At 63.4% G+C, this 115,343-nt stretch carries 86 protein-coding genes and 7 pseudogenes (2 of these 93 only partly in view); 41 read left to right on the top strand and 52 right to left on the bottom strand.

The window, feature by feature from the left end; all coding sequences use genetic code 11:
- The 8 genes from glcF to ABL840_RS01785 all read right to left on the bottom strand — a co-directional run.
- A protein-coding gene (glcF, locus tag ABL840_RS01820; RefSeq protein ID WP_093301255.1) for a glycolate oxidase subunit GlcF crosses the window boundary here: on the bottom strand, positions 1-457 show its start. 785 nt of this gene lie to the left of the window's left edge; the window shows 457 of its 1,242 coding nt (coding positions 1-457); its start codon is at positions 455-457; the stop codon falls past the left edge of the window.
- Positions 458-473: 16 nt separating this feature from the next.
- Positions 474-1,598, bottom strand: a complete 1,125-nt coding sequence (glcE, locus tag ABL840_RS01815; RefSeq protein WP_093301253.1) for a glycolate oxidase subunit GlcE — start codon at positions 1,596-1,598, stop codon at positions 474-476.
- 5 nt (positions 1,599-1,603) lie between these two features.
- The gene (locus tag ABL840_RS01810) at positions 1,604-3,106 is read right to left on the bottom strand and encodes an FAD-linked oxidase C-terminal domain-containing protein (protein WP_093301252.1); all 1,503 of its coding nucleotides are present in this window, start codon (positions 3,104-3,106) and stop codon (positions 1,604-1,606) included.
- Between the two features lie 123 nt (positions 3,107-3,229).
- Positions 3,230-4,114, bottom strand: coding sequence for a LysR substrate-binding domain-containing protein (locus tag ABL840_RS01805; RefSeq protein WP_093301250.1), 885 nt, complete (start codon positions 4,112-4,114; stop codon positions 3,230-3,232).
- 20 nt (positions 4,115-4,134) lie between these two features.
- Complete coding sequence (locus ABL840_RS01800) at positions 4,135-5,067, bottom strand: SMP-30/gluconolactonase/LRE family protein (RefSeq protein ID WP_093206798.1); 933 nt, start codon at positions 5,065-5,067, stop codon at positions 4,135-4,137.
- Between the two features lie 190 nt (positions 5,068-5,257).
- On the bottom strand, positions 5,258-6,694 hold the full coding sequence (locus ABL840_RS01795) for an ammonium transporter (protein ID WP_093206797.1): 1,437 nt from the start codon (positions 6,692-6,694) through the stop codon (positions 5,258-5,260).
- A 29-nt stretch (positions 6,695-6,723) separates the two neighbouring features.
- On the bottom strand, positions 6,724-7,062 hold the full coding sequence (glnK, locus tag ABL840_RS01790) for a P-II family nitrogen regulator (RefSeq protein WP_093206796.1): 339 nt from the start codon (positions 7,060-7,062) through the stop codon (positions 6,724-6,726).
- 67 nt (positions 7,063-7,129) lie between these two features.
- Positions 7,130-8,008: a TorF family putative porin gene (locus ABL840_RS01785; protein WP_093301248.1), complete on the bottom strand. Its 879-nt coding sequence runs from the start codon at positions 8,006-8,008 to the stop codon at positions 7,130-7,132.
- Positions 8,009-8,222: 214 nt separating this feature from the next.
- Here ABL840_RS01785 and ABL840_RS01780 point away from each other — a divergent pair, with 214 nt between their 5' ends.
- A complete protein-coding gene (locus ABL840_RS01780; RefSeq protein ID WP_418116174.1) occupies positions 8,223-9,491 on the top strand; it encodes a YifB family Mg chelatase-like AAA ATPase in 1,269 nt (422 codons plus the stop codon).
- 70 nt (positions 9,492-9,561) lie between these two features.
- Here ABL840_RS01780 and ABL840_RS01775 read toward each other — a convergent pair whose 3' ends face one another.
- Positions 9,562-10,494, bottom strand: a complete 933-nt coding sequence (locus ABL840_RS01775; protein ID WP_093301247.1) for a WYL domain-containing protein — start codon at positions 10,492-10,494, stop codon at positions 9,562-9,564.
- Positions 10,495-10,630: 136 nt separating this feature from the next.
- Here ABL840_RS01775 and ABL840_RS01770 point away from each other — a divergent pair, with 136 nt between their 5' ends.
- From ABL840_RS01770 to ABL840_RS01745, 6 genes are all read left to right on the top strand, one after another.
- Positions 10,631-12,232 carry an SAVED domain-containing protein gene (locus ABL840_RS01770; RefSeq protein ID WP_093301245.1) on the top strand — a complete coding sequence of 534 codons (1,602 nt, stop codon included), beginning with the start codon at positions 10,631-10,633 and terminating at the stop codon, positions 12,230-12,232.
- Between the two features lie 9 nt (positions 12,233-12,241).
- Positions 12,242-13,453 carry a nucleotidyltransferase gene (locus tag ABL840_RS01765; protein ID WP_093301243.1) on the top strand — a complete coding sequence of 404 codons (1,212 nt, stop codon included), beginning with the start codon at positions 12,242-12,244 and terminating at the stop codon, positions 13,451-13,453.
- Between the two features lie 3 nt (positions 13,454-13,456).
- On the top strand, positions 13,457-15,265 hold the full coding sequence (locus tag ABL840_RS01760; protein WP_093301242.1) for a ThiF family adenylyltransferase: 1,809 nt from the start codon (positions 13,457-13,459) through the stop codon (positions 15,263-15,265).
- Positions 15,262-15,810, top strand: a complete 549-nt coding sequence (locus ABL840_RS01755) for a Mov34/MPN/PAD-1 family protein (RefSeq protein ID WP_418116173.1) — start codon at positions 15,262-15,264, stop codon at positions 15,808-15,810. The genes ABL840_RS01760 and ABL840_RS01755 overlap by 4 nt, the downstream gene beginning before the upstream one ends.
- 576 nt (positions 15,811-16,386) lie before the next feature.
- On the top strand, positions 16,387-18,924 hold the full coding sequence (locus tag ABL840_RS01750) for a PD-(D/E)XK nuclease family protein (RefSeq protein WP_418116172.1): 2,538 nt from the start codon (positions 16,387-16,389) through the stop codon (positions 18,922-18,924).
- A 2-nt stretch (positions 18,925-18,926) separates the two neighbouring features.
- Positions 18,927-22,304: a UvrD-helicase domain-containing protein gene (locus ABL840_RS01745; protein ID WP_093301237.1), complete on the top strand. Its 3,378-nt coding sequence runs from the start codon at positions 18,927-18,929 to the stop codon at positions 22,302-22,304.
- Between the two features lie 31 nt (positions 22,305-22,335).
- Here the strand turns inward: ABL840_RS01745 and ABL840_RS01740 are convergent, their stop codons facing one another.
- Together ABL840_RS01740 and ABL840_RS01735 are read right to left on the bottom strand one after the other, a co-directional pair.
- Positions 22,336-23,205, bottom strand: coding sequence for a hypothetical protein (locus tag ABL840_RS01740; RefSeq protein ID WP_093429367.1), 870 nt, complete (start codon positions 23,203-23,205; stop codon positions 22,336-22,338).
- Positions 23,206-23,269: 64 nt separating this feature from the next.
- A complete protein-coding gene (locus ABL840_RS01735) occupies positions 23,270-23,527 on the bottom strand; it encodes a helix-turn-helix domain-containing protein (protein ID WP_093301234.1) in 258 nt (85 codons plus the stop codon).
- Positions 23,528-23,701: 174 nt separating this feature from the next.
- Here ABL840_RS01735 and ABL840_RS01730 point away from each other — a divergent pair, with 174 nt between their 5' ends.
- The 5 genes from ABL840_RS01730 to ABL840_RS01710 are packed head-to-tail and all read left to right on the top strand — an operon-like array spanning position 23,702 to position 27,302.
- Positions 23,702-24,139, top strand: coding sequence for a hypothetical protein (locus ABL840_RS01730; RefSeq protein ID WP_093301232.1), 438 nt, complete (start codon positions 23,702-23,704; stop codon positions 24,137-24,139).
- Between the two features lie 29 nt (positions 24,140-24,168).
- Positions 24,169-24,999: a metallophosphoesterase gene (locus tag ABL840_RS01725; RefSeq protein WP_093301230.1), complete on the top strand. Its 831-nt coding sequence runs from the start codon at positions 24,169-24,171 to the stop codon at positions 24,997-24,999.
- A 19-nt stretch (positions 25,000-25,018) separates the two neighbouring features.
- Entirely contained in the window at positions 25,019-25,963 is a 945-nt protein-coding gene (locus ABL840_RS01720) for a metallophosphoesterase (RefSeq protein WP_093301229.1), read from the top strand.
- A gap of 29 nt (positions 25,964-25,992) precedes the next feature.
- Positions 25,993-26,445, top strand: coding sequence for an HAD domain-containing protein (locus ABL840_RS01715; protein WP_093301227.1), 453 nt, complete (start codon positions 25,993-25,995; stop codon positions 26,443-26,445).
- Positions 26,442-27,302, top strand: a complete 861-nt coding sequence (locus ABL840_RS01710) for a metallophosphoesterase (RefSeq protein ID WP_093301226.1) — start codon at positions 26,442-26,444, stop codon at positions 27,300-27,302. Before ABL840_RS01715 ends, ABL840_RS01710 begins: the two co-directional genes overlap by 4 nt.
- Positions 27,303-27,579: 277 nt before the next feature.
- Here the strand turns inward: ABL840_RS01710 and ABL840_RS01705 are convergent, their stop codons facing one another.
- Complete coding sequence (locus ABL840_RS01705; RefSeq protein ID WP_093429366.1) at positions 27,580-27,990, bottom strand: hypothetical protein; 411 nt, start codon at positions 27,988-27,990, stop codon at positions 27,580-27,582.
- Positions 27,991-28,038: 48 nt separating this feature from the next.
- Here ABL840_RS01705 and ABL840_RS01700 point away from each other — a divergent pair, with 48 nt between their 5' ends.
- Positions 28,039-29,016: an IS5 family transposase gene (locus tag ABL840_RS01700; protein WP_418115967.1), complete on the top strand. Its 978-nt coding sequence runs from the start codon at positions 28,039-28,041 to the stop codon at positions 29,014-29,016.
- A gap of 103 nt (positions 29,017-29,119) precedes the next feature.
- Here the strand turns inward: ABL840_RS01700 and ABL840_RS01695 are convergent, their stop codons facing one another.
- Both ABL840_RS01695 and ABL840_RS01690 read right to left on the bottom strand, forming a co-directional pair.
- Complete coding sequence (locus ABL840_RS01695; RefSeq protein WP_093308032.1) at positions 29,120-29,863, bottom strand: hypothetical protein; 744 nt, start codon at positions 29,861-29,863, stop codon at positions 29,120-29,122.
- A 69-nt stretch (positions 29,864-29,932) separates the two neighbouring features.
- A complete protein-coding gene (locus ABL840_RS01690; protein WP_143043066.1) occupies positions 29,933-31,339 on the bottom strand; it encodes a S8 family serine peptidase in 1,407 nt (468 codons plus the stop codon).
- Between the two features lie 223 nt (positions 31,340-31,562).
- Between ABL840_RS01690 and ABL840_RS01685 the strand changes: the two genes are divergently transcribed.
- The 7 genes and pseudogenes from ABL840_RS01685 to ABL840_RS01655 all read left to right on the top strand — a co-directional run bounded on the left by ABL840_RS01685 (position 31,563) and on the right by ABL840_RS01655 (position 37,485).
- On the top strand, positions 31,563-31,778 hold the full coding sequence (locus ABL840_RS01685) for a hypothetical protein (RefSeq protein WP_143094007.1): 216 nt from the start codon (positions 31,563-31,565) through the stop codon (positions 31,776-31,778).
- 83 nt (positions 31,779-31,861) lie between these two features.
- Positions 31,862-32,404 (top strand): hypothetical protein, encoded by a 543-nt coding sequence (locus ABL840_RS01680; RefSeq protein WP_103893655.1) that lies wholly within the window; start codon positions 31,862-31,864, stop codon positions 32,402-32,404.
- A 14-nt stretch (positions 32,405-32,418) separates the two neighbouring features.
- Positions 32,419-32,721 (top strand): annotated as a pseudogene (locus tag ABL840_RS01675) (IS3 family transposase); the annotation flags it as partial.
- 208 nt (positions 32,722-32,929) lie between these two features.
- A complete protein-coding gene (locus ABL840_RS01670; RefSeq protein ID WP_093308027.1) occupies positions 32,930-33,364 on the top strand; it encodes a helix-turn-helix domain-containing protein in 435 nt (144 codons plus the stop codon).
- Between the two features lie 199 nt (positions 33,365-33,563).
- Positions 33,564-34,268 carry a hypothetical protein gene (locus tag ABL840_RS01665; RefSeq protein ID WP_093308026.1) on the top strand — a complete coding sequence of 235 codons (705 nt, stop codon included), beginning with the start codon at positions 33,564-33,566 and terminating at the stop codon, positions 34,266-34,268.
- Between the two features lie 275 nt (positions 34,269-34,543).
- On the top strand, positions 34,544-36,703 hold the full coding sequence (locus ABL840_RS01660; protein ID WP_093308024.1) for a KAP family P-loop NTPase fold protein: 2,160 nt from the start codon (positions 34,544-34,546) through the stop codon (positions 36,701-36,703).
- Positions 36,704-36,795: 92 nt separating this feature from the next.
- Positions 36,796-37,485 (top strand): hypothetical protein, encoded by a 690-nt coding sequence (locus ABL840_RS01655; RefSeq protein ID WP_093308023.1) that lies wholly within the window; start codon positions 36,796-36,798, stop codon positions 37,483-37,485.
- 86 nt (positions 37,486-37,571) lie between these two features.
- On the opposite strand, the gene ABL840_RS01650 is transcribed toward ABL840_RS01655, so the two are convergent.
- Genes ABL840_RS01650 through ABL840_RS01635 form a run of 4 tightly spaced genes read right to left on the bottom strand, consistent with a single transcriptional unit; the run spans position 37,572 to position 44,559 of the window.
- Complete coding sequence (locus tag ABL840_RS01650) at positions 37,572-38,837, bottom strand: DUF3322 and DUF2220 domain-containing protein (protein ID WP_093308021.1); 1,266 nt, start codon at positions 38,835-38,837, stop codon at positions 37,572-37,574.
- On the bottom strand, positions 38,818-42,252 hold the full coding sequence (locus ABL840_RS01645) for an ATP-binding protein (RefSeq protein WP_093308020.1): 3,435 nt from the start codon (positions 42,250-42,252) through the stop codon (positions 38,818-38,820). Before ABL840_RS01645 ends, ABL840_RS01650 begins: the two co-directional genes overlap by 20 nt.
- Positions 42,249-43,049, bottom strand: coding sequence for a DUF4194 domain-containing protein (locus tag ABL840_RS01640; protein WP_418116171.1), 801 nt, complete (start codon positions 43,047-43,049; stop codon positions 42,249-42,251). The genes ABL840_RS01645 and ABL840_RS01640 overlap by 4 nt, the downstream gene beginning before the upstream one ends.
- 22 nt (positions 43,050-43,071) lie before the next feature.
- The gene (locus ABL840_RS01635; RefSeq protein ID WP_093308018.1) at positions 43,072-44,559 is read right to left on the bottom strand and encodes a DUF3375 domain-containing protein; all 1,488 of its coding nucleotides are present in this window, start codon (positions 44,557-44,559) and stop codon (positions 43,072-43,074) included.
- Positions 44,560-45,516: 957 nt separating this feature from the next.
- Here ABL840_RS01635 and ABL840_RS01630 point away from each other — a divergent pair.
- Positions 45,517-46,824 (top strand): GGDEF domain-containing protein, encoded by a 1,308-nt coding sequence (locus tag ABL840_RS01630; RefSeq protein ID WP_093308017.1) that lies wholly within the window; start codon positions 45,517-45,519, stop codon positions 46,822-46,824.
- Between the two features lie 313 nt (positions 46,825-47,137).
- On the opposite strand, the gene ABL840_RS01625 is transcribed toward ABL840_RS01630, so the two are convergent.
- The 4 genes and pseudogenes from ABL840_RS01625 to ABL840_RS01610 form a co-directional block, all read right to left on the bottom strand.
- Entirely contained in the window at positions 47,138-48,400 is a 1,263-nt protein-coding gene (locus ABL840_RS01625) for an MBL fold metallo-hydrolase (RefSeq protein WP_093308015.1), read from the bottom strand.
- Positions 48,397-50,286: a hypothetical protein gene (locus tag ABL840_RS01620; protein WP_093308014.1), complete on the bottom strand. Its 1,890-nt coding sequence runs from the start codon at positions 50,284-50,286 to the stop codon at positions 48,397-48,399. The genes ABL840_RS01625 and ABL840_RS01620 overlap by 4 nt, the downstream gene beginning before the upstream one ends.
- Positions 50,287-50,681: 395 nt before the next feature.
- Positions 50,682-50,849: an FAD-linked oxidase C-terminal domain-containing protein gene (locus ABL840_RS01615; protein WP_418116345.1), complete on the bottom strand. Its 168-nt coding sequence runs from the start codon at positions 50,847-50,849 to the stop codon at positions 50,682-50,684.
- A 477-nt stretch (positions 50,850-51,326) separates the two neighbouring features.
- Positions 51,327-51,501, bottom strand: a pseudogene (locus tag ABL840_RS01610) (sigma 54-interacting transcriptional regulator); the annotation flags it as partial.
- A 130-nt stretch (positions 51,502-51,631) separates the two neighbouring features.
- Between ABL840_RS01610 and ABL840_RS01605 the strand changes: the two are divergent.
- The 3 genes from ABL840_RS01605 to istB all read left to right on the top strand — a co-directional run bounded on the left by ABL840_RS01605 (position 51,632) and on the right by istB (position 57,818).
- On the top strand, positions 51,632-55,261 hold the full coding sequence (locus tag ABL840_RS01605) for a hypothetical protein (protein WP_143043065.1): 3,630 nt from the start codon (positions 51,632-51,634) through the stop codon (positions 55,259-55,261).
- A 186-nt stretch (positions 55,262-55,447) separates the two neighbouring features.
- Positions 55,448-57,025, top strand: a complete 1,578-nt coding sequence (istA, locus tag ABL840_RS01600) for an IS21 family transposase (protein WP_093308009.1) — start codon at positions 55,448-55,450, stop codon at positions 57,023-57,025.
- On the top strand, positions 57,015-57,818 hold the full coding sequence (istB, locus tag ABL840_RS01595; protein ID WP_093308008.1) for an IS21-like element helper ATPase IstB: 804 nt from the start codon (positions 57,015-57,017) through the stop codon (positions 57,816-57,818). The genes istA and istB overlap by 11 nt, the downstream gene beginning before the upstream one ends.
- Before the next feature lie 76 nt (positions 57,819-57,894).
- On the opposite strand, the pseudogene ABL840_RS01590 reads toward istB, so the two are convergent.
- Positions 57,895-58,821: pseudogene (locus ABL840_RS01590) on the bottom strand (IS3 family transposase); the annotation flags it as partial.
- An 82-nt stretch (positions 58,822-58,903) separates the two neighbouring features.
- Between ABL840_RS01590 and ABL840_RS01585 the strand changes: the two are divergent.
- Genes ABL840_RS01585 through tnpC form a run of 3 tightly spaced genes read left to right on the top strand, consistent with a single transcriptional unit; the run spans position 58,904 to position 61,361 of the window.
- On the top strand, positions 58,904-59,431 hold the full coding sequence (locus tag ABL840_RS01585; protein ID WP_418115934.1) for a transposase: 528 nt from the start codon (positions 58,904-58,906) through the stop codon (positions 59,429-59,431).
- On the top strand, positions 59,407-59,757 hold the full coding sequence (gene tnpB / locus ABL840_RS01580) for an IS66 family insertion sequence element accessory protein TnpB (RefSeq protein ID WP_093308108.1): 351 nt from the start codon (positions 59,407-59,409) through the stop codon (positions 59,755-59,757). The genes ABL840_RS01585 and tnpB overlap by 25 nt, the downstream gene beginning before the upstream one ends.
- Before the next feature lie 17 nt (positions 59,758-59,774).
- Positions 59,775-61,361, top strand: a complete 1,587-nt coding sequence (gene tnpC, locus ABL840_RS01575) for an IS66 family transposase (protein WP_093308107.1) — start codon at positions 59,775-59,777, stop codon at positions 61,359-61,361.
- 62 nt (positions 61,362-61,423) lie between these two features.
- On the opposite strand, the pseudogene ABL840_RS01570 reads toward tnpC, so the two are convergent.
- A pseudogene (locus ABL840_RS01570) lies at positions 61,424-62,047 on the bottom strand (transposase); the annotation flags it as partial.
- 517 nt (positions 62,048-62,564) lie between these two features.
- On the opposite strand from ABL840_RS01570, the gene ABL840_RS01565 reads away from it, so the two are divergent.
- From ABL840_RS01565 to ABL840_RS01525, 9 genes and pseudogenes are all read left to right on the top strand, one after another.
- Positions 62,565-63,200 (top strand): hypothetical protein, encoded by a 636-nt coding sequence (locus tag ABL840_RS01565; RefSeq protein ID WP_143043088.1) that lies wholly within the window; start codon positions 62,565-62,567, stop codon positions 63,198-63,200.
- 58 nt (positions 63,201-63,258) lie between these two features.
- The gene (locus ABL840_RS01560) at positions 63,259-64,236 is read left to right on the top strand and encodes an IS5 family transposase (RefSeq protein WP_418115967.1); all 978 of its coding nucleotides are present in this window, start codon (positions 63,259-63,261) and stop codon (positions 64,234-64,236) included.
- A 160-nt stretch (positions 64,237-64,396) separates the two neighbouring features.
- Positions 64,397-65,755, top strand: a complete 1,359-nt coding sequence (locus tag ABL840_RS01555; RefSeq protein WP_093308090.1) for an integrase catalytic domain-containing protein — start codon at positions 64,397-64,399, stop codon at positions 65,753-65,755.
- Positions 65,752-66,480: a hypothetical protein gene (locus ABL840_RS01550; RefSeq protein ID WP_143043080.1), complete on the top strand. Its 729-nt coding sequence runs from the start codon at positions 65,752-65,754 to the stop codon at positions 66,478-66,480. Before ABL840_RS01555 ends, ABL840_RS01550 begins: the two co-directional genes overlap by 4 nt.
- Positions 66,477-67,400 carry a TniB family NTP-binding protein gene (locus ABL840_RS01545; RefSeq protein WP_093308088.1) on the top strand — a complete coding sequence of 308 codons (924 nt, stop codon included), beginning with the start codon at positions 66,477-66,479 and terminating at the stop codon, positions 67,398-67,400. The genes ABL840_RS01550 and ABL840_RS01545 overlap by 4 nt, the downstream gene beginning before the upstream one ends.
- A pseudogene (locus ABL840_RS01540) lies at positions 67,397-67,807 on the top strand (TniQ family protein); the annotation flags it as partial. The gene ABL840_RS01545 and the pseudogene ABL840_RS01540, both read left to right, overlap by 4 nt.
- Positions 67,808-67,981: 174 nt before the next feature.
- Complete coding sequence (locus tag ABL840_RS01535; protein ID WP_418116389.1) at positions 67,982-68,413, top strand: hypothetical protein; 432 nt, start codon at positions 67,982-67,984, stop codon at positions 68,411-68,413.
- A gap of 24 nt (positions 68,414-68,437) precedes the next feature.
- Positions 68,438-68,827: pseudogene (locus tag ABL840_RS01530) on the top strand (TniQ family protein); the annotation flags it as partial.
- A 396-nt stretch (positions 68,828-69,223) separates the two neighbouring features.
- Entirely contained in the window at positions 69,224-69,676 is a 453-nt protein-coding gene (locus ABL840_RS01525; RefSeq protein WP_418116388.1) for a hypothetical protein, read from the top strand.
- Between the two features lie 92 nt (positions 69,677-69,768).
- Here ABL840_RS01525 and ABL840_RS01520 read toward each other — a convergent pair whose 3' ends face one another.
- The gene (locus tag ABL840_RS01520) at positions 69,769-70,746 is read right to left on the bottom strand and encodes an IS5 family transposase (protein ID WP_418115967.1); all 978 of its coding nucleotides are present in this window, start codon (positions 70,744-70,746) and stop codon (positions 69,769-69,771) included.
- A 2-nt stretch (positions 70,747-70,748) separates the two neighbouring features.
- Between ABL840_RS01520 and ABL840_RS01515 the strand changes: the two genes are divergently transcribed.
- The gene (locus ABL840_RS01515) at positions 70,749-71,228 is read left to right on the top strand and encodes a hypothetical protein (protein WP_143123850.1); all 480 of its coding nucleotides are present in this window, start codon (positions 70,749-70,751) and stop codon (positions 71,226-71,228) included.
- Between the two features lie 722 nt (positions 71,229-71,950).
- Positions 71,951-72,355 (top strand): annotated as a pseudogene (locus ABL840_RS01510) (ATP-binding protein); the annotation flags it as partial.
- An 86-nt stretch (positions 72,356-72,441) separates the two neighbouring features.
- On the opposite strand, the gene ABL840_RS01505 reads toward ABL840_RS01510, so the two are convergent.
- The 7 genes from ABL840_RS01505 to tssJ all read right to left on the bottom strand — a co-directional run bounded on the left by ABL840_RS01505 (position 72,442) and on the right by tssJ (position 85,217).
- Positions 72,442-75,048, bottom strand: coding sequence for a hypothetical protein (locus ABL840_RS01505; protein ID WP_093307508.1), 2,607 nt, complete (start codon positions 75,046-75,048; stop codon positions 72,442-72,444).
- A 169-nt stretch (positions 75,049-75,217) separates the two neighbouring features.
- Complete coding sequence (locus ABL840_RS01500) at positions 75,218-77,266, bottom strand: serine/threonine protein kinase (RefSeq protein ID WP_093307507.1); 2,049 nt, start codon at positions 77,264-77,266, stop codon at positions 75,218-75,220.
- 82 nt (positions 77,267-77,348) lie between these two features.
- Positions 77,349-78,062, bottom strand: coding sequence for a type VI secretion system-associated protein TagF (gene tagF, locus ABL840_RS01495; protein ID WP_093206791.1), 714 nt, complete (start codon positions 78,060-78,062; stop codon positions 77,349-77,351).
- A 1-nt stretch (position 78,063) separates the two neighbouring features.
- Entirely contained in the window at positions 78,064-81,726 is a 3,663-nt protein-coding gene (gene tssM / locus ABL840_RS01490) for a type VI secretion system membrane subunit TssM (RefSeq protein ID WP_093307506.1), read from the bottom strand.
- Positions 81,726-83,138 (bottom strand): DotU family type VI secretion system protein, encoded by a 1,413-nt coding sequence (locus ABL840_RS01485; protein WP_093307505.1) that lies wholly within the window; start codon positions 83,136-83,138, stop codon positions 81,726-81,728. Before ABL840_RS01485 ends, tssM begins: the two co-directional genes overlap by 1 nt.
- An 8-nt stretch (positions 83,139-83,146) precedes the next feature.
- Entirely contained in the window at positions 83,147-84,442 is a 1,296-nt protein-coding gene (gene tssK, locus ABL840_RS01480; RefSeq protein WP_240652263.1) for a type VI secretion system baseplate subunit TssK, read from the bottom strand.
- A gap of 256 nt (positions 84,443-84,698) precedes the next feature.
- Positions 84,699-85,217 carry a type VI secretion system lipoprotein TssJ gene (gene tssJ / locus ABL840_RS01475; RefSeq protein WP_093206787.1) on the bottom strand — a complete coding sequence of 173 codons (519 nt, stop codon included), beginning with the start codon at positions 85,215-85,217 and terminating at the stop codon, positions 84,699-84,701.
- Positions 85,218-85,454: 237 nt separating this feature from the next.
- Here tssJ and ABL840_RS01470 point away from each other — a divergent pair, with 237 nt between their 5' ends.
- Genes ABL840_RS01470 through ABL840_RS01460 form a run of 3 tightly spaced genes read left to right on the top strand, consistent with a single transcriptional unit; the run spans position 85,455 to position 88,711 of the window.
- The gene (locus ABL840_RS01470) at positions 85,455-85,754 is read left to right on the top strand and encodes a TssQ family T6SS-associated lipoprotein (RefSeq protein WP_240651356.1); all 300 of its coding nucleotides are present in this window, start codon (positions 85,455-85,457) and stop codon (positions 85,752-85,754) included.
- A 58-nt stretch (positions 85,755-85,812) separates the two neighbouring features.
- Complete coding sequence (gene tagH / locus ABL840_RS01465) at positions 85,813-87,903, top strand: type VI secretion system-associated FHA domain protein TagH (RefSeq protein WP_093307503.1); 2,091 nt, start codon at positions 85,813-85,815, stop codon at positions 87,901-87,903.
- Positions 87,896-88,711: a PP2C family protein-serine/threonine phosphatase gene (locus tag ABL840_RS01460; protein ID WP_093307502.1), complete on the top strand. Its 816-nt coding sequence runs from the start codon at positions 87,896-87,898 to the stop codon at positions 88,709-88,711. The genes tagH and ABL840_RS01460 overlap by 8 nt, the downstream gene beginning before the upstream one ends.
- 26 nt (positions 88,712-88,737) lie before the next feature.
- On the opposite strand, the gene ABL840_RS01455 is transcribed toward ABL840_RS01460, so the two are convergent.
- The 20 genes from ABL840_RS01455 to pncA form a co-directional block, all read right to left on the bottom strand.
- On the bottom strand, positions 88,738-89,118 hold the full coding sequence (locus ABL840_RS01455) for a PAAR-like domain-containing protein (RefSeq protein WP_093307501.1): 381 nt from the start codon (positions 89,116-89,118) through the stop codon (positions 88,738-88,740).
- Between the two features lie 29 nt (positions 89,119-89,147).
- A complete protein-coding gene (locus ABL840_RS01450) occupies positions 89,148-89,849 on the bottom strand; it encodes a DUF3540 domain-containing protein (RefSeq protein WP_418116170.1) in 702 nt (233 codons plus the stop codon).
- Between the two features lie 49 nt (positions 89,850-89,898).
- Positions 89,899-90,975 (bottom strand): pentapeptide repeat-containing protein, encoded by a 1,077-nt coding sequence (locus ABL840_RS01445; protein ID WP_093307499.1) that lies wholly within the window; start codon positions 90,973-90,975, stop codon positions 89,899-89,901.
- Positions 90,972-93,641, bottom strand: a complete 2,670-nt coding sequence (locus ABL840_RS01440; protein WP_093307498.1) for a DUF2169 family type VI secretion system accessory protein — start codon at positions 93,639-93,641, stop codon at positions 90,972-90,974. Before ABL840_RS01440 ends, ABL840_RS01445 begins: the two co-directional genes overlap by 4 nt.
- A complete protein-coding gene (locus tag ABL840_RS01435; protein WP_143043026.1) occupies positions 93,638-94,078 on the bottom strand; it encodes a hypothetical protein in 441 nt (146 codons plus the stop codon). The genes ABL840_RS01440 and ABL840_RS01435 overlap by 4 nt, the downstream gene beginning before the upstream one ends.
- Before the next feature lie 30 nt (positions 94,079-94,108).
- On the bottom strand, positions 94,109-96,448 hold the full coding sequence (locus ABL840_RS01430) for a type VI secretion system Vgr family protein (RefSeq protein ID WP_093307496.1): 2,340 nt from the start codon (positions 96,446-96,448) through the stop codon (positions 94,109-94,111).
- A gap of 21 nt (positions 96,449-96,469) precedes the next feature.
- On the bottom strand, positions 96,470-99,208 hold the full coding sequence (gene tssH / locus ABL840_RS01425) for a type VI secretion system ATPase TssH (protein ID WP_093307495.1): 2,739 nt from the start codon (positions 99,206-99,208) through the stop codon (positions 96,470-96,472).
- 124 nt (positions 99,209-99,332) lie between these two features.
- Positions 99,333-100,559, bottom strand: coding sequence for a type VI secretion system baseplate subunit TssG (tssG, locus tag ABL840_RS01420; protein ID WP_093307494.1), 1,227 nt, complete (start codon positions 100,557-100,559; stop codon positions 99,333-99,335).
- A complete protein-coding gene (tssF, locus tag ABL840_RS01415) occupies positions 100,556-102,427 on the bottom strand; it encodes a type VI secretion system baseplate subunit TssF (RefSeq protein ID WP_093206774.1) in 1,872 nt (623 codons plus the stop codon). Before tssF ends, tssG begins: the two co-directional genes overlap by 4 nt.
- 121 nt (positions 102,428-102,548) lie before the next feature.
- On the bottom strand, positions 102,549-103,076 hold the full coding sequence (gene tssE, locus ABL840_RS01410) for a type VI secretion system baseplate subunit TssE (RefSeq protein ID WP_093307514.1): 528 nt from the start codon (positions 103,074-103,076) through the stop codon (positions 102,549-102,551).
- Between the two features lie 73 nt (positions 103,077-103,149).
- On the bottom strand, positions 103,150-104,013 hold the full coding sequence (locus tag ABL840_RS01405) for a type VI secretion system accessory protein TagJ (RefSeq protein WP_093307493.1): 864 nt from the start codon (positions 104,011-104,013) through the stop codon (positions 103,150-103,152).
- A gap of 123 nt (positions 104,014-104,136) precedes the next feature.
- Complete coding sequence (locus ABL840_RS01400) at positions 104,137-104,619, bottom strand: Hcp family type VI secretion system effector (protein ID WP_019658414.1); 483 nt, start codon at positions 104,617-104,619, stop codon at positions 104,137-104,139.
- Positions 104,620-104,668: 49 nt separating this feature from the next.
- Entirely contained in the window at positions 104,669-106,177 is a 1,509-nt protein-coding gene (gene tssC, locus ABL840_RS01395) for a type VI secretion system contractile sheath large subunit (RefSeq protein ID WP_093206772.1), read from the bottom strand.
- A 30-nt stretch (positions 106,178-106,207) separates the two neighbouring features.
- On the bottom strand, positions 106,208-106,777 hold the full coding sequence (tssB, locus tag ABL840_RS01390; RefSeq protein ID WP_093206771.1) for a type VI secretion system contractile sheath small subunit: 570 nt from the start codon (positions 106,775-106,777) through the stop codon (positions 106,208-106,210).
- 70 nt (positions 106,778-106,847) lie between these two features.
- Entirely contained in the window at positions 106,848-107,954 is a 1,107-nt protein-coding gene (gene tssA, locus ABL840_RS01385) for a type VI secretion system protein TssA (RefSeq protein WP_093307492.1), read from the bottom strand.
- 151 nt (positions 107,955-108,105) lie between these two features.
- Positions 108,106-109,287, bottom strand: coding sequence for a fumarylacetoacetate hydrolase family protein (locus ABL840_RS01380; RefSeq protein ID WP_093307491.1), 1,182 nt, complete (start codon positions 109,285-109,287; stop codon positions 108,106-108,108).
- A 91-nt stretch (positions 109,288-109,378) separates the two neighbouring features.
- On the bottom strand, positions 109,379-113,128 hold the full coding sequence (locus ABL840_RS01375) for a molybdopterin cofactor-binding domain-containing protein (protein ID WP_093307490.1): 3,750 nt from the start codon (positions 113,126-113,128) through the stop codon (positions 109,379-109,381).
- Positions 113,125-113,625, bottom strand: coding sequence for a (2Fe-2S)-binding protein (locus tag ABL840_RS01370; RefSeq protein WP_093206767.1), 501 nt, complete (start codon positions 113,623-113,625; stop codon positions 113,125-113,127). Before ABL840_RS01370 ends, ABL840_RS01375 begins: the two co-directional genes overlap by 4 nt.
- On the bottom strand, positions 113,603-114,772 hold the full coding sequence (locus ABL840_RS01365) for an ABC transporter substrate-binding protein (RefSeq protein ID WP_256230053.1): 1,170 nt from the start codon (positions 114,770-114,772) through the stop codon (positions 113,603-113,605). The genes ABL840_RS01370 and ABL840_RS01365 overlap by 23 nt, the downstream gene beginning before the upstream one ends.
- 53 nt (positions 114,773-114,825) lie before the next feature.
- Positions 114,826-115,343 carry the 3' portion of a bifunctional nicotinamidase/pyrazinamidase gene (gene pncA / locus ABL840_RS01360; protein ID WP_093206765.1) on the bottom strand. It continues 208 nt past the right edge of the window, so only the last 518 of its 726 coding nucleotides appear in the window; the start codon falls outside the window, past its right edge — the gene reads right to left on this strand; the stop codon is at positions 114,826-114,828.

The raw sequence follows: 115,343 nt of genomic DNA, 5'->3' as shown, positions 1-115,343 counted from the left end.
TCGCGGGAACCTTGGCCTTCAGCGCCTCGGGCAGCAGCCCGCGCACCGACTGGCCGAGCTTCATCGCGGGGCCGAAGAGCGGCGACGGCAGGCCTTCCTTCAGCACCCAGCGCTGCGCCGATTCCATCGCGGGGCGCGGCACCTTCTCGTCGACGATCCTGCGGCCGATGTCGACCAGATGCCCGTACTGCACGCCGCTCGGGCAGGTGCTCTCGCAGTTGCGGCAGGTGAGGCAGCGGTCGAGGTGCAGCTGCGTGCTGCGCGTCGGCGCCTTGCCTTCCAGCACCTGCTTGATGAGGTAGATGCGCCCGCGCGGGCCGTCGAGCTCGTCGCCGAGCAGTTGGTAGGTCGGGCAGGTGGCGGTGCAGAAGCCGCAGTGCACGCACTTGCGCAGGATGGCTTCGGCCTCTCGGCCTTCGTCGGTGCCTTTGAATTCGGGGGCGAGCTCGGTTTGCATGTCTCTGTTCTTGTTCTCAGTTGGCGGGCAGCAGGCGGCCGCGATTGAAAAGGCCGTGCGGATCGAACTCGCGCATCAGCGCGCGCTGGATGCGTTCGACGGGCGCGCTCAACGCATCGAAGCGCGGCACTCCGGACTGCAGGGCCGAGCCCGGCAGACGAAACAGCGTGGCGTGGCCACCCGCCGCGCGGGCGATCTCGCGGATGCGCGCTGCCTCCGAGGGAGGCGCCTTGTACCAGCGCTGGCCGCCGTGCCATTCGATCAGCGGTGCGGCGCCATCGATGGAAAGCACCGGCGCGGTCTGCGGCACCGACACGCGCCAGAGCGCGTCAGGCCCATCGCCGGTGGCGAACCACGGCAGCTGCTGGTCGCGCAGCGATTGCCAGTCGGCGGCGGCGCGCGCGTTGTCCTTGCGCTCGCCGCCCAGGTGCTCGCATGCGGCTTCCACTGCCGCCACGGCACCGCTCAGCCGCAGGTAGAGCGCGCCCGCGCCGGCGTATTCGAACCAGCAGCTCGCGTTCAGCGGCAACGGCCTTCCGCCCCATTCGTTGAGCAGCCGCAGCGCGTCGGCCTGGCCGCACGCGAACTCGAGCGTCGCCTCGGCGGGCGGCACGGGCAGCACCTTGAGACTGACTTCGGCGATCACGCCCAGCGTGCCGAGCGAACCGGCAAGCACGCGCGAGACGTCGTAGCCCGCGACGTTCTTCATCACCTGCCCGCCGAAGCTCAGCACCTCGCCACGACCGTTGACCAGCGTGGCGCCGAGCACGTAGTCGCGCACCGAGCCGACGCTGGCGCGCGCCGGGCCGCTCAGCCCGGCGGCGACCATGCCGCCCACCGTGCCACCGCTGCCGAAGCACGGCGGCTCGAAGGGCAGGCATTGGCCCTTCTCGGCGAGCGCCGCTTCGAGTTCGGCCAGCGGCGTGCCCGCGCGCACGGTGACGACCAGCTCGCTCGGCTCGTAGCTCGTGATGCCGGCGAGCGGGCGCATGTCGAGCAGTTCGCCCTGCGGCAGCTCGCCATAGAAACCCTTGGTGCCGCCGCCGCGGATGCACAGCGGCGTGGCGTCCGCGGCTGCCGCGCGGATGCGCTCGACGACCTGGTGAAGTGCGTTGTCGTTGTTGTTGTTGTTGTTTTCCATTGCCATCAGAACCTCGGCAGATCCGGATGCGGCAGCCTGCCGCCGCGCACCACCTGCTTGCCGTACTCGGCGCAGCGCTGAAGCGTGGGAATCACCTTGCCGGGGTTGAGCATGCCCTCGGGGTCGAAGGCGCGCTTCACGCCGAACATCTGCTCGTTCTCGGCGGCGGTGAACTGCACGCACATGCTGTTGAGCTTCTCCACGCCCACGCCGTGCTCGCCCGAGACGGTGCCGCCCATGGCGACGCTGGTCTCGAGGATGTCGGCGCCGAAGAGCTCGCAGCGATGCAGCTCGTCGGGGTCGTTGGCGTCGAACAGCACCAGCGGATGCAGGTTGCCGTCGCCCGCGTGGAACACGTTGCAGCAGCGCAGGTCGTATTTCTTCTCCATCTCCTGGATGGCCAGCAGGATGTCGGCGAGCCGCTTGCGCGGGATGGTGGAGTCGAGGCACATGTAGTCGGGGCTGATGCGGCCCGAGGCGGGAAAGGCGTTCTTGCGCCCGCTCCAGAACTTCATGCGCTCCTCCTCGCTGCTGCTCACCGCGATGGCGGTGGCGCCGGAGGAGCGCAGCACGTCGGTCATGCGGCCGATCTCCTCTTCCACCTCCTCGGGCGTGCCGTCGGATTCGCACAGCAGGATGGCGGCGGCGTCGAGGTCGTAGCCCGCGCGCACGAAGTCTTCGACCGCGGCGGTCATGGGCTTGTCCATCATCTCCAGCCCCGCCGGGATGATGCCGGCCGCGATCACCGCGGCCACCGCGTCGCCGGCCTTCCGCACGTCGTCGAAGCTGGCCATGATGCAGCGCGCGAGCTGCGGCTTGGGCACCAGCTTGACAGTGACCTCGGTGGTCACGGCCAGCATGCCCTCGCTGCCGATGACCAGCGCGAGCAGGTCGAGCCCCGGCGCGTCGAGCGCCTCGCCGCCGAACTCGATGGGCTCGCCTTCCGCCGTGAAGCCGCGCACGCGCATCACGTTGTGCAGCGTGAGGCCGTACTTCAGGCAGTGCACGCCGCCCGAGTTCTCGGCCACGTTGCCGCCGATGGTGCAGGCGATCTGGCTCGACGGATCTGGCGCGTAGTAGAGGTTGAAGGGCGCCGCAGCCTCGCTGATGGCGAGGTTGCGTACGCCGCACTGCACCACGGCCGTGCGGCTCACCGGATCGATCTTCAGGATGCGGTTGAACTTGGCGAGCGACATCGTCACGCCCATGGTGTGCGGCATGGCGCCGCCCGAGAGCCCGGTGCCCGCGCCGCGCGCCACCACGGGCACGCCGAGCTGGTGGCAGGTCTTGAGCACGGCGGCCACCTGCGCCTCGGTCTCGGGCAGGGCCACCACCAGCGGGCGGGCGCGGTAGGCGGTGAGGCCGTCGCACTCGTAGGGGGTGGTGTCCTCGTCGTGCCAGATCAGCGCATGGGCCGGCAGGCGCGCCTGCAGCGCGTGCACTATCTGCGACTGGCGCTCCGTTTTCTGTAGCGAATCGTGTTGCGTGGGAGTCAGCGGCGCGTTCATGCGGCGGCCTCTTTTCTTTCTTGCTCGCGGGATGTCTCGTGTTTACCGCACTCTACGGACATTCCGCCCGCCCCGGGTTGATGGATTTTTGCCGGGTGCTTGAAAGAACTTCGCAGGCGCGGTTCAGCGCAGGCTCTGCCCCAGCCAGTCGGCGAAGGCCGCGCACTCCCAGCGCTCCAGCGTGCCGGGCTGCCAGCAGATGTAGTGCCGGTGCGGCGAAGGCACGGCCTGGTCGGACAGCGCCACCAGCCGCCCCGATTCGAACCACTCCGCGCCCAGCTTCTGCCGCACCAGCGCCACGCCGAAGCCGCTGGCGGCAGCGTCGTACATGAGCCCCAGGTCGTTGAACTGCGAGCCGATGGCGGGCTCGGGCTGGCCGATGCCGCAGCTCGCGAACCAGGTGCCCCAGGGCTCGAGCGGGCTGCGGATCAGCCGCGCGGCGGCGATCTCGGCCGCGCTGCGGAAGCCGGTGAAGGGGCCGAACTCGTTGAGGTAGCTCGGGCTGCAGGCGGGCACCACCTGTTCCTCGATCAGCAGCCGGTGCTCGCAGTCGGCATAGCCGCCGGGGCCGTAGCGCACCTCCAGGTCGGCCTGCTCGGCCGTCACGTCGAGCAGCGGGATCGACACCTGCAGCACGAGCTCGATGTCGGGGTAGATGTTGCGGAACAGCTCCAGCCTCGGCATGAGGAACTGCCGGCTGAAGGTGGGCGTGACCGCGATGCGCAGGCGCGTGGCGCGCTGCGCGGCGCTGCCGCCGAGCGGTGTCGCCTGCAGCGCGGCGAGCCCCGTGCGCACGTTCGCGAGATAGGCCGCGCCGTCGGCCGTGAGGCTGAAGTCGCCGCGGCCGAAGAGCTTGAAGCCGACGTGCGATTCGAGTTGCCGGATGCGGTGGCTCACGGCGCTGGGCGTGACGCACAGCTCGTCGGCCGCGCGCCCCGCGTGGCGCAGACGGGCCACTGCCTCGAAGGTCAGCAGGCACTGGATCGGCGGAATGTGCTGCAGGGCCATGCGCGCCCGAAGGTCCGATCTCAGTCCGCGAAGAAGTTGACGGGCAGGCCGGGCGTATCGACCCGCATCGAGATCACCGTGCCCGAGGCGGGCCGCTGCGCGATCTCGGCGGCGGGCCTGCCCTTGCGGCCGCTGGTGACGAACAGCGTCTTCAGGTCGTCGCCGCCGAAGCAGGGCATGGTCGGGCACTGCACGGGCACGGGGACCGAGGCCACGATCTCGCCCGAGGGTGCGAAGCGCAGCAGCTGCGCGCCCTCGAACATGGCAACCCAGTAGTGGCCCTGCGCATCGACGGTGGCGCCGTCGGGGCGGCCCTGGTAGCCCAGCGGCGCGTCGACGCTCCAGCCTTCGGGCTTGGCCTCGAACTGGTGGAACACGCGGGCGTGCGAGAGCGAGTTGGCCTCGGCGTCCCAGTCCCACGCGCACACCACGTGCGCCGCGGTATCGGCCCAGTAGAGGGTGCGGGCGTCGGGCGAGAAGGCGAGGCCGTTGGCCGTGGTGGACTCGTTGGCCATCTGCGAGAGCGTGGGCGAGACATCGGTGTCGGGGCGCGCGTCGAAGCAGTAGAGCGCGGCATTGGCGCGGTCTTTCGCCTCGTTGAGCGAGCCGCCCCAGAAGCGGCCCAGCGGGTCGCACTTGCCGTCGTTGAAGCGCATGGTGCGCACGTCGTGCTCCACGCGCGCCATGGCGACCAGCTCGCCGCCCCATTCGCGCGCGCGGTAGATGCCGTCGCGCAGCGCGATCACGAGGCCGCCGCTGCGCGCGGGCGCCATGCAGCCGGGTTCGGTGGGCAGGGGCCAGCGCTCGACCTTCGCTCCCGGCGATCCGATCTCGCCGCGTGTGCGCAGCACGGCACGACCTGGAATGTCGAGCCAGTAGAGCGATCGTTCTTCGGGATGCCAGAACGGCGATTCGCCGAGCTCGCAGAGGCTGTCTTCGATGGAGGTCCACATGGTGTCGCGATTGTGCTCCCGGCCATCGCGGCGATGGGCAAAAAAAAGCCCGCTGGCGCCGGAGCGCTCGCGGGCTGAACATCCAAAGGAGACCTCGCTTGAAAAACTCGTTACGGAGAATTCTTCTTGTAAGTGGTGGTGGTCATTCATTCGATGGCGGGCTGCCCGAAGGCAGGCCCGCCAAGGCAGATCAGCGGTTGTAAGCCGTTTCGCCGTGGGAGGAGATGTCGAGGCCTTCGCGCTCTTCTTCTTCCGACACACGCAGGCCGAGGGTCAGGTCGGCGATCTTGTAGGCGATGAAGGCAACCACGCCGGACCACACGATCGTGAGCAGCACGCTCTTGATCTGGATCCAGACCTGTGCGCCCATCGCGAAGGTGTCGGGGGTCGCGCCGCCGGTGCCGCCCAGGCCCTTGGCAGCGAACACGCCGGTCAGGATGGCACCCAGGATGCCGCCCACGCCGTGCACGCCGAACACGTCGAACGCGTCGTCGGCGCCGAGCATGCGCTTGAGGCCACCAACGCCCCACAGGCAGACCAGGCCGGCCAGCAGGCCCAGCACGATCGAACCCATCGGGCCGACGAAGCCGGCGGCGGGCGTGACGGCCACCAGGCCGGCGACTGCACCGGATGCGGCACCCAGCATAGAGGCCTTGCCCTTGTGCAGGCTCTCGCCCAGGATCCACGACAGGGCCGCGGCGGCGGTGGCGAGCACCGTGTTCACGAAGGCCAGGCCGGCGACGGCGTTGGCTGCACCAGCGGAGCCGGCGTTGAAGCCGAACCAGCCGACCCACAGCAGCGATGCGCCGACCATGGTGAGCGTGAGCGAGTGAGGCGTGAAGGCTTCCTTGCCGTAGCCGACGCGCTTGCCGACCATGTAGGCGCCGACCAGGCCGGCCACACCGGCGTTGATGTGCACCACGGTGCCGCCGGCGAAGTCCAGCGCGCCGTCCTTGCCCAGCAGGCCGCCGCCCCACACGATGTGGGCGATCGGCACGTAGCTGAACGTGAACCACAGCACCGAGAACAGCAGCACGGCCGAGAACTTGGCGCGTTCCGCGAAGGCGCCGACGATCAGCGCCACGGTGATGGCCGCGAAGGTGCCCTGGAAGGCGACGAACACGTATTCGGGAATCGTGGTCAGCGCGCCGAAGGTCTCCTGCGTGATGCCCTTCATGAAGATCTTGTCGAATCCTCCGAAGAAGTTGCCGTCACCCGAGAAGGCCAGGCTGTAGCCGTAGACGGCCCACAGGATGCTGATCAGCGAGAAGATCACGAAGACCTGCATCAGCACCGACAGCATGTTCTTCGAGCGGCCCAGGCCGCCATAGAACAGCGCGAGGCCGGGGATGGTCATCAGGATCACGAGAAGGGTCGAAGTCAGCATCCAGGCGGTGTCGCCGGAATCGATCTTCGGAGCGGGGGCCGCGGGTGCGGCGGCGGGAGCAGCCTCGGCGGCGGCCGGTGCCGCTGCCGCGGGCGCAGCAGCCGGAGCGGGCGCGGCGGCAGCCGGTGCCGACGCGGCCGGAGCCTCGGGCGTTGCCGCGGCGGGGGTTTGCGCGAAGCCGGTGGTACCGGCGGCCAGCACGCTCAAGCCGAGCGCAAGAGAGACAAGCAGTTTTTTCATAGTCGTTGTTCTTTCGGGCCAGGACTCGATCAGAGGGCTTCGCGGCCCGTTTCGCCGGTGCGGATGCGAACGACCTGTTCGAGGTTGTAGACGAAGATCTTGCCGTCGCCGATCTTGCCGGTGCGTGCGGCGCTCTCGACCGCTTCGATCACGCGATCGACGAGGTCGTCGGAGACGGCCGCCTCGATCTTGACCTTGGGCAGGAAGTCGACCACGTACTCCGCGCCGCGGTAGAGCTCGGTGTGGCCCTTCTGGCGGCCGAAGCCCTTCACCTCGGTGACGGTGATCCCCTGCACGCCGATGGCCGACAGTGCTTCGCGCACCTCGTCGAGCTTGAACGGTTTGATGATGGCTGTGACCAGCTTCATGAGTTTTCTCCTTCGGATGGAAATGAAGTGGCGCGGCAGCTTGGGCCGCGCCTCGTTGTAGTGCGGATTACAGAGTCTTCGTCAGCGTGACGATGAAGCGTGCCTTGTTCGGCGAGTAGTAGGTCGTGCCGAAGGTGCCGAAGCCGTAGTCGACGCCCGGGTTGCTCACCGCGAGGTACGAGTTCTTCTTGTTGGCGCCCTGGATCGAGCCGGTCAGCGACAGGCCGTTGCCGAAGTCGTAGCTCGCGCCGATGTTGTAGTCGACGTAGCTCTTGTAGCCCAGGCTGCGGATGTCGCTGGACATGTTCGTGTAGCCGACGGCCGCCTTCAGCGTGACCTTGGGCACGATCTCCTTGCTGTACGACAGGTTCAGGTAGCCGGTGTTGGTGCCCTTCAGGCCCGAGCCGGCCTTGTTGCCGGCGTAGCCGAAGTAGTCCTTCGACACCGTGTGCGAGTACTTGGCGGTGAACGAGCCGAGGGTCTCGTTGGCGTAGGTGCCCGCGACGTACAGCTCGGTGGTGTTGCCGGCGGAGTTGCCCGGGTAGATGTAGGTGAGCGCACCGACGTCCATGTCCAGCGGGCCGGCCTTGAACTTGTAGCCGCCGTACACGTCCATCTCGATGCTGTTGCCCTTGAGCCAGTTGACGCTGGAGTTCCAGTTGCCCACGTAGAAGCCGCTGTCGCCGAAGGCGTAGTCCAGTCCGCCCTGGATGGCGGGCTTGAAGCCCTTGGTCTTGGCGTAGTCGTTCTTGCCGATCATGTCCTGGTCCTGGCCACGGAACTTGTAGTTCGTGGTGATCGACACATTGCCGGTCAGGTTCGGAGCGGGAGCTGCCGCAGGCGCTGCTGCGGCGTCGGTCGTTGCAGTCTGCGCCAGGGCCGCGCCGGACGCGGTCAATGCGGTGGCCAGAACGATCAGCGCCTGGGCGGCGGTACGGTGCGTCATCAGGGAACTCCTCGCAAGTGTGTTGTTGGACCGGAGGGCTCAAAGCAGGGAGCGTGCCAAAGTGCACGAATCCCTGCCCTTGCGACCGCGCCCACGCTGCGGGTGAGCGCCAAATCGTTACAACCCCTGTTGCGAGTGGTTGCAGATGGACGGTGCGCCGCACCACCGCGGGAATGCCCACAACGGGTGCACCATCTTGGGGAGAGGGAGAGAAATGGGACTGTCTTTGGTGCAGAGCCGCGCCTTGCTGGGTCTTGAAGCGGCCAGTGTCACGGTAGAGGTGCATCTTGCGAACGGTTTGCCCAGCTTCACGCTGGTCGGGCTGGTCGAAACCGAGGTCAAGGAGGCGCGCGAGCGGGTCCGCTCGGCGCTGCAGAACGCGGGGCTGGAGTTCCCCAACAACAAGCGCATCACCGTGAACCTGGCGCCGGCCGACCTGCCCAAGGACTCCGGGCGCTTCGACCTGCCCATCGCGCTGGGCATCCTCGCGGCCAGCGGACAGATAGACAACGCCCGGCTCGCCGGCCACGAGTTCGCCGGGGAGCTGTCTCTATCCGGCGAGCTCAGGCCCGTTCGCGGTGCGCTGGCCATGGCGCTGGCGCTGCACACGCGCGGCGTCGCGACGCGGCTGGTGCTGCCCCTTGAAAGTGCACAGGAGGCCGCGCTGGTACCGGGCGGCGAGGTGTATGGGGCCAGGCACCTGCTGGACGTGGTGCGCCAGTTCGTGGCGGGCGACGATGCCGCTTCCCAGTTGCCCGACGGCCCGGACGACGGTTGGGCGCGCATCCAGGCCGAGCCCGACACGGCCGTGCCCCGATACGCCGACCTGTCGGAAGTGAAGGGGCACACGGGCGTCAAGCGCGTGCTCGAGATCGCGGCGGCGGGCGGCCACAGCCTGCTGATGGTGGGCGAACCCGGCTCGGGCAAGTCGATGCTCGCCCAGCGCTTCGCGGGGCTGCTGCCCGCGATGCGCATCGACGAAGCACTGGAAAGCGCCGCGGTTGCAAGCCTCGGCGGGCGCTTCGCGACTGAAAGATGGATGAGCAGGCCGACCTGCTCTCCGCACCACACGGCGAGCGCGGTGGCGCTGGTCGGCGGGGGCTCCCCGCCCCGCCCCGGAGAAATCTCGCGCGCGCACCACGGCGTTCTCTTCCTCGACGAATTCCCCGAGTTCGCCCGCTCCGCGCTCGAAGCACTGCGCGAGCCGCTGGAGACGGGCACGATCACCATCGCCCGCGCCGCACGGCGCGCCGAGTTCCCGGCGCGCTTCCAGCTCGTCGCAGCCATGAACCCCTGCCCCTGCGGCTACCTGGGCTCGTCATCGAGGCCCTGCCGCTGCACGCCGGAGCAGGTCTTGCGCTACCAGGGTGTAGGACGCCACAGTTACCGCGGCAGAGCCAGAGTTATTGACTCGGTCGTCTCACAGTTAGCGCAGTTTTCCCATCTCCTTGCAGACCTACTAGCGCTCAGCCCACCGTCGTAAAGACGCCAGACGGCTAGCTCAAGAACCCGCGACCTACCCCTCGGAGAAAAGGGTGAGCACCTCGATGCAGCTATCCCCCGCTAGCTGCCCTCGGGTCCACATAGCCAGGGGCCAAGTGCGCGTTGCTCGCACCGTAGAGCGCCAGTGGGTCCTTGAGCCACAACGCGAACTCACGCCCGATCTGGCTGTGATCGGGTGAGCAATCCACAGACCATAGCCGCATCAGATATCCGGCGTGAACAGCGCGGACCTTGATGCGCAGGACACCATCTGACATGTCGTAGTCCATGCAGACGACCTCAGCTCGGGGGTGTGCAGGATGTGGCACAAGTTCGAGTTCGATGACGCGACTCCACTGGGTGTCCGCTTCGGCAGTTTCCTCTCGGGAGATGACACTGTCCTCCAAGTCGATCGCTTTGGAGATCCGAGTCAGCACGAAGTCACGAAAGTCACGATTCTTCCGGTCAAAGGCACGGACGTGCCACCGGACGGAGTTGTAGACGAGAGCCAGTGGCACGATCTCCCGCTCCGAAGAGCCGCTGCTCACAGAGACATAGCTAATGCGAGCAGCCTTCTTTCTGTTCAGTGCACGAGTGATGGGAGCGAGCACTGAGAGCTTTGGAATGCTCAAAGGCATCGGCAACTCACACCTAACCATCGGCTGCGGGTTCACCCCCACACCTTCACCAAATCCCTGAGAGAGAGCAGTCAGCACACGCTGAGGCTGGTGCTCAAAGAGCGGCTCGAACGCCGGTGTTGGCCTGTAGATCTTGGTTGCTCCCTCCAGAAACAGATTGGCAGGGGCAAGTTCCTTGTACTGAGCAATGTCGCGAGTCGCTCCAGCAGGAGCAGTACCAAAGCGGTCGGTGACATCAGCCCTACGCAGTTCGCCTAAGAAGAAGAGCTTGAAGTCGATGTGAGAGAGCCGTTCCTGCTGGGCTCTGGGCAGCCGCTCAACCAACTGGCGCGCTGTGAGTCGCTGTTGTTCGTCCATGAATTCCATGATACCCGGCCTGCGTAGGCAGCATACCAATTATTACATCTTTACGTCATCAATATGATGATATTGAGTGATCTAATGCAAACTATCTTCTACTCGCCACGAAGATTCCTAGGACACTTGGAAAGGTTGATTGCTGATGCCTCCATCCGACAACTCGGTCGCTGAGCACACAAACTCACTGCCCGCCGACGACGACATATCCTTTGCTGCGCGTATGCGCGACTTGTACGCTCACGGCAAGCAGGCCTTGGTCGTTGTGAACCGCTTTACTGCCTGCCTGTACTGCCGCCCCGACGCGATCACACCCTGGATCGCTGTATGCCGGGGCGAATTTGGTGAGGAGGGGCTTCAGTGCGCGATTGACCACCGAACTGCTACCTGGTGGCTGGAATCTGACGGCAGCCCCTGGGATTTCAACCAGTCGCTCAAACAGCCAGAGCGCGCGAAGAAGGGCGTGATGCAGAAATGGCTGGGTATCGCAGACAAGGTCACCCATCGTGAAGGCGAGGTCACTCAGGCGATCAAGGATGAACTGACTTACCTGGCAGGCTGGCGATGCCAGTTTGCCGGCTGTGGTGTGGACCTGAGGCACCACCCGGCCACTGGCCGCCGCGGCCGCTTCTCCTATTTCGCTCACATCGTGGCAGCCTCGAAAGACGGACCGCGTGGAGACGAAGAGCTGTCGCCGAAGCTGGCATCGGATCCGGAGAATTTTCTGCTGCTGTGCGATGCATGCCATCGCCTCATCGACAAGCGGGATCCTGACTTCTATACGGCCGAAAAGCTGAACAAGATGCGTGCTGAAAGCATTGCGGCAGTACGCTCGTTGCTCGACACGCTGAAGTACCCCGAAGCGCTGCCTATTGCCATCCTCGGCAACATTACCGGGCAACAGGGACAACTTCGTCATGAGGACGCGATGGCCGCGATGTGGGCAGCCCGCTTGCGCGCATCGGCGGGAAACATCGAGCACTTTTTCAGGCTCGGAGGCAATCTGCATGCTATTCACGAGGCCGGTTACTGGTCCTCTCTGTTCTTGGGCATGCGCCAGGAAATCTCACGGCTGCAAGGCATTCTGAACGGCACCTCGGTCGGAGGCGGAATCCGCCCCCGCCTCGCGATCTTTCCCCTGCATGCCACCTCGGTGCTTCTGCTGACGGGGCGGCTATTGGGCGACAACGATGCCACGCACGTATTTCAGCCGCGCCGTGACAACGTGACCGGTTCGACACGTTGGCTGTGGCCGGTCTCCCAAGAGTTGGTCACGCCGCCACTCGAATTCACGATGGACGTGTTGAAGGAGCGCGAGTCCGAATCAAACGAGGCCACGCTCTTGCTCTATCTGACCGCCGATATTGCGGTGACTCGGTTGCCTGAGCCCATTGCAGACGCTGACGGCTGGAAGCTCCCGACGATCCGCGTCGGCATAAGCACGCCCAACCCCGATTGCATTAAGCGCCCCGAGGACCTGAAGAGACTGGGCATCGCTCTCGACCAAGCCATCCGCCAGATGCAGGACGGATGGCAAATCAAGTGCATCCACCTCATCGTTTGCGCGCCGACTTCAGCCAGCGTCACGCTCGGCCAGAAGATGCAAGCGCGACATCACGCGAACTACGTCTGCTACGAAGCCGTCGGGGGCGCTGGCTCGCCCTACAAGGCGACCATCGAAATTGGCTCCGACAGTGTGCGGGAACTTGTGTCCGGGATTGGTGCGAGTGCACCGCTTCAACTTTGAGGAAGAAAAATGTCTGAACAACCGAAGCTTTCCAAACGAGTGCTCGAGCAGCTCATTGCCCGTCGGGAGTCCCAACAGTGGGAGGTGCTGATTGCCCGACTGCTCAAGCGCCTGGAAATCGACGAGCAGGATCTTGCAGACGCAAAACGAGAGTACGCCAGGCTTGCGGATCGCATCGCGGCCAAGCTTCAGATCCCGCGACACGACGTGAACATATTTCCTCAAGGCTCGATGCGCACGCAGACGACGATCAGCCAGCGCTATCCGCTCAAGTTCGATCTGGACACCGTTGCCCACCTGTCCGGCCCGCTCTACGATTCACCGAATCCCGAGATCATGTTTGCGGCCTTCGGCAAAGCGCTCGAAGGTGACGAGCAGGTCACCGGCACACCGGATCCAAAGCGCCGCTGCTGGCGCTTGAGCTATCCCAACAAGCGCTATTACTTCGACGTCACGCCGGCGGTTCGCGATCAGACCGGCAAGGAAGGCTCCGCACTTTCCGTGCGCGATCCGGACACAGGTTGGTCCCCCTCCAACCCCATCGAGTTCGCGGACTGGTTCTGTGCCTGGGCATCCAAGAAGTTCCCGTTCCTCGAGCGCCGAAGCTTCAGCTTTGCAGAGGCGAAGGCAAATGTCGAGGAGATCCCCGACGAGGAAATCGCGCTTGACGACATCCTGCGGCGCGTTGTGCAGCTGATGAAACTGCATCGCGACACCATGTACTGGGGCGCCTCGGAAAAGAAGCAGGAATTCCAGCCCATCTCCGTCATCATCGTGACCCTCGCCACCAAGGCCTATGCGCACTTGTTGTCGACCCGCCCGAACGATTTCAATTCGCCGATCGAGGTAGCACTTGCGATCGTCGAGGAAATGGCCAATCACTTCGATAGCAAGGCTCCAGCCTGGCGCGTGGATAACCCCGCGCTCAAATCAGAAAACTTCGCCGATCGCTGGAACAAGGATGAAGGCGCTCGTGCCCGGGAATTTTTCCTTTGGCACGCCAAGCTGGAGACTGATCTGGAGGCCCTGTTGCATCAGGGGGCCCGAGCGCCCGCCGAAGAGCGGATCCGCGCGGTCTTCGGTTCAGCGGGCCTGGAAGCCTGGAAAGAGAGCCACCCGAAGGAGAACGTTCTCGACGGTCTCTTGGCCACAGGTGCATCTTTGGCAAAGAGCAACCCCAGTGGCCCCGTGCCGGTAGGCTCGAAAAACACATTGGGCTGAAGCTTGGCGAACCGGCAGCACTTCGAGACCGCGGTCACTGCGGTCTGCGCATGGCTCGAAAGCGATGCCAACCGGCAAAACATCAAACGCGCGCCCAATCGGCGTGATGACGGTGCTGTTGCCTGGGACATTGACTTGCGGGGCGACTTCCCCGGTGTTCCCGCCGTCCGGCTTGTGTTGCCTGCGACGTTCCCGGCGCAAGCTTGCTGGTTTGAAGTCGATCCCTCGCTCGACCTGAAGTTGCCACACGTTGAGCGTGGCGGAAGACTTTGCCTCCGGGTGCAGCCGTCCCAGGTTGACTACGATGACCCGATAGGCGCGGTGATGCGCGCTATTGAGTTGCTGCGAAAAGAGTTCCTGTTTCGACTGATTGATTCGGTCTGGAGTGAAGCCGAGTTCCACCATGAACGATTGACCTACTGGGGCCTGCATTGCAGTGACCCGCGACGTGCAACGAGAGTCGAGCGTCACGTAGGGCTTGTCTATCTGGATGCCAGCGGCCTGACGGGCTGGGCCGATGGCCTGGTCGCGGGGTACCTGCGGCCAGGCACTAAACATGGCCGTTTCCTGCGCCAGGTGGTGACCTGCAACGGCTCTGACCCCATGGGCGTGGCTCGTCGGCATGAATGGGCAGGGGGTACGGTCGTGAAAGGGAACGCGCTAGTCGTGCGTCTGCCGACTTCGCTGCATTGGACACCATCCACTTGGCCGAGAACGAGCCAGGCCTTGGACGAGATGATTCGACTCACCACCAATGGAGAGAGGTCGCTGGAGCATCTTCTGGCTGCTGCACGTCTCAGCTTTCAGAAGGACGCAAGGTCAGCCACATCGCACACTGATCACCGCGGCCGGCAGTCGCCAAAACCACATGCACAGCCCCAACTGTTCGTCCTTTTCGTTCAAGACGGTGCTGTGTTCGGGTACCAGATCCGCCCCACGTTCGGACTGAGCATCCGCAATCTCGCCATAGAGCCCTTCCAGGTCAGCCGTATTGACGCGGATTGGTCCTTGGCACGAGACAGCGCCCTTCCTCAACTTCATCAGCGGCGGGCCATGCGGGTTCTGCTTCTGGGAACGGGCTCGTTGGGCAGCCCCATTGCTCACCTGCTTGCCCGTGCGGGCCTTGGCTCCCTGACGATCGTTGACTCGGAGCTGATGGAGCCAGAAAACACATCCCGGCATATGCTGGGTTTACCTCACATCGATGCGGCAAAGGCCCCCCAGATCGCCCAAGAACTCAGCAGGCTCGTCCCGGGCCTCGAGGTCAAGGGCTTTCAATCGGAGGCTTGCTCGTGGCTGATAAAAAATGCGAGACCCAGCACATTCGATCTGGTCATCGACTGCACGGCCGAGAGTTCTGTGCGAACGTTCATCACGATGACGCGTGCAACCCTTTTGGGGGCAACGCCAGTCCTACACGCATGGCTCGAGCCTTTGTGCAGCGCTGGTCACGTCGTGCTGACCCAAGCCGAAGTTCCCTGGCCACTTGAAGACCCTGCCGATGCGCTGGTTCATGCCAGCGACATCTCCGCAGAGGACACCAGAGTGACCGTCCCCGCTTGCTCGGCAGGTTTTCATCCGTATGGCATGGCCGATGTCACGCAGGTCGCGGCGTTCTCTGTCGAGCGAATCCTGGCTGTGCTCGCTGCTCCCGAAACAGCCTCGACAGTTTGGTCATGGGTTCGTTCGCAGGCATTCTTCGACAGTCTCGAAATAAACGTAAAGACCCGATCCATCGTGCCGACGATAGGAGGTGTGATGGACACTGGAACTGTGACACGCCCCCTCGCACAAGTGCTGGGACTGCAGTGACCAAGGCACTACTTTTCAGCCTGCCAGAGGCCAGCTGGCAACTGGAACTCTCGTCCAATGTGGTCGCCGAACTGCGCAAACACGTTCAGCGTACGCGGCTCAGCCGTGAATCCGTGGGCCAACTCTTTTCGAAGGATCTCACATCGAACTGCGTGGTGGTGGAGTTAGCGACGCTGATCATGCCTGTGTGGTCGGCTTGGTCACGCGTACGGTTTGATGTCGCCGAGGCAATGAGCGAGCGCGAGAGGCTCTTCATACAGGGGTGGCACTGCGTCGGACTCTGGCACACCCATCCTGAACCCCTGCCCTCGCCTTCTTCGGAAGACCGAGACCTCGCAAGAGAGCACGCGGTTGCTGCCAAGAAGTATCTGGACGGCCTTGTGTTTGCGATCATTGGGAATGGAAAGCTCCCGGACAGCCTGCGAGTATGGGTGGACGATGGCCACTCGCTGATGCCGATGCTCCCTGCAAAAGAAAGCCCGATCGCGGCCGGGAACTTCGATCTCTCTCGCATGACGCAACGCGGAACGAACTCAAAGGCCTAGCGACAAGGGCCGATTCGCGCCCCCTTATTGAAGTCTGTCACTGGCGGCACAAGCGTGAATCTTGGCCTTCGCCTGACGAAGACACGTGCCTTGGATGCCCGACTTCGGCATGCTTGACATCAGATTGTGCGATGCAGCCGGATTCCCGAAAGATGCCTACCCCGTTTGTGGGATGCAAATTCAAATCGGTCTCTGCACATTGAGGTTTCAGAGGCATGCGGCATTCCTCTAGGAGACAGTTCTGTGAACCTCACAGAATCGTCTTCTCAGCGTCGCGCGGTCAACTCATGGCGTACGAGTCGCCGCCGGCCGAGCAGAACAGAGAAGCTGCGCCAAAATTTCTGACGAGGGACGAGGAAATCGGATATCCAACTGAGCTTGGTTCGCGCCTGGATATCCCGGGAGCCCGTATCAAGTCATCACCCAACGCGAGGGCCTTGTGTGCAAGGCCCTTTGGAAGGAGCGTCGATGAGTGGTCCATTGCGTCATACAGCGGTCGTCATAGGACGTTTTCAAGCACGAGGGCTGCGGCTTCAGGCTGCCCGGGCCCGCCGGGCGGGCTTGCAGGTGATGACAATGGAGCAACTGGCTTGCCGTCTTGCTGGCGGTTTCCGTCGCCCCATCGAAGACGAAGCATTGCGCCGCATGCTCCAGGACGCGATCCCGGAAACCGCGCTGGATGAGCTCGACGCCATCAAGATGCTTCCAGGAATGGTAGACGTCTGCGTCGACACCCTGCGCAAGGTCTGGACCTCCATGACTGACCTGACGCAAGTCGGAGATCACCCCCGCCTGGCTGCGCTTGCAGCGCTCGAGACCGCGGTACGCGAAAGACTGCGCCCGGGCATGATCCGGCCCACCGAGCTTGTCGAAACAGCCCTTGCGCACATTCATCACGCACCGAACGTGCTCGGCTCGATCGAGGTGCACGGCATGACCGAGCTCGAACCCTGCTGGCGTCTGCTGCTGAAGGAACTCGCATCGGTGACGACCGTACGCTGGCTGGCCGGCCCCCGGCGCGTTCCCCAGTGGATCCAGGGCTCCAGCATCGAGGTGATCACGAGCGAAGCCAAGGCCCCCGCAATGGCGCACTTCAGTTGCTCGAATTCATTGCACGAGGCGATTGAAGCGCTTCGATGGGCCAGGCAACTGGTCGCCAGCGGCATGGCCAAACCTGGCGAGATTGCGATCGCTTGCGTTTCCCCGGCAGAGTTTGATGACCATTTCCTGGCACTGCGCAGCGATGCCAACCTCGACTTGCACTTCGTCCACGGAACCAAGGTGACGGCGAGCAGGGATGGCCAGGCAGCTGCGGCGTTGGCGGACATTCTCCTGCGAGGGATTACCCAGCAGCGCTTTCGGCGCCTGGCCGCGCTCGCAACCGCAGCAGGCGGCGCTTTCTCGCAGTTGCCGCAGGGCTGGCAAAAAGTCCTTCCGGCAAATGCACCACTGTCCTCCGCGCAATCCTGGAGCAAGCTCATCAACAGCCTGAATGCCTCCCATTGGACCGACGGCAACGACCACACAGGCGAGTTGCGTTCCATCGTGGAGCTCCTCCAGCAAGGGCATGAAGGCGCCGTTGCTGCGGGCGAAGCAATGCTTCGTGGCCGGGCATTGGGCATCTGGCGCCAGGCGCTCGCTGCCGGACCGGCAGCGTCCCTGGACCTTACCCTGCAGTCGATGCGCGAAGATGATGGACTGGAAGCATGTGAAAGCATCGTGTGGATGCCCGCGAAGGACCTTGCGGCATCGCCTCGACCGCATGTACGCCTGCTGGGTCTGAATTCGTCCCGTTGGCCAAGGCGCATTGCCGAAGACCGCCTCCTGTCGGATCACATCATTGCCAGGACCCAACTGGACCCGCTGCCAGTTGCAGAGGCGGATCGTCGGGACTTCGAGACGATTCTGCGCACCACAGACAGACAAGTGGTCCTCTCCCATTCCCGTCGCGACAGCGGTGGCCGGCTGCTGGGACGTAGTGGCCTGCTGCAAGGAATGCCCGGCGCCGTTTACCTGCGTCGCCATCGTGAAGCGGAGCACGCGTTCAGCGAGACAGACCGGCTGGTCGCACGCCCCACGGAGTTCCGCAACCAGGCTCAAGCCGTCAGCGCCATCCATTGCTGGCGCAACTGGAGCCTCCCGGTGCTGACGCGCAACGACGGCTTGGTTCGCGCCGACCATCCCTTAATCCTGTCGTCCCTGGACAGACTCCAGTCCGCCAGTTCCCTGGCCTTGCTGTTGCGCAACCCGCTGGGCTTCGTCTGGAAGTACGGGCTGGGTCTGCGCGAGCCCGAACTCTCCTCGGAATCGCTCGTACTGGAACCATTGGCCTTTGGGAATCTGGTCCACGCCGTACTAGATGCAGCACTTCAAATCACGGTGAGTCAACGTGGCACTGGCCAAGCTGAGAATATTCCTGTCGCGGTCGCGCAAGCAGTCCGCGACGTAGCCGCTTCTTGGGAGGCGCTACAAGCCATCCCGCCGCAAATGCTCTGGCAACGGACCTTGGGAGACGTCGAGCAGTTGTCCTTGTTTGCCCTGACTGCCAAACAAGCAGCCCCCGGCTCGCGTTCGTTCTCGGAGGTGCCATTTGGAGGCGCTGCATCGAAGGCAGATGTGGCCCCACCCTGGGATCCGGCGCAGCCAGTGGTGATTCCCGAGACGGGGTTTCGAATCAGCGGCTACATCGACCGGCTCGATTTGGCGAACGGGGACGTCAGCGCAGCGGTGGTCGACTACAAGACGGGGAAATTGAAGAATCCCGGTGTATTGAATGGCGGGAAAGAACTCCAGCGCTGTCTCTATGCCTTTGCCGTGCGGGAACTCCTCGGTGCCCAGATCGGCATCTCCGCCGCGCTGCTCTATCTGCGTGATGAGCAGGAGTTGCCGCTGGAGGACAGTGCGGCCGCCCTCGCGGATCTACAGCGCTACCTCGGCTTCGCGCGCATCAATCTGGCGGCGGGTCGTGCGATACCGGGAGTCGCCGCAGGGGATGACTACGATGACCTGGCCTTTGCGCTGCCAGCCAATGCGGCTGCGGGCTATTGCGCGCGAAAGAGGCCTGCGGTGATCGCGGCGATGGGTGACGCCGCTCTCGTTTGGGAGGCACAGTGACCATGGCCGCATCTGTACTGGTGGACGCTCAAGCGCGTCAAACAGCGCTCACCGCACACGAGCGAACCCTGCTCGTCGAGGCGGGCGCGGGATCGGGCAAGACGGCCGTGCTGGCCGGGCGCATCGCAATGCTGCTCATGCAGGGCATCGAGCCCAAGGCCATTGCTGCGGTGACGTTCACCGAGCTGGCTGCCAGCGAGCTGCTCTTTCGGGTCCGCGAGTTTGCCTCCCGCATGCTGGGCGGTGACATCCCGGCTGAACTGAAGCTGGTCCTTCCAGACGGTCTCAGCGATCCCCAGAAAGCGTCGCTACAGGCAGCCGAAGCCGCCATCGACGACATCACATGCTCAACCATTCATGGTTTCTGCCAGCAATTGATCAGACCCTATCCGGTCGAGGCAAACATAGACCCTGGCGCCTCCATCATGGATCCCGACCAGGAAAAGCTGGTGTTCATGGACATCGTGCAGGAATGGCTTCGGGAACAGTTCGACGGCGAAGCAAACGGGTTGCTCGCAGAACTCATGCTGGCAGATCCATCGCGGGCATTGGCTCTCGTGGATGTGATCCTGCGGCATCAAAAGGAAAACGAAGAGCTGCAGCCACCACCGGCACCAGAGCTGCCTCGGTTGCTCGCGGCATTCCGCGAGAGTACGGCCGCCTATGCCAACTTCGTGAACACGGTTGACGTGAAGGAGTCCGAAACGCTCGACTGCGTCACTGCCTTCATCGCAATGGCTGAGGTCGTTACCGCGTTCGATATCAATACGTCCACGGGTATGGTCGGTCTGGTTCAAGCCCAGGCGACCCCGAGCCTGTGTACAAAAAACGGCAACTTCAGGGCATACCAAAAAAAGCAGAAATGGGAAAAGGCCGCGAAGCAGATCGGACGTTCAACGGCCGAGGGAACGGCCCTGAACGCGCAAGCACAAGAGCTGCACGAGGCGTGCGCGAGCACTTGGAAGGAGCTGCAGCAAGGAGCCGCGGCGCAGTTGCTGCACGATCTCATGCCGATGCTTAAGCCCGCGATCCAGCGCATGCAGGACTACAAGCGCGCATCGGCACTCCTGGATTTCAACGACCTGTTGAGGGCGGCTCGTAATCTGCTGCGGGGTCATCCGCCGGTGCGAGCGGCGTTGGCTGGGCGGTACCGTCACGTGCTCGTCGACGAATTCCAGGACACGGACCCGGTGCAGACCGAGATCTTCTGGCGTCTCTGTGGCGATCCTCCCGCCGGAGCCGCCGATGCGGACTGGCGGCAACACCGCATCCGTCCAGGTGCGCTTTTCCTTGTTGGAGATCCCAAACAGGCCATATACCGATTCAGAGGAGCGGATGTCAACGCCTATGTCTGGGCCCGCAACGCCTTCCAGTTGCAGGATCCCGACAGTGTGATTTCCATCGTGGTCAACTTCCGCTCGTGCGGTCCCATCCTGGACTATGTGAACGAGCGGTTTTCGTTGCCACTCGGGCAGGCCGGCCAACCGGGTTTCACAGCCTTGGCGGCGTTCCATGGGCCTCGCGAGGGTGGCCCGTGCGTCACCCAGTTGGAGGTCGCCGTCGCCGACGATGAGGGCAGAGCCAGTTCCACCGCCATGCGGGATGCGGAGGCCGAGGCGGTGGCAAAGCTTTGCGCCCATCTCATCGGAAACGAGCTGATCGTCGATCCGAGCACGCGCGAGCGACGCCCTTGCCGGGCGGGAGACATCGCGTTGCTTGCGCCGACCGGGGCAGATCTCTGGCGCTACGAGCAAGCCCTTGAGGAAAGAGGCATTGCGGTCGCCACGCAGGCCGGCAAGGGCTTCTTTCGCCGGCAGGAGATCCAGGATCTCATCGCCATCACGCGGGTGCTCGCCAACAGCCGCGACACCTTGGCTCTGGGCGCGCTGCTCAGAGGGCCGGTCGTGGGCTTGTCCGAGGAGGAGTTGCTGGACATCGTGTGGTCGCTGCGGGATGACTCAACGTCTGAGCTTGCAACGCTGAGTTTGCGCCTGGACATGGAGCGTGTTCAACATCCCCTTGCCAAGGCGCTCCTGCTGAAACTCCAGTCACTACGTCGTAGCGCGAGGGGCACGACACCCCACAACCTCTTGTCTCAAGCGGTCGACGAACTGCGCATCCGCCCTCTTCTTATGCAAAGGCACGACCGCCAGGCGGAGCGCGCTCTGGCCAACGTAGATCTGTACCTGAATTTCAGCCGCACCTATGAGGTTCGGGGCTTGGAAGCCTTCTCGGAGGCTATGACTGCTGCGTGGCACGATGAGTCTCGTGCCGCCGAAGGACGCCCCGATGCACAGGAGGAGGCTGTGACGCTGTACTCCATGCACGCGGCCAAGGGCCTGGAATGGCCGGTGGTCATCCCCATCAACGGCATGACACTCACCAAGACTGCCGACAAGGACGTCGTTGCGCGCGCGACAAACACGTTGTATTGCCCCGTGTTCGGTGTATCGCCCATCGGGCACGAGGCAGCTGTCGCTCAAGAAAAGGAGGAACTCGAACGGGAGCGCGTGCGTCTTTGGTACGTGGCTGCAACCAGAGCGAGAGAGATGATGATTGTTCCTCGTCTGGACGTCCCCCCTCCCAGTATGTCCTGGAATGCGCTTGTCGATCTGGGTGTCGCTGCATTGCCCGCCTATCCGTTGCCAGAAGACGTCGCCGCTGTCGTCGCAGCCGAGCCAGAGGCCGTGAACCAGCAATCCGCCGAGGTGTTTCAGGGTGAAGCCGCGGCCGTGGCTGCCGAAAAACGAGCCATCGTCTGGCTTGCACCTAGCCGGGACGAAGACCTTGCACAGCCGCTGTCACAAGAGGAAGCCCCCGCCTTCTTTGTGACGTCCGTTGCGGGCGATACCCATGACACAGGGCTGCCGAGCCTGAACATCCAGGGTGGTCGTGAGCGGGGATTGATCTTGCACAAGCTGCTGGAGGAGGTCCTCACCGGAGAGCTCTCGGATAAGGCTGAAACACTGGCGGCCCGCGCGGCCGAGCTGGCTCGGATGATTGGCATTGCCGTATCGGAAGATGCAGCCCAGGGCCTGTCGCCCGATGAAGTCGCAGCCGCCGTCCAACGGGCGTTGTCCGTCGATGCCATCGCAGCCATCCGGTCAACGCTGGTTCCCGAATTCAATGTCTATGAATCACGAATGGATGAAGGCATGGAGCGGGTAAGCACCGGCATCGTGGACGCCATTTCGTTCAATGCAGACGGCGGCGCGTCGATCGTTGTCGATTGGAAGAGCGATGTCGATCCGATGCCCGAGGCTGTCGCGCATTACCAGCGACAGGTGCGCGCGTACCTCGAGATAACGGGCACGCCTCGGGGACTGATCGTCTTTGCGACGACCGGTGAGGTTCATGAGGTGAGCGTCACACCAGATTGATGCCCGGTTGCAACGCTGCGGCGGGGCAAAGCTACATTGGGCCTTTCTGGAGCACGAAAAAAGTCCCGCTCGTCCTATCGCAGAGGCCGAGGTCCAGATAATGGAAGTTCCACGTCAGTTTCATTGCTTTCACGACAGCGTGTGGCAGGTCCGGAAATAGCTCAGCCCTTGAGGCCAAGTCATCAAGCTTCGGGTCGACGAAGTAGATCTGCCTTGCAAAGTGGGCCGCCAAATGCGTGTGCTGCAGCGAGTGACCAGAATTCGTAATGGGGTGATCGATATAGATCCCAGGAGCCCTTCCGAAGCTGTTTCTTTGCTCTGTCAGGCGCCAGAGGCGATCACGCTCCGCCGTCATGGACTGCGAAGCGGCTTCCTTCGACTCGAATACGGAATGGTCGAAGAGCCCAACGGCAGTGAATGCATCCCTGGTTACCTGAGCAAACAGAACCTCGTCTGTACGCGCTGCATGCCCCGCAGCCTCGATGGAGGGTCCCAGGTGGAAATGGTGATAGCCCATCACATTGAGAAAGAAGTCCTTGTCCTCCCATCGGTCTGCCGACTGGGATATCTCTCTGGACTTCAGAGTGAAGCCATGCCGTGCCACCCGCAGTGAGAGGTATGGTCCAAGATCCGCGCCGTCGCGGGCCTTTTTCAGCAGCGCCTTGACGTCCCCCGATAGTCGCTTCCAACGGCTGTCTGCTGTCAGCGTGGGCTCTATGGTGACTCGACGCGGACGTGGAGGAACAAAGCGGTTGCCCCAGTTGATGTAGTCAATGAGAACCGCGCCAAGAGACTTGGCCTCAAGGGCAGCCAGGGACTCTCGATTGTTTGGAAACTTTGGGATCTGCTTGCAGATCGCGAGGCGCAGTTGCCGAATACGCTTGGGTTCCGCTGACGACATGGCGCTCAAAAGTTCACAAAATCGGATTGGAGAGCGGCGGTCGGCGACGTCAGCGCCGCGGCCGCTACTTTGTCCGCACCGGTCCGTCCAGATGCTTGAAAAACTCGGATGGCTTCATTTCCAGCCCCGTCACGATCCGCATGATGTTCGTCAGGGAGAGATTGCGCTCCCCCCGCTCGACCCCGCCCATGTAGCTGCGGTCAATGCCGATGTGATCGGCGAAGGCTTCCTGCGAATAGCCCCGGGCCTTGCGTTCGGCACGCACCCCGGCACCAAAGACCTCCAGGGGATTCTGTGCGACTGCTCGCGTCTTCGTACTCATCCCGGCATGTTCGGAGTACGCGGCCTAAAGCACTACGGTCAATGAGTACGCGGACTTTACGTTCGCGGACTATACGTATCTTTTTGATATGATTTTTTGCAACCGCTTCCGCGTCGGCTCGGGGCAAGACTCACCGCGACGGACGGGGATCTCTCTCAACAGGAATATCCAACCATGACACTTCCGCTCCTCGCGATACTCGCAGTCGCGCTGGTTCTTTTCTACTGGGCCTGGGTTGCTTCGCCTCGTTCGATCCAGGCCGGACGCGAGCAGATGCTGCGGGAACAAGGGCAGGCATCCGGCGCGATCTTCTTCCCGGTCGATCCCCATCGCATGCTCGGCTATTGGGAAGAGACGTGCATCCTGTTCGACCCGGATGCCCGCAAGGCCTGCATCGTGCGCGGGAAGACAGCCCGGACGGTCGACTTCGACTACTTCAGGACCTGGCAACTCTTGTGGACCGAATATCCCAGGAACCCGGTGTTTCGGTTTCAGCACATTCACTTCCTCTTCGAGACCAATGACTTCGATCGCCCGACGATTCGCGTGGCCGTGCCGTCCATCCCCTATGGCGAGGCGTGGAACTCCAAGCTCTCGATCCTGATGTCCTGAGTGCTCTGCTGAGAAATGGACCTATCGACGTGAAGCTGCTCATCCTTTCGGACCTGCACCTTGAGTTCGGCATCTTCAACGTCCCGAAGGTCGACTATGACGTCGTGATCCTGGCCGGAGACATCTTCGTGCCCGGCTCCAAGGCCATGCGCTGGGCTCGCCGGCCGGGAAACTTTGGGGAAACGGTTCCCATCGTCTTTGTGCCCGGTAATCACGAGTTCTATCAGGGCGTCATGCAGACGTCTCTCCACGAGATGGCACTGACTGCGGCCGCATGCAACGTGCACCTGCTGGCGCCGGGCGAGGCCGTGATCGCTGGCGTCCGGTTTCTGGGCTGCACCCTGTGGACCGACTTCGAACTGCCAATCCAGACCAAGGCAGGGCCTCTGGTCGACACCGAGCGGGCCATGAAGGCGGCCAAAGTCCATCTCAACGACTACTCGTCCATCCGGTGGGCCGAGGTGCCGGCACCGTCCGAAGCTCCAGCGGCAGCCAAGCCCAGGAAACGCCGCCTGGCACCTGAGGACACACGGGCACTCCATCTGAGCGACCGTGCGTGGCTGGCCCAGAAGCTGGCCGAGCCCTTTGCAGGGCCAACGGTGGTCGTGACCCACCACGCCCCGCACCGAAACTCGCTCGCGCCGCACTACCAGTCCAACTGGCTATCCCCGGCCTTCGTGAGCGAGCTTCCGGACTGCTTCTTCGAAGTGCCGTCGTTGTGGGTTCACGGTCACCTCCACGAGAGCCACCGCTATCAAGCCGGCAACTGCGAGGTGGTGTGCAACCCGCGAGGGTATGTGCGGCATGGCCTAGACCACGAAAACAAGCAGTTCAATCCAGGGCTGGTGGTCGAGCTATGAACGACATTCGTCACATGAAATGAAGCCTCTCATCTCATCGTATCTCCAAGTGCAATCGGAGCACCAACGGTCGCAGCCCAAGCTCATGTTCTTCGGCGATCCCCACGGCGATCTCGAGTTCGTGGTCGCTTCGGTCGAACTCTCCCAGCCTGAGGCCATCGTGCTGCTGGGAGACATTCAGGCACGCCAACCGCTGCACGTCGAGTTGGGCCCGATCCTGGATCTCACCGAGATTTACTGGATCCCGGGCAACCATGACACCGACGCGAACGAGGACCACGACCACCTGTGGGAATCGGAGCTCGCAGACCGCAATCTCCACGGGCGCGTCGTCGAGATCGCCGGGTACAAAGTTGCGGGCCTGGGCGGCATCTTCCGTACCAAGATCTGGGATCCGCGACGGCCGATCGAAGAAGCAGCGTTCCCGTCGAGCGATGCCATGCGCCGAACCATGAAACGCGAGGAGCGGTGGCGCGATGGCATTTCCCGCAAACACCGATCCTCCATCTTTCCGGAGGACTTTCGGCAACTGCTGAGGAGCGGGCCGGCCGACATCCTGGTGGCGCACGAAGCACCGTCGGCGCATCCGCATGGTTGGCAGGCGATCGACGAGCTGGCCGAGGCGCTCGGCGTGCAGTTGGTGGTCCACGGCCACCACCATCAGAACATCGACTATGTCGCCGAGGGCTTGATGAGCGGCGCGGCACCGTTCCGCGCCTTCGGAGTCGATATGGGCTCGCACCTGGCATGGCCTCAGGATCCGCAGGAGGCAAGCGAATTGGAAATCCAGCCGCAAGACTTGCTCGATCTCGCCACCCAGGCGTTCGGCTCGGGGGCACAGGGTTGGCTGAACGAGCCGCACAGACTGTTCAACGGTCGAACACCCGCGGCGTTCGCTGCGGAGGGCGGCTCGGAACAAGTGCGAGCCATGCTCATCGCCATCCAATACGGTGGTGTCGTATGAGGACCAATGAACGGATCGAGAGGTCCTGAGTGATCCTGTTCCTCGACTTCGACGGCGTGCTGCATCCCGAAGGGGAAGACCACATCCTCAACGGCGGCGTCGACTTCTGCTTCCTGCCGCGCCTGGAAGCGCTGCTGCGCGAGTTCCCGTTCGTGAAGATCGTGATCAGTTCATCGTGGCGAGCGCATCTTCGCTACAAGACATTGATGAAGCCTTTCTCCAGTGACATTCGAGCTCGCATCCTGGGGATGACCCCGTACCCGGGGTGCGGACTTCCGCCGCCGTATAGGCCACGTGAAGGAGAAATCCTCGCCTGGCTCCAGATTCACGATGCCGCCGACGAATCCTGGGTCGCGCTCGACGATGCTTACTGGCAATTCGATCGCTGCAAGGACCACCTGGTGGTGTGCGGGTCGTTCACCGGCTTCGACGATGGGGCCTGTGCCGAGCTTCGCGCACGCTTTGAAGGAGCATCCCGATGAAGGTGCTGGTTCTTTCCGATCTTCACCTCGAGTTCGCGCCGTTCGAGCCGGCGCCGGATCTCGAATTCGATGTCGTCGTCCTGGCCGGCGACATTCATTCACCGGCCAAGCGTGCCGTCCAATGGGCTGCGGATCGCTTTCGTGGCAAGCCGGTGGTGTACCTGCTGGGCAACCATGAGTACTACGACGGCCGTTTGGACACGACACTGGCCGAAGCGCGCCGAGAAGCCGAAGGAACCAATGTCCATCTGCTCGACGGCGACGAGGTCGTGATCGAGGGTGTGCGATTCCTCGGCGCGACGTTGTGGACCGATTTCGAGCTTGCCATCGAGACGCCCAGAGGACTGGTCAGTGACGCCGTGCGCGCCATGAAGATGGCGACCAACCTGCTCAACGACTACACGCTGATTCGGGCACCCGACGAGTCGGCAGAGCCTGATACCTGGCGCCACAAGCAGGGGAGAAAGCTTCAGGCGGCGGACACGCTGCGAATCCATCGAGTGCAGCGCGCCTGGCTGCTGGCGAAGTTATCGGAACCGTTCTCTGGCCCAACGGTGGTCGTGACACACCATGCGCCTCACCGCAGCTCGCTTTCGCAGCGCTACGCCGATGATTGGTCCTCCGGCGCCTTCGTCACCGAGCTTCCGGAAACCTTCTTCGATGTACCCGTGCTTTGGGTGCACGGCCACACGCATCAGCAGTTCGATTACCGAGTCAGCTCTTGCCGAATCGTGTGCAATCCGCGCGGCTATGTGAACTGGAGCGGCAGGATTGAGAACAAAGCGTTCGATCCTGCCCTGATCATCGACGTGAAACCGCGCGCCATTGAAACAGCACGTGGAGTTATCCAATCCTGACTAAGGGCGCATGCGGGATGACACAGGCTACCTGCGAGACCAAAAGCTGGGGCTGGTCAAGTCCATGGAGCCACATGAGCTCTTGGCCCTCCCCGAGATCACCGATATCGAGGACGAGTAGGCGGCCGAGACGAGTGAGACAAGCGATGGTGGTCCGTGCGCAAGCGCCTCGCACATTGGCCGCGGGCCAATTCGAAAACTTTGCTCGCTTGTCTCTGCAGTGCCGACTCAGTGCCCTGACGTCGCCGGCGGCAGTGCAGCGTTCCCGTGTTCGTACCTACTTGCAGTCTGCCGGTTTCAGCTTGCACGTGTTGAAGCGTTGCTGCTGCGCAATCAGGTCCGCGGCTGCCTTGAGCGCCGCGGCTTCCGCATTGTCTTCAGTGATTTCCGCGGTGGCCGCCGCAGTTGCGGCGTTGAAGGCGCCCGGCACGCCGGTGGTCCGGCCATAGCCCAGCGTCGAAACACGTCCAGACTCCGCCAGGGCCAACACGAAGGTCTGTTTGCCAAATAAGGCAGCCTTTGGAATCGGCAGTACGAACGTGTCCGTTGTCGGAACTGGCGCGGACTTGGTACCGATCGGACCCTGCGCGTCTTCGGCCTTCGCGCTGAGAGCAACCATGCGCTGCAGTGTGAGTGCGACCTCTTTTGACGTCACGTTCGACTTAAGGGAAGGTCTGATCAAGTCCACGGATGGCCGCTCTGAACGTTGAACACGCACGCTGAAGGAGGACCAACGATGAGCCAGATCAGTTTTTCGGATGCCGAGCATGCAGGCAAGAGGAAGAAGACGCGCCGGGAAGTCTTCCTTGCCGAGATGGAACTGGTCGTGCCTTGGAAGGCGCTACTCAAAGTCATCGAACCACACTACCCGGTGGCGGGGCGAGGACGCCGACCGTATCCGCTCGAAGCGATGCTTCGTGTGCACTTGATGCAGAACTGGTTCGCGTTGAGCGATCCGGCGATGGAGGAAGCCCTGTACGAGATCACCTCGCTGCGCACGTTCGCAGGCCTGGGCATGGAGTCGATTCCCGATGAGACGACGATCCTGAACTTCCGCCACTTGCTGGAGGCCAGCGATCTGGCGGAGGACATCTTCAAGCAGGTCAACGCCCACCTGGCCAGGAAGGGGCTGCTTCTGAAGAGAGGCTCCATCGTGGACGCCACGATCATCGCGGCGCCCAGTTCGACAAAGAACGAGAGCGGCGAGCGAGATCCGGAGATGCACCAGACGAAGAAGGGCAACCAGTGGCACTTCGGGATGAAGGCGCACATCGGCGTGGACGCGGACTCGGGGCTGGTGCACACGGTGACGACCACGGCCGCCAACGAGGCAGACGTGGAGCAGGTGAGCGACCTGCTGCACGGCAAGGAGAGCGAGGTGTGGGCAGACTCGGGCTATCGCGGAGCACAGAGTCGGGTGAAGCGCAGCGTGCAGTGGCACATTGCAGGCAGGCCCAGCGACATGGCGAAGATGCCCGAGGGCCGAGCCAAAGCCAGAGCGCGCAAGCAGGAATACCAGAAGGCCAGCATCCGGGCAAAGGTGGAGCATCCGTTCCGGGTGATCAAGCGGCAGTTCGGCTTGGCGAAGGTGAGGTTCAGGGGGCTGGCCAAGAACACGGCGCATGTGATCACGCTGTTTGCACTGTCGAACCTGTGGATGGCCAGGAAGAAACTGATCGCGATGCTGGGACAGGTGCGTCTGCAGACGGCATGAAGGGCCGCAGGGCCTCTCAAACGCATGGGATGCTCGGTGAGACGAGCCTGTGAGCGCAACGACCAAATACGCGCGCTCGCCATCAAGCCAATTTACGACTTGATCAGACCTTCCTAAGGTTCGAGATCGGCTGCAGTTCCTCAGTCCCAAGAGTGGCGCCAACCCTAGCCGAGAGGTCGAGGCGTGCCACCTTGAGCTCCTGAAGCAGCTTCTCCTGGTCCTTGGAGGGCACGGCTGGAGCGTTCATGGCGCCAGCGTGAAGTACCGCAGTTTGAACTAGAGAGACCTGGGGCAACTGGTCAGGCGCGACGATGCTGTTGTTGCGGATGATTGCACAGACGCGGGAAGGTTGCGCCTCTTTCACTTCCCCCTGCGGCACGTTGTTCCGAAACAGCTGGACGCCGGCTGCTGGAGGTGCCGTAGCCGGCGCCGCGGCTGGCACGGCTGAAATGGCTGCCACCGCCGCGATGGCGCTCTTCACCACCGTCTCGCCTTGGCCCATCGTCGCTTGGTTGATCGACTTGAGCCGGCCATCGTCGGTGAACCCAAACGTTATGTCCGAGTCTGCATAAAAGCGGTTCAGGTCCTTTAGTTGAATCCGGTAGGCCGGGTTGCTCGGTGCGGCAGAGTAGATCGGCAGAAACGTTGCGCCGCGCTGGATGGCGGCCAGGTTGTTGTCGCGATTGCATGTCAGGGTGTGCACCACGGTGACGGCCACTGCCCACTTCACCGGGCGGTAGCTGACAGAAACGTCCGGCACGGTGGCACACCCGGTCAGGAGAGCGCCAGCGAGAAGTGCCACTGTGGCGGAGAGAGCTCGGCGCAGTAAAGCTGTTGCACTGATCATTTAAGTTCCTCCAGTCAAAGGGCACGCCCAATAAGCAGTCCGGGTACGGCGGGACGCCCCGCCTGCCTTCTACAACTTGAGCTCAGTGATGAGTGCCTGGAGGTCGGGCAGGTTGCCGATGCGTTGATTGACCGGCGAGGATGGCGACGATTGCTGGAGACTTCCTGTCTTACGCAGCGCTTCCCGCACTTCCAGGGGTTGCAGCACACGCCCATGGGCCTTGGCGATACCCGAGAGGCACGCAATTGCTCCTGCAACAATGGGAGACGCACTCGACGTTCCGCTAAACGTGCGGCTGTACCAGTAGTCCTCGTCATACGGATCCGACGCGTCCTTGTAGTCGTCGCCGTAGCCACATGTCACGACGCTACGCCCCCAGCCTTGGCAGTCAATGCGGGCTCCGAAATTCGAGAAATTGAGTCGCGAACGCGATGGGCCGTGCTTGCCGCCGGGCGGGGCGCCCGCGCCAACCAAGATCGCACCCGAGTCATCGGCCCCGTCGAGAGGGTTCTTCCAGCCGCTAGGAAAGCTCGCGTGGGGAGTGTCATAGAGCGGGGCATCGAAGTCCTGCCCGCCGTTTCCCGCGGCCTCCACGACAATGATGCCGCGTGCGACCGCGAGGCGAATCTCCACGAGATCGTCCGGCCACCATTCCACCGCGATGTAGCCGTCTTGGTCGTCGCGCGTCTGGTACCCGTGCAATGGGCCAGGTCGATGCATCTCGAGGAGTAGTACATCGCCCGCAGCCAGTTTTTCTGCCGCCGTGGCGATGGCCCGGGCAGAACCCAGCGAACCATGAGAGACGCCAGAAAGGCGGGCGCTGGGTGAGATGCCCGATACCCCGTACTCATCCGCGTCGCCACCAATCTGTCCGAGCACTGCAGTCCCATGGTCGCGCCATTCGACTTCGGGATACTGCGTGCCTGCCAACAAGCCGCCCGAGTTCACCAACAGGTCACTATGGGTGAATCGCCAGCCGCCCTCGATATCAATCACGTGGACGCCTTCACCCTTTCCGCCCGGCTTCTGCCATGCACTATGGATGCCGATACCGTCAGGCGCTGGCGCCAGATACTTCTGGCGTTTGGTGAAATCAGCAGGACGTTCGCCCGGCAAGCCAAGCTGCGGCTCTTCGTCGACTAGCGACCGTGGCGCAAGAGGGTTCTCGACACCAGGCTTCCAGTAAACTGCAACGACCCCGGGAAGGGAAGCGACCTCCTCCATTGCTGAGTCAGGCGTGCGTCCTTGAACCGTGCCACAAAAAAACGGCGTCCGGGCTTCGCGCAACCTTCCGAGCGCGGCTGGCTCTTGTGCCCGTTCAATTCGCTCAAGGGCGAACGTCGCACTCGTTGCCAGCGCGCGGAGCTGAATGCCCTGAAGACGTCCGCCCGCCGACCTGGCTCCAATTTCCATCCGGGCAGCCGCAGCCGCGTCGGGACTGACCATGACGACAAGCTCGGGCGGTGATGCATTCACAGAGTTCTCCTGCTGCAACTAGTGCCAGGGGGCATGGAATTTATAGCAGGGTGGCTCGGCCGCGACATCCCCAATATGAGGGAGGAGGCTAACCAGAACCGGTTGCCCGCCGATAGCAGTCTTTGGGGCGGCATTGCGGCTCTGTGCCTCTAGCGGTGTCCATCCGGCGCGATCCGTGTGCTGCGGCGAGACCAACTACCAGTTTCTGGACGTCGAGCAGCCGTTGCTCAAGCACTCGGAATGCGACTTTGGCGTTATCGAGGCGCAATATGTCTTTCCTGGTTCATACAACGGCCTTGGCCCTGGCGTTAACAGCCCGGCCAACATTCGCATACTCGATATCGAGGGGTTGCTGATCGGACTGCTGACCACCCGCTCCCGTGGTTCAGCTATCTGGAATGTTGTTCCGGCAGCATATGAGCCGCTTCGACCAGACTGATTGGCCATCTCGGCGTAGGCGTTCGGGCGACTCGACTTGACAGCTCATCGAGTACGCCCCCGGTAGACTAGGAAGCAATGAACATGCGGGCAACCTTTATCACTGCCGAAGATGTCAGCGACTGGCGCGACGCTGATCGCTTTGTGTTGGGCGGCTCCTCCGACTCAACAGCATCCGCCGTTGCGGTTGTTGGGATCAGCCTTGGGTCAGAGGCCAGATGGCGAGTTGACTTGTTCCCAGGCGTTGGGTATTCCTGTTTTCAGGAGGTGCGCCGCGTTGGCGTACTGATCTACATCGGCTATGGTGAGCAAGTCGCCGTGTTCTCGCCCAAGACAGGCGACTTGGCATCGCACTCGCTCGATGGCTACTTTGGCTGCCTATTCACTTCGAGCGATCTTGAATCATTGGAACTTGGTTCCTCAGTCCTGGTTGCCTCAGCCTCAGAGTTGTTGCGCTTCGACGAAACCGGCCAGCTCCTGTGGAGGAAGTCCGGACTTGGAGTCGATGGCGTCATCGTGCAGAGAATTCAAGATGGTCAGATTTTTGGCAATGCCGAATGGGACCCACCAGGTGGATGGGAGCCCTTTCGACTGCTTCTGGATTCCGGTGAGGCATGCCGGAGCTGAGGCTCCGACACTTTGCGTTGCTGCATCACTCCGACCAAGGAAGCCAATACACCAGCTAGCACTTCCAGGAGCTGCTGAAGGAGCAAGACATCACCTGCAGCATGAGCCGCGCGGGTGAGGTCTGGGACAACTCGGCCATGGAGAGCTTCTTCAGTTCACTGAAGACTGAGCGCACAGCCAGAAAGGTTTATCGGTCCAGAGAACAGGCCCGCGCCGACGTGTTCGACTACATCGAGCGGTTCTACAACCCGACGCGCCGTCATTCGACGCTCTGCTACGTCAGTCCGGTAGAGTTCGAGAAAGCTCAAAAAGCTTAGGTCGGTGTCTATGAGACCGGCAGCAGCCCACACCAGGCAGCGGCCATGCCGTGCAGGCGCAATGCCTTGAGCTCGACCGTCACGTCACGCATGGCCCACCTCCTGACCACGCAGTCTGCCCATTTGATCTTGCCTTCACCCAAACCAGCTTTCAGCCAAGGGAAAGCCTCCTGCTGGCAACGCGCCTAGTCCGTAGCAGAATCCATCCATGCCAAACATCGCTTCCATACTCAAAGCCGAAATATCGCGCGTCGCTCGCAAGGAAGTGCGAGCTGAAATCGAAACGCTCAAGAAGGCCTCGGTCGCGCATCGTGCATCGATCGCCGAACTGCGCCGCCAGGTGAGCGCCCTCGAGAAAGAACTGCGACGCGCTATGAAGGGTACGACGCGCTCCACTGCGGCCATAGCTTCGGAAGAGGACGAAACCGGCACGAAGCGCCGGTTCAGCGCTGCCAGGCTGGCAGCGCACCGTTCAAAGCTTGGCCTTTCCGCGGCAAGCTATGGCCAACTGGTTGGCGTCTCTGGGCAGACGATCTACCACTGGGAGCAAGGCAAGGCCCGCCCGCGGGCGGCACAGCTCGAAAGCCTGGCAGGAGTGCGAGGCCTGGGTGCGCGCGAGATTGCGGAGCGCCTCGCCGCGTAACTGATTCGATCTTGCCGTCTCCGCACCGAGCCCGACTAGAGCCTCACCCTGCATCTAGGGGCTGAGCACGAAGCGGATCGGGATATCCATTCGAGCTGCCTTCTTTTGGCCGCTTGGTGATCGCGCCGGAAAAAGATGCGAGCGTGGAGTAAGAGCGGCAGCTACAAGTCAATTTCAAGCAAATTCACGATCCACGTCGATGCCAATAGATCAAAATAACTGTGAAAGCTTCTATCAGGGAGCCTTCGCCGAGCACCATATCTGCAGCCTGTTCTTTCTCTACGGATATGAAGCCCAGAAGGTCTCTCCAGACGTCGGCATTGACCTGATGGTGACGAATATCGCTCGGACCCGATTCAAGGGGGAAGCTCCGCTGCGCAATGAAGTCCAGGTCAAGAGTGTGTTACTTGACGCCAGTGGTGCTTTTGCCAGCATGGCTGGCGAGGAGCTGGACTTCCTCAGTACAGGTGATCATCGGTACTGCGTGTTCGTCATCTTGCACGGGCTGCGCGGGAGCTGTGACCCTCAGAGCTTTGAACGCGGTGACGATCCCGATGCAAGTAACGCCGTCGATCGAGACTTCCTGGCTTTTTCCGAGCGACTCGCAGCCAGCGAAGGCCGAGAACGCCGCCGCAAAGGTGCACTGTCCATTCATGACTTCGACCACGCAGAGCTTTCGCGCTTCTGGTTGCACTCATCCCAGATGAAGCGAATGCGTGAGGAAGGCATATGGCGACTGAGATCAAATGGCCTGTTTGGCATGGAGATCAATCTCGTAGGCCCATCGATCGTCGCCGGCGGAATCCATTTGATCCCGGAGCTGAACGACATACGCTACATCGCCGCGCACTGCCGTGCTGGCGACCGCATTCGAAGGGGAGCCTTGTCGATGGACGACTATTGATGCCTTCGGATGAAGCACCCTCTGCCTAATTGACCTCCACTGGCACGAGAGGCCGCCCAATGCCTGTCCGCGGAGTGCAACCTCTACGCATGAGCTGCATGCTCATTCGCCTCTGAAGATCCCCTTGTACCCGGCTCGGCCAGAGGCTGAAGTAAAACTACCGACAGTATGAGAGGTACGCGACACCGTTCTGCTGAGAATGGCCAGTTGCATGCTGTGGTCGAAAGGGCCAGCGCTGTACTTTTCGATAAGTTTCACGACCAGGATCAACCACTTTGTCATCCAAAAATACCTCGAAAACCGAAGATTCGAACGGCATCAGCATTGGTTTGGACCTTCCCCTGCGAGCAGGTAACGCGCTTCGCCTGGACAAGTTCGGCCGAGTTGGATTCGCAAAGTCCGCGGCGGAGGCGCTGCGTCGCATTACCTCCAATACCGGCTTTGTGCTCTCCATCGAGGGTGCCTGGGGAAGCGGAAAGACCTCGGCACTCGCGATGATCGAGGAACTGCTGGAACAAGGCGGCAAGGCGGACAAGCCCGTTGTCGTGCATTTCAACCCGTGGCTGATCGGTGATCGTGACGCGCTGCTTAGACAATTTCTTTCCAAGATCGCTACAGCAGCAAAGCTCACTGACCACGCCAAGAATGGCAAGAAGGCCGCCAAGGAGCTGAAGACGTACGCCAAGGCATTCGACGTCATGAAGTTCATCCCTGGCGCGGAGCCGTGGGCTTCCATCATCAAGTCTGTCGTCGTTGCAGTGGGCGAGGCAACGGATGATATTTCCGAGTACAAAACGCCCGACATTGAAGTGCAGAAGAACAAGGTCGAAGAGTCGCTGAGGAAGCTGGCCCAACCGATTGTCGTCTTTGTGGACGACATCGACAGGCTGTACCCGCAGGAAGTCTTCGAGATGATTCGCATCATCAAGGCAGTCGGTGGCCTGCCGAACGTCGGCTATGTCATAGCCCTTGACCCAGCCTACGTGGGGCGAGCACTGAAAAGTGCATCCGTGCCACAAGCCGAGAGCTATCTGGACAAGGTTGTGCAACTCAGGATGCCTCTGCCGGGAATGTCCCTCTCTTCGCGCAGAGATCTCGTGAACGAGGCATTGGAAACGTTGCATCCGGAGGCGTCCGCAAGCCATTTCCCGGACTCCGAAGATCGAATCGCCATGCTCTACTTCTCTGGGCTCAGAGAACTTCTCGAGCAGCCCAGGGATGTGACCCGCGTCTTCAATACAGTGCGCGTAATTGAGCCGGAGCTGCGCGGCGAAGTGGTCCTTTCGGACATCGTGGGCCTAGCAACTTTGATGGTGAAGGCCTCACCAGTTTTCGAGCTGCTCAAGAAGCAGCCGAGCCTTTTTGTCGGTCGCCTTCCATCCGATCTCGGTGTGCACAGCGATAGCAAGAACATCATCAAGAACGGCCGCGTAAAACGCGAAGAAGCGTATGAGAAGTGCAACTCACCCGCAGCCGTCAAGCGACTGGTCCACCGGCTATTTCCTTTGACCGCCAATGCCGAAGAGGCTTTTGTTTCCGGCCAGATCTCCGGAGTGAAGGGGCATATCGCCGACCCGGCAAGGCTTTTGGTCGCACTCCAGCTCAGCACGGGTGCTGCAGATGTCAGCTTCGTCGCGGCGCGTCAATATCTTCATCACCCGAGCAAACGAGGAGAGATTGAATCCGCGTTGACTTCTGAGAATGGACTTGCGTTCCTAGAGAGCTTGGGCGATGTCGCGGCCTCCCTTGAGGGCAAAGGAGTTACCGACCTCCTCGATCTTTGTCTCTCGATCGCAAGACTGATAGATGCGAGAGGCGACATTGCAACGGCACGAGGTCACTTCAGGGCAGACACCGCGGCTGTACGCGCTATCAGCTCGTTGGTCGAGACGGCCGGCACCGGGCAGGAAGCCTTGATCGCTGAAGCTATTGTCAAGGACGATGCGTGCCTCAGCATCGCGATGCATGTCATTGCCGTGAGCTCTCTCGGTGCAACGAGCAAGAGCTCGCTCCGGTATCCATCGTCAAAGGGGAAGTCACTTCAGAACGTATTCGCGGAGAACTGTCTGAAAGCTGCGCAGAATGGAAGGCTACTTGAGACGTGCGCGAGCTACATCATCCTGTGGAATCTTCCAAACTTAGCGAAAGGCTATTGTCAGCCGATATTCAAAACACTGAAGGAGTTTGATTCATCGCTAGACAGCTTTGTGCTCTGTGCTTTGCGCGACAGCTTCGACTCCTACAAAGGGCAGATTTTCGCGTTGGGGGCCGAAGAAATGCGAATTGAAGCATATGTGTCGCTTGCAGAATTGAAGCGCCATGGAGAAAGTCGACTTGCCGATGCAGCCTTGACTTTGCCGGCAAGGGCTGCTTGGCGAGCATTGGTTGAAGGCAAACGCATTTACGGCAAAGATGGCTCGCTGGCAGAAGGGTAACGCGAGATTCGATTCGGAACGCTGTATCCAAGTTCTTGCAGGAGCATCCCTCAGTGAGATGAACCAAGGCTGAGAGCTACGGAGCCACCAGGATGTCCATTTCCATCGAGTTTCGTCACTATCTTTCAATAGCGCATCTTTCTGCAGCAGCACTCTTCGCGAGCCAATGCCGTGCTCTCGAAGCGACCGCTGGGACGACTCCATTTGACAGTCCCGGGCGCCGTCAGCACAACGCGTTTGCAGTATCAGCAGTCATCATGTCAACTGCATTCCTTGAAGCGACGGTCAACGAACTCTTCGCGGACTGCGCCGAAGATCCCCCCAGGCCGCGGGTGCATGCGGTTGCTTCAAAGGAGCTGCTCGGACGCATGTGGACGAAAGGGATTCCACGCACCGCGAGCTATCCGATACTGGGAAAGTACGAAATCGCTCTGGAGCTCAACGCAAGTCCGTCCATGGACCAAAGTGCCCGCCCCTACCAGGACGTCAAGCTTCTGACCGAGCTTCGGAATGCCCTAATTCATTTCGAACCTGAGACGATCATCAGCAGTGGAGGAGTACAGCCTCGGCACGTCCACAAATTCGAAAAGCGTCTGAAGGGCAAGTTCGACGAGAACCCGCTTGCAGGACCGGGCAACCCTTTTTATCCCGACAAGCTTCTCGGGGCGGGTTGTGCCGAATGGTCGGTGAGATCAGCCGTTGCTTTTGCGGATGATTTTTTCGAGAAGCTGGGTATCGAGGCCACGTACGAACCTGCTCGCTCGATATATCTTCATATCTGACAAGCACTTGAACCCGTCGGCTCAGAATGGATGACTGGAAGCTAATACGGCGTGGGCAATGCGGCCACAGGAACGAGTTCCTGAAGCTATCCGCGGTACTCGACTAGGTCCACAGACAATGTCATATGTGCCGAGGGACGGGATGACGTGTCCTGCCCAATAAGCCCGCGCAGCTCATTTTCGACGTGGGACCAATCTAGGCGTTCCTGCTCCAGACGAACCCCGCGCTTCTCTCTCCATCCCTTCCATTCGTTGGTCAGAAGCGCCTCATACAACGCCAGCTCCTCGGGCGACAGCAATGCTCTGTCTGCCTGGTGATTCGCATCGGCTTCAGGCACCCATCTGGACTGGTAGCGGTGCAAGGTATCACTATCCATCAGCACAGATCGGATACCTGGAAAGGCGGCCCTCGCCAAGGTGAGAATCTTGAGTCCGTCCGTATCGATGTCGCCCCAGTAGAAAGTAGCGGTACGGTGAATCCAGGAAATCTCTGCAGACACTGACACGGCGCCACCAAGGCCAACAACTGCGACTGTTGCCTCCAGGTCCGGCAAGCTGAGCGCCGAGATCGCGTTCTCGAGAAACAGCGTCTTACGCGGCGCCCAAGGGATCACCGACAACTCGGTCACTGGCGCGGAGAGATCTCGCACATTGCCGACAATGCGCCGCAGTTCGGGGTCCAACACCATGACTCGAACGCGATTGGCAGGTGCACGCAAACCACACAGGCGCAGGAAGTCTTTTTCCGCTTCGTCACCGACACTTGCATCACCTCGAAGCAGGCCAACAAGCACGGCAATCGCGCGTCGCTGTCCACCTTCGATCCACTTCGTGTCGACACCAGTCACAGGCAATTGCCGCAGGTACAAGCCACTGCGTGGATTGGCCATGATCCACGTCGTTGCGGCAATGAGACGCTCTACATCGGCATTGTCGGCCTTGCTCAACCAATCGTAGAGACGACCAAGCCCGGATGCGGGCGTCAACTGCGGCCAGCGTGTCATGAGCGCAGCTCTGCGCCTCTGGACGCCATCCCATGCGTCAACGGCACCGGCGAAATCCGCAACCGCACGCGGGGAGTCGAACTCGATCCGGACAGGCATGGTCTGGCTGCCGATGCCCCGCATCAGAAAGGTTGCACGCTCCAGCCGTACGCCCGGCGGCAGGCGTGTCGCCTGCCAGGCAGAGGTCCATTTTGTAACCGCGTCGAGTCCCCCCCGGATGTCGGCCCCTTTGGGTGGTTCCAGACCTCGAATCAGTGGCCATGTGCCGCCGCCATCGATCCAGGTGCGCCGTTGGTTGGACAAACGCTGACTCGCCCACGAGCGGACATCAGGTGGCAAGAGCATCATCTATCCTCGCTTTGTGCACAGCCATCGGGCTGTAGTCGACTCGGCCAGAAGTCTCATCGTAGCGAAGCGGCACCGCATTTGACCGGTCGCCGCGCTTGGCATAGACCCACACGGCACCGCCCACATAGGGCTCGATGGTCTGCACCATCTTTCCGGGAGTCGCGACAATGATCTGAAACCCGAGTTTGCGAAAAACGTTCAGCGCCGCCTCGGTGAAGTCCGGGTCTGAGCGATCGAATGCCTCGTCGACCACGACCGTTGCAAACTGGGGGACGGTCCCACCAGGATTCGCAAGCTGATAACGCAAGGCCGCGGCCATGCAGGTCGCAGCCAGCTTTTGCTTCTGCCCGCCAGACTTGCCATCGCTTCCGCTATAGACCTGCTCCACCTGGTCGGTCCCGTCGATGATTTCATGGGCGTCGAACTGCACATGCTGGCGAACATCAAGGACACGCGTTCGCCATCGGATGTCCTCGGACTTGTCACTGCCCAGGCGCTCGGCAATTTTGCGCAGGCGCGCGAAACGTGTTTTTGCGCCTTCGGGACCGTCTACGTTGATGACTTCGTTCATCGCAACAGCCAGTTCCCGGCGAAATGTCTTCGAATCCTCGGACTCGCAGTCGACCCGATGCAGGAACAGGTGCGTCCCTTCGTTGTATGCCGTGTGCTTGAGACTGTTGTTGACTGCCAGAAGGCGCTTGGCCATGTCGGCGCGTTCGCTGGTCAAACTCTGCGTAAGCAGGGTGAGTTGATGGCTGTTGTGCTCCTGCAGTTCCTCGAGGAAGCGCTCCCAGGTGCGGGAGACGCCTTCCATGAGCAGGTTGGTGAGGTGTTGATCGAAGAAGTCGAAGCTGTCGAGGACAGGATCGTGCCCTTTTGTCGCAGCAGTCCATTCGGTTCTCGCGCAAAACACCGCGAGTGCCTTGATGATCCCGGCTTTCTGCTCCGTCTGAGCAGACTCATTCTTGCTGATGGCCCCGTTTGCTTGTTCCCTGAGCCAGGCCAGTTCGCGATCGTAGTTTTCCGGCGTGCTTTCATGGCTCCGGCGGCCTCGCATCTCATCGACGGCTTGCCGTTGAGTGGGAGTGAGTTCGACGACAGGCAAAGTTCCGAGCCTCTCGCGCTCCAACGTCCATCTTTCGAGTTGCTTCTCCGCGTTACTGACAATGCTGTGCTGTTCTGCCCAACTCTCTCGAGCGCTCTTTTGCTCGTCGAGAGCCTTCGTCACCGCAGCCTGCAATTGCTCAAGTTGCGGGCTGCCTTGTTTCAGAGACTCGATCTTCAACTCAACATCGAGGATGGCCTGGCGCGCACGGGCCTCGTCCATGGCGTGCCAGAACAGTCCACTGATTGCCACGAATGCCTGAAGACGATGCCCCGACTCTTTGGCCGCGATCTCATGTTCATCGATGGCAACTTGCGCAGCCCCCAATTTTTGGTTGATGTCCAGCAGTTGCTGATGCAACGCCTCCGCCCGAGCGGTGGTGTCGGTGCCAAGCACCCATCGCGTCTTGTCAGTGAGCGCCCAGCGGTCATCCTTCAGGTAATTTTCACCTGCCCGCTTGATCTGTCCATTCAAGGTCAGCGCCCGCGGGTAAGCGTCCATCTCGTCCGGCGATTCGACGCAGGCGTAGTCAAACTGGCGATGGACCTCGTTCGCCAGCCAGCGATTGAATTCGTGATCGGCAACATCAATCTTGCCAGCTGCATTGGCCGGCAGGCGAGCGCGAATCGACTCAATCACGGGACGCACGGGTCGATAGGTCAGTCGGCTCTTCAAGCGCTTTCGATCAACAAGGCGCCGCACTTCGTCGAACAAGTCCGAGGGGACGAGCATCGTGATGCCAAAGCCACCGACGAGTCTTTCCAGAGCGCCTTGCCATTGCTTGTCCTGCGCCTTCACTGACAACAACTCGGCGGCGAACGGGAAAGTCTCGTCGTCGACATCGAGTGCTTGCGCCAGCATGCTCCGGATATCCTGCTGCTCTACCGGCACATTGGAGCGAGGAGCCCTTGCCAGCGCTGCCAGTTGGCCTTGGACTGAGACCTGCAATGGTTGCCATATGGCCTTGACTCCCACAGCCTCCTGGAAGCGGCTGGTATCGAGTCTGAGACCGATGCCCACAGCTTCTACCGCTTCAGACTGGAGCTGGGCGAATTCTTCTTCCGTTACTGGAATCGGGCGTTTCAAGATGCCGCAGGCCTGTTTGAGGCTCTGGCGCTGCAGTGTTGCGTCCTTGCTCAGCGTTTTTGCCTGCTCCAGGTTCTCGCTCAAGCGCCGCAGGTCATCGCCGCCGCCTAAGGCTTCCTGTCGAATCGACTCTGAATGATGCCCCTCCGCCGCCTGTAATGCAGTTGCCCTTGACTTCAGCAGCGAACGCTTTGCCTCCAGGGTCGGGCGGGCTTGCGCTATCGCCTGATCATGAACCTCGATGCCCAGTGGCACCGCGAAGAGTTGAACGCCGGCTGCAATTTCCCTACACTGACTCTCTTCCAGCCGTAGCGATTCCAGCCGCCGGTGGGCCTCGCGTGCTGGCATGAGGACATCACGTTGCTCCGTGGCAGTCACCCAGTCCGTATGGGCTTCGCTGAGCTTCTGGAATTGATTGACGACATCCTTGGCGACCCCGAAGGTACCTGGCTCGTCGAGCATGAATTCGCGAAGGAACGCGGTAATGCTGTCCACGCTCTTCGTTGACTGTGTCTTGTGCAGCAGCAGAAGAGCCATGTCGTCCCGGATGTTCAGCGACCTTGTGAATGCCGCCATATAGCGCGAAAAGGCCTCATAGGGCTCCACGCCGGCGGACTTCAATGTGCGATGCAGCCGTGTGGTGTCGAAATCGGAATCGGCGAAGAAATTGAGTTCGTGAATGTCAAACTCGCGCTCCGCGACCAAGTAGCGGCGATGCAGGTCATTGCTGGCACCTCGGACCCAGTACAGATGCACAAGTGTCACCACCTTGCCCACCTTGTTGCGGTAGACCTCTGCGATCGCAGACCAGGTGGTGTTGGCTCGTAGGACTTTTGCAACCCCGCGTCCATCCTCGCCTTGGGCGGTCCCCCAGACTCCACGGACGTAGTTCAACACCGATCGATCATCGGCCGTCTTGCCCGAGTCGCGCGACGCTTGATTGAGGCGCAGACGCTGCGGCGGTGTCAGCAATACCGAATGGGCATCGAAGATGGTGGATTTTCCGGACCCGGAGTGGCCAACAAAGAGCTGCCCCTTCTCCGGCACGTCCAAGGTCAGCAGGCCGTGGTACGTCCCCCAGTCCTTTAGCTGGACGCGGCTGAGTCGAAATTGCCTGCTTCGCTCCTGCTCCACGAGAGTTTGCGCTGTCGTCGCATCTAAGGACTCCGGGGACTCCTGGACCGGCGTCTCTAACTGCTGCAGGACTTTGTCGATCGTGCTCATCTGCGCGCCTCCCACTCCAGTCGAAGTCGCTCATAAGTCTTGGTGAGCGCTTCCAGCTGTTCGGCCGGCAGCAGCAACGCCAGCGTTGGCGAAACCTCGAACCGGTCCGAGCTTCCTGGAATGGGCCGAAGAATGCTGACTTTCTTGAGTGCTTCGACGACCGCGGCGCACTGCTTGGAGAAGCGGGCCTTGTCGCTTTTGCTGGGGTCCTCGTATGCCCCCAGGTCAGCGATGAGCTCGGCACCTCCGATCACAGCGCGCTGGCCCGCCGCTGAAGCGCTCGCCAAGGCGGCCCGCAGGATCAACAGCCCGGCAGACTGGAGGAAGGTCAAAGGTTGACGCCGCAGCAGGATCGGAATGTCGGTTTCTCCGTGCTGAGGAACCTGGCGAACGAAGGCGACCTGGCTCTCATCATCGAGAGTGAGTTCGAGGAACATGTCGCACAGGCGTGACCGAAGTACCGCCTCGTCCCGCTTGAGCACCAGCCACAACTTGGGTTGGCGTTCGCCGTCCACGCTCGGCCCTGCCAAGAGCGCGACGAGCGCACGCCTCGTCTCTCCTCGCAACTCCCCCCGGTCACCGGGAAACAGGATGCGATCCGACGTCAGGGGTGTGTCATCTGTCGTCGCCTGAGCTCCCGGAAGCTCCGAATCCAGAACCAGATCGCCACCGACCATGAATTCGTCCGAGGCGCTATCACCATCGGTCGACTCGAGCGCTTCCCCGGACGCGTCTGGCAGCGACTCCGCCACCACCTCTTGTTTGCGCAGGAAAGCTGGTATGTCTCGCAGCTCCATTCATCCTTCTCCTTCCAGGCCATCATTTGATGGCATCGATACATTCTTTTGTCACCGTGTACCGTGGTGCCCATGCGGCGCGCAGCTCACCATCCATACCAGTCCACTGCAGCAGTTCTGAATCTTCTTCGGCCTTGCCATGTCTGATGGTCAGTTGAAGGTAGCCGAGCACGGTGCCTAGCCCCTGGGTCGCTGGATACGCCTTCAGGAAGTCCCCTGTACTTGCGTGTCCCACTGCACTCAAATACTCCCTGACATTTTTCTTGATCGCACGCATATCGACTTCCGCCCGCAAGACCATCAATCGAAGTTCCTCAGGTGAGGCCAGTTCCGGTACGTGATCTTCGATTCGTGTGGCGACCGCAGATGCGGCTGGATCGTGCAGCGACCATTGAGACAGCGACCGCACCGCTGCACTTGTACGGTCGAAATTAAAGCCGATCTCTTCATTGGCACGCACGTGCCCGATCAATGCGGTTGCGGCTCTGTGGGCCTGGCTGACCAGTTGCATGATGCGGCGCTGCTGCGCATATTCGCGACTGCGAACGTAGGCATGCAGACCGGAGACGAATCGTCCGCGCACCTCGTGAACATCTGTCGCCTGTGCGAGCAGCCGTGCCTTGAGGGTCTCCAAGGCCAATCGCTCGTCGAATGACAGTCGTGCTGCAAACGAGCGGTTGGCCAGAGCGTGCGCCGTTTCCTCGAAGATGGTGACTTCCGAGGCGTCCATCAGAAGATTCCAGAACGCCTGGAATGCGCGCCCCGCATCGGTTTCCCGGATGATGTCGATTCCATCCAGAAGCTGTTCCACGAGTTCCCGACGCGAGCCTTCGTGCTGAAGAAGTCGCTTGCGAAGATCCAGGTGAATCACTTCGAACTGATCGCGCACCCGATCGAAGTCTCCCTGCAGTTGATCCCCCTGGCCGATGATCTCCCGAGCCCACTCGACCGCCCGGTCCTCGTCGATGGAGACCATTCGGCCTGCCTCGGTCTCCTGAATCCGATACTCGATGGCCGCCTTCTCCGCATAGAGCGAGGCCAATCGCGCCTGCGGATTGTCGTCGGTGAACTGATCAAGCTGTCGCATGAGCGAGCGGACCGACGCCAAGCGACTCTCCAGGCGAAGACCACCGGTGGTGTCTGTCACGCTCGGGCGCCAGCTTTCGACAATTCGTAGCGCGCTTCCGGCGGCGACGGTCAGGCTGTAGTGCTCCTCTTGAGCACCTTGAGGAAAGTCACGCCGCAGCCAGCCATTTGTTACCCAATCAGCCGCATACCCCTGCGCTGGCTGGGATGGATCAACTCCGGCGGCACGCAGAGACTCTAAGAGCAGGTCGAGCTTCGCGTGCAGCGCTGCAGCGTTCACTTGCCGACTGCCAGTACCTGGGAAGAGCGCCAAAAGGCAGGTACAAATCAAAGGGGCAGTATCGGCGCCGAGCAGTTTCCACGCGGCAGCCTCCCTCAATCGTTTGAGATCCTGAAACTGCGCAACAGTTGATGCTTCGCTCATTGCAGTGAATTCGTCGACTTCGTTGCAGACGCACCATCGCAGTGTGGCAAGCGCCGAATTCCCCTTGACTCTAAACGGCTTAGTAGCAGTCGAACAGGCGGTTCACAGTATCTACGAATGCAAAGGTCGCCCGAGCCCTTCGACGGCTAAATGGAGAAGCCGGCGCGGGTGACTCACGATTCAAGTGGCACGGTAGCTCACTTCTACTTCGTCGCGTACATGCCTGGCATTTCCGCACGAATTCAGCATCCCATGAATAAAGGATTGCGATGGCTCGCTTTGTACGAAGAAAATACAGGCCAATCGCTAGGGAGGCATGACTTTCGACACTCGTGTTGTGTGGCGGTGATCAAGTAAGCCATCTGTAAACGGAGTCCCGGGGTGATGATCGCCATTGAGGATGGAGACCTTAAAAGTGAGCTCGCGTCGCCGTCAGTCGATGCGGCCGTGCGGCGAGTTGGGCTCTATGTTTGGGGTCGGATGCAACGTTGGCCATCCGCACAGAGCATGGCTGAAGACAGATTGGGGCTGTTTCCTTGATCCATCTGCATTGACTCTGGTCGAAACGGCCGGCCGCATCACCGGCGTTGTCGCAAGACCCTAGTCTCCAAGCTTTCTTCAATCACCACGGAGTTGATAGACGCCATGTCCCCGTTCGAGACGAAACTGCTACAGGCTTGAGGCACTCGAGCATGGCGCCAAGCAGTTTTCAAAGCCAAAAAATGAAATCGCCTCTTGGGCCGTCACAACATCCAAGGCGATGAGGTTCTCAGGTTCTCGAAAGAGGGCGGAGATGGAAATAGCTCGCTCAAGTCCCCAAAATTCTGACCATCTAGACTTTCCCGCTGGTCCCGGGACAACAAGGAGACTAGGTGTGAACGCTATTGCCAAGCCACATCGCCGGGTGATCATCAGCACACCCGAAAAGAACTAAGAGAAAGAGCAAGAGGAGAAGCGATGCCATTCACAAAAAACCAGAGTCTCGATGAATGGGTGTTAATGCTGGAAGCGATCTATGGCGGCTCCCAGAACTACGCCAAGACGCCCTATGAAATTCACGCCCACCTTACCGAAGTCTGTGGTGTCTTCGCCAAGCATCTCTTCAAGCGCCGCGACTTAGCGCGAGCGGCGCAGTTCTTGCCGAAGATCTTCGCTTGGATGACAGCACTAGTCTGCAAGGTAAGGTCCACCCCCGGCAGCCTCGAGAAACTCGTGCTGAAAAAGTTTCCAACGGTCTGCCCATACTGCTTGAAGAAGCCATGCGCATGCTGGACAGGAGAGAAACCAACGTTGATTGAGGAACAACTCGGCGAGATGTATTTTCATCACGCCAAGGGAATTCGGAGGGTCAACGACTTCCAGCTCATGTTCCGAGAGATTTATGAGGACTCCTGGCACAAGGGATTAGACCCCGCCACGCATTGGGAGGAGATCTGCCGAGGCCTGTTCATCCGAATGATTGAGGAAGTCGCAGAAGTAGGCGAGGCAATTCGTTTTCATCATCTGTATCCCGATAACTTCGACAACGAAATGTCGGATCTCATCGCCTGGTGGTTCGCGCTCGTGTCTTCGCTGCCGGCTGTTGGCGAAGCAAAGCTTGTACTGGCCGAAGACCTCCTGTGGTCCGCCTACCCCGGCCATTGTCCCGATTGCCAACTCGTCCCATGCCTCTGCAGGCCCGGTCCGGTGCGTCAGCTGATGTCGAGACCGATCCCTGGCGACGGGCATCGGTTCGACAGCTTGACATCGCTGCTCAATCAAGGGGCTTACAAGCAGGATATTGAACGAATCGGCAATGGAGAGCTGGTCTTGAAATATCCTAGCGCTTGCGTCCGTATTGATGTCGACCACTTCAAGCAGGTCAATGACAACTACGGCCACGCCGCCGGCGATGAAGCGCTCAGACACATCGCCTCAGTCATTCGCAAGACCGTCCGCGAGCAAGACCGCGTCTACCGAATCAGTGGGGATGAATTTGGTGTCATGTGCGCGAACTACACGGAAGAGGAAGCTGCCGGAGCCATGCGACGAATTTGTGCGGAGTTGGCTAGTGCTCCAGTGAGATGGACAGACCAAACCAGCAAGACGCAAGAGTTCACAGTTTCGATCAGCGTCGGTGTTTCGGAGGTGGCCCTGCCCGGGAAAATCAGTGCAGCATTTGAAGCTGCAGATCAAGCTTCATATGCAAGCAAGGACGCCGGCAGAGGCACCGTTCGTCGAGCATCCCTATTGCCCATCGATGCTCCACCGGAACAGCCTAGCTAAGTTAATCCGAAGGAGGATAAAAACCGCCAATGCCTTTAAAGCCCCCGCCCGACGTCTGAAGAGCCGTTCCTGTCCGATTCTGTTGAAAACTCGGGTAGTGCTCTCCTTGGCCCGTTTGCAGGCGTGGTCAAACCATTCCGCGGGCGCGATCGTCGATCCTAGGACGATCTGAGAGTTCGATCTTTGTCGCTGGGCAGTGGTGAATGCTGCGACCGAGTTTTTCAACACAATCGGGCCAGGAGCAGACACTGCCGGCAGCACGTCCTTCGCCATGTTCTCAGCCAACTGGCGCGGTCGAGCGCAATGCTTAGGTTCAACACGGAATCTCCAGGTCGATCCACTTCGCTTCGGCATCCGCTGTAAATGCGTCGGGCACCTCGTTCGGCTCGTCGCTGCGGACATAGTCGATGCCATGCTCGTGCAGGGCACCAAGCAGATCCCCGAGTGGAATGTTCTTCCGGTAGTTACCAGTGCCCTCTTGGGTCGAGATCATGGCCGGGATGTTCTTGGGCAAGACGCGTTCCACAAGGGTCTTTGAAGTGGCGTTGTGGCTTCCGTGGTGACCGACCTTGAAGAAGGTGGCACCCTTCAAGTGCCTCACGGACTTCTCATTGGCGAGGATCAGCTTCCAGGTGCCCCATTCGGCGTCACCGGGCAGCAAGAGCCTGGCCTTCCCTACCTGCAACACCAAGACGAGGCTTGTCGAATTCACCATCCCATCGACCTTTTCAGCGGCAAACACGGCATCGACTTCCCGCGACAGACCTTCCAGGTAACCCACGTCTTCCCCGGCCAGTCCTCCGCCAATTTCGTCAGGAGGAACGTGCCACCCTTGGCCAAACGGCGATGAAGCGGGCTCATTCATCGCCTCACCCGCCACCAGGCTCATGGCCCGATACGTTTCGTCGTCCGCGGCTGGGTCGAGTTCCTCGATGAAGTCCGGGTCCCGCATGGGGCCGAGGACGTGGATCTTGACTTTCGGTAGCACGTCGGGCGTGAAGCTCTCCGGGCAATCGCTCTCAGGCAGGAAACGGGGAAGCTCTCGATCACGGCTGGCGAATCCACCATGCAAACAGTCCAACGCCCCGGCGTTGGACCATCCGGCCGCACCGTCGAGTGCCATCCCAGGTACGTAGTCGACACCCGCATTCCAGAGGATGAATTCGACGTCTTTCAGTTGGTCAGCGGTGAGGCCGAGCGCCCCCCGCGCTCGCATCAGGCTGAGTGCGAATTTGTTCTGGCCCTTCCAGAGCCTTCGCGCAACGGGGTCGTGACGGTCTTCTACCCACGGCATCCATACTTCGCCCACTTCAACCTGATCCCACTCGCCCGCGTTGAATGCATAGATATGGTCAGCATGACGGTGGGTGGCGATGATGACATCGATGCGCGGCCGACCGTGAATTTCCGTCACGTCGGCAATGATCTGCTCCACGAGTTCCTTCGCAGTGAATTCGCCCTTGCCCGCGGCATGGAATCCGGCATCCACCAAGATAGTCTTCGGTCCCGGCAGCGTCAGGAGAAAGCAGTCTCCGAAGCCGACGTTGTACATGCGTATGCGCACGGTTTCGTTCATTGCCATCTCCTCCTGTCCATGGCGCGTGCCGAATAGGCCTTAACGATTCGGTCCGGGGCGCGTGCATTCACGGGCCAACCATCCCCATCATCCTCGTCGAATCGCGTCACCCATTGCTGCAGGAGTTCCTCGCGTACCGGATTGAAGGGCTTGCGTACGACATAGCGGATCTGACCATCGATGTTGGCAATCATCGTCACACCTGCCCGAACCTTGAGCCCGCCAAGGTCTGCCGCAGGCTCCTTCTTGGTCTGTACCAAGTGGGCCACCATCTCCACCAGAAGCTCGCCGCTGGCGGCGATGCGATGCACCGAATGAAAGCCACGAACAGCCACGGGAAGCTCCAGGTCAAGACCGAGCCGCCGACGCGTCGCGGCGCCATCCGCCCACCCGCCCAAACGCCTCGCGATGTCCCGCAGGACAGGGTCTGCTTCATCGGACTCGACGGCCGGCACGGAGACGTTAGTGCCGGGCATCAGTGCCTGCTCTGCGCTGAAAGTGCTCGCCTGCGACTGCAAGTACTCCTTGAAGGTCGGTTTGGGTAATCGACGCCTTTTCTCGCTCTTGGCGCGTAGCGGAGTGGTGTTACGGCCCAGTTCGCGTGCACCGAACGTCGCTAGGTCAGCAACTATTTCGGCTAGGGTGGCGTCCGGTGCGTCTGCGGCGGGCTCGGATTCCAGCAAGAGGGATGTCACGGCCAGGGAACCTACGGCCTGCGGGCGGATTCCGCGCAACCGGAAGGCCTCGATCATGTCCGCACGCAGCCCCGAGTCGTCCGCACGATTCAGTTCGAAATCGGCCGTGACCATGGCCCGCAGGAAGTCGCTGAACGTGGGATCTATTGGTGGCAGATAGTCGGTGGCCCGGATGCACATGACGAGCACGGACTGTGCCGTGCGCACGCACTCGGCGGTAAGCCGGTTGACAAGATCCGGTTGCAGTTCGCCATCGGGCAGTCGCCCACTTCCGCCAGATGCGATGCGCAGCAAGTCCCGGATTCGCCTCTCGTAAGTTGCCGCAAACCCTTCGAAGACAGCCGACACCAGGATCCAACCCAGATCGTGCGCCTCGGTCGTCTTGGCAAAGAGTTCAGGATTGGGCTTTCCGGCGATCCTGCGCAGCGGCCCCCCCTTCCCACTGGCCGAGCCGAACTGGGCCCCGATGTCGAGCAGCCTGTTCTTTGGGTCCAGAACATTCCCTCGCGTTTCGCGAAGCGCCGGCGCCACCACTTCGGGGAAAGTCATCCTCTGAAAGAGGGCGACGATATCGGCGAACGCCTCATGCAGCGCGGGAACCTGCGCGCTGGTCGGCTCGTTGTAGTGGCTTTGCAGCCGGCTCAGGGCTGCATGCGCAACTTCGTGGGCGACGATGTCGTGCGAGAGGCAGGTGAAGATTAATTGCCCGGGGAGATTGGCGCCGGGATCCTCGTCGTCGGCGGTGAAGTAGCCAAACAGTACCGCGTTCAGTTCCTCGTCGAAGTAGGCATTGCGCGTCTGGAACGCGTGCGGCATCAGCCGCAGCCGATCGCCACCCCTGAAGCGCAGGCGCCTTCCAAGGGCGCGGTCGAAATTCTCGAGCACCTTCGAAGCAACCGCGTACACCATCTGCTGATGAAACTGAGGGTCATTCTCAAGAGGCTCGAGCCCGTGCGTCATCGCGATTTTGTCGTCCCCGAGGTCGACGGCGCGGTAGTAAAGCTTGGTGGCGGCGTCGTAGTCGACCACTTCGAGTCGATCGTCGCTAAAGGACCGTTCGGTCCGCACGATCGGCTTGTACGGAACTTCGATCGTCACCCGATGATCGCCGGCACGCGCGAGCATCGGGTCGAAGGCGAAGATTCGCAGCGGCCGCCGCTCAGGCGTCGTGTCGAAAGGCGATTTGCGCATCTATTCCGCTCCCCTGATCGTGTCATCATTTCCGTGGCCGGACCGCGGCTACTCGTCAAGGTGAGACGCTAGCTGCACCTGTCAAGAATTGCAAGGCTCACAGACGCGAAGCAATGGCCGCCCCCCAACAACGAATCCGCGACACAGCGAACAGCAGGCCATGGGCCGCGGGAGCCACCGGCTTTAGGTGTACACGAGACTTGGTCACGGCCCTTCGAACGTTCCGGGTGCTCTCGATCTTTGGAGACGAAGTGTCCTGGAAGTGACCGATGCCGATCCCGCACGGCTACGTGAACTGGAGTGGCAGGATCAAAAACCAGGCGTTCGATCCTGGGTTGGTGATCAACGTCTGAGTTGCAGCGTGCCACCGGCGACCGCAGGAGTAAACCGGGAAATCAATCCAGCCGCACGTTGCCGAAATGTCCTGCAGGGTCAAAGTGCCCATGCAGAATGCACGCCCAATCACGAACCGCTTGCTCGGAGTAGCGCCAATACCAGCGCTGGTTGTGGGGGCCGACCCCATGCTCGGCACTGTAGCTGCCCCGGAATTCGCGAACGATCAGGTCGTAGATCGCATCACGGAGGGCAAGGACCTAGTCGGAGGAAGTTTCATCGGGGATGAACATGTTTAGATGGACGCCGCCATCCCTCAGACGGCCGAAGTCGCAAATCTGCGCGCCAGGCGCCAGGTCCCGGACCATGGCGATACACCGGCAGCGAAACGATGCAAATGACGAACGAGGAACCGCCAGATCGAACGCAACCATGCGCCCCAGGTGCTGAACGGCTTCGCTGATGGAGTGCCGGAGCCGTCAGAACTCATCGGGCTTGTCCAACACGGCGTCGTTCAAACGGCCCCGCTCCACCTGCTGCCCCAGCCATTCGACGAGCAAGTTCTCCAGATCGACCCCGGCGCTACGGTTCCTTGTGCTGGACAGTTCGATCAGGACTGCATAGTCGGGACACCAACCACTCCATACCCTCGCGGCTATAGCCGCCGCCCAGTGTTTGGGACGCGTACCGCACACGCGCTCGACCTAGCCTTCCTGCAGCGTGCACAGCACGCTTGCCCTGGGCCACCTAGCTCAGTGTGCCGATCTCGTCCAGGAACAGCGTGCCGCCATGGGCGCGCTCGAAGCGCCCCGGCCGCGCTGCGCCAGCATCGGTGTAGGCGTCACGCTCCACGCCGAACAATTCCGATTCGATTAACGTCTCATTGCGTCCATCATTACCCGCAAGACTAGGGACCGTTAGACTGCTCGTAATCAGGCCGTGTCATTTGCTATCACACCGCTAACCTGACAATCCGCCGCACAGTTTTGCGTCACGATCAGCCTTCAACGCCATGGCTAACAACACTGACACCGCACGACGTCTTGCTGAGATGAACGATGTCGCCGCTTTTGAACGCATTGCAGCATCGGTGCTGCGCGCTGCAAATTCTTCAGTCTATGCGAACCTGTCGCATCCGGGAGTACAACCGGGAGGCAAGACCGTGAAGGCCCCATTTGACAACGTCGGCTGGGTGCAGTCGACCGAGGGCGCACGATTTGTATGCGCGGCACACACCACCGATCAGAAAGACTTGAAGGGCAAGTGGCTCCATGATCCGGCCAAAGTCAAACCCAGAAAGCCGGGAGGTAAACCGACCAAGCCGGCAGGAGACCTAATCAAGGGGATTGCAGAGATTCAGAGGCTTCGTGACATTCACCCGAACCTGGCTGTGACCTTTGCCCTGACAACCAATCAGGAGACATCTTTGGACCTGCGCGTGTCAGTCGAGACGCTTGCACACGCTGCGGGAATCGAGCTCGACATATGGCCTGTCTCAAGGCTTGCCTATTTCTTGGACACGGATCCAGCGGGGCAAATCATCCGCCGCAACCATTTAGGCATATCGGTGAAGCTCATGTCACGAGAGCTTCTTCTCGAACTCGGGCAACGGAGCTTTCGGGATCATCTTCCGCTTGCCGTAGCCGGAGAAAACATTCGTCGTGATGGCTTCGTCCTTGAACGTGGCGACACATTGGTAGTAGGGGCGTCAGGAATGGGCAAGACGACCGCCTGCGCGAGTGCGCTAGGCGCATATCTTGAGAGTGAGTTGCCGGCGATCGTTCTTAAGACGGAGTTGCTCGTCAATGCGCTGACTATCGATACGGCGCTCGAGGGGGAGTTGCGACGTCAAGAGCCCGAGCTTGAAGCTGGAGCCGGCGGAAAAGCACTCGCACTTTGCACTCTGTCTGAGCCCTTGTTAATACTGATAGAGGATGTAAATCGGACGGCCAGTCCGGAACTGCTGTTGAACAAGCTCCTGTCCTGGACACGTGCACCTGAGCGACTGTGGCGTGCTGTATGCCCCATCTGGCCACGATACCTCGACGTGATCGAGGATCAAGAACGCGTACTTGCCGCCTTGACAGTGGTTCATATTGATGGATACACCCCTGCCGAGGCGGTTCGGGCCGTACGTAAGCGCGCCGATGTGCTTCAACTTCAGATAGATGAGCACCGCGCAGCATCTATTGCAAATCGACTGGGGCGAGACCCCTTGTTGATTGGTTTACATGATTTGGTTTCGGATGGGACAGTCGCGGGCGTCATCCAAACCTATATCAATGAGCGCCTCAGGATCGTTGCGATTCAGGCGCAACGCACTAATTCCGAAGTCATACAGGCGCTTTACCAACTGGTGCGCTTCATGTTGCAGCACCGCACATCCAACCCCTCATGGGTTCAAGTCAAAACGTGGATTGCTGATCCGGATGCGATCGCGCTGTTGAGGCGTATCGCGAGCGAAGGTAGTGTGATTCGGATGTCCGGTGCGAGCACTACAGAGGCACTTGAGTTCAGGCACGACCGGGTGATGTACAGCCTTTTCAGCGGCGCCCTTGTCGACGTACTTGGGGCAGATAGTGTGCCCGACTATGTTACCGATCCATTCTTTGCCGAAGCGGTCGCGGGCGCGATTGTTAAAGCTGAGCTTCCTTTGAAACAATTGCTGAACCTGATGGACGAAACGCCTTCGGCAGGAGCACATGCATTGAAGGTGGCCTCAGAATTAGACAGTCGCTACATTGAAATTGCTGCACAGGCGCTCAGTCAATGGCTGCGCCAAGGCGAGGTAAAGAGCGATTTCATGTCCAACCGACGATATGCGGTTGCACATGTCCTCTCGGAGACGACCAGTCCACACGTTCGACAACTCGTCGCACAATTTCCGTCCGAGGACCATTCATCGCATCCGCTTCTTGCTGCTTCCTTCAGAAATGGGGGTGTTCTTGCAGGGTTGGTACTCCTCTCGATGTATGAGATCGGTGTGACTGTCGCCGGGAAGGAAGACCTTCTCGCACTGGTCAAGAGAATGTATGGCAGCAATCTGGTTGCTGCCGTGGCCGAAATCCTGAGTCGCACCGACCTGAGTGAACCCGGGAAGGCGGGTTTGAGGGAAGGGGCGTTGCGACTGGCCGGATATCTGGGCGCGGATACCCTTGCACAAGCGGTTCATGCTTGTTGGAGCCAAAACGAGCAAAGAAATGATGAACTACGCTCTTACCTGTTTGCGGCCGCACGTTGTTGCGGTGGAGATCCAGAAAGGACGCTGGGTCCTGTATGCGACGCATGGGAACGCTTGCCGGAAGAGCCTGCTTCCACGATCGGACAGCCTGCCGAGCGCCTGGCGGCAGAGAACGTGGCATGGGAGTTCGGGACCTATATACCGCGCGATGCGCTGCGCTATTTTGTCGAGCGTGCAAATGCATCCGAAAAACTCAGATGGCCGATCACGTACATGCTGCGCACCGTAGATCATCCGCACGCAGTGGAGCAGCTCGCCCGTTACGCAGCAAAGTGCGGGTTCATAAATGCGCAATCCCTAAAGGACGACTGGGAGCGAAAATCGCGAGAAATCGGCAAGCGAATGTCTCCGGAGTCGAGAAAGCGACTCATGATGATTGCTCGTGATGAGGCTGAATGTGACGATGTCCGAAAGCAGGCATTCGCGTTTTGGGAGCTAACTCTGGACGACAAAGATCTCGAGTTCGTGCGCCAGATCGCTGCAGAAAGTCCTTTGTACGAGCGTTCGCTGTGGGCCCGAGCTCGCCGACATGACCGGACGGTCATACCAGAAGTGCTTCGAAAGATGCCAGAGGCACCTGAACATTGGCTCCAAATTTCGCGCTATCTCTGGTCAAACGCCTTGACGGATGCACTCAACCCACTTCTCGATCAGGTAGGCAATGAGCAGGGAGAGAGCTACACCAACTTGGAGTACGCAGCTGCCAGAGCGCTCACGCGTGTCGAACCCAAGCTTGCGATCTCGATGCTAAGCAGTCGATGGGCGAAGATGAAAAGAAGGCCATTAATGGTACAGATTGCACTGCTCTCAACGGTTCCAGAGGCGGGGATCTTGGTGCGCGCGGCTTTTGACACTTCCAAGAAGCCCGGTGCTCTCCTCATGCACTTCGTCACAACTGCCACCATCGAATTCGATGGGCAGATCGCGTTGTCCACTCCTGCGCAGCTACAAAATCTGAGGCCGTATATAGACTTACTTACTGAAAATGAGGTCGAACATCTATGGAGGTTCTGTACAAAGAGAGGTTGGCTGGAATATCGTACTCAGTGCCTCGATCCTCGAATGCAGCGTGCGTCAGATCGGCACATATACCTTCCTGACGACCCGATAGATACGGCGGATTTGGATCGCGCCCTGGGCGGTACGGTGCTTTTTTTCGACCACTGGATGAGATGGCAGGTAGAACGGGGCGCTGCACGAGAGAAGGTTTTCGCAGCGATGCTAGATTGGCTTGGTCGACACAATGAAGATAGAGCGCTTGCCATTGTTGCCGAAGTGGTGAGTCACGTAGGAACCCGGCGAGAGTTTCACTTGTTTGAGACGGCCGCCAGACAGCGCGCTGGTGCCGCTTCAATTTTGAGTGCCGTACGCTTTGATGTGTTCAGTCGAAGTCTTGTCTAGCTTCTAAACGGTCGCAGCTAAAGGGTGACTTCAGCGACATTGCGTCGCCAGAAGCGGTCAGCAGCGGTATCTGGAGCTCGCTGTTGATTTCCATCCAGAAGTGACCCACTTGGCCGTGTGATTTCCATCTAAATCTGACCCACGTGATAACCCTAACCTGCTGCTTTTAGCAGCAGGAGCACAGGAGTGATTGACGTGGCGACACTGAGTGTCATCAGACGTTGGGCACTGCGAGAGCAACTGTCCATTCGAGAGATAGCCCGGCGCACGGGCCTGTCTCGCAACACCATCCGCAAGTACCTTCGCGAGGGCGAGGCGGCGCCCAGCTACGCGAAGCGCATCAGCCCGAGCAAGCTCGACGCCTTCGCTGAGAAGCTCAGCGGCTGGCTCAAGAGCGAAGCGTCCAAGTCCCGCAAGCAGCGCCGCACGCTCAAGCAGATGCACGCCGACTTGGCCGCGCTGGGCTACCAGGGGTCGTACAACCGCGTGGCGGCCTTTGCACGCCAGTGGTATGCGCACCGCCACGAAGTGCAGCAGACCACCGGACGCGGCACCTTCGTGCCGCTGGCCTTCGGCCCTGGCGAGGCATTCCAGTTCGACTGGAGCGAGGACTGGGCTGTCATCGCCGGCGAGCGCACCAAGCTGCAGGTGGCGCACTTCAAGCTCAGCCACAGCCGCGCGTTCATCGTGCGCGCCTATCTGCTGCAGACCCACGAGATGCTGTTCGACGCGCACAACCGGGCCTTCGAGGTGCTCGGCGGCGTACCGCGACGGGGCATCTACGACAACATGAAGACGGCCGTGGACAAGGTACGCCGCGGCAAGGAGCGAGACATCAACGCGCGCTTCGGCGCCATGGTCAGCCACTACCTGTTCGAGGCCGAGTTCTGCAACCCGGCCTCCGGCTGGGAGAAGGGCCAGGTGGAGAAGAACGTGCGCGATGCGCGGCACCGGCTGTGGCAGCCCGTGCCTGCGTTTGCCACGCTGGCGCTGCTCAACAGCTGGTTGGAGGAGCGCTGCAAGGCGCTGTGGGGCGAGATCGCCCACGGCAAGCTGCCGGGCACCATCGCCGAAGTCTGGGCGCAGGAGCGTGCGCTGCTCATGCCGGTGCCCAGGCCCTTCGATGGCTTCGTCGAGCACACCAAGCGTGTCTCCCCCACCTGCCTGGTGCACTTCGAGCGCAACCGCTACAGCGTGCCGGCCTCCTACGCGAACCGGCCGGTGAGTCTTCGTGTGTATGCCGAGCGCTTGGTGGTAGCGGCCGAGGGCCAGATCGTGTGCGAGCACAAGCGCATCATTGGCCGGCGCCACGACACCGCGGGCCACACCGTCTACGACTGGAGGCACTACCTGGCAGTGCTGCAACGCAAGCCAGGAGCGCTCAGGAACGGAGCGCCGTTCAGCGAGCTGCCGCAAGGCTTCAGGCGGCTGCAGGCCGCGTTGATGAAGCAACCAGGCGGCGACCGCGAGATGGTGGAGATCCTGGCGCTGGTGCTGCACCATGACGAACAGGCCGTGTTGACCGCGGTCGAGCTGGCGCTGGAAGCCGGCGTGGCCAGCAAGACCCATGTGTTGAACGTGCTGCATCGCCTGCTCGATGCCAAGCCCATTGCGCCGGCGCCCGTCACGGCGCCGCAGGCGCTGCGCCTGGTGAACGAGCCGAAGGCCGATGTGCTTCGCTACGACACGCTCAGGGGGCGCGCCTGCGCCGCCAGCAGGTCGCGCAACTGGGTGAGCTGCCAGGAGGTGCGCCATGCGACATGACCCAGCCAGCGGCGCGATCGTGATCATGCTGCGCGAACTCAAGATGCACGGCATGGCCCAAGCCGTGGCGGAGCTGGCCGAGCAAGGATCGCCGGCCTTCGAGGCCGCGCAGCCGATGCTCTCGCAGTTGCTCAAGGCCGAGATGGCCGAACGGGAGGTGCGCTCGGTGGCCTATCAGTTGAAGCTGGCCCGCTTCCCAGCCTACCGGGACCTCGCCGGCTTCGACTTCGCCAACAGCGAGATCAATGAAGCCCTGGTTCGCCAACTGCATCGGTGCGAGTTCATGGACGACGCGCAGAACGTGGTGCTCGTGGGCGGGCCGGGCACAGGCAAGACCCACATCGCGACAGCGCTGGGCGTGCAGGCCATCGAACACCATCATCGGCGGGTGCGCTTCTTCTCGACGGTGGAGTTGGTCAATGCCCTCGAGCAAGAGAAGGCCAGTGGCAACCCTGGCCACATCGCGCACCGGCTGATGTACGCGGACATGGTGGTGCTCGACGAACTGGGCTACCTGCCATTCAGCGCCTCAGGTGGTGCGCTGTTGTTCCATCTGCTGTCCAAGCTCTACGAACGCACGAGCGTCGTGATCACCACCAACCTGAGCTTCAGCGAGTGGGCCAGCGTCTTCGGCGATGCGAAGATGACGACGGCGCTGCTGGACCGGCTCACGCATCACTGCCATATTCTGGAGACCGGAAACGACAGCTTCCGCTTCAAACACAGCTCGGCGCAACCCGTTCAGGCAGTCCAACCAAAAAAGGAGAAAACCAAAAACTTATCCACACCGTGAGCCGGCTGGTTCGCAAAGAGGGTGGGTCAATATTCGATGGAAATCGCGGGGGTGCGGATAAAAACTTGGACTGGTTTTATGCCGCAAGTCCAAGACTCACCCTGTATTCGATCGGGCTGAGTGCCCCCAGGGAGATCTTGATCCGCTTCTCGTTGTACCAGCGGATGTACGAGTCGACCACTTCAATGAACTGCTCGATGGTCGTGCCCTTCCAGTCCCGAGGATAGAACAGTTCGTTCTTGAGGCGGCCGAAGAAGCCTTCGCAAGCCGCATTGTCCGGAGAACAGGCCTTGCGGGACATCGAGCGGATGAGGTTGGCATCGCTCATTCTCGATAGCCAGCCTGGCCAACGGTAGTGGCCGCCGCGGTCGGAATGGACCACAGGCCGGTCAGCGGTGTCCGTCACCGTCTCGATGGCTGCATCCAGCATGGTGTTAACCAACTCAGCATCCGGGCTCGTGCCAATGGTCCAGCTCACTACCATCCCGTCGAAGCAATCGATGATCGGCGACAGGTAAACCTTGCCGGCGGGGATCTGGAACTCTGTAATGTCCGTGAGCCACTTCTCATTGGGTGCCGCAGCCTGGAAGTCTCGGTTGATGATGTTCTCTGGTGCTGGACTGATCTCCCCCAGGTACGAGGCGTATCTGCGCTTCTTGTGCATTGGAACAACCAGGCGCTCCTGCTTCATCAGCCGCTGCACCACTTTCTCCGAGATGTTGACCTGCTGCCTGGTCAGCGAGGCCTGCAGCCTGCGGTAGCCGTAGCAACGGTGGTTCGACTCGAAGATCTCGGTGATGGACTGACGCACTTCGAGGTACTTGTCACCCACCGCTGCGCGGGCCCGATGGTAGAAGTACGAGCTACGTGCAAGACCCAACTGTCCAAGGAGCTCTGGCAAGTCATAGTGCTCTTTGAGGGCGTCAATCAGCAGTGCCTTCTCCCGGTTGGACAGGAGCTGCAGGTCGACGCCCAGGCCTTTTTTTAGCAGTTCATTGGTACGCGGTCAATTAATCACGCCCTTGTTCAGTGAACGATGAGCTGTGAGGCTACGTGCCCATGTAGAGCAACATGGACATGTAGACATGACAGAGCAGTACGCAGAGTTGAGAGGCCGGCTGGTTGTGGGGCGCAAGAGTGACGGTCGCAGCGTCTACGACGAGGCCGCCAAGAAGGAGTTGATCGTTGCCTGCCTGAAGCAAGGAGTTTCGGTGGCACGCATGGCGATGGAGCACGGTGTCAACACGAACTTGCTGAGAACGTGGATCACGGCCTACCAGCGACGAAGCGCTCAGGTATCAGCGGGCGACATCGCGCGAGCGCAGGATGCGCCATTCGTTGCCGTACACGTAGAGGGCGAACAAGATCCGAGTGAACGAGTGCCTCAGCGCGAGTGTGCGGTGACGGTTCCCGCGGTCGCCCACACACCAGCTACGGCGGTGGCGGTGATCTCGGATGAAGGCCCCTTGGCAGCACCGCCCCCGATGGTCGGATTGCAGGTGCGACTGCCCAACGGCGTGCAGCTCGATCTCGGTGAGACGACTTTGAAGGAATTGCCCACGCTCGTGCAGATGCTGAGCCGACTGCCATGTTCCGCTTCGACGAAGGGCTGAAGGTCTACCTGCACCGCGAGCCCGTGGACTTCCGGCTGAACATCAACGGCCTGGCCGTGTTGGTGGAGCAGGCGCTGGGCTTGGACCCGTTCGCCTCCTGCGCATATGTATTCAGCAATCGCCGACGCGACCGAGTGAAGATCCTGGGTTGGGAGCGCAACGGCTTCTGGCTGTTGCTCAAACGCCTGGAGAAGGACAGATTCATCTGGCCCTCGGCCGAGGCGGTTCCCACGCTGACGCCCGAGCAGCTGCACTGGTTGCTGGAAGGCATCGACATCGCGGTGGTGCGACGCCACCATCATCGGCGCTACACCAGCGTGGCCTGAAGGAACGATGATGAGGCATGCCGATCCAATCGGGCGTGTCGTCGCCTGCCACCATCACCGCTGAAGAACTCGCCGCGCTCATTGCTGAGCGCGATGCGTTGGCCGGCGCGCTTCGAGTGGCGACTACCGAGCGCGACCTCGCGCTGGAGCGGCTGAAGGCGCTGCAGCGTCAGCTGTTCGCGGCCAAGAGCGAAGCCCGCGGCACGGACCAGAAGGACCTGTTCCTCAACGAGGCCGAGGCACTCGCCCCCACCGATCAGACGCCGCAGGCCGAGGTCGAAGACATCGACGAAGAGGAGTCGACACCGGTCGCTGGGCATCAGCGCAAGAAGCGTGGACGCAAGCCACTGGACCCCGCGCTGCCGCGCGAGATCGTGCGCCACGAGCTGCCCGAGGCCGAGCGTGTGTGCGCACATGACGGGCACGCGCTGGTGGAGATCGGCGCCGAGATCAGCGAACAGATGGACGTCATACCCGAGCAGGTGCGCGTGCTGCAGCACCACCGCATCAAGTACGCCTGTCCCTGCTGCGATCAGAGCCTGAAGGTTGCACCGACGCCGGCGCGCATCATCCCGCGCGGGCTGCTCACCGAGCAGGCGCAGGCCTGGGTCATCACCGGCAAGTACCAGTTCGGCATGCCGCTGTATCGCACGGCCGTATTGCTACGCCGCTTCGGGGGCGACATCGCGAGCAACACGCTGGCTTCGGGCATCGTGCGCGTCGGCCAGGCTGTGCAGCCGGTCATCAACCTGCTGCGCGACCACCTGCTCGACTCGGACCTGATCTACGGCGATGAGACCACGGTCCAGGTGCTCAAGGAGCCGGGACGCAAGGCCCAGACGAAGAGTTTTATGTGGGCGCAGATGAACGGCACCGGTCCACCAGTGCGGCTGTTCGCCTACGCGCCGGGGCGCGGCGCCGTGCATGCCGAGAAGCTGTATGCCGGCATCCGCCCCGGGACCACGCTCATGAGCGATGGCTACGAGGTCTACAACGGCATCGCGAAGGCCGGCGGTCTTACGCATCTGGGATGCTGGGTTCATGCACGTCGACCGCTGATCAAGGCCGAGGACGCTATCCCGAAGGCGGCGCGCTCGCCTGATCAGATCGCGACCCGGCTCGTGCGGCTGATTGCCAAGCTGTATCGTGCGGAGACCTTGGCCAAGGACTGGACGCCCGCGCGCCGGCTGCGGCTGCGCTCGCGCTACAGCGCCGCCGTTGTGCGCGAGATCGAACGGCTGCTGCTCACGCACCTGCACGCCGTTGCACCATCGAGCCTGCTGGGCGAAGCGCTGCACTACCTGCACGGGCAGTGGCCCAAGCTCGTGCGGTTCCTGGACAACGGCACCTGGCCGCTGGACTCCAACCCGGTGGAGAACGCGATCCGCCCCTTCGTTGTTGGAAGGAAGGCATGGTTGTTCGCCGACACCGTCGGCGGCGCCAATGCGAGCGCCAATCTCTACTCGCTGATCGAAACGGCCAAGGCCAACAACGTCGAGCCCTACCGCTACCTCGTCGCCTTGTTCAAGAAACTGCCGCTGGCGCAGACGGTCGACGACTACGAGGCGCTGCTGCCCTGGAACATCGAGCTCGACGCACTTTAGACCGCGCTGCGCACGTCGCTTCCGGCACCACGCGCAAGGGCGTGGTTTATTGACGGCTTACGTTCATTGGCCTTGTTCAAGAGGTCCTGCTCAAGGCGCAGTTGCCTGACTTCGCGGCGCAACGCCTCAACCTGGCGCTCGAGCGCATCGCGCTCTTGAGCCCGTGGGGACTGATTGGTGTGTTTCATGGATGCGGGTGCCTCACGTCCCAGAAGCTGGTTCTTCCAGTTGTACAACGTCGGCCTGCTCACACCAAGCTTCTGAGCAACCACCTGCGCACTTCCCTCACGAGTGCACAGTTCGAGGACCGCCAGCTTCTTCAGTTGCGGCGGTCGAGGTGCACTGACGGCCCTGCCGACAACGTGCTGCCGGGAGTTGGGGGCCAGTTCATCAATCCAGGCACGCAGCAAATCGCGGCACGGATAGCCCAACGCCTTGACCGTGGAGGCGATGCAGCGCCCGTGCTCAGCGTAGTGTTTGACAGCCTGCTCCTTCTGAATTTGAGAATACTTCGGCTTCGAGCGCACGTAGCCGGACGACAGGTCCAGGCGCCGCTCGTACTCCTCATGCCAGCTCTTCAAAGAGTTCTTCGTCGGGTAGCCCAACTGGCGGATAGTCGCCCCGGTGCGCTTGCCCAGCTTGATGTAGAGCGTGACCGCTCGGATGCGGTCTTCGTATGAATACATGAACTACCTCCTGGTAGTCCAAGTTTTCGTCCGCACCCCCCTTTGTGCTTTAGCTGGTCAAGATTGCGCTGGCACTAACACCCCTTACATGACCTGACCTTCTCCTGCGCCTTCGGGAAGCACTCTTCCCAAGAAAAACGGACGCGACCTTCCGGTGGCGTCCGTTCGTATGCCCCTGTCTGGCGTTGCAGCGCCATTCAGGGTGTTGGTTGAAGCGACTCAACCGGATTGTTCTAGCTTATGCAATTATTTTAGCCTCGGCTTCACGAGGTTGGGTTGCTTCGTTTATTCATTTTTGCCACTCGGCCATCGACTTGCGCCGAGGACGGCTTTCGCTCGCAAGGAGCAACCATGAAAAACGTAGCTTTCCCCTGGGAGGCCTCTGGCGTTCCCTCACGAACTTACCTCTCTCATGGGAGGTCATCGTGAGGATTTCTCCCCCCTTCACCCCCCTATCTGGTTGGCTCACTGTTTGCCGAGGCGTTGCGCGGTGCATGCGCCGGCATGCAGCAGCAACATGAGCGCCCAACTCATGGCCGAGTTGGTGCGTCGTACGTCGCGACACGGCTCATTCAATGCACGAGACATCGTTACCCGCTCGGGAACTAGGCGTCGTGGCGACATTCCTTCTCGCTTCGGATTCTTGGACTGGGAAGCTCCGCTTGAACGGGACGCGCTCTATCGGCTGGATGCCTCATGGTCCTGTACGGCACTCATCCCGCAGCCAGGACAGTGGGTGATTCCCTGCAGACACGAGGACAGCTTCCGGTACACGCCGGATTCGGCAACTCAGTTGCGCTGCGGCTCCATCACGGTGTTTGAGTGCAAGCCGGAGAAGGATCTTCACGGTGAAATGAAGCGTCGCCTTCGAGCCGTGCACACCTATCTGAGCGACCTTGGCATTGACTTCAAGGTCCTGACGGAACGGGACCTTCCGGCCAGCTGTCGTCAGGCAAATGCCGAACTGCTCAGCAAGCACTACCAGGCGGCGCTCAAACCTGCGCACGTCCAACGTCTGCAGGCCCTGACCCGCTCAAGCTCAAGCAAGACCTTTGGGCAACTCGTCCAAACGCTCGGCCTGCAACACGCGCGTTTGGCTCTTGCTCGCGGTTTCCTTTTCTTTGACACGGCTGAACCCCTAGGGAAGGTCTGATCAAGTCCACGGATGGCCGCTCTGAACGTTGAACACGCACGCTGAAGGAGGACCAACGATGAGCCAGATCAGTTTTTCGGATGCCGAGCATGCAGGCAAGAGGAAGAAGACGCGCCGGGAAGTCTTCCTTGCCGAGATGGAACTGGTCGTGCCTTGGAAGGCGCTACTCAAAGTCATCGAACCACACTACCCGGTGGCGGGGCGAGGACGCCGACCGTATCCGCTCGAAGCGATGCTTCGTGTGCACTTGATGCAGAACTGGTTCGCGTTGAGCGATCCGGCGATGGAGGAAGCCCTGTACGAGATCACCTCGCTGCGCACGTTCGCAGGCCTGGGCATGGAGTCGATTCCCGATGAGACGACGATCCTGAACTTCCGCCACTTGCTGGAGGCCAGCGATCTGGCGGAGGACATCTTCAAGCAGGTCAACGCCCACCTGGCCAGGAAGGGGCTGCTTCTGAAGAGAGGCTCCATCGTGGACGCCACGATCATCGCGGCGCCCAGTTCGACAAAGAACGAGAGCGGCGAGCGAGATCCGGAGATGCACCAGACGAAGAAGGGCAACCAGTGGCACTTCGGGATGAAGGCGCACATCGGCGTGGACGCGGACTCGGGGCTGGTGCACACGGTGACGACCACGGCCGCCAACGAGGCAGACGTGGAGCAGGTGAGCGACCTGCTGCACGGCAAGGAGAGCGAGGTGTGGGCAGACTCGGGCTATCGCGGAGCACAGAGTCGGGTGAAGCGCAGCGTGCAGTGGCACATTGCAGGCAGGCCCAGCGACATGGCGAAGATGCCCGAGGGCCGAGCCAAAGCCAGAGCGCGCAAGCAGGAATACCAGAAGGCCAGCATCCGGGCAAAGGTGGAGCATCCGTTCCGGGTGATCAAGCGGCAGTTCGGCTTGGCGAAGGTGAGGTTCAGGGGGCTGGCCAAGAACACGGCGCATGTGATCACGCTGTTTGCACTGTCGAACCTGTGGATGGCCAGGAAGAAACTGATCGCGATGCTGGGACAGGTGCGTCTGCAGACGGCATGAAGGGCCGCAGGGCCTCTCAAACGCATGGGATGCTCGGTGAGACGAGCCTGTGAGCGCAACGACCAAATACGCGCGCTCGCCATCAAGCCAATTTACGACTTGATCAGACCTTCCCTAGTCGACGACACCCCTCTTTTCGACACCTTTCACGAGGCACACGATGCAGCTGATTTCCTTTACGCCTGATCGCCCAGTCATCCTCCTCAACAAGGAGTTCAAAGTCGCCGGCATCAAGCCACCGAATGTGGTGGAGCTGAAAGACGCCGCGGGAGACATTCGCGAGTACGAGTTCGAGAAATTGTTCAAGCAGTACGAGCTGCGCAATCTTCGATTTCCCAAGCCGTCCTCCAAACCCAAGAAAGCCTCCCGGGAAGAGCCCCTCAGGCTCTCCGTCCGCTTGTCCGCCGATTTGTCCGAGAAGGCGCGCAGTGATGGCTTGGTCAAGAAAGAGTACTTGGACGCCATCTTGCGCCAGGGTCTTCACGTACGCCATATGACGCCTGGGCTCAAGAAGCTGCTCGAGCACAAGGCCGAAGAGTTGGGGCAAGAAAAACATCCTTCTATCTCGACCCTGCAACGCTGGCTCTCGCAACGCCTGTACGGCGGTGACGACACGGCGTTGATGCCGTATTACGCCAAGCGCGGCGGTCCTGGCAAGAGCCGCCTCCCCTCATCCACGCAACGCGTAATAAACCGCGTGATCGACAACTTGTACATGTCTCCGGAGAGGCCTACCGTGAAGCTGTGCTTTGACGCGTGCGTCGCGGAGATCACAGAGAAGAACCAGTGGTTGCCGACCTCTCAACAGAGCCCCCTCCCGTCCTACAACACCTTTTTGCGCTTCACCAAGCGGCGCAGCGGCTACGAAGTCGTTGCGTCTCGCCTTGGTCGCCGTGCAGCCGAACTTGAATATCGATCCAACATGAAAAGCACTGAGAACTACAGCCTGAACGAATGCTGGGAGATGGATCACACGATCCTGGACATCTTCGTGATGAACCCGGCGACCGGCAAACCTGAGCGCCCGCGGATCACCGTCGCCGTCGAGTTCGTGAGTCGCGCGCCCATGGGATTCGATATTGGCTTCGGCACGGCTTCGGCTCAGGCAGCCCTGAGTTGCCTGCGGCACGCCATCATGCCCAAGAACTACCTTCGCGATCGGTATCCCGAGATCAACGGGGACTGGCCGTGCCATGGCGTTCCGAGCCTCCTCAAGGTGGACAACGGCATGGAGTTTCACAGCAAGTCGTTCAAGTACGCATGCCTTGACCTGAACATCGCCATTCAATATTGCGCCACAGCCTCACCTTGGCAAAAGGGCCGGGTCGAGCGCTTCTTCCGGACCCTCAATGAATCGATGGTGGGCTTGCCCGGAGCGACCGGGTCGCACTTGTACGCAAACAAGTCGGACCTCAAACCTGGGCGAGGTGCAGTCCTCGAGCTGCCGATGCTGGTCAAGCTCATGCACATCTGGTTGGTCGACGACTATCTTCCCGGCAAGCACCAGGGTCAGCCGTGAGCCCTCTGAAGCGGTGGAGCGATGCGTTTCGCCTCGATGAACTCCGCTTGCCTGCCGATCCCGATGAGCTCGAGATCATCTGCAGCGACTGGGACACGGGCACGGTCAGCCACATCGGTATCGAAAAGGCTAACTGCAAGTTCAACAGTCCCGCGCTGCAGGCTTTGCGACGCCGGCATTCGGGGCCCGAAAACCCGGTGGTCACCTTTCGGTGGAACAAGGACTCGATGCGATGCGTGTGGGTTCAGGATGACGTTTCCAAGGAGTGGTTCGAGGTTCCCAACACGGATCCCGCAAAGGCCAAGCTCAGCGCGGCGGAAGTCGCGCTCGAGAAGAAGATCAACAACTTGCCTGGTGATCTTTCAGTCGTCGTCTCGCAGGTCAAGTCTCGCAAGTTGAGGCAGACGATCGCAGACGGTTGCGCCGCTGTGGAAAAGACTCGCTCCCGAAACAACGCCATGCGCAAGCTTGGCGTGGAGGCGCAACCTACGGGCAAGCGCTCGGGCGCAACCGCTGCAGCGAACGCCCTATCCGCGTCACCCCAAACGTCCACTCGCACGCCCTCCCCAGTAGGGCCATCACCAGGCTTTTCTTCAGGCGCACCCGCCGGCGCGGCATCAACCCCATCGGCCGAAAACGCCCCGGCAACAGCCTCCACAGAACTCCCAATGTTCAACATCTTTACGCCAGCGCAAACGCGCGCGGCAGCGGAGTCCAGAGAATGACCGAATCGAACATGATCATAGAGATCCCAAGCTTCAAAGAGGCCTGGGACCGGATCAAGAAAATCCACCACAGCTACAAGCGAGGTCGCATCAAGCACCTGCGAATACTCGGCGTGTCAGGTGTCGCCAAGACGTTCCTGGCGAGCAGTTACGAGGCGGCCCACCCCCGAACAGAGCAAGGCACCTTCACGCACATCCCCGTCGTCCACTTCAAGATCCCTTCATCGCCTTCGCAGAAGAGGGTTTTTCAGTCCATGTTGAAAAGCCTGAAGGGGCCGAATTCAGGTGAGATACGTGGAACGGCGGAAAACATCAGGGACCGTATCGTGACTCTTGTGAAGTCCTGCGAAGTCGAGCTTCTCATTGGCGATGAGATGCAGCATTTTCTCGACCGAGGCAAAGCGCACACCTACGCGGCAGCCACCGATTCGCTCAAGGAGCTGATGGAAGAGCTAAAGCGACCGGTCGTTCTCATGGGGGCTCCGCGGGCCGAAACCCTGTTCCTGCACAACGGGCAGTTTCGCTCGCGGATCATGGCTACGCATCGCATGCGCCCCTTCCATCTCGATGACCTCAAGGTGTTCAGAGGCTTTGTGGGCGCCTTGGCCGCCAATCTCCCGGAAGACGCGCGTGCCTGGCTGTCGAGCGAAGAGACGAGCATCCGGATCTTCTATGCGACCGATGGCATTCACCGGACAGTGACCGGATTCGTTCTGGACGTCGCGGACCATGTGTCGTCGGGCAGCCCGATGAACTACGACACCCTGAGCAATGTGTTCCGGGAAAACATCTGGAACGAGCCCGGTCCGAAGCTCGACCCGTTCCGGCAAGACTTCGCCATGCGTCGTCTTAATCAGATTGGCGAGCCCTACCAGCCCACGGTGCTCGACGGCGACAATCACGCAGGCTCATTCCTGTGAAATCGACGTCACCCTACGCGGCCCCTCCGCGGACACTGCCGGTTCGACCTCCTTTGCAGGGCATCGACGATGAGCAGTCAAGCGAGTCACTGGTCTCATGGCTCAGCCGTCTGGCCTGGGCCAACGGATTCAGGGATGTCCATACGCTGCTCGCCGAAGAAGGCATCTCCTTCAGTCGAGCCTCTGATGTTTTGCCGAGAAGTCGCCAACTTCAACTGCTGCAGTTGGGTGGCCTCGATGAGCATGCAGTCAAATCAATTTGCCTTGGCCCAATCCTCGCTCTGATCGGAGCAAATCGGGAGCCCCCGAGACGGATGACCCGATGGATTCTGCGGTCCGAATATGCGGGAGAACTGCTCCCGCATCAAGTGTGCGTTGCATGCCTACGCGAACAACCTGTCGTCTACTGGAACAGGCTTGGCAGGACTTCATTCACTACGCAATGCCACCTCCACAAGGTCCTCCTTGTTGACCACTGTCCATCCTGCGGCCTCCAAATTGGTCTTACCAAGGTCCGCGCAGCCCCTATGACTCAATGTAGCTTCTGCCACCTTGATTTCCGAACGATTCAATCACCCTCATTGTCCACACTGAATCTGGTTCCCCGCCATTGGTTCGACTTTGCCGGGGAGTCCAAGCCTCCTCGCGGCGGGGAGCGGATCTCGCTGGACGTGCTGTGGCGATGGATCGATACCACCCTCAGATTCGCTTGCGACCCATCGAACGCCGAAGCGCTGCTATTAGCTCCTATCGCGCAACCGCACCATCGTCTCTTCGCGAAACTGAGCAAGGATCCATGGACACAATTCGACTTTCATCGAGCCGGCACACGCCATGAATTACTCCTTTTCATTCGTTGGCTGATTGAAGGCTGGCCCGAGCGCGGTTTCGAATTGGCAGCACAGACACAGATGCCCAAGAGTTCATTCGCCAGGATAAGTGGCGGCTCTTCTACCCGGATTCGGCACGATCTATCGCTGCGAAAGCCATCATCTTCTGGATTCGGAACTTGATGCAGACGCCTCGTTGGATGTCCCATGAATACACTGCTTGTTCGCACCCAGATGGCCCAAGATTGCGAAGGCAACCACGAGGCCCTCCCCTCATGGCTATCTCGATTGGCACACGACAATGGCTATCGGTCTTTTGGATCGTTGCGCACATGCGAGCAACTAAAGGTACCGACGCGGCACTCATTGGACACGCTGGACGATGACACGCTGGCCTCAATCGCTAGACTCACAATGAGCACGCCCGCAGAAGTTGCCACATTGACTTTGAGAGAAGCAATGTGCGTCTTTACGGGCAGCCCTGACGGCGCGCAGGGGATCGGGGCCGCCAGAGGTCGATGGCTACTCAAGGTTCCGGCTGGAGTGAGGGGGCCTCGATACGCCATCTGTTGTACCTGCCTTGCCAGTGACCCGCTCCCATTTTTCCGAAGTCACTGGCGGTTTTCGAATGTTTGCTGGTGCCCAATTCATGGACACTGCCTTACTGATGAGTGCCCGGTGTGCGCGAAACCCATAGCGTTATCCGACTCCCGCGAAGCAAAGCTTCGTTTCTGTGGGACCTGCGGGCATGACTTGGCCTCCGCGATTGCTGCGTCCTGCGAAGCGCCTTCCGCGGATTGGCTCATCGCGAACCCCGTTCGGATCACCTCCCGCGACGTGCCAGTATCCGTTGCATTCCCCCATTTGTGGTGGGATGGGATCCGAGTCCTTTTGGAGTTGGCATGTCGGCCCAGGGAAGCTGTTCGCTTCCTCAAGGTGACCTCGATGGAGTCATCCCAGAATGCGCTTGAACAGATAGCCACACGCCCCAGGATGGACTTCGACAAACAGCCAGCAATGGTCCGGCAAGGACTGCTGAAGATGGTAGATGAGTTAACCCGGGAGTGGCCTCATCGATTCACGGATCGGATGGGTAGCGCGGGTTTCACCTCGACGCTGTTCGGATCGACCGAGCTGAAGATTCCGTATTGGCTTGACACGGTCTGCGCCGCCAGCCTTTACCGCAAGAGGTACTCGACGACTGAAGGAGAATCAAGAGCTGCTATCGCATTACTGCATCGGAAGCAGGAGTCCACAAGCAAGCGTTCAGTGAAAGCTCTCCTCGGAATCACTGAGAGCAAAGCGCTGGATTCAACCGTTTGGCCTATCCAAAAGGCTCTGACATCGGCTCAGCTCTCGGATGCAATCCGCTACCTCGCAGGAGAAGTGCAGATGGCCAATGAAGCGCGCGCTCAGCAAGCTAGGGAAGGTCTGATCAAGTCGTAAATTGGCTTGATGGCGAGCGCGCGTATTTGGTCGTTGCGCTCACAGGCTCGTCTCACCGAGCATCCCATGCGTTTGAGAGGCCCTGCGGCCCTTCATGCCGTCTGCAGACGCACCTGTCCCAGCATCGCGATCAGTTTCTTCCTGGCCATCCACAGGTTCGACAGTGCAAACAGCGTGATCACATGCGCCGTGTTCTTGGCCAGCCCCCTGAACCTCACCTTCGCCAAGCCGAACTGCCGCTTGATCACCCGGAACGGATGCTCCACCTTTGCCCGGATGCTGGCCTTCTGGTATTCCTGCTTGCGCGCTCTGGCTTTGGCTCGGCCCTCGGGCATCTTCGCCATGTCGCTGGGCCTGCCTGCAATGTGCCACTGCACGCTGCGCTTCACCCGACTCTGTGCTCCGCGATAGCCCGAGTCTGCCCACACCTCGCTCTCCTTGCCGTGCAGCAGGTCGCTCACCTGCTCCACGTCTGCCTCGTTGGCGGCCGTGGTCGTCACCGTGTGCACCAGCCCCGAGTCCGCGTCCACGCCGATGTGCGCCTTCATCCCGAAGTGCCACTGGTTGCCCTTCTTCGTCTGGTGCATCTCCGGATCTCGCTCGCCGCTCTCGTTCTTTGTCGAACTGGGCGCCGCGATGATCGTGGCGTCCACGATGGAGCCTCTCTTCAGAAGCAGCCCCTTCCTGGCCAGGTGGGCGTTGACCTGCTTGAAGATGTCCTCCGCCAGATCGCTGGCCTCCAGCAAGTGGCGGAAGTTCAGGATCGTCGTCTCATCGGGAATCGACTCCATGCCCAGGCCTGCGAACGTGCGCAGCGAGGTGATCTCGTACAGGGCTTCCTCCATCGCCGGATCGCTCAACGCGAACCAGTTCTGCATCAAGTGCACACGAAGCATCGCTTCGAGCGGATACGGTCGGCGTCCTCGCCCCGCCACCGGGTAGTGTGGTTCGATGACTTTGAGTAGCGCCTTCCAAGGCACGACCAGTTCCATCTCGGCAAGGAAGACTTCCCGGCGCGTCTTCTTCCTCTTGCCTGCATGCTCGGCATCCGAAAAACTGATCTGGCTCATCGTTGGTCCTCCTTCAGCGTGCGTGTTCAACGTTCAGAGCGGCCATCCGTGGACTTGATCAGACCTTCCCTAGCGGACTGCGTGACGCATGCTGCATCGCACTGGCTGTCTGGCATGGAATCAGCTTTGAACGCGCGGCAAAGCTTCCCTTGGAAATGGGCCAGACGGCGCTGGATAGCTGGGCGCGACATCTCCCATTCGGCGACGACCGGGATTTCGTCAGGAATCAGTTCGTGGAATGGATGGTGTTCTATCTGAAGGGCGTGCGGCCCCGATTTCAACGAATCGCACCACCGAGCACCGCATTGTTTCTGACCCGCTATGGCGAAGACTACAAGGGCTTCGGAGTGGCTGCTGCGTTTGCGCGTGCTTTGCGACATGCTGGAGTGAGGGATTGGGAAAGAGGTGCGCGCTTGCTTGCCGGCAACGCACTGGCAACGATGCAGTACGAAAGATTGATCAGCCTCAGCTCAGGGCCATGACTACCCCGGGTTTTTACCTCTTGAGACAGGAGAGTTGCAATACCGGCTTACTTCAAGGACGAGTAATTCCCAGTCCGCGTCTATTTGCGCGGCACTCCGACAAGGGAGCAATACCAGCGGCTCCATGATGACCTTGCAACTCTTGGAGTCGTTGACTACGCCCTCGCAACCAGCGAGTTCTGGTGGAGGCTTCCTCCGGCTGAGTACAGGTATGAGGGAAGCGCCACCGTATCTGAGCTACTGTGGGCGGTGAAGCGGGCGGCGGATGGTGTGCAGCAACCCAACGGGGTCTTGGTCACTGAAGCCATTACTCAGATGTGGATCGGGCATGACCCACTAGACGGTCCCGACGCCTTCTAAGGCAGCACTGCAGATCGGGACTTATGGACGTCCTTGACGACGACGCCGTCCCCCGATTCTGGCGCGACGGCTTGATCTGACTGCCTTTGTCCGCGCGCGACAGCGGAGCAGAAAAGCCCGTAGACCATCGAGAGCACATTCGCCAGGCAGTGCAAGACACGTCGGCCAAATCAGACGACGAATTCAAGATACCAGAGACTGCGCTGACGGAGCGCACGTCGGATAGGGATCTAGCAACCCCATTAAGTACGGTTCTCCGATGGGATTTTCTCAATTACTACGGTTCAAATGCGCTGGGGACAAGGCCAGAATTGTTGCGTAACTTATTGATTTCCATGGACTCTGTGCTCCAATTACTATGGAGCCATACACAGGGCAAGCTCAGCGGCCCGCTGCTGGACCGCATCGACCTGCACATCGAAGTGCCTCCGGTGTCGGCCCAGTTGCTGCTCGACTCCCCTGCGGGCGAGTCGACCGACAGCATCCGCGAGCGCGTCGTCGCCGCGCGCGAACGAGCGATGCGGCGCCAGGGCCATGCGAACCAGTCGCTGCACGGCGCGGCCATCGATCGCCACGCGACGCTGGACGACGCGGCACGCGGGTTCATGTTCAACGCGGCGGCCAAGCTCGGCTGGTCCGCGCGCAGCACGCACCGGGCGCTGAAGGTGGCTCGCACCATCGCCGATCTGGATGCATCTGAGGCGGTACAGGTCGGGCATCTGGCGGAGGCGGTGCAGTACCGCAGGGCGTTGCGCGGCGCGGCCTGAGCGACGGGGCGCCGGGACGACCGTTGTCGCCTGCGCAGGAGGCGTGCAAGGCGCGAGGAAAGCCGCGGCTCGTGCTGCCGTCGTCATCAGCTCACGAGAGCGTCTATCCAGCGCGCCGCATAGGTCCCGCCCTGCTCGAAGTAGTGCGTGTGCGCGCCGATGCCCACGCACACGTCGCGCTCGGGCCCGGTCATCGGCGCGAAGGCCGGGGCCGGATTCCACAGCGTCGCGTGGCCGCCCACGGTGTCGATCGCCGGCGGCGGATCGCACCACAGCCAGCGCCCCACGTAGTCGCCGGTGGTGTACAGGTTGACCCAGCGGTTCACGCCGACGTCGGAGGCCAGCGGGCCGCTGCTGCCCGGCGCCGTGGTCCTGCCCACCCACGCATAGAGAAGCGGGAAGCGCTGGGCGTACAGCTGGCGCAGCGGGCAGCCCGCGGTCAGCAGATGGATCCTTCCCTGCAGCTGCGGCCACAGCCGCGTGACGCGGTCGTCGACGCCCGCGTCGGCCTGCCATTGGGCGCGGTGCTGCAGGTAGCGCAGCAGTTCCGCGGAGATCACCGTGCCCTGGCTGTGGGCCACGATCACGATGCGGTCGTACTTCTGCGCCGCGATGTGCTCGAGCAGCGCCACGTAGCGCGAGAAGATGCGCGCTCGCGGAATGGCGTGGCGCGGGAACTCGCGGAAATGGTTGTCGACGTCGAGCACCACGTCGAGCGGCAGCCGCAGCCACGGCACGTAGCGCGAGAGCACGCCGCCGAAGGCCGAGAGCGCGGCCGCCGCGGTGGCCGCGCTGAGCACGAGCGGCTTGAGCACGAGCTCCGAAACCGGCCCGAACCATTCGAAGATCTCTCCGCCGACCAGGTCCTTCGGCAGGATGCCGCAGCGCGCCAGCAGCAGGATCACGCCGACGACGGCGGCGACGATCACGCTCATCGCCGCCAGCCCGGTGACGACGGCTTCCAGGCGCCGATAGCCGCCGCTGAGCCAGCGACCGAGGTTCTGCGCCGTGCCCAGCCCGTTCCTGATTTCCGCGAGCACGCTGGGCACCAGCACCACGATCATGTACAGCAGCAGCGCCAGCGTCAGGCCGGCGGCGAGCACGAAGGTCTCCGTGCTGCGGAGGTAGCGCAGGTGCAGGAATGTCGAGCCCTTGGGGAAGCAGCCCGTGCCGACGTCGAAGATGAGCGGGCAGTAGGAGGTGCCCGCGGCGCCGAACTCCACCAGCGTGGTGAGCAGGGCCCAGATGGCCATCGACAGCGCCACGAACGAAGCCATCGACACCATCAGCCCGAGCCGCCCGGTCGCCACGCTGCCGTGCGCGGCGGCGCCGTCGCGCGCCGCCATCTGCCCGAAGACGAACCAGAGCAGGAACGGGACCACAGCGGCGGCCCACCAGACCACGATGCCGAACAGCATGTACTCGAATGCGCGCAGCCCGCCGCGCACCCAGCTGTGCAGGTCGGCCCGTCCGCCGGAGGCGAGCACTTCCGCGACCACGTGGCCCAGCAGCGCCAGCGCCGTGACCGCCAGGAAGACGAGCCCCACCGCGCGCATCGCTGGAAAGCGGGCGGCCGCCACGCGCAGCACGTAGTCGAACAGCAGCGCGAGCAACGCCAGGCAGCCCAGGCCCACCACCCAATGCGCCGGCACGGCGTGCAGCAGCACGGCCGCAAGGGCCGTGAAGACGGCGGCCGCGAGCCGGCTGGAGGGCCGCGCGGCATGGCGGTAGCAGTACCACCAGGCCGCGAGCGTCGGCACCGCCACGGCCAGCACGGTGCGCAGCACGGCCGTGTGCGGCTCGGCCACGCCCCACGCGACGACCAGCAGCCCGATCAGCAGCAGCTGCGAGAACAGGTTGGCCAGCAGGTTCGAGAAGGCCCAGTCCAGGCCTCTCTGCAGGTTAGTCAGCCAGTGCCAGCGCCGGGGCGGCTGCCTGTCGGGCTGCCGCCGGCCGGCGTCGGCGCTGGCGCGATCCACCGCGTCACGCCCCAGCAGCGACAGGCGGAACACCACCGTGAAGAGTTCGGTGACGATGCGCGGCAGCGCACCGGACAGGCGCGACAGGTCGGCCCAGTACATCTCGTGCACGTCCACCTGCTGTTGCCGATGCTGCTGCGGTGCTTCGCCCGCGCCGGATGCGGTGCGGGTCATCCGGATGCGGGTGGCCTCGTAGGTGTCGTTGTCCGCGCCCTTCCACTTCGAGAGCAGGTAGTCGCTGAAGGCGATGCCCGCATCGGCCTCGATCATGTTCCTCGGCGTGGGCGACCGGGTTCCCGCCGGCGCGGGTGCGCCGCCGCCGGGCACGACCACGGGCGCCGACGGCGCGCTGCCCCCGACGACCCATTCCTCGCGCTGGAAATCCGACCGGGTCGACTGCTCGAAGGCCTTGCCCAGCGAGTCAGGCGCCTGGCTGGACGGCTGCACCTTCCGGACCGAGCCCCGGGGCAGCGGCTTCGCCGAACGGTTGCCCGCCATCGCCTTCAGCGGCGGCACGGCCATGATGAAGCTGTCGCAATCGCCCTGGCTGTAGCGCACCTGCGCGCTGCCTGCATTGACCATCAGCGAGGCGATGGCGCGCGCGGTGTCGCCGGATTTCTGGTCCGCGACGCCGTGGATGGCGATCACCGCCACGCGCTCGGGAGGGCGCTGGCGCTGCGCGTCAGGCTGCGGTTCGGATGTGGTTTCGCTCATGCTGCGGCTCCTGCGTACCGGTTGCCGGCTGGCGGCAGTGGTGGCGGACATCCGCGGGAGACATGCAGAAGAGCCTCACGCGAACGGGAGGCTCATTCTTCGGGCACTGCATGGCATTGCGCCATCCCGCAAAAGCAGGAGGCGAACTACGGCCGAAGGCCTACGAGGCTTACTTGAACTCGTGGCTGACCACGGGCGCCGACTTGCTGTCCTGCACCGTCACGCGCTGCCGGTACACCTCGAGGTCGCCGTTGCGCACCTCGATGTTGTAGATGCCGGGGCGCAGCGACAGCGACTTCAGCGGCGGGCTCACGCCGCGATCTGCACCGTCGACGAACACCTGGCCCCAGGGCCGGACGTTGAACATGATGCGGCCCATGCCGGGCGACGCCGTGGGCGTGGCAGGAGGCGTCGTGGCGCCGGGAGTGCCCGGCGTCGCGCCTGCCACGGTCGTGGTGCCGGGCGGCTGCGTTCCGGGCGCGACGGGCACCGAGGGCGGCGAGACCCGGTTGATCTCCGCGATGGCGGCCCGCGCCTCGCGCGCGTGCAGCCCGCGACGGTAGCGGCGCAGGTAGGCCTCGTAGCCTTCGCGCGTGTTCTCGCTTTGCGCGAGGTTCCAGTCTTCCGCCTCGGCGGTGGCAAGGGCGGACTCGGGCGGCGTGGCAGGAGTGGCCGGCGTCGCGGGCGTGGCCGGCGGATTCACCGGAACGGCCTCCAGCGGCGCCAGCGGCCCCGTGGCGGTGGCGGGCGCGCTGGCGGCCGCGGCAGGCGGCTGTGCGGCACCGCCCGCCACTGCGGGCGGCACGCCGTCGGTGGCGGGGGGCGTCGGGGGCATCGCCGCCGGCGGCGCGGTGTTGGTCGACATCGGCTCGGCCGGGGGCGGCACCGGCACCATCGCGGTCTTGGAAGGCTCCTGCGGCTGCATGCCCGATGTCAGGCGCAGGCCGATCCAGGCGCCGACCGCGACCAGCGCGATCAGCAGCACGCCCACCATGCCCCATGGCGGGCGCTTGAGCTTGGTCTTCTGCGCGGGCGCTGCCTTGTGGGACTGCGGCTGTGCCTGGGGCTTGGCGCGACTGCCTTGCGCTTGCTCTTCCTGCGCGGCACGCGGCGCGGGTGCGGGCGCCGGCGCGCGCACGGGTTCGGGCATGGCCACAGGCACCGGCTCCAGCGGTGCCGGCGCGGACACCGGCGAGAACTGCTGCGGCGTCAGTTGCGGAGGCGGCGGCGTGGCCGACACGGGCGCGGCGGGAATGATCACCGTCGGCACGCCCATGCCGCTCACGTAGATGTCGCCCAGCTTCACCAGCCCCAGCTCGGCGGCGAAGGCGGCCACGGTCTGCGTGCGGTCCTTGCTGTGCACGGCCAGCGTGTGGTCGATGGCGGCGCAGAAGGCCGGGCTCAGGTCGTCGCGGCCCATGGACGACAGCGGCACGTACGCGTCCTGCACGCTGCGCACCACGGCCGAGGGCGGCGGATGGCCGGTGACCGCGCGGTACAGCACCGCGCCCAGCGCGTACAGGTCGGTCCATGCGCCCTGCAGCAGCGTGTTGTCGTCGGCGTACTGTTCGATGGGCGAATAGCCCGACTTCACCATCACCGCCACCTCGTCGACGAGGTCGGCGATCGACTTGCGCGCCGCGCCGAAGTCGAGCAGCACCGGCAGGTCGTCCTGCTGGATGAAGATGTTGTCGGGCGCGATGTCGCGGTGGAAGCACTGGCTGCGGTGCAGCGTCTCGAGCGCGCCGAGCAGCGGCCCCAGCATGCCCAGCAGCCATTGCTCGGTGATCCTGCCGGGCTCGTCTTCCGCCAGGCGGCGCAGCGTGCGGCCCTTGTAGAGCTGGATCGCCATGTAGGCGGTGGAGTTCGCCTCCCAGAAGCGATGCACCCGCACCAGTGCCGGGTGGCTGAACTGCGCGAGCGTGCGCGCCTCGTTGATGAAGCTGCGCAGGCCCGCCTGGAAGGTGGCCGTGAGCCGCTCGGAACGCACGTGCACGCTGTTGTCGCCCACGCGGCGCGCGAGCATCGAGGGCATGTATTCCTTGATGGCCACCTCGCGCTGCAGCGAGTGGTCGTAGGCGCGGTAGACGATGCCGAAGCCGCCCTCGCCGATCACCTCGAGCAGTTCGAACTCGTCGAGCCGGTGGTTCACGCCCAGCGGATGCGGGCGCTCCTCCTGCGTGTCTGCCGGCGGGCTTCCGATGCCTTGCGTCGTCATGCTTCTTTTCCTCCTGCGGGACGGTCGCCTCCATGACCCACACGGCCCCCCCGGACCCTGTGGCCGACCTGGCTCTTCTTGTTCATGCCCATGGCACATGCCCTTGCGAAAACAACTTGGAAAACAGCGGTGTGTTGAGCCCGCCGCCATGAGCGGCGGTGCGCAACGGCGATCCGTCGGCCTGGTTGGTCCACCAGTAGCTGGTGCTGCCGAAGGGGTCGAAGCACAGTGGAAGCTCCGGCCAGCCCAGTTGCTGCTTGGCGCTGGCGCCTCCAGCCGTAGGTCCGAGGATCGAAAGAATGTCGTCCGAGCCGCCGCTGGCGGTCTGGAAGCCGGCACGGCCCGCGGCCAGCACCTGGCTGTCGAACTGGTCGGGCGCCACGCCGTGGCGGATGGCCTGCAGCATCGCGGTGCCGCACTGCCAGTACCACGCGGCCGAGCCCTCGAGCACCGAGGGGCGGTAGTTGCGCGCGGCCACCTGCAGCGTGATGCACACGGGGTAGTAGCGGCCCACGCGGTCGCAGCTGGGCGCGATGCATCCGAACTGCACGGCATCGACGCCCTGCGTGGCGGGAATCGCGAAGTTCCACACAGGCGCCACCGCGTAGTGCCGCGTCATCGCGTCGGGCCAGCGCTTGAAGCTGCCCAGGCCGTTCTGCATCCAGCGGTCCCACCAGGCCTGAAGCTCGCGCGGCATGCGGCGGTAGAGGAAGTCGCCGGCGGCCGGCAGCTTGCCGTACCAGCCGATCTGCTCGTCGACGGGCACCCAGGCCTGCGGGGGAATGCTGCTGTTCATTTCAGGATTTCCCGGGGCACGAGAAGCTGTTCATCTGCGACAGGCGCAGCGGGTTGTAGACGCTGTTGGCCGTGACCGCGAGCACCACCTTCTTGCCCTGCAGGTCGAAGCTGGCGTTGAACGATTCGGGCGAGCTGCCCGCGGAGATGGAGGCCTTGTCGAACAGCCGGTGCAGCGCCCACGGGCCTTCGGTCACGATGCCGCCGGCCGGCGTGCCGTTGGCGGTGGTCACCTGCAGGCGCACCTGGTTGCTGTTGCGCGGACCCGGCCACTTGATGGTGCTGGGCGCCTGCGGGCCGTGCGCGTAGCGCACCGTCTGGCCGTCGACGTCGAGCGTGAACTGCGTGAGGGCCGCGTCCATGTCCTCGGGACGGATGTCGATGGTGAACGAGGGCGTGCGCCCGCCCGCCATGCCCGAGAAGAACACGTCGCGGATGGCCTGCGCCTTCTGGAACGAATCGAGGTAGGCCGAACGGCCGGTGGCGCTGCCGTCCACGCCGCGCTTGAAGGTCCACGGATTGACCGAGGTGTCGACCTGCGTGACGAGGTTCTTCTGGAAGAAGTCGTCCATCATCCCGCCCGGCGCGAACAGCTGCGCGAAGTCGCCCGAGGCCACGTCGCGGTTCGATCCGCGCGTGAACGGATAGCGCCCCGAGATCGCCTGGTTGCAGAACGAGCCGATGCTGGCCGCTGCGCTCTGCCCGATGTTCTGCCGCGTCACCGCCGCCGCCTTCGACGAGGCGGTGGTCGACAGGTCATTCAGCATGCCCTGGAACGGCACCGGCAGGCGCCCTGCCTCGGCCTGCACCTTGGTGACCGAATCGCTGGTAGGCGGGATGTTGCCGCTGCGCAGCGCGGTGTCGGTGGCGGTGAGGAAGTTGTAGAGCTCGTTGATGAGCGCGGCCGTCGCATCGATAGGAGCCTGGCCGCCCTGCTTGGGCGCGGTGACCATGCGGCGCAGCGGCTCGAAGTGGTTGTCCACCAGCGATTCGGGGCGGTCCACCCGCGTATTGCGGCGCTGGCTGCCGTCGGGCTGGCCGATGAGCTGCTCGATGCGCTCGCGCGTGCTCTGCACCCGGTTCTGCGCCTGGTCGAGCAGGCTGCGCGCGGCCTCGTCGTGGTTGCGCAGCAGGTCGGTTTCGCGTGCGGCGCCGCGGATGATGCGCGACATCGGAGACTCGGCGGTGGAGAGCACGCGCGTCATCTGGATGCTCTGCAGCAGCGAGCGGCTGTCGGCCAGGCGGATGTCGACGAGGTAGTCGTCCCACACCTTGATGTAGTCGGTGAGGTAGAGCCTGCGCACCTCGCGCAGCAGCAGCTCGCGCGAGGTGATGTCGGCGATGCCGGGCGCGCGGATCTGCAGCACCCAGCGGTCTTCCTGCTCGAGCGACAGCGCGGTCTCGGCCATGCGCTTGTCGAAGATGTCCCAGTAGCCGCGGTAGGTGAAGAGCGTGGGAATGCCGTCGGTCAGCGGCTTGCCGCTCGCGCGGCGGATGACCAGCGCCGACTCGGCGCCGCCCGCCTCGGCGATGGTGAAGGCATTGGGCTGGCTGGTCTGCAGCAGGATGCGGCGCAGCCGCGCGTAGGAGCGCTGCGCCAGCGGCACGCCGGCCAGGCGCTCGCGCGTCTGCGTGATGAGCCTGTCGTCCTTGGCGAAGGGCGAGGCCACCACGCGGCCGGCGAACAGCGCCTTCAGGTGCGACTCGAGGTTGGCGCGCTGCTCGCGCGTGAGCGAGGCGCCGATCTTGCGGTCGACGTCGGTGAGCAGCCAGGCCTGCAGGAAGTCGGCGTCGTAGCGCTCGGCGTCGTACAGCATGAGGTAGGCCTTGAGAGCCTCGTAGCTGTATTCGGCGTCGTTCTTCGCGGCCTCGCGAAGTGACTGCTCCACGCGCTGCGCGGCCTGCGGCAGCAGCACCGTCTCGAGCGCGCGCTGGTACACGCCGTCGGTCGCCGCCTGCAGCTTCTCGCCCTGGTAGAGGCCGAAGCGGTAGGAGGTGGGCGGATCGCCGATGTCGAAATGGCTGGACTTCGGCAGGTCGCGCAGCTTGTCGAGAACGAGCAGCGAACTGGCGATGTCGCCGCTGGTGTCGACCACCGTGGGCAGCTCGCCGCGCGCGGCGGCCTTGTTGAAGGCCTTGGCGTTGGTGTCGACCTCGGCCACGTAGTCCTTGTTGTTGCGCCAGCTGTTCACGCAGGCGCCGAGGAACAGCACGAGCAGAACGCCGATCACGCTGTAGCCCGCGATGTCGATGGCCCGCTTGCGGCGGTACCAGCGCAGGTTGGTGCCGGCCACGCCCGCGTCGCGGAAGATCACCTGCTGCAGCAGCTCCTTCAGGAAGTAGCTCTTGCCCGGGCCCGGCGGCGGCGCCGGCGGCGCATTGACCTGAAGGTAGCGCTTGATGGCGCCCATCACGCGGTCGAAGGCCGTGCCCTCCTGCGTGCCGCTGGTGAAGTACACGCCGCGCAGCATCGAGGCGGCCTCGAACTTCGAGGGATTGAAAACGTCGGCCAGGAAGGTGCCGAGGATGTCCTCGAAGCTCGCGAACTGCTGAGGCAGCAGGTAGGCCTGCGCGCGGCGCATCGGATCGGACTCGGCCGCCAGCAGCTCGGGCAGGCGTTCGTCCAGGCGCTGGTGCAGCAGCTTGTATTCCTGGTGGAAGCGCTCGCGCAGGTCGCCGCCCACGGGTGCAGCCGCACCCTTGCCGGCCTTCTTGTTCGCCGGGTTGCCCTGGATCGGGAAGGTGAAGCCCCACACCTGCTGCCGCTCGGTGCGGCCCAGCGAGCCGAAGTATTCGTTGAAGCCGGCCAGCAGGTCGGTCTTGGTGACCAGCACGTACACCGGGAAGTCGATGCCCAGGTCGTTGCGCAGCTCCAGCAGCCGCTTGCGCAGCGCCATCGCGTGGCGCGCGCGCTGGGCGTCGTCGGCCAGCGGCAGGTCTGCGATGCTGATGGTGAGGATCGCCCCGTTGATCGGCTGGCGCGGGCGGAACTTCTTCAGCAGATCGATGAAGCCCTTCCACTCGCCCTCGTCGGTCTCGCGGTTGCTCTCGTGCGTGGTGTAGCGGCCGGCCGTGTCGATCAGCACCGCCTCGTTGGTGAACCACCAGTCGCAATTGCGCGTGCCGCCGATGCCGCGCACCGCCGCCTTGCCGAGCTGGTCGGCCAGCGGGAAGTCGAGGTCGGAGTTGACCAGCGCGGTGGTCTTGCCCGAGCCTGGCGCGCCGATGAAGATGTACCAGGGCAGCTGGTACAGGTACTGCCGGTCGAACAGCGAGAAACGGCTCGCGGGCTTGCCGTCGGCATCCGCGCCGAAGCGCATGTTCTTCAGGATGTTGGTGGCGTCGGCGAAGCCGCTCTGCAGCTCCTTGATTTCGGGTGCGTCCTCGGGCCGTGCCTCCTTTTCCTGCTTGGAGGGCGTGCGCAGCTGGTTGAGCAGCTGCGCGTTGAGTCGGCGTTCGCGCCACTTGCGGTAGATGACGCGCACGATCCAGATCGTGAACATCAGCACGATGACCACGATGCGCACGATCTCGTCCTCGAGCGGGCGATAACGGCCCACCGCGATGGCAGGGCCGATGACCCAGATCAGGAAGGCAAGCGCGACGAGGCCGAGGAAGACCCAGAGGTCGCGGCTGATGAGAAAACGGAAGATGGCGCGCAGCATCAGCGGTTGCCTCCGGGCTGCCGTGCGGGAGCAGGAGCGACGAGCGGAGCGGAAGCCACGGGCGCGCCGGCTCCCGGCGCCACCAGCAGCGTCACCTCGACGCGGCGGTTGCGCGCGCGGTTGGCGGCGGAATCGTTGGGCACGAGCGGGTCGGCATCGCCGCGGCCTTCGGCGCGCAGGCGTTCGGGTCGCGCGATGCGCGTGGCGATCATCTTCTTCACCGCGTCGGCGCGGGCCTGCGAGAGTTGCCAGTTGGAGGGAAAGCGCACGCTGCGGATGGGTTGGTCGTCGCTGAAGCCGCTGACCAGCACGTTGCCTTCGACTGAGTTGAGTGCGTCGGCCACGCGCACCAGCACCGGTGCGTAGCGGTCGAGCACGCGGTCGGAGCCCGAGGCGAACAGGCCGTCGCCGCGCAGCACCACGACACTGCGGTCTGCCTCGTCGCGCACGGTCAGCAGGCCTTCGCGGATCTCGGGTTCGAGGAAGCGCTGAAGGCGCGGCACCGGTGCCGGCATGACGACGGCGCGCTCCGCCTGCGGCAGACGCACCGCGTTGACGGCCGCGAAGGCTCCGTCGGAGTGGCCCGCGAGATTGAAGGTGAGGAACGCGAACACGGCCACCAGCAGCACCGCCGCCACCGCGCCCACCGCCCACACGGGCAGCCAGTTGCGCGCGCGGCGCACCGGCGCGCTGCCGTCCTGCCAATGCGGCGAGAGCGGCACGGGGATCTCGCCGCGCGCCTGCCGGATGATCTGCAGCAGCCGTTGCTTGAGCGTCTCGAGCTGCGTGCGGCCGTTGTCGATGACGCGGAAGCGCCCTTCGAAGCCCATTGCCAGGCAGAAATAGATGAGCTCGATCAGGTGCAGGTGCTGCTGCGGGTTCTGCACCAGGCGCGACAGGAGCTGGAAGAACTTCTCCCCGCCCCAGGTCTCGTTGTGGAACATCACCAGCAGGCTCTGCGACGACCAGATGCTGCCGCCCCACGGCGTGAGCGCCGCGGCCTCGTCGACCGCGGTGCACAGGCAGTAGCGCGCGCCGATGATGACTTCGGGCGAGATGCCCGCCTGCTGCGCGCGCGTCTCGAAGCGGCGCACCTCGTCGACGAGGTGCTCGCGCAGCTGCGACGGCGCGGGATGGTGGCCGGTGGCGCGGATCTGCGGGATCAGGTCGAGCAGCGGGTTGGCCGCCGCCACCAGCGGGTTGTTGCCCGCGAGCGCCGTGTCGCCCGCATGCGGGCGCCGCGCGTCATGCCACGCAGTGAAGGACTCGGGCTGCGCACCCAGGCCGCCGCCCATCGCCCCGCCGCGCGACGCATGCTGCATGCCGCCCGCGTCGCCGCTGGCGTTGCCGCCGCCCGGGTTCGGAGGCACGAAGCCTCCCGGGCCGACGGCCATGTCGTTGACACCGTTCATAGAGTCCCTCACGGACGGATGGCCCAGAACTCCATGGCCAGACCGGGAAAGTCACCGGCCAGGTGCATTGCCACGCCGCCCGATTTTTCGAGCTGGCGCCACATGTCGCCGCTCTTGTCCAGTTCGAAGTAGTGATAGCCCGCGTTGTACGGAATCTGCCGCGGCGCGACCGGCAGCGGACGCACCACCACGCCCGGCAGTTGCAGCTGCACGAGGTCGCGGATGCGCTCGACCGAGCCGATCTTCACCTGCGTGGGGAAGCGCTGCTGGATCGCGTCGGCCGGCAGGTCGGCATGCACCGCGAGCACGAAGCCCGCGTTGCGCACCAGCACCGGGTCGGGCATGCGGCCCACACGCACGCCGTGGCTGCGCTCTTCCAGCTCGATGGCGATCGCGCTCTGCTCGAGCACCGCCGACAGCGAGCGCCGCAACTCTTCGAGCAGCGGACGGATGCATTCGTTGAGGTTGTCGTGGTCGTACACCGGCCACAGCACCGGACGGCGCGTGGGCGATGTGTGCGTGGCCAGGTGGCAGGCCAGCTTGAGCCAGTCGACGAAGAGCTCCTCGGGGTGCACCTGCACCGCCTGCTGCGCATGCCACGTGAGCGCGAGATAACGGTTGACCAGTTCGAGCAGAAGGAAGTCGGAGACTTCGCTCACGCCGCCGCGGCCCGGTTGCGACAGCCGCGAGGCCAATGCCTCGGAGCGCTGCGTGAGCAGGCCGTGCAGCTCCGCGATCATGCTGCGCAGCATGGCGTGCGCGGAGGCGTCGAGCACGGGCGGGATGTAGTTGGCGTCGACCACCAGCTTGTGATCGGTGCGCCGCTCGATCACGCGCACCGCGCCGATGGCCTGCCATTCGGCAGTGAGCGAAGAAGCGCGCGCAAGCCGCAGGCGCGGCGCGGCGAGCTGCAGCACGGCGGGGCCGAGCGCGACGGCGTTGCCGTCGTTCACTTCGCGCTCGATCACGCCGAAGCGCGCGGCGGAGCCTTCGTCTTCAGAGAAGATGACTTCCTCGCTGCCGGGCCTGCGTAACGGCAGCGCCAGAACTATGAGTTCGTCGGTGAGGTCGTTCGGCACTTCATAAGGAAGCGGCGCGTCTTCCGCGCCGAACGAGAAGGGCGTGCCGTCGGGCATCACGCCCGCGCCACCGAGCAGCGATACGCGGCCCAGCGCGTAGGCATCGCGGTCGATGTCCAGGTGCAGCCAGCCCCAGTAGGCGCCTTGCAGGCCTGCGGTGCGCCGGGTCACGTACTGCTCGACATAGCGTTCCATTTGCTGGAAGTGCTGCGGTCGCAAGTACATGCCCTCGGACCACACAACGCGATTCGCCAATGCCTGCGGATGGGCGCCGTTCTTTGCGGCGCCCGGATTGCGAACTGTCACCAAAAAGACCTCCTGGGGAGTGCTCACGCCGGAGCGGGAGATGCGCTTATGTGCGGCCTCCCGGTCCACTTGTTTTGTTCTCGATGCTACACGTCGCGTCTTACGTTTTGCACCGCATTTCGCTTATGAATTTCTCGCACTTTGGTACTAGCGAATCAGTACCTTCGGTCCAAAGTTAACGACTTGGTAGCAGCTCTATGCCAGTCTTGCGCACAGCGACATGCACGGCCTGCTCGCTCGGCGAGAACTGCCACACCTTGTACAGGTTGGTTTGCTTGGGCTCCTTCAGCGGCAGCACGATGCGCCAGCGAGCGGCTTCCAGCTTGCGATAGCCGGCGATGATGCCGATGGCGCGCGAATCGAGACCGGCCTCGCGCTTGAACACGCGCTCTTCTCCGCTGCGCATGATGGCCTGGTCGGCATTGACCAGTTCGGTGCTCAGCGTTTCACGGTCACGGTCTTGTAGTGCAAAGTAGTCTGCCGTCTCGAAGTTACCGGAAGATTTCAATTCGAAGACCTTGACGAGGATGGGCGCGGCCTGTCCTCGTCCGTCGGGATTGACGCCGTCGTCGATCCTGATGGTGACGGCATAGGGAGTGGGCATGGACTTGGCCGTCGATGCGCATCCACTGATGAGGCCCGCAAACAACGGTGTGGTTGCAAGTGCGCCTTGTAGCAAGCTTCGTCGATGCATTGGAATCTCCCGAGGGTTCGCGGCTTATATTATCGAAGTCATGCGCCCTTACGATGGCGCATCGCGTGCATGTCGCAACACAGCGGCACACTATCTCAAGCATTGCCTTTTGCAAGGTAGGAGAGAAGATTGAAGTCATGTCTGCCTGCTCTGGCGTTCGCTCTTATCGTGGTCGCGGGTTGCACGACCACTCCGCCGCCGGAGCCCGCGCCGCAACCCGAACGACTGAGCCAGCAAGTGGCGCGCACCACGCTCGAGAAGGCGCAGCAAGCTTATGACGAAGGCGACTATGCCAAGGCCCTCAGCACGCTCAAGAGCGGCGGCGTCTCGGTGTTCGAAGCCGCGGAGCCTTCCACGCGCCTCGACGCGATGAAGCTCGAGGCCTTCAGCTACTGCGTGGCCAACCAGATCGCCGAGTGCCGCCTGCAGTTCCGCAAGATCCTCGATGCGTTCCCGACCTTCGAACTCAACGTGGCGGAGCGCAAGCACCCGGTATGGGGCCCCGCGTTCGAGGCCGCCAAGCGAATGAAGCGCTGATGAAGAGCATCGCGGCCGCACGGGCGCCGCGTCGCGAGAAGACCAACACGGAGAAGCCATGCGTTGGACAGTGATCGAACACGCGGGCAGGCCGGTGGCCACGGGCCCATCGGCATTGCTTGCCGCACCCGGAGGAACGATCGGACGCAGCCCCGACAACAACCTCGTGCTGCCCGACGAGCAGCGGCAGATCTCGCGCCTGCAGGCCACCGTGCGCTACGACGACGACGGCGTGGCGGTGCTGCGCAACATGAGCGCGGTGCTGCCCATCAGCGTGAACGGAAGACCGCTCGTGCACGAGCAGGAAGCGCGCGTGGCCGACGGCGACCGCGTGGCGATCGGCAGCTATGTGCTGGAGGCCTCGAGCGCGCTGCGCGCCGCGCCGGTTGCCGCACCGGCGATGGCTGCGATGCCACCTCCTCCACCTGCGCCCGTGCCTCCTCCTGCCTTCGCGCCTTCACCGGCGCCCGCGCAGTTCGCGCCGCCGCCTATGGCCGCGCCGATGTCGGCCGGCCCCATCGATGCGCTGCTGCCTTCCTCCGGCTCGTCCGACGTGTTCTCCGACCTGTTCGGCGAAGGCGCGCTGCCCATCGGTGACACGCAGCCCACGGTGGCGATGCCATCGCCGCGACAGGCAACGCCGCCGGTGCCGCCACCGACGGCATTCGTGCCGGCGCCATCGCCGGCATCGACACCGGCACCGAGCGAGGCTTTCGCTTCGCCCTTTCCCGTTCAGCAGCAGTACCAGCAGCCGCCAGCACCTCCTCCGCTGCAGCCGCAGAGGCCGAGCCCGAACACGGCCTCGTCGCAGATGCCTTCGGCCGCGGACTGGGACGCCATCCTCGCCAACGCGCCGCGCCGCATCGACAGCACGCCCGAGCCGATGCCCGACCCGATGGCGCACGAGCCCTTCGAGCTTCCTTCGCAGGCGCGCCGCAATCCGGTCGATCCGCTCGCAGAGCTGAACCCCAATGCCGCCAACGACATGTCGGACATGGCGCTGAAGCGCGGCGTCGATCCGCTGTCCTTCTTCGCATCCGACGAGAGCGCGCATTCGCCTCTTTCCGATCCACGCCCCACGGCGCTGACCCACACCGATCCGCTGCTGCCTGGCGACACGCATCCGGCGGTCGACCTGCTGCAGAACAACAGGCCGGCCGTGCAGGCGTACAGCCACTCGAACCATGCGCGCGAAGTGGCGGCGCAGTTCCGTCCGCCGAATCCGGTGGCGGTGGCGATGCCGGCACCTGCGCCGACGCCCGCACCGGCTCCCGCGCCTGTCGTCGAGCCGCCGAGAGCAGAGGCACCGCCTCCGCCCGCACCGGTTCCACCACCACCGCCGCCTCCCCCGCCGCCCCCTCCTCCCGCACCACCGCCAGCGCCAGCCCCCGTTGTGCAGGAGATCACGCCCGAGCCGCCGCCCGTCGTAGCAGCGGCGCCTGCCCCGGTGGCAGCACCCGTCGCAACGGCGGTTGCGTCGACGACAACGGCGACGACGACGGCATCACCGCAGCCCGAAACAGCGGCAATCGCACCGTCATCGTCGTCTGAAGCCCTTTTCAGGGCCTTCCTCGAAGGCGCCGGCGTACCCGAGGTCGCCGGCCAGCAGCCGCTGGACATCGAGGCCATGCAACGACTCGGCCGCATCATGCGCGCCTTCACCGACGGCACGATCGAGCTGCTGTCCTCGCGCGCCATGCTCAAGCGCGAGGTGCGCGCAGAGATCACCATGATCGTGGACGAGGAGAACAACCCGTTCAAGATCCTGCCCAACGGTCGCGCCGTCTTGATGCAGATGTTCGGCGCACGCATGCCCGGCTTTCTGCCGCCCGAGGCCGCCGTGCACGACGCGCTCGGCGACCTGCAGTCGCACCAGCTCGGCATGGTCGCCGGCATGCGCGCGGCGCTGCTCACCCTGCTCAAGCGCTTCGACCCCGCAGCGCTCAGCCGCGAGACTCCGCACGATGGCAGCCTGGGCGAGAAGCTGTTGCCCGGCGGCCGCGAAGCGCGCCTCTGGCGCCAGCTGCAGCAGCTGCACACCGAGACCACCGCGGCCGTCGAGGACGACTTCCAGGCCGTCTTCGGCCGCGCCTTCCAGCAGGCCTACGACAAGGAAATGGAACGGCTGAAGGAGGCGCGCCGTGCTTGAAGCCACACGCTCTTCTTCCTCATTCACCGTGCCGATCTCGACCTCGCAGTTCTCCTGCGTCGGCGAGCGCAGCGGCAACCAGGACGCCATCGGCTACCACCTCGACGAGCGCAACGGCTGCTTCGTGGTGAGCGACGGCGTGGGCGGCAACGCGGGCGGCGAGCTGGCCTCGCGCATCGCGGTCGACACCGCGCTCGATACCTTCGTCATCGCGCCTTCGCTGGACGCCGGGAACATCCAGCGCTGCGTGAAGGCCGCGAACGACGCCATCCTCGCGAAGCAGCGCGAGCTGACCGAACAGAGCCGCATGAGCGCGACCTTCGTGTCGCTGTTCGTCGACCGCATCACGAACCAGGCCTGCTGGGCGCACGTGGGCGACAGCCGCCTCTACTGGTTCCGCCGCGGCGCGCTGATGCAGCGCACGGAGGATCACAGTCTTTCGGAGCGCTCTGGCGATGCTGCAGCGAGCCACCAGAACGGCGGCGAGCGTCTGGTGAAGACCAATCTGCTGTATCGCGCACTAGGTGCGCGTGCGACGGCAGAAGCCACCATCACCACGCCGCAGCGGCTGGCCGATGGCGATGCATTCCTGCTTTGTACCGACGGGTTGTGGCAGTTGATCTCGCAGCAGGTGATGGAGCGCTCGCTGCAGTTGGCCGACAGCGCCGAGGAATGGTTGGCGCTGATCCGTCGCGCGGCTGAAGCCAAGGCCGATGACTCGCAGGACAACTACTCGGCGCTGGCGGTGTGGGTGGGGTTTCCGCAGCAGGTGACGCTGGCGGGGACGGCGCCCGTGCTCGGCGCCTAGCGGAACCGGCGCAGCGCGGCCAAGCGCTACATGTGCAGGATGTTGTACTGACTCGGAATCACACGAAAACCGCGGGCGTTGCCGCCATTCTGGTTTTGCTGGTCGGTCAAGCGTACCGAGAGCGCGCCGCCCAGGATCACCTTCTTGCCTGACGAGGTGTAGTAGGCAGGCCCCATCACCAGTGGCACTCTCACACCCAGCCCGACGCCCGGGGTGTCCAACATCGAGACGGGATTCACCGTCGCCCTGTTGTGCGCTGGCGTGCACTTGTACAAGACTTTCCCCTGGCTCGGCACCGCCATGATGCCGTCGGCCTTGTTGATCAGCGGCAACGGAGCCACTGGCGCACGGCAGATATCGGGAACGGCGATGCTCGACCCGCCAAGCTGACAACTTGCTAGACACATGATTGAACTCCTTAAATCAGGAAAAGGCTTCAGCCAACGTGAATCTGTCTGGCATCCACCTTCACGACCCGGTCAGCGGTGACGAAGGTGTTCTTTGCATGAACGCGGAGCATCTCGTCGGCCTGGTAGTCCAGCCTGCCGGCGCGTACCTGCTCCACACCATCAGTCATGCGAAAGGCCGAGCGGCTGAGCTGCACCAGCCGGTCGACCACGGTTTCGTAGAGCCGACCGATGATGCGTACATTGAGCACCCTCGCCTCGACATTCGTTCCCTCGTAATCCAGCCGTCCTACGCGGCAATCGGCCTCGGCCGCATCGAGCGCCAGCCGTGAGGTGCCGATGTGCACGCTCTGCCGCCCCTTGAGCGCAAGCTGCGTGTCCGCCTCGATGTTCACCTCGCCAGAGTTGGCGGCCAACGTCATGCTGCCCTCGGTTTCGATACGCGACATGCTGGAATCGGCCTGCTCCGCCACCGCGGTCAGGTACAGGCGCTGCGCATCGGGGCCGGACACCAGCACGGTATCCCCCATCTCAGGCCGCAGTAGACAGCTTGCGGCGCGTTGGCAGCGCAGCGGCACCTCGTCGCACACCACGGTGTAGATGCCGCCCGGCAGCGCACCTGTCACCACACCCAGCGCGTTGACCATGCCGCCCGATCGGCGTTCGACAGCCTCGGACTCAGCACGCGTGGGTCGATCAAATGCGACGACGGAAGAGGTATGCGCGCTCATGGCAGAACAGCGCAGTGCGCACGGCATTGGATGACAGCGAATGAAATGGTCATGGTCTCTCCTGTCTGCGGCGTTGAGAACGGCGTGCCGAGAATTCTTCGGCAGCCAGGACATCGGGATCGGGTTGAAGAAAGCCGCTGCGATCGTCGATGCGCGCACCATCGAGCAAGGCACGGTGCATATGGGTACGCAACAGCGTTGCCTCGCGCAGGTCCGCCTGGCGGAGGTCGGCATGCGCGAAGTCAGCAAACACCAACCGCGCGCCTCGAAAGTCGGCGCCGCTGCAGCGCGCCCGATGGAACACGGCCTGCTCCAGATTCGAGCGGGCGAAGTTCACTCCTTCGACCTGGGCATCCACCCAGATGCCCTGCATCAGGAAGGCATCGCTTGCCTGAACATCGCGCATCTTGGCGTTCAGGAATACGCAGTTGGGTGCATGCGCGCCTGTGAAGCGCGCGCCTTCCAGCATGGCCCCCATGAAGTTGCATGCCGAGAGCGTGGCGCGCTCGAAGTCGCAGTCACGCATCTGCGCGTCGATGAACTGGCAGTGCGCGAAACTCTGTTCGCGAAACGATTGCCCGGCAAGGTTCGCTTCGACGAAGACCGCCTGCTGGAAGCGGCAGCCGCTGAAGCGGGCGGTACGCAGGTCTGCCTCGTAGAAAGTGGTGTATTTGAGATAGCAGTCCGAGAAGTCGGTCCGCGACAGGCTGCCCTCCGCAAATACCAGGATGTCGCAGCGCAGCGCCCGGAAAGAGGCATCATCCAACGCGCAAGCCACGAAGTTGCTCATGGTGCTCTCTGCGTGGTCGAACACCGCCCCGGTCAGGTTGCATTCGTTGAAAGCGATGTCGTCCATGAAGACACCGCGCATATGGGCTTGGGTGCCGTCGCAACGGTCGAGCGCGCAGCGGCCCAGTTGTGCACCATCGAAGTCGGCCTGTGCCAGCCGGCAATCCTCGAACAGGCTGCCGCGCAAGTCAGCGCCAGCGAAGTTCGCGCCAGAGAAATCAGTCTGCGCGAACAATCCACCCGACAGATCCAGTCCTCGGAAATCGAGTCCAGCGAGCTGCTTGCCTTCGATCCGTTCACCTGCTTTCACATTGGCCACCACATCCGCTGGCGTCATGCCACGGTCCCGCTCTTGCGCTTCGGCGTCGTGACGGCCTGCACTGCATGTGCGCCGTCGAACAACGTGTGCTCGTCCACCAAGCATTCCGACAGATCGGAGCGAAACAGGTTCGCGCGCCGCAAGTCGGCCGATGCAAGGATGGCCTTGCTCAGCGTCGCATTGCGCAGGTCCGCGTCGATCAGCGAAGCCTGGGTGAAGTCAGCGCGGATGAACATCGCTCCCGGCGCATCAGCGCCTTCGAAGTTGGAACGGCGCAGCGACGCGCTGCCGAAGTCGCTGTTGAGGATCCGCGCGCCGGAGAAGTCCGCGTCGTCGCACGGCACTTCACGCAGGCAGCAGTCTGTCAGCGTCGCGTCGCGGAATGACGCGCCTTGCAGCGTCGTGCCGCCGATGAAGCAGGTCTTGAGCAGAGTGGATTCCGACAGATCCACACGCTCGACCGTCGGCATCGCCACCCAGGCGCAATGGGTCATGGAGGCACGGACAAAGCGCACATCATGCAATTCGGCCTCCATCAACGAGGAGCGCTCGAAAACGGCATCGTCGAAGTGCGTGTGGCGCAAGACGCTGGCCTCCAACACCTGCAGCGCAGTGATACGCGCACGATCGAAGCGGCACTGCTCGACGTACAGGGACAGGCCCTGAATCTCTTCCAGCACGGCACCGGAAAAATCGCAGCGACGGGCCTCCAGCTTCTCAATCTGCATCTGGCGCAGCGTGGCTGCCTCGAAGACCGAGTCTTCCAGGCTGGCCAGCGACAGGTTGCAGCCGTAGAAGACCGCGCGTCGCAGCGACGCCCCGTGCACTCTGGCACGCACCAGCACCGCCTCGTTGAAGTCGCTGTCGTCGAGGGTGCAGCCGCTGAAGTCCACGCCCTCCAGCAAGGCGCGATGCCAGCGGGTGCCTCGCAGGTCCATGCCGGAGAAGTCTGCGCCTGTGAAATTCTTGTCGGAAAAATCCCGATCGCCAGCCAGGATGCGCTGTACCTCATCGCGCGCATGCGCGACGGCCGTGCCGTCCATGGAGTCGGCTGCGGATTGGTGATGCGCCATGCGCCTGTAGGCCTCGGTCAGGCCCCGCCCGCCGCGCTCGGTCACACGTCGCAACTCGTCCTGCTTGTCCTGCGCCATGGGAGGCAGCCCCACCGCCGCAGCAACGCCGGTGATGCCGTCGAACAGTTTCCGGGTGTTGGTCTTGGGCGGCCCCTTGACCACAGCCTGGTCGAACTTCTCGAAGAACAGCGAAGTATCCATGCCGGCCTTGCGGGACATGGGCGCGTTCTCCTTCGCCAGCACTTCCATCTTGCTACGCGCCGCCGCGAGCCTTTCCTTCTGCTCTGCCACAAGGGCCTCGGTTTTCTTGATGAAGGCTGGCAGGTCCTTCAGCGCTGGAATTTGAGGGGTCGGGTCGGCCGGCATCTGGTAGCGCGAGAAGTCACCACCCGAGGCGCTGTAGGCTTGCGACAGTCGCTCGCGTGCACGCTTGGCGCGCTCGCGCATGTTGCGCTCCAGTACATCCGACAGCTCCTCGCTTTCGGTATCGAGCCACGGGCCGATGCATTTCTGGGGCAGCAAAGCCGTGTCATCCAGCACCACGAAAGGCGCGCCTTCCGGATCGCAGCGGCTGTGGAGGACCTGCCAGTAGTGGTCGGAGTCACGCGGCGCGTCGTGTGGATCTTCCAACGCGACCATCATGTGACTCACATCCTCGGCGTCGTTCTCGGTAATGGGCACAGCGCCGTGGAAGACCAGCGCCAGCCGGTCCAGATGCGGAAAGAACCAGGCGGTCGTCAACTGCATCGGCAGTTGCTCGAAGTCCTTCTCCTGCGGCATCGCATCAGAACCGATGGGGGGTTCGACCCCGCGCACGATGAAGCCGCGGGCTCGCCAGGTCGGCAGCGTGCCGCGGATCACCGCATCTTGCGGATGCATGTTGCGGATCTCGAAGGCGGCACCAGCGAGTTCGCCTTCGCTCTCATCCAGCCATTGATCCGGCGACGCGGCGTTGAAGTAGCGCCAGTCCATGTCCTTGGAGAAACCCGGGAACAGATGTTCTTTCCAGTGATCGTCGTATTGGCGCCCCATCCTTTCCAGGCGCGAAGGCCGCTGCATCTCGATGGCGCCCAGTCCGGCGGGCACGACCTCCTGATCGGGCCGCTGCAGCAGGTGGTCCGGGTTCTCGATGTTGGGCAAGCGGCGCGCGCGCAGGCCGTTGACGACTTCCTCGCTGCGACCGATGCCTACCGGATTCTCTTCGTGATCCGGACCGCCATAGGCATGCTGCCAATCGATGGGCATCGCATCGAAGGCCTGCGGCGGACTGGGTCTGCCATCGATCCAGAAACGGTCGCCGAACACGGCCAGTGCCTTTCTGCGCCGGCCCACCTGCACGCTCGCCGCGGTCTGGGTCTTGTCGTCCTGATGATGGGTGTACGCATAGCCCGTGGCCAGAAACTCGGGCTGACTCTTGGGCATCGAGGCGTCCAGCACGCCATCACTGCCCAACGCCTGGGCAGCGGTCTCCCAGAGTTCCGGCTCCGGCAGCAAGATCCGCTCTCCGCGAAGTGTCGTCATCCCGATCGCGGTCAGCGCGAGCCAGTCCCGTCCGTCTTTCTGGAATGGGCGATGCATAGCGCCCAGGCGCAGCGGCTTGATGATTCTCATGGAGCGGGCGTGTTGTGGATCTCGAGCAGCGCCCTGTCGCGATCGATCGCGACAAGATCAGGGTTGTCGTCCGCATACACGATCGGGACACTGCGTCCGGTGGCAAAGTTGCTCATCAGTTCACGCTCGATGAAAGTGGACACGGTCGCCTCGTGAACAACACCCTGGAGGTCCCGGAACGTCAGCTGCAGGTCGGTCGCAGCCAGCGCAAGGGCCTCGCCCCCCGAAATCGCCAGCTGATTGGCAGGACGCGTCAGCCGCAGGATGGTCGCCTCGCCGCGCGTGCCCGAGCGCTGCAGCGACTGCCATCGACGCTCGTCTTCTCGGTACTCCTCCTCCGTGGCGCTCGGTGGCATGCGCGCGGTCAGAGCCCAAACGCCACCGACGCCGAACAGCACCAGCACGAACGCAACGCCTGCAACGTCCCACCAATTCATGTTGTGAAGCGCCTCCAATGGCTTCACCCGTCAAATCCGGATGAACAACTTCTTGGCGGCAAAGCACAACCCGCCGCGCACGGATTTGACCGTCTCGCTCTTGGCAGTGATGCTCGAATTCTCGAGCTTGACTTTGGCAGTGATCATGTTGATCCGGGAGATGTTCATGAAGGTCCCGTTGAACTGCGCATTCAACAGTGAGGCCTGCGCCTTGAGGCCATACAGATCCGCTGCCAGCGCCCACGCGCCTGTGTGCTCGAAGGTTCCATGGTTGTCCGTCCAGCGCCACCAGCCCTCGTTCTTGGCATTCACGGTGTGCTCGGGCGTGTTGGTGGTCTTCGCTGGCGTATTGGTGGTGTCCGGCCCTGTCGTGGTGGTGGTCTTGCCGCCGTCCACGACGGTGGTGTGGTCTCCCACGACGTTGCTGTGAAAGCCACCGTTGACAGTGAAGTTCATGCCGTCGTTGACGGTGAGGTTCACTCCGCCCGAGATGGTTTGCACCACGCCGCCGGTGATGGTCGAGTTGATGCCACCACCAATGGTCTCCTTGATGCCACCGGTGATGGTCTGGGTAAGGCCATCGCTGATGGTTTCGTTCATCCCGCCGGTCACGGTGCGCGTTTCGCCGCCAGCAATAGTTTCCTTCGCACCACCGGTGATGTCGCGCGTCTCGCCTTCGCTGATGGTTTCCTTCGCACCGCCTTGCACAGTGCGCGTCTCTCCGCCCTTGATATCTTCCAGCGCGCCACTGGTGATGTGACGCTCCTCGCCGTCCTTGTAGGTGGCCGACTCGTGGCCCGTGATGACGGTTGTTCGCGTACCACCGGTGTCATGCGTCTCGTCCTTCTCCACCGAGACATTCAGATTGCGCTCTGCATGCAGCGCCACGAACTCGGCCCCCATCTTGTCCTCGAAGACGAGCGAGTTCGCAGTCTCCGGCGATCCACCGGGTGTCGAGCGCGTGACGAAGCCGCTCTTGGTCTGCTCGCCCGGCAGGCTGAAAGGAGGCATCTCGCGCGGGTTGTAGACGCGGCCCACGATGATCGGTCGATCGGGCCGGCCACCGACGAAATCGACCACCACTTCCTGACCGATGCGCGGCGTGAAGACCGCGCCGAAGCCATCACCCGCGATCACGTGCGACACGCGCACGAAGCACGAGCAGTTCTCGTTGCGCCGGCCGCTGCGGTCCCAGCGGAACTGCACTTTTACGCGGCCGTACTGGTCGGTCCAGATCTCTTCGCCTTCGGGGCCCACCACCACGGCAGTCTGCGGGCCTGTGGTGCGTGGCACGTTTGTGACGCGCGGCGCCCTGAACGGCAGCGACGTAGGCTGCACGACGAAGTTGAAGGCGTAATCGCTGGGCGTGGCGCCGGTGGCATACCCGCCCTCGCGCAGCCTGTAGTTCACGGAGACGACCAGATATTCACGGTTGTCGTCCGACCGCGGGGAGTTTCGCATGCTGAATGTGTAGCCCGGGGCCATGCCCCGAACCGTCGCATGACCCACGCTGCGATCGGCCAGCGACTGCACTTCCTCGAGCCGCACTCGCGCATAGTGCTCACCTTCGCCCGCGTTGGTGAACTCGCCGAGCCATTCGTACATGTCGTAGCTGGCATGGTCGTACGGCTGCGGCTGCGAACGCACGTTGACCAGATCGCCACCAGGCGTGGTGAAGTTGAAGTCGTCCACCGTGTAGCTGCCGGAACGAACCTCCGAGGTCACCTGCCAGTCGTCGATGACCTCCATGTCTTCGGTCACGTCACGGTCAGCCGCGAAGTAGTTGATGGTCTCGTAGCCGGGCATCGGCTCGTGGCCACCTGCATCGTCGGCCAGCACCAGCGTGTGTTGATTCTGCTCGTGCTTGAAGTAGTAGTAGATACCTTCCAGCTCCATGAGCCGGCTGACGAAGGCGAAGTCGGTCTCGTTGTACTGCACACAGTTTTCCCACTGCCGATACGAGCCTGTGAGCTTCTTCTCGAAAGCAAAGCCGTAGTCGCCCAGCACCTCCTCGAGGATCTCGACCGCGGTCTTGTTCTGGAAGATCTTGTTGTCGCTCGAGCGCGTGAGGTACCAGAGCCAGGGACGCACGGTGGCCCGGTAGATCGTGTGTCGCGATGTGCCGCCTTCCCGGCCGATCATCGAGAACCGCACGACCTGCCCGTTGAGAAAGCGCTGCGCTGTGGCGGTCTGGATCTCCAGCGACATCGGCTTGCCAAGCATGGCCTTCATGTCGATCGACGCACTGGGGCTCAACAGGTCGATCTCGAACTCGAACAGCTGTGAGAGACCTTCACTGCCGCTCATCGAACGGAACTGCAACTGGTCTTCACCCAAGGGGGTATGTGCGCGTACGACTCTGGTGGCCATGGCAATCTTCTCCTTGTACTTTTACGCTTCGGAAAACTCGTAGCGGAAGTCGTCTCCCGCAGCGCTCAGCTGCACGCCGCTCAGCTTGCGCGCACTGACGGTGGCGCCGATGACTTCCTCGCTCAGTCGCGGAAGGATCGTGTGCGTGAGGATCGCGTCGATCATCCGGCCGCCCGATTCGATGGCGGTGCAGCGGCGTGCGACGAGTTCGACGGCGCTGTCGTCGTAGGCCAGTGCGATGCCGTGGTTCGCCTGCAGGCGCGTCGCGATGCGATCGAGCTGGAGGCGGATGATGCGGTGCAATGCCTCGGCGTGCAACGGGTAATAAGGCACTACAACGAGGCGGCCGAGCAGCGCGGGCGCGAACACCTTGAGCAGCGGCTCGCGCAGTGCGGCGGCCAGCGGCTCGGGGTCGGGGCGCAGGGTCGGGTCTTCGCACAGCTGCATGACCAGGTCGGTGCCGACGTTGGAGGTCATGATGATCACGGTGTTGCGGAAGTCGATGTGGCGGCCTTCGCCGTCTTCCATCCAGCCCTTGTCGAAGACCTGGAAGAAGATCTCGTGCACGTCGGTGTGCGCCTTCTCGATCTCGTCGAGCAGCACCACGCTGTAGGGCCTGCGGCGCACGGCCTCGGTGAGCACGCCGCCTTCGCCATAACCCACGTAGCCGGGCGGCGCGCCCTTCAGCGTGGAGACGGTGTGCGACTCCTGGAACTCGCTCATGTTGATGGTGACGAGGTTCTGCTCGCCGCCGTACAACGCCTCGGAAAGCGCCAGCGCCGTCTCGGTCTTGCCCACGCCCGAGGGGCCGCACAGCAGGAACACGCCGACGGGCTTGTTGGGGTTGTCCAGCCGTGCGCGCGCGGTGCGGATGCGGCGCGAGATGGTCTCCAGCGCATCGGGCTGCGCGACCACGCGGGCAGAAAGAATCTCGCCGAGCTTGAGTACCGACTGCGCGTCGTCGCGCACCATGCGGCCGATGGGGATGCCGGTCCAGTCGGCCACCACGGTGGCAACGGCCTGCGCGTCGACGGCAGCGAGGATGAGCGGCGATTCGCCCTGCAGCTGCGAGAGCTTGTCCTGTGCCTCGTTGAGCTCGGCTCGGATCTCGTCGGGCGTGCGTTCCGGTTCGGTGGGTGGCGTGTCGGGGTCCACGTCGACGTTCGCTGCTTCGACAGCATCGGTATCCGATGCCTCGGCCTGCGTCTGCGGCACGGCCGCCGGCGAGAGCTGCTTGCGCAGCGCGACGATGCGCTCGACCAGCGTGCTTTCTTCCACGCGCCGCTTCTCCAGCACTTCGAGTTCGGCCTTCGCCTGTGCGACCTGGGCCGCGATGTCTTCCACGCGCTGGTGCTCGCCCACGCCGATGGCGGCCTCGCGCCCCGCGATGCCCGACTCGATGCCGAGCACTTCGATACGGCGCTGCAGGTCTTCGATGGCGGCTGGCAGTGCATGCTGGCTCAGCGCGACGCGCGCGCACGCCGTGTCGAGCAGGCTCACTGCCTTGTCGGGCAACTGGCGCGCGGGAATGTAGCGGTGCGACAGGCTTACGGCCGCTTCGAGCGCGGCGTCGAGAATGAGCACGCCGTGGTGCTTCTCCAGTTCGGCCGAGATGCCGCGCAGCATCAGCACCGCCTTGGGCTCGGTGGGCTCGTGCACCTGGATGGTCTGGAAGCGCCGCGTGAGCGCCGGATCTTTCTCGATGTACTTCTTGTACTCCGACCAGGTGGTCGCGCCGATGGTGCGCAGCCGCCCGCGCGCGAGCGCAGGCTTGAGCAGGTTGGCCGCGTCGCCGGTACCGGCCTGGCCGCCCGCGCCCACCAGCGTATGCACTTCGTCGACGAAAAGCACGATGGGCTTGGGGCTCTTCTCGACTTCGTCGATCACCTGGCGCAGCCGCTGTTCGAACTCGCCCTTCACGCCCGCACCGGCCTGCAGCAGCGTCGGGTCGAGCACCCACAGCGACACGTCCTTCAGCGAAGGCGGCACCTCGCCTGACGCAAGGCGCGACGCCAGGCCTTCGACCACCGCCGTCTTGCCGACGCCGGCCTCGCCGGTCAGCAGCGGATTGTTCTGGCGGCGGCGCATGAGGATGTCGATGATCTGGCGGATCTCGTCGTCACGGCCGTAGACCGGGTCGAGCTCGCCGGCACGCGCCTTGGCGGTGAGGTCGCTCGCGTACTTGGCCAGTGCGGAGCCGCCGGCAGCGGGACCGTCACCCTGGTGGTGCGCCGCGGCGGGCGCGCCGCCGGCCGGACCGGACGCAGCGGCATCGAAGTCGTCCTCGGGCGACCCTTCGGTCCACGAGGCCAGCTGCGCCACCAGCACGTCGGGCACGATCTTGTCGAACTCGCGCGAGATGCCCGAGAGCACCTGCCGCAGCCCCGGCGTCTTGATGATGCCCGCGAGCAGGTAAGCACCGCGGATCGAGGTGGCCTCGAAGCGCAGGCTCGCATAGACCCACGCGCGTTCGACGGCGTTGTCGACGTGCTCGGAGATGTCGCTGATCGAGGTGGCGCCGTGCGGCAGGCGGTCGAGCGCGCGCACCAGGTCCTGCTCGACGGCATCGAGGTTGAGCCCCGCGCGCTTGATGATGCGCAGCATGTCGCTGTCCTGCAGCTGCAGGATCTGGTGCAGCCAGTGCACCAGCTCGACGTAGGCATTGCCGCGCAGCTTGGCGAAGGCGGTGGCGGTCTCCAATGCCTTGTAGAGCATCGGATTGAGCTTGGAGAACAGAGAGACGCGGCGAATGTCGGTCATAAGTTGGAGCTAACCCCCAGTCTTCGCGCACTTCGTGTCGCTACGCCAACCCCCTTGCAGGGGGCAGCACCGGTGGCCCGGCAAAGCCGGTTCCACGGTGTCTCCCGAAAAGACCGTGATGCAGTCATATCGTGGGCATCTCGCGCGATTTCGCGGAAGACCGGGTAAGGGATGCATCGGTAGGAGCCGCCGATGCGGAACGGGAAAACAATGCTTCGGGCTGGAACAGCATGTCGCCGGCGTCGGTTTCGGACATGCGCGTGCCCAGCCAGCTGCCCCAGCCGAGCCGCTGGTTGCTGTTGAGCCGCATGCCGTGCGCGTCCTCTTTCTTGAGCACGAGCCGCAGCTCCCACGCGAACTCGATGCCGACGTACTGGCGCACCCAGTCGACCACCTGCTGCAGCCGCTTGCTGCCGGGCAGGAACTCGCGGTATTCCTCCTGCGAGAGCGGACCGAGTTCGAGGCGGAACTTGCTCTGCGCGTCGCGCACGGCCAGGCCGATGGTGGCGCCGCCGCCGAGCCGGTGGTTGCGCCCCAGCAGGCCGATGCGACTGACCTGGCGCTCGTCGATCATCACCCAGTCGCTCACGAACTCCTCGACATGCACCGGCACGTCGAAGTAGAGCCTGAGGATCTGGATCAGGCCCTCGGGGTTGCGCGTCTGGCGCACGAGATGGCCCGCCATGAAGGTGCGCGCATGGTCGGCGATGCGGTCGCGCTCCTTGAGGCCGGGCTGCCCCATGTTCATGAGGCTGGCGACGTAGTCGACGAAGCGGTGGCCGTCGGTGCGGTCCAGGCTGTTGACCGACTGCGCATCGGCCCAGGCCCGGTAGAACAGCAGGATCAGCCGGTGATGGAACAGGTCGGCGAACGCGCTGATGGTGTTGTCGGCGTGATGCCGCTTGCGTTCGCGCGCGTACTCCGTCAGGTGCAGCGGCAGCGGGCCGTTGGGGCCGAACAGGCCGAAGCCGTAGATCGAGATGCGCGGCGGGCCGTCGCTGTCCACATCGACGCCCGACACGTTCGATGGCGCGAAGGCCATCGAGGGCTCCTGCCCCAGCCGCAGCGGCTCGTCGAGCGGGCGCGGCGCGCGACCCAGCAGCGGATGGTTGGCCTGCGCGTCGAGCCGGCGCAGCAGCATGAACAGGTCGTGCTCGAAGGGCTGCTCGACGAGTTTGGCCCAGAGCACGGGGTCGGCCTGCGGGATGCCGCGCGCGGGCGCCTGCGCGACTGGTTCCGCCGGCTGCGCGGTTTCGTGAACGAGCGCCTCGGCCGCGTCCAGCACTGCGCCTTCAGCGGCATCGGCCTGCTGCTGGCGCTGCACTGTGTCGGTGAAGCCGGTTTCGCTCATACGGCGGGGCGGCGTCCCACGCGCGGCGTCCACCGCGCGATCTCGCCGCGCTGAAGGCTGGACAGCGCGAACTCGGTGAAGGCATTGAGCGACACGTGCCGGCTGAAGAACTGCTCCAGCACCGCGCCGAAGAGATACGGGCTCGCGCCCGAGAACGCGACCTCGTCGATCTTCAGCGCGATCTCCACGCCGCGGCCGAACACGATCGGGCCGGGCTCGGGCAGGCGGCGGAACACCGGTGCCAGTGCCATCGAGCGCACGCCCTGAATCTGGCGCCGCACCGACGGATCGGCGAGGTTGCCGTAAAGGTCGAGCATCTCGCGCAAAGCGGCGGCGCCCTGCGTCGGGTCGACGTCAGTGAGGCTCAGGTAGTTGAGTCCGAGATGGCTGATGAGACGCCACGTGAGCGCGCCTTCGGCCAGAGCCGGATAAGGCCGCGAGGGTCCGCGCAGGATGCGGATGGAGCGAACGGGCGCGGACACCCGCAGCGTGAAGTCCGATTCGAGCCCGGTCGGCAGCAGCAGCGGCAGGTCGCGGTTGGTGCACAGCGCATCGAGCGTGATGTGCCGCAGGGTGTGCGGGAACGGCGCGTCGTGCTGGTCGACCAGCGACACATAGACCTCGCTGCCGGTGTAGCTGGTGCGCGTGCCCTGGGCACGCGCGCGGTCCGACACCAGGCGCGGCTCGCGGCGCAGCGAGAAGTACGCGCCGAAGTCGCCGTCGTCGGCCGCGAAGGAGCCGAGGAAGGGTCGGAACTCGCGCTCCTCCGAGCCGTTGGCCATGTGGCCCGTGACGCGCTCGACGGTGAAGATCTCGAAGTCGCGCGGACGCGTGCGGTCGATCACCGCGTGGTGCTCGTGCTGGCCCGGTCCGACCGGAATGCGGTCGCTGCGGCGCGGCACGAGGTTGATGATTGGCGTGCAGAACAGCGAGAAATGCTTGGCGTCGACCAGCCGCTCGAGGTCGGCGTCGGCACGGTCGAGCAGGATCACGATCTCCATCGTGGTGCCGCCCATGGCCGCAGCCGCCGCACGCAGCTTGTTCACGCTGAAGAACAGGTAGCGGTCGGGGAACGCGAAGTACTCGTGCAGCAGGCGGTAGCCCTGGAACGAGCGTGCGTCGTAGGGCAGCAGCGCCTGGTCGGGCTCGAAGCCTTCGTGCCTGATGGCCTCGTCGCCCAGCGGCACGATGCGCGCCGTGGTTCCCGGCCCGCTGCGGCACACGACGCCGATGCTGTGGTGCGTGGCGAGCTCGAGCACGCGCAGCGCGTGCAGTTCGGCTCCCGAGAGGAAGAATTCGAGCCGGTCGAGCGGCATGTCCGCGAAGCGCGCGCCGCCCACCGCCTCGAGCTTGATGGTGATGGCGCTCTTCGCCTGCCGCGCGACCATCGGCATCGCGTGCGCGATCTCTGCCGGTACCGGGCCGATGCCGGCTTCGGCGATGCGGATGGGCCACAGCGTGACGGCATGGCCGGTGCGGAATTCGCAGGCGGTCTGCTCGCCCTTGATCATCCGCCCGCGCAGGATGGTGTGGCGCGGCAGCTCGTAGCCGGCCTTCAGCGAACCTTCGTTGAGGTTGCCGTCGATCTGCACCACGGCCATGGCGGGCAGCGGAGCGAGGAAGTTGGGGTACACCACTTCGAGCAGCCGCTGCGAGAAGCGCGGGAACTCGGCATCCATCTTGAGCTGGATGCGCGCGGTGAGGAAGCTGAAGCCTTCGAGCAGGCGCTCCACGTACGGGTCGCTGACCTCGATGCCGCGCATGCCGAGGCGGCCCGCGATCTTCGGGTAGCGCTGCGCGAACTCGGCCCCGAGCTCGTGCATGTACGTGAGCTCGCGGTTGTAATAGTCAAGCAGCCTCGCGTCCATTATTGGCACACCCCCAGGCTTCGCGCACTTCGTGTCGCTTCGCCAACCCCCTTGCAGGGGGCAACACCTGAGGCCCGGCAAAGCCGGATCCTCGGTGTTCCACGGCAAGAGAATCTCGTCATCAAAGTCCTCCTGTCGCCCGAAGGACCATGTGGCCGCTCTCGAGGTCGAGCTCGGAGCGCAGGATGAACTCGATGGGGTACGGCACCGACCACAGCGTGCCGCGGATCTCCAGCGCGAGCAGGTTGTGGTGTTCGAGGTCGGTGGCGTCGGTCACGCAGCGCACGTCGATGCTGTCCTTCATGATGCGCGGCTCGAAGTCGATGATGGCCGCGCGGATGGCCGCCTCGACGTCAGCGAAGTCGACCTCCGACATGCGCCCGCCGGCCCAGCCGCGCACGCCGAAGTTCAGCACCGAGCGGCGCGCGCGCGGCATGGTGTTGATGTCGTGCTCGGTACCGAAGTTGGTGGTGTTGAGCAGCCATTGCAGGTCACGCAGCACCGAGTCGCGCAGCAGCCTGCCGCTCATGAGGAAGGCGCCCGCGCGCTCCTGCCGGGTCTGCGGCGCCTTGTCGGTGAGGCGGTCGAGCAGCACCGGCTGCAGGCGGTCGCGCGCGACGCTTTCCTGCTGGTCGCCGTCGGTGTCCATCATGCTGCTCATTCGGAAATCTCCGCGCTTCGCGCTGCGGTACGAGCTTGTCTGGAAAGGGCCTGCACGGCGCTCATCCAGCTGCGCCCTCGCGCGAGAACTCGATGAGCCGCAGGTCGAGCAGCGAATGGTCGCCGGCCTCGCTGATCAGCGTGCGCTGGCCCAGGCCCGCGTACTGGTCTTCGCCGGACAGCGGCAGCCAGTCGGTGCGGCGGCCCAGCGTGGTTTCGTCGTCGAGACCTTCGAGCTGGCCGGGGTAGCGCACGGGCACCAGGCCGTTGAGTGCGCGGCCGTCGTGCAGCTCGAACTCGGTGGGCGCCCACAGCAGGTCGACCAGGTGCTGCGGACGCGAGAACTTGATGCGGCGCACCTCGGGCAGGGGCAGCCATGCATAGCCCGAGGGCGTGAGCAGCTCGAAGACCGCGCCGATGCGCACGTCGCCGTCGCACAGCCATTCGAAGCTGCTGCGCTCCACCGGCTCGCCGTCGAGCGCCTGCGCAGCGCGCGAGTCGGAGCGGTCGACGCTGGTGATGGCGCCGTGCAATGCGGGTGCGGTCTGCCGCGCGGTCTCGCGCAGGGCGGCGGCTTCATCGGCACGGTCGGCCGGCAGGGCCGCCGCGGCGATCAGTTGTTCGACCCATTCAGCGTTGCCGCTGACGATGGCCGGTGCGCGCCCGCCCGACCAGAAGTCGCTGCGATGGCGCTCGCCCGCGAGCGCCATTGAACACGTGACGCTGGCAGGTGTGAAAGTGGGATCGAGCTTGGTGGCCAGCTTGAGCTGGTCCTCGGCCCGCTGCCAATCGCCGCGCAGTGCAAAGAAATGGCACAGCGCAAGACGCAGGCTGGCATTCTGGGGATTGGCGCGAATCTGCCGCTGTACCCATTCGGTGTGCTCCGCCACCGAGCGCTCGCCCAGTACTGCAAACCCATCGCCCATGAAGCTTCCTCGCTGACTGGCTGGCACACGGCGCGAAGGCCTGTGTGCGAAGGACGGCCGTGGAGGCCGTCGGGAAAAAAATCACGGCCGGCCCGTGGGCCGGCCGCGCATCGGGAAAAAGGATCAGGCTTCCTTGTTTTCCTTGATGTTCCAGGCCAGAACCGTCTCGGCGCCCTTGCCGCCCTTGTCGGTCTGTTCCCAGTACTGCTGCTTCACCTTGGCGGCCTGGAATGCGTACTGAACGAACACCGCGTCCGAGCCCTGTTCGGCCGTGTACTGCACCGAGGTCACCAGCACCTCTTCGAGCGTGACGCGGGTGTATTCGATCTGCGAGCCACCGGCCTTGCACACCGACACCTCCACCTTGCTCAGGTGCTTGCCGCTGGCGCAGTTCTTCAGCACCGACGGTGCCGCCTTGTCGATGCGCGCGAGCACCTGCAGGTCGTTGAAGCTGGCCTTGCCAACGCCACCGCCACCGCCGCTGACCATGTTTCCAGGCTGCGTTGCTCCCCACGCAAACGACTTGATGTCCGTCCACTCCTTGTGGTTCGAGTCCTTCGATTCGCCGTTCGCGCCTTCAACGCGCATGAACATGTCTACTGCCATGATTGAAACCCCCAGAGTTATTTGCGCCCGATTCCGGGACGCCGTTGGATTAGCTGCTGTCCTTCTTGTTGGATGGCAGCTTCGAAACCAGCCGCAACGACACCGTCAGCCCTTCGAGCTGATAGTGCGGCCGGAGAAAAAACTTGGCGGCGTAGTAGCCGGGGTTGTCCTCGATGGCTTCCACCTGGACTTCCGCCGCCGCCAGCGGCTTCATTGCCTTCGTGTCCTGCGACGAGGTGCCGGGGCTGCCGTCGACGTAATTCATGATCCAGTCGTTGAGCCAGCGCTCCATGTCCTCGCGCTCGCGGAACGAACCGATCTTGTCCCTCACGATGCACTTCAGGTAGTGCGCGAAGCGGCAGCAGGCGAAGAGATACGGCAGGCGCGCCGCGAGGTTCGCGTTGGCCGTGGCGTCGGCGTCGTAGTACTCGGCCGGCAGCTGCAGCGACTGCGCACCGATGAAGGCCGCGAAGTCGGAGTTCTTGCGGTGCACCAGCGGCATGAAGCCGTTCTTGGCGAGCTCGGCCTCGCGACGGTCGCTGATGGCGATCTCGGTCGGGCACTTCATGTCGACACCGCCGTCGTCGGTCGGGAAGGTGTGCGTGGGCAGGTTCTCGACCGCGCCACCCGATTCGACGCCGCGGATGGAGGTGCACCAGCCGTACTGCTTGAACGAGCGGTTGATGTTCACGCCCATCGCATAGGCCGAGTTGGCCCAGGTGTAGCGGTTGTGCGCCGCCGAGTCGGTTTCTTCCTCGAACTCGAATTCGTCGACCGGGTTGGTGCGGGCGCCGTAGGGCAGGCGCGCCAGGAAGCGCGGCATGGCCAGGCCGATGTAGCGCGCGTCTTCCGAGTCGCGCAGCGAGCGCCATGCGGTGTGCTCGGTGTTCTGGAAGATCTTGGTCAGGTCGCGCGGGTTGGAGAGCTCCTGCCACGAGTCCATCTGCATCACCGTGGGCGACGCGCCCGCGATGAAGGGACAGTGCGCGGCCGCGGCGATCTTGGCCATCTCGCCGAGCATCTCGACGTCGGGCGGGCTGTGGTCGAAGTGGAAGTCGCCGATCAGCGCGCCGAAGGGCTCGCCGCCGAACTGGCCGTACTCGGCTTCGTAGATCTTCTTGAACAGCGGGCTCTGGTCCCAGCCGATGCCCTTGTGGCGCTTGAGCGAGCGAGCGATCTCGCGCTTCGATGCGCACATCACGCGGATCTTGAGCTGCTCGTCGGTCTCGGTGTTGTTCACGAGATAGTGCAGGCCGCGCCATGCGCCTTCGAGCTGCTGGAAGTCCTCGTGGTGCAGGATCTGGTTGATCTGCTCGGAGAGCTTGCGGTCGATCTCGGTGATGATGGCCTGCACCGTGCGGTAGGCATCGTTGGAGACGGTGACGGTGCTTTCAAGCGCCTGCACAGCCAGCGTCTTGACGGCGTTCTCCACCGCCTCGCGGGCCTGGTCGGTCTTGGGCTTGAACTCGCGCTGCAGCAGGTTCGAGAACTCGTTCGGCTCCAGCGTCTCGACGGAAGCCGGCGCGCGCGCGGTGGTCTGTTTGGGGGCGGTGCTCATGATGGTGGCGGTCCTTGCTGCTGCTCGCGCTTACTCGGAAGAGGTGCCGGGATTGCCGGCCTTTTCGTTCGCGGCTTCCACCGCCTTGGCAACGGCCGGGTTGGGCGCCGATGCCAGCGACTTCAGGAGCCCGGGGTTCTGCAGGGCCTGGGCGATCAGCTGTTCCGCGCCGTTCTTGCCGTCCATGTACGAAAGCAGGTTCGCCAGCTCGGTGCGCGCCTCGAGCAGCTGCTGCAGCGCGCCGACCTGGCGGGCGATGCGCGCGGGCGAGAAGTCGTCCATGCTGTCGAAGGTGATGTCGACGTTCATCTGGCCTTCGCCGGTGAGCGTGTTGGGCACCTGGAAGGCGACGCGCGGCTTGATGGACTTCATGCGGTCGTCGAAGTTGTCGATGTCCACCGCCATGAACTCGCGCTCGGCGATGTCGGGCATCGGATCGACCTGCTTGCCCGCGAGATCGGCGATGACGCCCATCACGAAGGGCAGCTGGATCTTGCGCTCGCTGCCGTAGATCTCCACGTCGTACTCGATCTGCACGCGCGGCGCGCGGTTGCGCGCAATGAACTTCTGACCACTGTTTCTGACACGGTTGTCTGCCATAAGCTTCCTCTTGAATCTGTAATGCGTGCGGGTGCGAACCCGTCAGCCTGCGTGCGCGTTGTCGTTCGTGTTATTCGGCCTGGCTTCCGCCGTTCAACGGCCGTCCTGCAAGACTTTCTATCTTCTGCAAACCCTCGGGCACGAGCTCTTCGATGATCTGAAAGAAGTTCAGGTCCAGCAGCCGCTGCGCCCTGCGGATGAGCATGGGTGCCGGATGGCTGGGCTCCGTTCGTTCCATGAACTGGCAAGCCTTTTCGAGCAACACCTGCACATCTTCACGGCTCGATATTTCAATATCCTTAATGAGCACCGGACGTAGGCCCGCACCGCCATTTGCGGCCTTTGCTGCCCCCGAAGCCGCACCGTTCGCAACCGCTGCGGCGACGTCGATCCCTTGCGCGCCGTCTCCCGGGTGGGCCTCACCGGGTACTGCCTCTTCCGCCTGTACCTGCTCCGGCAGCAGCTGGGCCACGGTTCGCAGCGAGCGCTCGAGCCGCGAGAAGTCGGGCGCCCAGCTCTGGCCGAGCGCGCGTTCGCAGGTCTCGCGGATGCGCTGCAGCAAGTCGAGTGCCGCGCGCAACGCCACTACCGGAGGCGCCGCCTTTTCCTGTGCGCGCCGCACCGTGTCCTTCAGCCGGCCGATGCCGCCCGGGTAATCGATCTGATGGTCGGTCTTGCTCGAATCGAGCAAGGCCTCGACCTGTCGCAGGCTCATCGATGCGCCGCCGTCGTCGACCAGCCGTGCATCGCGCACGCTGCGTCCGAGTCCCTCGGCTTCGGCCAGCGCTGCGAGCGCATTCATGCGCGGCAGCGGGTCTTCGAAGTCGCCATCGACGACGCGCGGATGCACGTCGTTCCAGAATTTCTGCAGCACCACGTCGACGAGTTGAAGTCCTTCGACATAGCCCGGCAAGCCACGGTTCTCGGTCCATGCCAGCGTGAGCGGCACCAGCACTCGCAGGTCGCGCGTGCGCGTGCACAACTGCTTCGCGATGCGCTCGACGCGAGCCCAATCGGGCGGCTCGGCGGGAATGATCGTCGAGCCGAACTGCTGCTCGCGCTTGCCCGCCGTAGCCTGATGCAACGCCATGAAATCGGGGTCGTATTCCAGGTCTTCACCGCAAGGCAGCGGGCCCTCTACAGGCACCTGCAATAGATCGATCTCGCTTTGCGCCAACCTCTGCTCCCTCGTTCAACCGTTACTTGATAGCACTAATCTTGAGGGGAACAAGTGGCGCGGTCAACAGCAACAAATTGCTACGGAACGCGAATGAATCACTAAGGAGTACAGCTCCTTTTGAAACTCAAACGGAACGACTACATGTTGATCACAGCAATCCGCGCGCAGCCAAATTGCGCATCAACGCACTGATACCAAAAGTCCACATCGGCGCCTTGTCCGCGTGCACCACGCGATTGACCAGTGCGCCGAGTTCCGGTGCGGCAATGCGCACTCGGTCACCCACGACGTGGGTGAATCCTTGCCCAGGCCCGTGACGGTCTTGTGTCGGAGCGAACATCGTTCCCAGAAACAACATGAAGCCATCGGGATAAGCGTGATTTATTCCTATGGTTTGCGAAACGAGATCGAGCGGATCGCGGCTGATCTTCGATAGCGAGCTCGATCCCTCAAGCACGAAGCCTTCCGGCCCCGTCACTTCCAGCGCAACGGTGATGCGGCGCACATCCGCGATGCCGAAGTGCTCGTCGAACAGGCGTATGAAAGGGCCGATCGCGCAGGAGGCGTTGTTGTCCTTCGCCTTGCCCAGCAGCAGCGCGCTGCGGCCTTCGAAGTCGCGCAGGTTGACATCGTTGCCCAGCGCGGCGCCGAGGGTTTCGCCGCGGCTGTTCACGGCGAGCACGACCTCGGGTTCGGGGTTGTTCCACACGGAGCCCGAATGGATGCCCACGTCCGCGCCCGTGCCCACGGCGGAGAGCACCGGTGCCTTGGTGAAGATCTCGGCATCGGGGCCGATGCCGACTTCGAGGTATTGCGACCAGGCGCCCTGCGCAATCAACACTTCCTTGACCTTCATTGCCTCGGGCGATCCAGGCACGATGTCCGCGAGATTGTCGCCGAGCACGCTGCCGATGGCCGCGCGCGTGGCTTCCGCCTTCGACGCATCGCCGCGCGCCTGTTCCTCGATCACGCGTTCGAGCAGGCTCGCAACAAATGTGACCCCGCTGGCCTTGACGGCCTGCAGGTCGCATGGAGCGAGCAGCCAGGGCTTGCCGGTGTCGCGCGCGGTCTCGTCGCTGTTGGCAAGGACTTCATCGAGCGCCGCGATGCGCGGTGCGCCCTGCAATGCGCGGCGAACGGCCTGTGCAGGCGCTTCCTTGCCTTCGAGCAGATCGCTCATGGTCGGTGCGAGCTTCGACAGATCGTGCAGGCCACCTTCGTGAACGGCCACCAGCACGGGGCCGACGCCGGGCTGCCAGAGGCGTCCGACGAGGGTGGCGCGTGCGGCGTCGCGGGGCAGGCTGGAAGAGATGGAAAGATCGAGCGGCATGGCGTGGTGTCTCCGTGGATGGGTATGCGCTACGTCGCATCGTAGCGGCGCACACTGGAGACGGCGCGGCCTGCTCTTTTTCTTTCCGGGTTCAGTGCCCCGGCGTTGCGCGCACGCGCGCCACCTCGGCGGGCAGGTTGGTCCACGCCGGCTCCTGCGGCGCGAAGCGCGCGCGCATGTAGCCGGCGAGTTCGGCGATCTGCCTGTCGTCGAGCACCTCGCGGAAGCCGGGCATGAAGCCGATGTCGCGGCTCGCGGGTTCGCGCACGCCGTCGAGGATGGTGCGCAGCAGGTTGCCGGGCCGCGCGCTGGTGAGGTTGCTGTTGAGCGCGAGCGGCGTGTTCACGCCGAGCAGGGTGGGGCCGTTGCCGTCGTGATGGCACGAAGCGCATGCGCTGTCGAACATGCGCTGTGCGGGGCCGAGCAACTGCCCCTGCGTGCGCGCGGCGTTGTCGACCACCTGCTGCGCAACGACTGCTGGCTGCGTGGCAGGTGCGGGATTGAACGAGCCGAGATAAGTGGCCATCGCGCGGATGTCTTCATCGGGCACCTGCGCGAGTTCGCGCACCACCTCGGCCATCGGCCCTCCGGCGATGCCGTGGCGTTGCGTATGGCCGTTGCGCAGATAGCGGTAGAGCTCGTCGGCGTCCCATGGCACCGCCGACTTCGACGACAGCTGCGTGAGCGCCGGAGCTTCCCAGCCGTCGACCATCGCGCCCGAGAGGAAGGCACTGCCGCCCTGCTCCGCACCCAGCGCGTTGCGCGGCGTGTGGCAGGCACCGCAGTGGCCCAGTCCGTTGACGAGGTACGCGCCGCGATTCCACTCCGCGCTCTGCGTGGCCACGGGCTGCATCGGCGCCGGATCGTGGAAGAGCGCATTCCATCCGGCCATCAGCGGCCGGATGCTGAACGGGAACTTTAGTTCGGACTTCGGCGTCTCCGCGCGCACGGCAGGCAGCGACATGAAGTACGCGTACAGCGCCTGCAGGTCGTCGTCGCTGGTCTTCGCGAAGGCGGTGTAAGGGAATGCGGGATACAGGTAGTGGCCATCGCGCGAGACGCCCTCGCGCATCGCGCGCTGGAAGGCGCTGAAGGACCAGCGGCCGAGGCCCGTCTCCGGGTCGGGCGTGAGATTGGTGGTGTAGAGCGTGCCGAAGGGCGTGTCCATCGCACGGCCTCCCGCATTGGCCGTACCGCCGGCGGCCGTATGGCACACGGCGCAGTCGCCGACCGCGGCGAGCACCCGGCCGCGCTCGATGGTGGACTGGCTGTAGACCGGCGCGGTGAGCGACACGGGCGCGATGGCGGAGCGCCAGCCGAGCAGGCCTGCGATGACGCCGATGCCTCCGACGACCAGCGCTGCACCGGTAGCCCAGAGGCCCTTTCGGCGCGGCCACACGGCATCGACGCCTTCAGCCGCACGAGGAGCCTGAGGCTGGGGCGCTGCTGCATCACCGTTCGCGTGCCGTGCGCCCTCGCCCGGGGGCGGAGGAAGCGATCCGCGGTTCAGCTCCGCCAGCACCGTTTCCGGCGTGAAAGGCGGCGAGCGGAACCGCGCGCCCGTCGCATCGAAGATCGCATTCGCGATCGCCGCCGTTCCCGGCACCGACGACGACTCGCCCGCGCCCAGCGAAGGCTCGCCGGGGCGCGGCATGTGCATCACCTCGATCACCGGCACTTCGCGGAAGTTGATGATCGGGTAGCTGCCCCACTCGCGGCTCGCGACCACGCCGGAAGGCAGCACGCCCGGCACCCGAGCGCCGGTCGCCGTGCCTTCCTGTTGCTGCTGCTGTTGTCGAGGCGCGAACTGCACCCGCTCCTTCAGCGCCCGGCTCGTGGTCTGGATCACGTTGCCGTGCACCTGATGCTCGACGCCCGCCGGGTTGATCATCAGGCCCGCGTCATGCCCCACCACCACGCGGCGCACGTGCACCTCGCCGGTCTTGCGATTGACCTCCACGTCGGCCACCCACGCGGCCCATGCCGCGCCGAAGCCCGGCCACTTGCTGTGGATGTAGCGCGCGTAGGCGAAGCCCTGGCCGAAGAGGATGTCGCCGCCTTCGCCGAGCCCGCCGTCGGCGTTCTCCTGCGGCCCCGTGCGCATGCGCCAGCCGGCCTTCTGCGCGGTGGCCTGCACGAGTTCGACGGCACGCGGGTCCTGCAGGTGCCGCAGCCTGAACTGCACCGGATCGACGCCCGCGGCCGTGGCCAGTTCGTCGATGTACGACTCGTGCGCGAACGAACTCGGCAGCGCTGACACGCCGCGCAGCCACGAGGCGCGCACGATCGGCGCCATGTCGTTGACCTTCACGCGCAGGTTGTCGTAGCTGTAGGGCGGGCGCGCGGTGCGGTCGCCCATCTCGAAGGCCTGCGCCACCGGCTCGATGGTGCGCGTGAGCAGCAGCGCGAGCGTGGGCGCGCCGTTCGACGGGTACGAGGTCTCGAAGTCGTAGGCGGCGACGCTGCCGTCGGCCATGAGGCCGCCGTCGATCTCCATGAGCTGCGCGGCGCCCTTGGGCTCCCACGCGTGTTCCTGCTCACGCGTGAGCTGCACGCGCACCGGTGCGCCCACCGCGCGTGCGAGCAGCGCCGCATCGGCGGCCACGTCGTCGGCGCCGTTGCGGCCATAGCAGCCCGCGGCCTCCATGCGGACCACGTCGACCTGCACGTCCTCCACCCCCATGAGCTTCGCGAGATCGGCGCGCAGCACGTGCGGGTTCTGCGAGCCGGCCCAGCAGCGCAGCTGCATGCCGCTGCCGTCCGCCGGCTGCCATTCGGCCAGCGCGCACGAGGGGCCGATGGACGCATGCATCTGGTACGGCCACACGTAGGTGCGGTGCATGGGCTGCGCGGCCGATGCGATGGCTCCGTCGACATCGCCTTCGTCGACCAGCAGCCGCTGCGTCGAGGGGTTGTCGCGCAGGGCCTGGGCGAGGTCGCCCAGGTCGGGCATGCCGGGCCACGGCTTCCACTTCACGCGCAGCTCGCGCAGGGCCTGCTCGGCGTGTTCCTCGCGCTCGGCCACGATGCCGACGAAGTCGCGGATGACGACCACGGCGCGAATGCCGGGGATGTGCGAGATCGACGACTCGTCGACCGACTCCAGTGTGTTGCCGATGAAATCGCCGTGGTCCGCGCCCGCATACGGCGGACGCACCACGCGGCCGTGCAGCATGCCGGGCACGCGCATGTCGTGCACGAACACGAGTTCGCCCGCCAGCTTGGCCGGGATGTCGACGCGCGCCTGCCGCGTGCCGACCACGCGATAGTCGGCCGGGTCCTTGGGCTTGGCCTGCGGGTCGAGGCGCAGCACGGTGCGCTGCCCGGCGACCAGCTCGGCATATGCGATGTGGCGGTCCGGCGCCTCGGCGACGCGCACCACGCCGTTGCGCATCTGCAGCGCATCCGCGGCCACGCCGAGCCGTTCGGCCGCGCGCGCCAACAGCCAGGCACGCGCTTGCGCCGCCGCAAGCCGCAACGGCTGCGAATGGATCTGGATCGACGCGCTGGCGATGGTCGCGCCCTGGTTGGGCGCGCGCGCCGTGTCGCCGAGCATCACGCGCACGCAGGGCATGCCGAGGTCGAGCTCCTCGGCCACGATCTGCCCCAGCGCGGTCTGTATGCCGGTGCCGAGGTCGACGTGGCCGTTGAGCGCCGAGGCGCTGCCGTCGTCCCAAACGGCGAGCAGGACTTCGTCGCCCTCGACCGGGTTGCCGGCCACGAACGCGGGCTGGCCCTTGGCGGGCGCCGGGGCCGGCGGCGTCTCGCGCACCACCAGCAGCACGCCCTCGGCCGACAGGAACTCGGCGCGCGTGCGGGGAAGATCGGCGCGGCGCGTCATGCGGCCTGATGCGCGCGCATGCGCACCGCCGCGCGCTGCACCGCGTCCAGGATCTCGATGTGCGTGCCGCAGCGGCACAGGTTGCCCGAGAGCTCGCTACGGATGCGCGCCTCGCTCGCCAGCGGGTCGCGCGCGAGCAGGGCCGCCGCCTGCATCACCATGCCGTTGAGGCAATAGCCGCACTGCGCGGCCTGTGCTTCCTCGAAGGCGGCCTGCACCGGGTGCCACTCCCCGCGCGAGCCCAGCCCTTCGAGCGTGGTGATGGCCCGCCCCGCCACGCCGCGCGCGGGAATCACGCACGAACGCGCGGCCACGCCGTCGACATGCACGGTGCAGGCGCCGCACTGGCCCAGCCCGCAGCCGTACTTGGGGCCATTCAGCCCGAGGTCGTTGCGCAGCAGGTGCAGCAGCGTCGCCTCGCGCGGCACGCCCTCGATCGACTTCGCCTGGCCGTTGACCAGCAGGTGCAGCGGCTCAGCGCCGCAACTGGCCGTCACGGGTGTACATCTCCAGGTCGACGAAGTTCGAGCCGTTGTGGTTCTTCGCGCTGTACTCGATGGGGAAGTCGCCGAAGCGCGTGCTGCCGATGCTCTCGAGCCCCGCGATGAAGCTGTCGCGCGTGAGTGTCTTGCCCGCCCGGCGCAGGCCTTCCACCATCACGCGCGCGACGATGTAGCCTTCGAGCGCGGTGTAGCTGTCGATCTTCTCGCCGAACTCGGCGCGGTCGCGCTGGTAGTCGGCCACGATGGGCACGCGCTGCGCCTGCGGCGGCGGCACGATGCTGGCCGTGACCAGCCCCGCGAGCTTGCCGTCGAGCCGCTTGGCCGAGCCCGCGGCATCGGTGATGCCGACCGACAGCGTGTACAGCGGCGAGCCCACGGCGCTGGCGCGGTAGTCGCGCATGAACACTTCCACCATGCGCCCGGCCATGATCATCACGACCGCGCCCGGCTTGGCCTCCGCGAGGCCGGAGACGACCTGCTTGGCGTCCTCGGCCGCGATGGCCAGCGGGAAGGTCTTGAGCACCTTCACCTTGTAGTCAGCCGCGAGCTCCTCGCAGGTGGCGAGGTTCGACTTGCCGAAGGCGCTGTCCTGGTAGACCACCGCGATCGACTGGATGCCGATGGTCGAGAGGTGGCTGATGATCTTGCGTAGTTCCAGGTCGTAGCCCGCGCGCACGTGGAACAGGTAGCGGTTGACCTTTGTGCGGAACGAGGTGGTGCCCACCAGCGGCGCGAACATCGGCACGCCGGCCTTCTCGGCGAGCGGCATCGCGGCCGCGAGATTGCCGGTGGCCACGTAGCCGGTGAGCGCGAAGACCTTGTCCTCGTCGATCAGCTTCGCGGTGTTGACGGCCGTCTTCGCGGGGTCGTAGGCGTCGTCGTAAGTGACCAGCTCGATCTTGCGGCCGTTCACGCCGCCCGACTTGTTGACGCGGTCGAAGTAGAGCTTGATGCCAGCGCGGTAGTCGATGCCGAAGTCTTTCGCCGGCCCGCTGAACACGGCCGACTGACCGATGCGGATGGTGGTGTCGCTCACACCGTTCGTGCCGTTGTCCGCGCGTGCCGACCGCAGCAGGCCGGGGCCGAGGGCCAGGGCGGCACCGCCCGCCACCATGGCACGCCTAGAGATCGAGGGCTTCATGCGTCGTGGGTCTCGTGTTCTTGTTGCTCTTTCCGACTCTTGCGGCAATGCGCTCAGGCGGTCTGGATGTCGGCCGACTGGATGCGCTTGACGCCCTTGGCCGTCATCTGCTTCCACGCGGCGGCCAGCGAACCGTTGAGGTCGATGCCGCGCGTGGCGTCCTCGATCACGTAGGCCTCGAAGCCGGCCTTGCGCGCGTCCATCGCGGTCCAGGCCACGCAGAAGTCGGTGGCAAGGCCTGTGACGAACACGGTCTTGATGCCGCGCGCCTTGAGGTAGCCGGCCAGGCCCGTGGCCGTCTTGTGGTCGGCTTCCTCGAAGGCCGAGTAGCTGTCCATCTCCTTGTGGAAGCCCTTGCGGATGATGAGCTGCGCGGTAGGCACCTTCAGGTCCTTGCCGAGCGCGGCGTCGTCGGTGCCCTGCACGCAGTGGTCTGGCCACAGCACCTGCGTGCCGTAGCTGAGCTTGGTGGTCTCGAAGGGCTTCTTGCCGCTGTAGGTGCTGGCGAAAGACGCATGGCCCGCCGTGTGCCAGTCCTGCGTGACGACGATGTTCTCGAACGCTGGAGCCA

Source organism: Variovorax sp. NFACC27 (genome assembly GCF_048301545.1).
In the GTDB taxonomy this organism is placed as follows: domain Bacteria; phylum Pseudomonadota; class Gammaproteobacteria; order Burkholderiales; family Burkholderiaceae_C; genus Variovorax; species Variovorax gossypii.
The sequence above is the reverse complement of the archived record's forward strand: the minus strand, read 5'-3'. Positions and strand labels throughout refer to the sequence as shown.

Excerpts from the sequence above, each read along its gene's own strand:
- tssF (WP_093206774.1), bottom strand. The coding sequence starts at position 102,427 with ATGGACGCGAGGCTGCTTGACTATTACAACCGCGAGCTCACGTACATG.
- ABL840_RS01555 (WP_093308090.1), top strand. The coding sequence starts at position 64,397 with ATGCAGCTGATTTCCTTTACGCCTGATCGCCCAGTCATCCTCCTCAAC.
- tagH (WP_093307503.1), top strand. The coding sequence starts at position 85,813 with ATGCGTTGGACAGTGATCGAACACGCGGGCAGGCCGGTGGCCACGGGC.
- tssE (WP_093307514.1), bottom strand. The coding sequence starts at position 103,076 with ATGGACACCGACGGCGACCAGCAGGAAAGCGTCGCGCGCGACCGCCTG.
- ABL840_RS01765 (WP_093301243.1), top strand. The coding sequence starts at position 12,242 with ATGTCTGAACAACCGAAGCTTTCCAAACGAGTGCTCGAGCAGCTCATT.
- ABL840_RS01405 (WP_093307493.1), bottom strand. The coding sequence starts at position 104,013 with ATGGGCGATGGGTTTGCAGTACTGGGCGAGCGCTCGGTGGCGGAGCAC.
- ABL840_RS01720 (WP_093301229.1), top strand. The coding sequence starts at position 25,019 with ATGAAGCCTCTCATCTCATCGTATCTCCAAGTGCAATCGGAGCACCAA.
- ABL840_RS01400 (WP_019658414.1), bottom strand. The coding sequence starts at position 104,619 with ATGGCAGTAGACATGTTCATGCGCGTTGAAGGCGCGAACGGCGAATCG.
- ABL840_RS01435 (WP_143043026.1), bottom strand. The coding sequence starts at position 94,078 with ATGAATTGGTGGGACGTTGCAGGCGTTGCGTTCGTGCTGGTGCTGTTC.
- ABL840_RS01695 (WP_093308032.1), bottom strand. The coding sequence starts at position 29,863 with ATGATCAGTGCAACAGCTTTACTGCGCCGAGCTCTCTCCGCCACAGTG.
- ABL840_RS01800 (WP_093206798.1), bottom strand. The coding sequence starts at position 5,067 with ATGTGGACCTCCATCGAAGACAGCCTCTGCGAGCTCGGCGAATCGCCG.
- ABL840_RS01430 (WP_093307496.1), bottom strand. The coding sequence starts at position 96,448 with ATGGCCACCAGAGTCGTACGCGCACATACCCCCTTGGGTGAAGACCAG.
- ABL840_RS01625 (WP_093308015.1), bottom strand. The coding sequence starts at position 48,400 with ATGAACGAAACCGTGCGCATACGCATGTACAACGTCGGCTTCGGAGAC.
- ABL840_RS01795 (WP_093206797.1), bottom strand. The coding sequence starts at position 6,694 with ATGAAAAAACTGCTTGTCTCTCTTGCGCTCGGCTTGAGCGTGCTGGCC.
- ABL840_RS01670 (WP_093308027.1), top strand. The coding sequence starts at position 32,930 with ATGCCAAACATCGCTTCCATACTCAAAGCCGAAATATCGCGCGTCGCT.
- ABL840_RS01375 (WP_093307490.1), bottom strand. The coding sequence starts at position 113,128 with ATGACGCGCCGCGCCGATCTTCCCCGCACGCGCGCCGAGTTCCTGTCG.
- ABL840_RS01785 (WP_093301248.1), bottom strand. The coding sequence starts at position 8,008 with ATGACGCACCGTACCGCCGCCCAGGCGCTGATCGTTCTGGCCACCGCA.
- tssH (WP_093307495.1), bottom strand. The coding sequence starts at position 99,208 with ATGACCGACATTCGCCGCGTCTCTCTGTTCTCCAAGCTCAATCCGATG.
- ABL840_RS01505 (WP_093307508.1), bottom strand. The coding sequence starts at position 75,048 with ATGAGCGAAACCACATCCGAACCGCAGCCTGACGCGCAGCGCCAGCGC.
- tssK (WP_240652263.1), bottom strand. The coding sequence starts at position 84,442 with ATGTACTTGCGACCGCAGCACTTCCAGCAAATGGAACGCTATGTCGAG.
- ABL840_RS01365 (WP_256230053.1), bottom strand. The coding sequence starts at position 114,772 with ATGAAGCCCTCGATCTCTAGGCGTGCCATGGTGGCGGGCGGTGCCGCC.
- ABL840_RS01450 (WP_418116170.1), bottom strand. The coding sequence starts at position 89,849 with ATGAGCGCGCATACCTCTTCCGTCGTCGCATTTGATCGACCCACGCGT.
- ABL840_RS01545 (WP_093308088.1), top strand. The coding sequence starts at position 66,477 with ATGACCGAATCGAACATGATCATAGAGATCCCAAGCTTCAAAGAGGCC.
- ABL840_RS01700 (WP_418115967.1), top strand. The coding sequence starts at position 28,039 with ATGAGCCAGATCAGTTTTTCGGATGCCGAGCATGCAGGCAAGAGGAAG.
- ABL840_RS01775 (WP_093301247.1), bottom strand. The coding sequence starts at position 10,494 with ATGGAATTCATGGACGAACAACAGCGACTCACAGCGCGCCAGTTGGTT.
- ABL840_RS01525 (WP_418116388.1), top strand. The coding sequence starts at position 69,224 with ATGGACTTCGACAAACAGCCAGCAATGGTCCGGCAAGGACTGCTGAAG.
- ABL840_RS01735 (WP_093301234.1), bottom strand. The coding sequence starts at position 23,527 with ATGAGTACGAAGACGCGAGCAGTCGCACAGAATCCCCTGGAGGTCTTT.
- tnpB (WP_093308108.1), top strand. The coding sequence starts at position 59,407 with ATGTTCCGCTTCGACGAAGGGCTGAAGGTCTACCTGCACCGCGAGCCC.
- ABL840_RS01645 (WP_093308020.1), bottom strand. The coding sequence starts at position 42,252 with ATGAGCACGATCGACAAAGTCCTGCAGCAGTTAGAGACGCCGGTCCAG.
- ABL840_RS01605 (WP_143043065.1), top strand. The coding sequence starts at position 51,632 with ATGGCTAACAACACTGACACCGCACGACGTCTTGCTGAGATGAACGAT.
- ABL840_RS01485 (WP_093307505.1), bottom strand. The coding sequence starts at position 83,138 with ATGAACGGTGTCAACGACATGGCCGTCGGCCCGGGAGGCTTCGTGCCT.
- istB (WP_093308008.1), top strand. The coding sequence starts at position 57,015 with ATGCGACATGACCCAGCCAGCGGCGCGATCGTGATCATGCTGCGCGAA.
- ABL840_RS01805 (WP_093301250.1), bottom strand. The coding sequence starts at position 4,114 with ATGGCCCTGCAGCACATTCCGCCGATCCAGTGCCTGCTGACCTTCGAG.
- ABL840_RS01445 (WP_093307499.1), bottom strand. The coding sequence starts at position 90,975 with ATGACGCCAGCGGATGTGGTGGCCAATGTGAAAGCAGGTGAACGGATC.
- ABL840_RS01655 (WP_093308023.1), top strand. The coding sequence starts at position 36,796 with ATGTCCATTTCCATCGAGTTTCGTCACTATCTTTCAATAGCGCATCTT.
- ABL840_RS01740 (WP_093429367.1), bottom strand. The coding sequence starts at position 23,205 with ATGTCGTCAGCGGAACCCAAGCGTATTCGGCAACTGCGCCTCGCGATC.
- tssG (WP_093307494.1), bottom strand. The coding sequence starts at position 100,559 with ATGAGCGAAACCGGCTTCACCGACACAGTGCAGCGCCAGCAGCAGGCC.
- ABL840_RS01500 (WP_093307507.1), bottom strand. The coding sequence starts at position 77,266 with ATGACGACGCAAGGCATCGGAAGCCCGCCGGCAGACACGCAGGAGGAG.
- glnK (WP_093206796.1), bottom strand. The coding sequence starts at position 7,062 with ATGAAGCTGGTCACAGCCATCATCAAACCGTTCAAGCTCGACGAGGTG.
- ABL840_RS01750 (WP_418116172.1), top strand. The coding sequence starts at position 16,387 with ATGGAGCAACTGGCTTGCCGTCTTGCTGGCGGTTTCCGTCGCCCCATC.
- ABL840_RS01770 (WP_093301245.1), top strand. The coding sequence starts at position 10,631 with ATGCCTCCATCCGACAACTCGGTCGCTGAGCACACAAACTCACTGCCC.
- tssC (WP_093206772.1), bottom strand. The coding sequence starts at position 106,177 with ATGAGCACCGCCCCCAAACAGACCACCGCGCGCGCGCCGGCTTCCGTC.
- ABL840_RS01680 (WP_103893655.1), top strand. The coding sequence starts at position 31,862 with ATGCGGGCAACCTTTATCACTGCCGAAGATGTCAGCGACTGGCGCGAC.
- tssB (WP_093206771.1), bottom strand. The coding sequence starts at position 106,777 with ATGGCAGACAACCGTGTCAGAAACAGTGGTCAGAAGTTCATTGCGCGC.
- ABL840_RS01635 (WP_093308018.1), bottom strand. The coding sequence starts at position 44,559 with ATGAGCGAAGCATCAACTGTTGCGCAGTTTCAGGATCTCAAACGATTG.
- tagF (WP_093206791.1), bottom strand. The coding sequence starts at position 78,062 with ATGAACAGCAGCATTCCCCCGCAGGCCTGGGTGCCCGTCGACGAGCAG.
- tnpC (WP_093308107.1), top strand. The coding sequence starts at position 59,775 with ATGCCGATCCAATCGGGCGTGTCGTCGCCTGCCACCATCACCGCTGAA.
- ABL840_RS01810 (WP_093301252.1), bottom strand. The coding sequence starts at position 3,106 with ATGAACGCGCCGCTGACTCCCACGCAACACGATTCGCTACAGAAAACG.
- ABL840_RS01440 (WP_093307498.1), bottom strand. The coding sequence starts at position 93,641 with ATGAGAATCATCAAGCCGCTGCGCCTGGGCGCTATGCATCGCCCATTC.
- ABL840_RS01665 (WP_093308026.1), top strand. The coding sequence starts at position 33,564 with ATGCCAATAGATCAAAATAACTGTGAAAGCTTCTATCAGGGAGCCTTC.
- ABL840_RS01730 (WP_093301232.1), top strand. The coding sequence starts at position 23,702 with ATGACACTTCCGCTCCTCGCGATACTCGCAGTCGCGCTGGTTCTTTTC.
- ABL840_RS01565 (WP_143043088.1), top strand. The coding sequence starts at position 62,565 with ATGAGCGCCCAACTCATGGCCGAGTTGGTGCGTCGTACGTCGCGACAC.
- tssM (WP_093307506.1), bottom strand. The coding sequence starts at position 81,726 with ATGCTGCGCGCCATCTTCCGTTTTCTCATCAGCCGCGACCTCTGGGTC.
- glcE (WP_093301253.1), bottom strand. The coding sequence starts at position 1,598 with ATGGAAAACAACAACAACAACAACGACAACGCACTTCACCAGGTCGTC.
- ABL840_RS01640 (WP_418116171.1), bottom strand. The coding sequence starts at position 43,049 with ATGGAGCTGCGAGACATACCAGCTTTCCTGCGCAAACAAGAGGTGGTG.
- ABL840_RS01620 (WP_093308014.1), bottom strand. The coding sequence starts at position 50,286 with ATGCGCAAATCGCCTTTCGACACGACGCCTGAGCGGCGGCCGCTGCGA.
- ABL840_RS01520 (WP_418115967.1), bottom strand. The coding sequence starts at position 70,746 with ATGAGCCAGATCAGTTTTTCGGATGCCGAGCATGCAGGCAAGAGGAAG.
- ABL840_RS01560 (WP_418115967.1), top strand. The coding sequence starts at position 63,259 with ATGAGCCAGATCAGTTTTTCGGATGCCGAGCATGCAGGCAAGAGGAAG.
- ABL840_RS01380 (WP_093307491.1), bottom strand. The coding sequence starts at position 109,287 with ATGCCGCTCGATCTTTCCATCTCTTCCAGCCTGCCCCGCGACGCCGCA.
- ABL840_RS01780 (WP_418116174.1), top strand. The coding sequence starts at position 8,223 with ATGGGACTGTCTTTGGTGCAGAGCCGCGCCTTGCTGGGTCTTGAAGCG.
- ABL840_RS01710 (WP_093301226.1), top strand. The coding sequence starts at position 26,442 with ATGAAGGTGCTGGTTCTTTCCGATCTTCACCTCGAGTTCGCGCCGTTC.
- ABL840_RS01630 (WP_093308017.1), top strand. The coding sequence starts at position 45,517 with ATGCCATTCACAAAAAACCAGAGTCTCGATGAATGGGTGTTAATGCTG.
- ABL840_RS01585 (WP_418115934.1), top strand. The coding sequence starts at position 58,904 with ATGACAGAGCAGTACGCAGAGTTGAGAGGCCGGCTGGTTGTGGGGCGC.
- ABL840_RS01455 (WP_093307501.1), bottom strand. The coding sequence starts at position 89,118 with ATGTGTCTAGCAAGTTGTCAGCTTGGCGGGTCGAGCATCGCCGTTCCC.
- tssJ (WP_093206787.1), bottom strand. The coding sequence starts at position 85,217 with ATGCATCGACGAAGCTTGCTACAAGGCGCACTTGCAACCACACCGTTG.
- ABL840_RS01745 (WP_093301237.1), top strand. The coding sequence starts at position 18,927 with ATGGCCGCATCTGTACTGGTGGACGCTCAAGCGCGTCAAACAGCGCTC.
- ABL840_RS01650 (WP_093308021.1), bottom strand. The coding sequence starts at position 38,837 with ATGATGCTCTTGCCACCTGATGTCCGCTCGTGGGCGAGTCAGCGTTTG.